Raw genomic sequence first — 111,363 nt, forward strand, 5'->3', positions numbered from 1 at the left:
CGAGGCGTGGCGTGCTCAGGGACGCGGCCAGGTTCCAGACGGTGGCGTTCACGGTGGCGATGGCTCCTGTGGCGAGTGCTGCCGCCAGGGCCTTGGACAGACCTGGCACCAGCCGCCACGGCCGGTTGGCGCGGACCATACCGACGAGCACTCTGAGGTAACCGCGCGGCCCGCTGGCGACGTAGCGCAGATCGGCGGTCTCCTCCTCATCGACCGGGCCCGGATGGATGGGTGCGAGACGACCGACGAAGGACCCCAGCGGTGGCTGACCTCGCGAAGCTCCCTCAGCCCCGGTGGCCCGCGGGCCTGCCAAGCTGAGCACGGCTTCTTCCACGGCCCGCCGGGCCTTTCTCTGCAGCCGCCAGCCCCCCAGCGACGGAAGGGACAGTAGCGCCACGCCGTGTTCGTGACTCAGATCCACAACGAGCTTGCGCCTGTGTGAGTGCAGCGGAAGGTCGGTGAGGGCCACGACGATGTCCCAGTTCTCCGCACTTCTGCGGTCCACGACCCGGCGCATCAAGGTGGGCGGGTCCTCGGTCCCTGAGGTGAAGGGCTCGCTGACCACCTCGACGTCGAACCGTCGCCTCTGGCCTGACTTGTCGGCGAGCCGATCAGGAAGGATCCGGGCCATGCGCTGTGCGATCTCTGTCGGCGCGTCCGGGTCCGCGAGGAGAGCCACGACCGTAACGCCCTGCGACGACACCGGCATGGCAGGACTCTTCTCGTCGGCTGCCCCCGCGATCGCAAGTGCCCACAGGATGCCCCCGGGGTGGCGCCTGCGCCACGCGACACGCTGGCTCCCGCCGGCGGGTACAGGCCGTACGGCCAGATCTCCTCGGTCTCCACCAAGGGCCTGTAAGGGCCTGCTCTCACCACCAGGGTCACGATCGCGGGGGTCACCGCGAACACCCGCTCCCGCCTGCACCGCGTGCCGCGCCACCGGCCACCCGGTCGGTGTGTCCAACCCGGAAGGTCGGATCGATCGTGCTCACTGCACGTTGCGCACGTGTGAGCGAGGCCCGGTGACGGCGCCCGTCGCGCGGTTCCCGGCGCGATCAGGTAATCAGGAACGGTGAACAAGGACGCGACCGACTCCTTCGTGCATGTCCGGGGCGCCAGTGAGAACAACCTGCGGAACCTCGATGTCGACGTTCCGCGGGACGCGATGGTCGCCTTCACCGGCATCTCCGGTTCGGGCAAGTCCTCGCTTGCGTTCGGCACGCTCTACGCGGAGGCCCAGCGGCGCTACTTCGAGTCCGTGGCACCGTACGCCCGAAGGCTGTTGCAACAGGTCGGCGCGCCGCACGTGCGGGAGATCACCGGACTGCCACCGGCCGTGGCCCTGCAGCAGCGACGCGGGTCGCCCAGCTCGCGCTCGACGGTCGGCACGATCACCACGCTGTCCAATCTGTTGCGGATGCTGTACTCGCGCGCCGGTACCTATCCGCCCCGGGCCGCACGGCTGGAGGCCGAGTCGTTCTCACCCAACACTGCGGCCGGCGCCTGTCCGGAGTGCCACGGACTGGGCGTCGTGCACGACGTCGCCGAGGACCTGCTCGTCCCGGACCCCTCGCTGAGCATCCGCGAGGGGGCGATCGCCGCCTGGCCGGGCGCCTGGCAGGGCGCCAACCTGCGCAGTGTCGTCAGCGGCCTGGGAATCGACATCGACCGGCCGTGGCGCAGGCTCAGGAAGAAGGACCGGGACTGGCTGCTGTACACGGACGAGCAGCCCTCCGTGTACATCGAGCCGGAGGAGGACCGCGTCGACTACGGCTACCAGGGCAAGTTCTGGAGCGCCCGCAAGCACGTCATGCACGTCCTCGCCGACTCCAAGAGCGAGAAGATGCGCGAACGCGCGCTCCGTTTCGTCAGGAGTGTGCCCTGCCCGGTGTGTCACGGCAGCGGACTACGGCCCGAGGCGCTCGCCGTGACCTTCGCCGGACGTTCCATCGCCGCGATCAACGCGATGCCGCTCACCGAGGTCGTGGCGCTGCTGCGGCCCTTCGCGGGGCGGTCCGAGGCCGACGCCACCACGTCGACCGCCCTATCCGGGGCGACGACCGAGGCCGCGGTCCGGATCTGCGGCGATCTGGTCGCGCGGGTCGACGTACTGCTCGACCTGGGCCTCGGATATCTCAGCCTCGGGCGCCGCTCGACGACCCTGTCACCCGGCGAGGCGCAGCGCCTGCGGATCGCCACCCAGCTGCGCTCGGGGCTGTTCGGCGTCGTCTACGTCCTCGACGAACCCTCCGCGGGCCTGCACCCGGCTGACGCGGAACCGCTGCTGGACGTGCTGGACCGCCTCAAGGCGGCGGGCAACTCGCTGTTCGTCGTGGAGCACGACATGGACGTCGTACGGCGGGCGGACTGGGTGGTCGACATCGGCCCCGGCGCGGGCGAGGGCGGCGGGCGCGTCCTGTACAGCGGCCCGGTCGCCGGTCTTGAGCGGGTGGAGGAGTCGGCCACGAGCGAGTACCTGTTCGGGCGCGCCAAGCCGCTCGATCACCGCCCGCGCACACCGCACGGCTGGCTGCACCTGAGCGGCGTCTCCCGCCACAATCTGCACGACGTGTCCGTCGACGTACCGCTCTGCGTACTGACGGCGGTGACGGGCGTGTCCGGTTCTGGAAAGTCGACGCTGGTGACGCAGGTGCTCGCCGAGGTCGTCCGCGGCCACCTCGGACTCGTACCCGAGGAGCCCGACGAGGCGCAGCTGGAGGTCGACGTCCAGGACGCGTCGGGAGTCGAGTCGTTCGACCGGCTGGTCCGGGTCGACCAACGGCCCATCGGCCGAACTCCCCGGTCCAACCTGGCCACGTACACAGGGATGTTCGACGCGGTGCGCAAGCTGTACGCGGCGACGGACAAGGCCAGGGCGCGCGGCTACTCGGCCGGGCGGTTCTCCTTCAACGTGCCCGAAGGGCGGTGCGAGACCTGCCAGGGCGAAGGATTCGTCGCGGTGGAACTGCTGTTCCTGCCTGGCACCTACGCGCCGTGCCCGACCTGCCGGGGCGCCCGGTACAACGCCGAAACGCTGGAAGTCACCTACCGCGGCAAGAACATCGCGGAAGTGCTGGGGCTGTCCGTCGACGCCGCCGCCACGTTCCTGTCGGCCGTCCCGGCCGCCTCCCGCAGTCTGCAGACGTTGCGCGAGGTGGGCCTGGGGTACCTGCGGCTGGGGCAGCCCGCGACGGAACTCAGCGGTGGTGAGGCGCAACGCATCAAACTGGCCACCGAACTGCAGCGAGCCCGCCGCGGCCACGCGCTCTACCTGCTCGACGAGCCGACGGCGGGGCTGCACCCCTCGGACATCGCGCTGCTGCTGCGACAACTGCACCGGCTCGTCGACGCCGGCAACACCGTCGTCCTCGTCGAGCACGACCTGGACACGATCGCCACCGCCGACTGGGTCATCGACCTCGGCCCGGGCGGCGGCGACGCGGGCGGGCGGGTGGTTGCGGCGGGCCGGCCGGCCAAGGTGGCCAGGGCCCGCCGCAGCGCCACCGCGCCCTACCTCGCGGCCCGGCTCGCGCGCTCGGACGACGGCGCGAGGGGCTGAGCACCGGTCAGCCGGGTTCGAGGCGCAGGGTCGGGCGCGTCAGCATGCTGCGTTCCACTCGTGGCGGACATAAAGGCAAGTGGTTGACCTGCCCCGCGACCAGGCGCAGTTGGCTCGCCGGATGGGCGCGTACCGGGCCGTATCGCATGCAAGGCCCGAGGCGCGCCCTACCGTACGGCTCCTGGTGCTGAAGCCGCCGCTGCCGTGGCCGCCCTGCCGGCCCGCCGCAGGGGTGCTGGCGGCGAACGGAGTATCGATGTTGCCGCTGTGGGCGAGGGCGGAATTGATGCTGCCGTACGTGCCGGCTGTCGCGGAGCCCTCTACGAAGCAAACGACGAGTGGTGTGCCGGCGGCGGGCACTGGCTCGCTGCCTGTCGGTGCATGAGCGCCGCGCGCGTGTGGGAATATGCGGGTTATGGATGCAATCTCCTCCGTAGAACTGGCCGCCCAGCGCCAGCGCAGCGCTGCGGCTGCCGCGGACGCGGCTCGTGTTGATGTAGAACTTGAGGCCGTGGCAGCGGTCCGCGAAGGAGAACCTCTTCACGAGGTCGCCGAAGCCTCCGGTATCGACTCCGGCGAACTGAAGCATCTGGACAAGATCGCAGGGGACATCCCGCCAAACTGAGCGCCTGCCCGGGCGTTCAGCGGTCCGGAGCAGTGGCCTGCCGCCGGGCAGCGCGTGCCTGTGCCCGGTTCGCTGTCGATGCGGCGGATCGACCGATCACCGGGTGTCTTGCGGAGTTGGAGCGAGTACGTCACCGTCGTTGGCGATGTCGATGAGCCGCGGCTCCTGTCCCTGGTGACCGAGGGGACCCGCGCCCAGCTGATCCGCTGCGAAGACACGTCCTCTGAAGCGGACGGGCGGTCTTCCTCGCGTAGTTGCGGGTGTGGTGAAGGTGAGCGCGATCCGGGACTTCGGCGAGGGCGTTACCAGAGCCCTTGGGGCGCGACGGCAGAGGCGTCGTCGTGTCATTTGCCGGCGGCGCGCATGAGACGAGCTGCGATCACGGCCGGGGAATGCTGGAGGGCTCCAGAGATCGCGCGGCGGCTTGGACAGCAGACTGTGCCAGGGGCGGTGGCCGAGCCCGTCACAGAGCATCACCAGTATCTCCTGCTTCGCACTACGGGCAGCCGTCTGCGGACCGGCTGCGGGCATGCCGCAGCCTGGCGCAGTCCGCTCCGGGATGCGCGGTGGGGTATCTGGCCCCGCGCGGAGCGGGGGAGACCCGCGCGCTGTCGGCTCGGTGGGGCCCCAGCGTGTTGCTCAGCAGTCCCCGCACTCCTGCTCTCCGCTGATGGGGCCGGGTCCCTCCTCCCACCACGGACCGCGGTGGCTCACCACTGGTAGCCGGGATGCCCCGGCGAGCGTCGCGTGGCCAGAAGCGGGCCGGCAACACCGTCCCGTGCCCTGACGCCGCGTGCGGGTCGAAGGTGTCCGCCAGCCGGGCGATCATGCCCAGGCCGTGCCCAGCGTGCCGGTGGTGGAGCGGCCGTCGCGCATGGCAGCGGCCACGTCTGCCGTCCCCGGCCCGCTGTCCACGGCCAGGAACTCGACCCGGCTTGCTGTCGGTTCGCACGACTCGCAGCACGATCACCCCCGCGACAGTGTGCCTGGTCGTGTTGGGGGCGGCTTCGGACATTGCCAGGGCGATCTCACCGGCTCGGTGCTCGCTCAGCCCGATCCGTCCGGCCAACCGGGAGAGAAACCTCCGCGCGCGCGGCCGTCCTGCCGGAAACCGCGTGAAGGGCGTCGACGAGGCTCACGCGGCACGGGCGCCCGAGAGGCGTCCCGGTGGGTCCACCTTGGCGACCCAGTCGTCATGGCCGACACCGCTGCTCCGGTCAGCTCGCCAGTTCGTGGCGGGAGCGGTGCCGCCGGTCGGGATGGGCCCTCGGCCCCTCAGCGGCCTTGTCCTGAACAGACCTTCGAGCCCTGCCGGAAAGGTAAGTGACCGCCTTTTCGGCAGGGCTCGAATTACGCCAGGGTGGCCCCCGCATTGGAGGAGCGGTTCCCTATCGCTGCTACGAGAGCCGTCCCGACCTCCACTACACCTACCCGGCACGGCGTTTCCCACCCACCGGGTAACCCGCCGAGTAAGGGGACACACACCAATGGTGAGGGCGGCCACCGAATACGGGGCTGCCCTCACCACGGAACGGTGAGCTTCTTACCAGCGGTACCAGCGGCTTCGCTTGCCACCGCTGTGTGCGGCCGGGCGGATCAGGAAGCCCAGCGCCCACACGACGAGCACGATGATCGCGATCCACCACAGCAGGTGGAGAGCGAAACCGGCCCCGAAGAGAATGAGAGCGAGAAGAAGAACAAGCAGAATGGGAACCATAGTTATTACCTCCGAAACGCCGTCTTCCCCCGTTCGGTGGCGCCATGTGCCCGAAAACCGATCTCTCTTATCTGATGCGTAGGTCCCGCTGACCACGCAGGCCGGGCCCGCCGCCCCGCGGAGGAACTCCTGACGCGTGTCGGCCCGAACGATCAGGACGCGTTCAGTACCCGAGGACTCGCGAGCCCAGCTCCAGGTCCAAAGGCGCAGTTGGATGTCCTCACAGCGATCCTCCGCCCGCCCTGACCAGGCAAGACACGCCTCTCAGGTGATGTTGCGGAGAGCCGGGGAAGAAGCTGCGGCAGCCGAATGGAGGTTGTCGTGGAGAGTGGAGATCTTGAACTGGGTGAGCTGCTGGCCGCTGCGGAAGCGGCGCCGCCCGGAGAGTCCGTCGAGGTTGTGGCACACGATCTGCGGAAGCGGTTCGGCGCGGAGGCTGTGTCGTTCCTGTTCGTCGACCTCATCGGCCGGCAGCTGGTACGGCTCGCCGCGGCCGGAGCCGATGACGCGGGCCGTGCCGGGCCGATCGACCTGAAGGGCAGCGTCTACGACGCCGTGCTGCAAGGCCAGCGCCAGTACGTAGAAGCGGACGGACAGGGCGGACGGCGCGTCATCACGCCGGTCAGCAACCGCGGCGACTGCATCGGAGTTTTGGAGGTGACCTTGCAGTCGACCGACCACACCGTGCTGCGTCAGGTCCGTGACGCGGCGCACGCACTGGCCTACATCATCGTGACGGACCGCCGGTTCACCGATCTGTACCACCTGAGCGGGCGCACCACCCAGACCAGCCTGGCCGCGGAGATCCAGCATCAGCTGCTCCCCTCGGCACCCTGCTGCGAGGCGGAGCAGTTCACCCTTGCCGCCGGGCTGGTCCCGGCCGACGACATCGGTGGGGACACCTATGACTACACCCTCGACCGCGACACCCTGCACCTGTCCATCACCGACGCCATGGGTCACGACACAAACTCGGCGCTACTGGCCACCTTGCTGGTCGGCGCCCTGCGCCAGTCACGCCGCAGCGGCTGCGACGCCCTGAGACAAGCCAACCACGCCCACCAGTCCCTGTTGAGCCACAGCCGCGGCCTGGCCACGGGACAGCTGCTGTGCGTTGATCTCGACACGGGCCTGTGCGAACTGGTCAACGCGGGCCACCCCCGGCCGCTACGCCTACGAAGGGGCGCCGTCGAAGAACTCAAGCTTGACGTCAATCTGCCCTTCGGCGTGGCGGCGCCCACTTCCTACCGTCCGCAGGAGCTGCAACTGCTTCCCGGGGACCGTCTGGTCCTGCTCACCGATGGGATGCAGGAGCGCGGTGCCGAGGCCGTCGACTTGATCTCACTCATCCAAGACACGCGCGCGCTGCATCCACGAGAAGCCGTACGGAGCCTGACCTCCGCGGTCCTCGACGCCTGCGACGGCAGTCTCCGGGACGACGCCACCGTCCTGATACTGGACTGGCACGGCAACCGCAGACGACCGGACGAAACCGGATCGGGCGTTCGGGGCTGAACGGCAGCAGCCCTCTTGTCCCCCCTTGCCTCATAGAGGCTGCGCGACAAACCGGTCCATCCGATCGCATCGCGTTCGACGAGCCTGACGAGGTTGCAGCTGCCTCGACCCGTGCGACTCCCGATCCAGGGCAAGTTGGGTGAAACGCCGCAAAGGGTAAATACATGATGGATGTCAGGCAGGTAGACGGCGACCTGGGCCTCGACCGTGACGTGCTCGCTCTCGGTCGGGCCGATCGTTGGCCGCCGCCGGCGCCGCCCTGCGCCCGCCCGCCGCGTCGACCTGGCGCTGCCTGGCGAGTTGGTGGCGAGGCTCAGACACCGGAGGGCTCGGTGTTCTCCGAGTTGGAGGGGCGGCGCCGGGCCGCCGGCGCGGCCGAGCGGGACGGCGTTCACCCGCGTACCCGCTCCGTGATCCGGACGCGCCGGAGCCGGATGACGACGAAGGGCGCGGACCGGGCTGAGCTGCTTTTCGGGTGCCGAGGAATGGCCACCGGTTGGCGCGCCGTCCCGTGGGTCGTCCCTCGCTGAAACCCTTTGGTCACAGCTCTGGCGCCCGTGGTAGACCGAAGGGTCCCCTCCTCGTGCTCCGGAGATCTTCATGCGCCGTCTCGCCGTGTTCCTCGCCTCGTCCAACGGATACGACCCCGCGTACGCCGCGCTGGCAGCCGACGTCGGCGCTGAACTGGCTCGGCGCGGAATCGGTCTGGTCTATGGCGGTGGCCGCCGGGGCTTGATGGGGGTGGTGGCGGACAGCGCGCTGGAGGCGGGCGGCGAGGTCGTCGGCGTCATGCCGCGCAGCATGGTCGAGCGGGAGTGGGCTCACGAGGGGGTGACCGAGCTGGTCAGGTGCGACTCGATGCATGAGCGCAAGGCGATCATGGCCGAGTACTCCGACGCCTTCATCGCCCTGCCCGGTGGTCTGGGCACGCTGGAGGAGATCTTCGAGGTGTGGTCGTGGCGCCAACTCGGCTTCCACACCAAGCCGGTGGGCTTCCTCAATGCGGGAGGCTTCTGGACGCCGCTGCTCGATGCCCTGCGCGGCCTGGTCGACTCCGGCTTCCTGCCCGCCCCGACCCTGGACGACCTTGCCGTCGCCCCTGACCTGCACGCTCTGCTGGAGCGCCTTGAGGAACGGCTGCGCAGCTCCCCGCAGCCCGCGCACGGAGAGGGTCTGCGCTAGCCAGCCGGTGAGGTACGGCGGGGCCAGGGTGTGCACCCTGCGCGTCAGCGCCGCCCCCGCCGCACCGCCGCTCCTCGCCCGATGCCAGCCACTCGACGGCGATCAGGACCTCCTCACGGTCCCGGCCCAGCGCAAGACCGCCGTGAGTACGAGAACCGGATCAGGGCGCCCACACCAGGACCATGATCGTTCTCAGCGCCAACCGCTGTACCCGCCATACCGATGTTCCCAAGGCCGGTGTAGGAGACGGAGCTGGTGGCCGGCCCGCCGCACGGGGATGGCCGACGGCAGCAGTCGGGACCGAGTCTGACCCACGCGCACGAGGCACGGGCCGCCCACTGGAGGGCTGAGGCCGCCGGTGTCGCATGACCGACGGTAGTTCCCCCTTCCTGGTGGAGCCACCAGCAGCGGCGGGACCGGAGCCGCTACCGATGGCTCCGGTGCACGCTCGCGTCTGCGCGCTGCTCAGATGCCGAGCGTGGGCAGCTGCTGCGCGCGTTCCTCGCTCAGTACGCCCGGCGCGAGCGGCTGCTACTGAGAAACACGCCCAGGCGTACAGCGTGCTCCTGGCCGTCGTCCCGGAGGCGGCGAGGTGGCCGGTCGCTCACCGGTCGATCGCGGCGAACAGGGACTGAAACGCTCGGGCATGACAGACGGGTACGGCATTCCGCTGGGTCGTGTCCAGACCGGCGCCAACCGTCACGACTCCCCATTGCTCGCCCCGACCCTGGACCGCCAGGACGACCTTGGGCCGTTACCCGACGACATCACCGTGCACCTGGACGCCGGCCACGACTCGGAAAAGACCCGCGCGCTGCTCAGCGAACGAGGCCTGCACGGACGCATCGCGCACAAGGGCGAGAAGGCGCCGATCCAGGCCGGCCAGAGGTGGCATGTCGAGCGCACCCATGACTGGCAGAACGCCTTCCACCGGCTCGCCCGCTGCTACGAGCGGCGCACCACCGTCATCGACGCGTTCTTCGACCTCGCCGACACGACCATCACCGTCCGTAACCTGATTTGCCGTGCCCGGACCACCTACCGCTGGGACACCCGTCCTCGACGGCGCCCATGACTGATCACCAGGGCACGGGCGTTCCGTCCCAGGAGAAGAAGCCACCGGTGGGGCCGTCGTCCGGCAGCAGGGCCAGACGGAGGGCACCCTGCGCGGCCTCGGCCGGGTCGCCGCCGGCAGCGGCGGCCAGGGGGTTGAGTTCGGTGGCCCGCAGGCCGGGGGCAAGCGCGTTGACCTTGAATCCGTCCTCGGCCAGCGTCTGGGCGTACAGGACGGTAAGGGCGTTGAGGGCGGCCTTGGACGACCGGTAGGCGGCGGCGCCGCCGCTTCCCGGGGTGAACTGGGGATTGGGGGTGGTGCTCCAGGTCAGCGACGCGGTGCCACTGGAGATGTTGACTATGCGCGGGCGCGGGGACCGGCGCAGGGCGGGCAGGAAGGCATTGGTCACCGCCGCTACCCCGAACACATTGGTCTCGTATGTGCGCCGGTATTCCTCGACGCCGGTGTCGGCCGGCGGGGCAAGTGACGGCGAGATGCCGGCGTTGTTGACCAGTACGTCCAAGCGGTCCACCTGAGCCGCGGCCTGTGCGATGCCGTCGGGATCTGTCACGTCGAGGACCAGCAGGCGGGCCCCGGCGCCGATCTCCTCGACGGCCCGCCGCCCGGGACCGGGGTCACGGGAGCCCACGTACACGGTGAGGCCCTCGGCGGCGAGCAGCCGGGCGATATGCTTGCCGATTCCCTTGTTGGCACCGGTGACCAAAGCTATGCGATCGTTCATGGCAACCACGCTCGCATGGTCGTGGGTGCTCTGCCAGGGACAGCCTGTACCAGGCAGTGGGAGGAGACGACATGGCGCGGCAGGAGCTGGCCCACTACTTGCGGGACCGCCGCGCGGCCCTGCGTCCGCATGAGATCGGTCTGGCGGCGACGGGCACCGACCGCCGCACACCGGGTCTGCGCCGCGAAGAAGTGGCGCAGCTCGCCCACATGTCGGTCGACTACTACACGCGGCTGGAGCAAGCCCGGGGGCCGCGGCCATCGGCCCGGATCCTGGACGCGCTGGCCCGCGCGCTGCGGCTCACGCCGGCCGAACGCAGCCATCTGTTCCGCCTGGCGGGTTCGAGCGCGCCGCCCGGCATCAGCGCCGTGCGGCGGGTGCGCCCGCAGGTGGCCCGGATGCTGGAGCGCCTGCCGGAGACCGGTGCCATCGTCACTGACGCGGCGTACGACGTCGTCACCTGGAACCCCCTGGCCCGGGCCCTGCTCGGCGCCGACCTTGGAGACGGGACGACGAACCTGGCCCGACGCCGCTTCCTGGGCCAGGGGCGGATGTACGAGAGCTCCAGCGCCGAGGAATTCGGGCACGTCGTGGTGGCGCGGCTACGCCGGGCCGCGGACCGCTACCCGCATGACCCGCGGCTGGCCGAACTACTGGCCGAACTGCACGCCCGCAGTGAGGAGTTCCGGCAGATCTGGGAGGAGCGTCCGATCCACGCTCCAGGACACCGCACCAAGACCCTGGACCATCCGGAGGCCGGTACGCTGCGGTTGAACTGCGATGTCCTGCTCGTGCCCGAGGATGACCAGGAGGTTGTCCTGATGACGGCCGACCCCGGATCACCTGCCGTGCGCGCCCTGCGCAGGCTGGCCACGCAGGCGACCTGAAACGAAGGATGCGCCCAGTCTCGCCAGCGGTCACAGAGCGTCGCAACGCCATATTCACTGGGGTCCCTGCCCACCTTGATGCCGAGGCTCTCCACGGCGCCTCATGACTGCCGGTCGGCGAGTGCGGGCCGTACCCGGAGAACCTGCGGTGACACTTCGAGGGCGTCGTGTGGCGGTTCAGGAACGGGGCGAAGGGGGTGCGATCGCCGAGGCGGCGAATCGAAGATGATCCCGTCGCTGATGCGTCGGCGGTGGCACCCAAGTGGATGGTCCGGGTGGTGTTCCGGCCGATCGGGCAGCAGGACCGCGAATTGGCCCCAGAGCGGCTCGGTCAGCCATGATGGAAGCCCGGGCACAGGTCTCCTCGGTGATCACAGAGCGCCGGCAACTCCATGATCAACGGGACCTGATAGCACGAGCCCGGGCACTCAGATGCTGTTGGCGATGCGCTCGTGGTCGCGTTCGCCCTCGCGGGTCTGGATACCAGCGGCGAGCAGCTTGTGGGCGAGCTCGGTGACCTCATCGCCGAACGCCGCGAACAGGCCCTCGTTCTCAACGGCGTATGCCGCACGGGGAATCGGCTGCGCGATCGCGTCGACCGCAGCCTTCGTGATGGGGATCACCTCCGGGCGGAGGCCGGCGATCCGTCGGGCGAGGGTGTCGACGAAGGAATCGAGTTCCGCTGCGGGCAGGGCACGATTGATCAGGCCGTACCGTTCCGCGAGCTCCGCGCCCACGAGCTCGGCGCCGAGGATGAGCTCCAGCGCGCGGGCCCTTCCTGCCAGGCGCGTCATGTTCACCGTGCCGCCGCCTCCGGGGAGGATCCCCATCAAGGACTCCGGCTGCCCCTGCCCCGACTTGCCGATCGCCGCGAATCGCATGTCCAGGTACATGAAGAACTCGTTGCCCGCGCCGCGTGCGAAGCCCGCGAGCTTGCCGATGGTGACCTGCGGCAGGGAGCGGACCTCCTCGCTCATCGTCTGGAGGATGTTCAGGCCCTCGGGGATGACCGAGTCCGGTGCGGCCGCGATCGCGGCGCGTGTGGCTGCAGGCAGGGCGTCAGGGTCGGTGAGGTAGGCCATGTCGCCGTGCGCGACGAAGAATTCCGGGTCGGCGCTCTCGAAGACGATGACGCGGACGTCGGCGTCATCGCGCACACGCGCGACGAATGCCCGGAGTGAGGGCAGGAGGACCGCGTCCATCAGGTTCAGCGGCGGGTGATCGATTGTCACCGTCGCGACCCCATCTGAGACGCCGATCGTCAGGGCGGGGAGGTCGTTGTAGCTCATGGGGTGGCTCCACTTCGCGGTAGGGGGCGGCGCGTGACTGGGCCGCAGTCCGGGGGAAAGCATCGCGAACCTAAGCTTCGCGACTGACACTGAGTATCAGGCTATGAACTCGTACGCAAAGAAGCAAACGGGTGTGTCGGAGTACACTCGTTTCCATGAGTGCAGCACCAGTGGGTACCCGTGAGATCGGCCGTCACGCGGTGCGAGCAGAGCTAGCTCGCGTGGCGTTCAACCGGTTCTGCCTCACCGGCTTCAGCCAGGTCACCTTCGCCGACCTCTCCGAAGCCGCTGGAGTGTCGCGGAGTACCTTCCTGCGCTACTTCGGCACCAAGGAAGACGTGGTTCTGTTCGTCTTCGACCCTGTTGGTGACGTCATCGCTGACGCCCTCGATGCCGAGCGAGCCAATCAGGACGACTGGAGCAGGCTGCGCAACGCTCTGGAGTCAGCCGTGGGGTTCCTCGTGCGCGACGTCCAGGAACTCGTGACGATCCTCGGCCTCGTCGAGCAGACCCCAGCCCTGTGCGCACGCCTTCGGGAGAAGCAGGCTGAATGGCGGCCAAAGATCGTCGCCCGACTGCAGAAGTCAGCTTCCTCGACCGACGGGTCATCGGTCGTCGCCAACGTTCGGGTAGCGGCAGCGCTCGAAATCTTGTGGATCGTCCTCGGGCGATGGAGCGCGAGCGACGGCCGAGAGGACCTCGGCAAACTGCTGGACGCTGCGTTCGCCGCCTTCTCGACCCCGGCATGCCAGCAGACGGACGTTCCGTCGTAGAGGGCCGAGGTTCAGCAGAGCCCCGACAATCTCGGGTGTCCTGGTTCGCGGCGAGAGACAGCGTGCGTGAAGGTGGGCGGGTGGGGGTATCCGGCGAAGCGACTTCCGCCCCGCCGTGCACGCGTTTCGCGCGTGAGAGGAGAGCTGCCGTGTTGATGGCCCATCCTGCCGTCCTGAGCAACCTCATCGAGCAGTACGAAACTCTCCACACCCTCCAGGCCGAGAACGGCAGCACCCAGTCCCGGCAACGCCTGGAAGACGTCTCCTACACGCTCTGCGTTGCCACCGGCACCCGCGACGTGGACACCGCCCTGCAGGCCGCCCGGCAACGCCTCGCAGAGGGTCAGATCACCCGCAACGCCGTCGCCGCCTGAATCCGCCGGGCGGCTCTCCGCTTGATCGTGCAGGAGTGCCTCTGCCGCCGTGCCGACAGACGGAGCGTCGCAGTCCCTCGTGACGTGCGGCGCTCCCGGTCGGCACACGGCCAGCAGGCGTCGCACGATGCTGTGACGAGCGCACCCCAGTCACCGCCCTGCGCTGTTCCCCGCCCTCATGTCGGCGTCAGCCGTCGACGCGGGGGCGTACTCCAGAACAAGGCCCACTCGGGTCGCCCAGGGGGAGCCGACCCCTGCCGCTACCAGCTTCGACGCTCCATCCACGTCTGACGCACCTCAGCAGCAGCCGCATGACCGAGACTGCTGCGGTCTTGCCGCTGGCCGCGGCCGAGGACGGGACCGGGGACGCGGGGGGTGCCGAAGCGCCTGCCCGGACGGCGTACGCACTGGGGCGAGCACAAGGGGAACCGACCATCGAGCGGTTCGACCTCTCTGGCCCCGTCATGGCGATCCACGCTTGCAGGCACCCGGTCGCGGAATGGACGCCCGGCTGGTCCGGCGAGGTGCGCCGTCTCAGCTCCCGGAACGCGAGAACGTGCAAAAGCGCAGCGGGTACAAGGGAGGCAGCGGCATTCGCATGGCGCCGGCAGGGAGTGCCTGGTGGCCAAGCGGTGCGCCTCGACTGGACGACGATCAGGTGGAGGGCAGCATGATGCGAGAGTCCGACGGCGGAGAAATGGCGTCTCCCGCCAGCGGCGCTTCCGGCAGGGACGAGACACCTGAGCAGCGTGCGGACCGGCTGTGGGCAGAGCTCCTGCAGGAGCTGCGGGTCGCCCAGACGGGTGTGCAGATCCTCTTCGGATTCCTGCTGACAGTCGCCTTCCAGTCGCGTTTTGGTGAACTGTCCTCGGCCGACCGTACGTTGTACGTAGTCACCGTCGCGCTCGGTGCCGGCACGACAGGGGCGCTGGTCGGACCCGTGTCGCTGCACCGCATGCTGACCGGGCGGCACATGAAGCCGGAGACGGTGACATGGGCGTCGCGTCTTACGGTGATGGGGCTGGTCCTTCTGGTGTGCACCATGGCGGCGGCGCTGCTACTCGTCCTGCGGGTGGCGGGCAGCAACACCGCCGCATTGTGGATCGTGGTGGGGATGGTGGTGTGGTTCGGCGTGGCCTGGTTCGTCCTGCCCGCGATCGCGCGGCACCGCGTCCTGGCCAGGCGGGACCGCAACTGACGGACGGAAGTGTTTCGTTGCCGAGCGCATGTTCATGCGGCGGCAGGCCGTCCGGCTCCGCCAGGCGTAGCGCGGTGCCCGGTCAGTCCTCTGTGCCGTCGGTGAAGAGGTCAGCGGTGTCGGTGAGTTCGAGAACACGGCGGACGATGGGACTGGTGGCGGCCAACACCAGGGTCTTGGTGCTGGCGGCGGCGTGCCGGCGTGCCTCCAGAAGGGCGCTCAGGGCCGAGCCATCCCAAAAGGTGACATCGCAGAGGTTGAGGTCCACCCCTTGCTGCGACGCGTCCAGGGCGTCCATCAGGTTGTCAAGAAAGACGCTCCGGGCGTCCCAGTCGACCTCGCCGTGCACCGCGACCGTGATCCGCGCGGAGCCGGACGGGCTGCTGAAAGTCACGAAGCAGCGCGGACCCACAGCCGGGGCGGGGCGTCCCGCGTTCTTCGGCTGCGTCGGGGCGCAGGACATGCGCCGCGGCGTGGCGGACACTCCCCAGGACATGATGGTCCGCTCCCTCCGAATTCCATCAGAAGACGTCAGCTGATACACGAAACATAGTTCATGTATCGGCGGGCTGCAATAGGCGGCCTGCTTTACCATGACGTCATGGATGCAGTGCCTGAAGCCCACGTCGGATGGACGTTCCTGACCAATCACGCACGCGTGCTCGCAGCGATCGCCGACGATCCGACCGTCCGCATCCGCGACATCGCCGCGCGCTGCAGGCTGACCGAGCGAGCCGTCCAACGGATCATCTCCGACCTCGAACAGGACGGGTATCTCTCCCACACCCGCGAAGGCCGCGCGAACAGCTACCACATCGCTGCAGGCAAGGTCCTGCGCCATCCCGCCGAAGCCGGCCTCACCGTCAGCTCACTCCTGTCGCTGCTGGTCCAGGACGAAGCCGAACGTGCACCGCACGACACGCACGCCCAGCGGTGACACCCCTCGCGGCAGCCGACTGCGTGGTCGCGCTCACGCGCTGACCCATTACCAGGGCGCCACCACCGCTGCAGGCAGCTTCGGACTCCTCGCGTCGGTCTCGGCCCGCTCCTCCCGCGGGTGCCGTGTCGCCGAGGCGCCCGCCATTCTGTGGCCGACGAGAGCCGCGCCTGTCGTAGCCGCCGACGTCCCCCAGTCGGCCAGTGCTTGGGCATAGGCCGTCCGGGCCGGCTCGTTGTCACTCTCGATCATCGCCAGTTCGGCTCGGGCAAGAGCCTGGCCGACGGTACGGACCTCGATGGCGGACAACATCCCGGCGGCGGATCTGCGCGCGTGCATAGCCAAGTTGTAGTCAACCGTCTCCTCGGTCGATTACCAGCGCGGCATACTGTCCGAGCTCTCCTCCATCCTGGAAGCGGCCGTCGAGGACAGACCGCTTACCGGGAACCCCATGCCCGCGAAGTCTGTGCGGTGGCCAAAGGCGCCGCAAGAGCGACGCGACGCGTGGCGGTTGGAGACTGCTCTGAGAGTCCGCGACGTCATCAGCCCGCGAAACCGGATAGCCGTCGTAGTCGGCCTGGGATGCGGGCTACGTCAGGGCGAGGTGTTCGGGCTTGGTCCGGAGGACATCGACTACGCACGAGGCGTCCTCCATGTACGCCGCCAAATCCAGGCGGTCCGAGGAAGGTTGTACTTCGCCCTGCCGAGGGGGAAGAAGACCCGTACCGTCGACATGCCCTCCTCGGTGGACGACGAGCTGAAGCGCCATGTCGAAGCGTTCCGGCCGGTGGAGGTGGAGCTTCCGTGGGGGGAGCCGGAGGGGCAGGCGAGGAAGTTCCTCCTCCTATACTCACCACTCGATTCGGGAACGCCGTCGCGGTGAATACGTGGGACACCTACTCCTGGAAGCCCGCGCTGGCCGCGGCCTGCGTGATCCCGGCGCGTGCGCAGGGGGCGAAGCCCTGGCAGTGGGCCGCGGCCCCGCGGGACGGATTTCATGTGCTGCGGCACACCTACGCCTCGATCATGCTTGAGGCCGGAGAGACCGTCGTGCCTTGGCTCGTTGGCTCCCGCACTCCTCGCCCTCGATCACCCTCGGTTACTATGCTCACTTCATGCCAGAGGCCGGTAGTAAGGGTCGCGCCGCCATCGAGCGAATGCTGCGGGAGTGATGAAGGGGATCGGCACGTCGGCCGAGACTCCCCAGATTCTCCCCAGCTCCGCTGGAGGGCGATGTGCGGCCCTGCACCCTTCTGGAAGCGACCATGGAATACAAGATGTATGGGACGGATGGCCTAGGAAAATGCTGAATGAGGTGACTGCGACCCGCTACGTCACGCCCTTGCGTGAGGGCGGGTCGCTCCCGGGCATCGTCGAAGCCGACGACCTAGGAACGTACGTCATGAAGTTCACCGGGGCCGGCCAGGGGCGAAAGACGCTGGTCGCGGAAATCATCTGCGGCGAGCTCGGCCGCAGTCTGGGCCTGCGGGTGCCCGAGCTGGTCACCATGCAGCTGGACCCCGTCATCGGGCTGGGCGAGCCCGACCAGGAGGTCCAGGAGCTGCTCAAGGCGAGCGGGGGACTGAATCTCGGCATGGACTACCTGCCGGGAGCCCTCGGCTTCGACCCGCTCGCGTACGAGGTGAGCCCCGCGGAGGCGGGCCGGGTCGTCTGGTTCGACGCGCTGATCAACAACGTGGACCGCTCCTGGCGCAATCCGAACATGCTCGTCTGGCATGGCGACCTGTACCTCATCGACCACGGCGCCACGATGATCTGGCACCACAACTGGCCCACGGCGCAGGCGTCCGCCGCCAAGCCGTACAACGCGTCGGACCATGCCCTGGCCGAGTTCTCGCCGGACATCGCGTCGGCCGCCGCCGCGCTCGCGCCTCTCGTGACCGAGGAGCTGCTGCGCGAGATCACGGCGGCCGTGCCCGACGAATGGCTGGTCGACGAACCGGGCTTCGACACCACCGACGAGCTGCGGCGCGCCTACATCGCACCGCTGCTGGCCCGTGCCGCCACCATCCACGAGCGCATCGTCATGGACGCTCCCGCCAAGACCCGTCCCTCGCAGGCGCCCGGCTGGCTCGCCGCCCGGCTGCGCCCCGCGGAGCGGCCCGAAGGACAGGACGGCGGCCGATGAGCGCGCGGGACGTCTACGAGTACGCACTGCTGCGTGTGGTGCCTCGCGTCGAGCGCGGCGAGTGCTGCAACGCCGGCGTGATCCTTTACTGCCGGGGCCAGTCGTTCATCGCGGCGAAGACCCACCTGGACGAGGCCCGCCTGCTGGCACTGGACCCGTCGGTCGACCTGGCCGGCGTGCGGGCCGCGCTCGCCGCCGTCGAGTCGGTCTGTGACGGGGGGGCGGCCGCCGGGCAGGCCGGCGGGGACGATCCGGGCCGCCGGTTCCGGTGGCTGATCGCGCCGCGCTCGACCGTCGTGCAGCCCGGGCCGGTGCACACGGGCCTGACGGTCGACGCCAAGGCCGAGGCCGAGCGGCTGCTGGCTCTCCTCGTGCGCTGATCGGCCGGGGGTGCGGGGCGGTCGCGCGGCCGCCGCGCGCGCCCCCGCTCCGCCGTGTACCGGCCGACTGAGGGGACCGCCACGGGGCGGGCCCGTTGACACCGCGTGCCAGGGCTTCTAGCGTCTCGTCTGCCGAAGCGACTAAGCGGTTGCTCAGCACATGCGGATTCCTAGGGCGAGGAGAACAGGGATGTCCACCACCGAGCAGCGCGTCGCCATCGTGACCGGGGCGGCGCGGGGGATCGGCGCCGCCACGGCGGTACGGCTCGCCGCGGAGGGCCGCGCCGTCGCCGTACTCGACCTGGACGAGGCGGCCTGCGCCGACACTGTGAAGAAGATCACCGAGGCGGGCGGCAAGGCTCTCGCGGTCGGTTGCGACGTGTCCGACAGTGCCCAGGTGGAGGCGGCGGTCGAGCGCGTCGCCGCCGAGCTCGGCGCCCCGACCATCCTCGTCAACAACGCGGGTGTGCTGCGGGACAACCTCTTGTTCAAGATGTCCGAGTCCGACTGGGACACCGTGATGAACGTGCACCTCAAGGGCGCGTTCCTGATGGCGCGCGCCTGCCAGAAGCACATGGTGGACGCGAAGTTCGGCCGGATCGTCAGCCTGTCGTCGTCCTCCGCGCTCGGCAACCGGGGCCAGCTCAACTACTCGGCCGTCAAGGCGGGCCTGCAGGGCTTCACCAAGACCCTGGCCAAGGAGCTGGGCAAGTTCGGTGTCACCGCGAACGCGGTCGCCCCCGGCTTCATCGTCACCGAGATGACCGCGTCGACGGCCGCCCGGCTGGGCGTCGGCTTCGAGGAGTTCCAGACCGCGATGGCCGGCCAGATCCCGGTGCAGCGCGTCGGCAGGCCCGAGGACGTCGCGGGCGCCATCGCCTTCTTCACCGGCGACGACGCGGGCTTCGTGTCCGGCCAGGTCATGTACGTCGCCGGTGGCCCGCTCAACTGAATCCGAGGACCACAGCCATGACACAGCAGCAGACGCCGAACCCCGCACCCGACACCGGCAAGGTCGCCCTGGTCACGGGGGCCAGCCGGGGCATCGGCTACGGGATCGCCGAGGCGCTCGTCGCGCGCGGCGACCGGGTGTGCATCACCGGACGCAACGAGGACGCGCTCAAGGAGGCGGTGGAGCGACTCGGCCCGGACCGCGCCATGGGCGTCGCCGGCAAGGCGCACGACCCGGCCCACCAGAGCGCGGTGGTCGAGCGGGTGATGGAGGCCTACGGCCGGGTCGACCACCTCGTCAACAACGCGGGGACCAACCCGGTGTTCTCGGCCCTCGCGGACCTCGACCTGGCCGTCGCGAGCAAGACGTACGAGACCAACGTGCTCTCCGCGCTCGGTCTCGCGCAGAAGACGTGGCACGCCTGGCAGAAGGAGCACGGCGGTACGATCGTCAACGTTGCCTCCGTCGCCGGCCTCAACGCGTCCCCTTTCATGGGGACGTACGGCATGAGCAAGGCCGCGATGATCAACCTCACCCTGCAGCTGGCGCACGAGTTCGCGCCGATCGTGCGGGTCAACGCCGTCGCGCCCGCCGTCGTGAAGACCAAGTTCGCGCGGATGCTCTACGAGGGCCGCGAGGAGGAGGCGGCGGCGGGCTACCCGATGGGGCGGCTCGGCGTGCCGGAGGACATCGGCGGCGCCGCGGCCTTCCTGACCTCGGACGAGGCCGGCTGGATCACCGGCCAGACCCTCGTGATCGACGGCGGGATGTTCCTCACGGCCGGGGTCTGAGCCGCCCGGGGCGGGGTTCTTCCCGCGCCCTCACGTGTGCGCTGCGCGGCCGGTCGTCCCTGGCGGGACGGTCGGCCGCCGCCGTTGTCAGTGGTGCCCGGTAGGTTCGTGAGCGATCGGCAGAGATACGAACCCCGGAGGATGTTGACGTGACCGAGACCGACGTGCTGCCCGAGTCCTGGCGCGGCGTCCTGGGTGAGGAGCTCCGGGAGCCGTACTTCGCCGAGCTGCTGGAGTTCGTCGCCAAGGAGCGGGCGAACGGGCCGGTGTACCCGCCCCGGGAGGACGTCTTCGCCGCCCTGGAGGCCACGCCGTACGAGGACGTGAAGGTGCTGGTCCTCGGCCAGGACCCTTATCACGGCGCGGGGCAGGGCCACGGCCTGTGCTTCTCGGTGCGGCCGGGGGTGCGGATCCCGCCGTCCCTGAGGAACATCTACAAGGAGATGCGCGAGGATCTCGGCCATCCGGTGCCGGACAACGGTTACCTGATGCCGTGGGCGCGGCAGGGCGTCCTGCTGCTCAACGCGGTGCTGACGGTCCGCGAGGCCGAGCCCAATTCGCACAAGGGCAAGGGCTGGGAGAAGTTCACGGACGCCGTGATCAGGGCGGTCGCCGAGCGGTCCGACCCGGCCGTGTTCGTGCTGTGGGGGGCGTATGCGCAGAAGAAGCTGCCGCTCATCGACGAGAAGCGGCATGCGGTGGTGAAGGGGGCCCACCCCTCGCCGCTGTCCGCGAAGAAGTTCCTCGGATCGCGCCCCTTCACGCAGATCGACGCGGCGGTCGCCGCGCAGGGGCACACGCCGATCGACTGGCGGATCCCCGACCTGGGCCGAGCCTGAGGGCGATTGCGGGCGACCGCGACTAGCGTTCCCATCGAGCGTTTTGTCTGATTTTCATCACGCGACGGTGGAGGCGCCAGGCATGGAGCAGCGGCAGTCGTCCGAGGAGTCCCTTGTGACCAGGATCGGACAGGCGGTGATCCTGCTCCACGGCGGCGACCGCGAAGAGGCGCGCAACCGCATGGGGGAGCTGTGGGCGGAGATCGGGGACACGGGCGACCCGGTCCAGCGCTGCACGCTGGCCCACTACATCGCCGACACGCAGGACGATCCCGGTGACGAACTGGCTTGGGATCTGCGCGCCCTGACGGCGGCGGACGGGGACCTGCCGGAGGTGGTCGCCTTCCATCCCGCCTTCCACGTCAACCTGGCCGCCGACTACGTGAAACTGCACCGTCCCGATGCCGCCCTGCTGCATCTGGAGCGCGCGCGTGCCTGTGTCCACGTGCTGGGGGACGACGGTTACGGCGACGGGGTGCGCACGGCGATCGCCCGGGTGGCGCGGCAACTCGCACCGGGCTGACCGGGCTGACCGGGCTGACCGGGCTGACCGGGCCCCGCGCCCCCAACGCCGGGCCGGGGCCCGCTCCGAGGAGCGTCAGCCGGTGCCGGGCGGCTCGGGGCGTTCAGTGGCGGTACGTCTCGTGGCAGATGCGGGCCTGCGGGCTGCCCGCGGGCCAGTGCCCGTACGTCTCGCCCAGCTCGCAGACGCCGGCCGCGCCCACCGGTGCGGCGCCGGGCGCCGGCCGGTCCGCCCGGGGCCCGCCCCGCTCCTGCGGCCGGTCGTGCCTCCCCGCCCCGGCGCCGCCGGCCTCGTGGGGCCGCACCCGGTGGTGCGTTTCCGGCGCCCGGTCCCGTGCGGGCGGGCGCGGCGCGACGTGCTGCTGTCCGGGCCCGGGCTCCGGTGCCGACTGCGCGGCGGGCCTCGGCGCCGTGGGCGTGGGCGAGGGCGGCTGCGCGATCTCCAGTGCCTCCCGGACGGGCGCCTGCACGATCTGCGACCGCACATCCGGCGTGTCCCGCCCGGGCGCGGAGGCGCCCGGCGACTGCCCCTGCGCGAGCGGGCGGTCCGGACTCACGGACACACAGCCGGACACGGCCGTCACGGCCACACCGGCCGCGCTGATCAGGAGCATCGTGGTGGTTCTGGCTCGTCGCATTCCGGCAACTCTGCTGGCCCGATGCCCACTTCGGACAGGTTCCCGGGCACAATCAACACGGAAGGATGATCTCCACCGCCGTGGTGACGCGGTCGGTCGGGACGGGGCCCGCGGGGCGCGGGCGCGCCTTCGACGGGGTCCGACTTGGCCCACCGGACCTGACCGGGCCCACCGGACCTGACCGGGCCCACCGGACCTGACCGGGCCCACCCGACCGGCGCCCGGGGCCACCGGAGCTGACCCGGCCGGGCCCACAGCACGCGACCGATGCCGGGCGCGCGGGCGCCGTCAGTCGCCCGTCGTGCCGTCGAGCGCCTCACGGATCAGGTCCGCGTGGCCGTTGTGGCGCGCGTACTCCTCGATCATGTGGAGGTAGATCCACCGCAGCGTGAACGGCTGCCCGCTCGTCCGCTGCCGGCGCCCCGCTCCCTCGTCGTCGAGGCCGTGCGCCGCCGCGCGTTCCCGGGCGATGGCGATCTCCGCCTGCCAGGTCGCGTACGCCTGTGCCCAGGTGTCGTCCGCACCCGGATGGAAGTCCCCGTCGTTGTCGGCGTCCGTGAAGTAGATGCCCGGCACGTCCTCCCCGTCGAGCACCTCGCGGAACCAGCCCCGCTCGCACTCGGCCAGGTGGCGCACGAGCCCCAGGAGGCTGAGGCCCGACGGCGCGACGGGCCGCTGCCGCAGTTGCTCGTCCGAGAGGCCCGCGCACTTGATGGCGAGGGTCGCCCGGTGCACGTCGAGCCAGTCCTCCAGCTGGCGGCGCTCACCGGCGTTGCCCAGCGGTTGCGGGCCACGCAGCGCCGCCGCCTCCTCGGGCGTCGGAGGCGTGGGAGGCGTGGGAGGCGTCGCGGAGGGCGCGGACGCGACGGAGGACGGCGGTGCGGGGGTGGCCGGGCGCGCGGATGGAGCGGGCTGTGCTGGTGAGGGCGGTGTCATGGCGGCCATGGTGTCGGACGGGCGGCCCGCGCGCGAGGTGTTATCCGGCGCCGTGCCCCCGGAACGGCCGACGTATGCTGCCCGGACGGCACACTCCGGGAGGGTTTTCGTGAAGGTCGGCTGCATCGGGCTCGGCGACATCGCACAGAAGGCCTACCTGCCGGTGCTGGTGGCGCAGCCCGGCATCGAGCTCCATCTCCAGACCAGGACCCCCGCGACGCTGGAGCGGACGGCCGCGGCCCATCGGATCCCCGCTGCACAGTGCCACGGGGACCTGGACGCGCTGATCGCGGCCCGCCCGGACGCCGCGTTCGTGCACGCGCCGACGGCCGCGCACCCCGAGATCGTCGGCCGCCTGATCGACGCGGGCATCCCTACGTACGTCGACAAGCCGATCGCCGCCGAGTACGCCGAGTCGGAGCGCCTCGTGCGGCTGGCGGAGGAGCGCGGCACCACGCTCGCCGTCGGGTTCAACCGCCGCTTCGCCCCCTCGTACGCGCAGTGCCTGGAGCACCCGCGCGAGCTCATCCTGCTGCAGAAGAACCGTGTGGGTCTGGCCGGCGCGGCGCGCGAGGTGATCGTGGACGACTTCGTGCACGTGGTGGACACGCTCCGCTTCCTCGTGCCCGGCACCGTGGAGCACACCGACATCCGGGTACGGGTCCGCGACGGCCTCGTGCACCACCTCGTGCTCCAGCTGTCCGGCGACGGGTTCACCGCCATCGGCATGATGAACAGGACCAGCGGGTCCACCGAGGAGATTCTCGAAGTGTCCGGCCAGGACTCCAAGCGCGCGGTGCACGACCTGGCCACCGTCATCGACCACAAGGGCCAGCCGAGCGTGCGTCGGCGCGGCGACTGGGTGCCCGTCGCCCGCCAGCGCGGCATCGAGCAGGCGTCCCTCGCCTTCCTCGACGCGGTACGCGCGGGGCGGACGCTCAGCGCCCGGGACGCGCTGGAGACCCATGAACTGTGTGAGCGGGTGGTACGGGCGGCGCAGACAGAGGGCGCCTGAGCAGGCCGCCGCGCGCCCCTGGGGTCCTGCGCAGTCCGCGCCACGCGCAGAAGGCCGCCACCACGGCGACGGCCACGTACACAGCCCAGTCACCGAACCGGTCGTAGAGCGTCGCGCCCTGAGCCAACGGCACCTCGTAGACGGCGGACGCGCTGCGCGCCGTCGGCAGTTCCCGGCCGACGCGCTCGCCGTGCGGCCCGAAGACCGCGCTCACGCCGGTGAGGGTCGCGTGCACCACGGGGCGGCCGGTCTCCGCCGCCCGCAGCGCGCCGAGCGACGCGTGCTGCGCCGGGGCCCAGGTGTCCTGGAACGTCGCTGTCGACGACTGCACCACCAGCACCTGCGCGCCGTCGTTCGCGAGGTTGCGGCTCATGTCGGGGAAGGCCGACTCGAAGCAGATCAGCGGTCCTACCCGCAGGCTCCCGCCGTCCCTTCGCGGCACCGTCATCACCACCTGGCGGCGCCCCGCCACCCGGTCCTGCCCGGCCGCCCGGCCCACCGAGGTGACCCAGCCGAGCAGCCGCCGGGCGGGGACGTACTCCCCGAGCGGCACCAGCCGCATCTTGTCGTACGTGACACCCGTCGGCCCCCCGGGCCCCACCAGGGTGCTCCGTTTGAAGATGCCGTGGCGGCCCCGGGCGTCGGTGTCCGGCGCGTCGATGTTCACCAGGACGTCCGCACCGAGGGTGCGGGACAGCGCGGTCAGCCGCCGGCCCAGGGACGGATGCGTCGCCAGACTGTGCGTCACACTGCTCTCGCCCCACACCACCAGGTCGGCCCGGCCGTCCGCCACCTGGCGCGTCAGCTCCTCGCTCCGCGCGAACCGCAACTGCGGCGATCCCGGCGCGCGCGAGACGATGCCCGGCTGGACCACCGCGATCCGCGGTGCCGCACCCGACTCGGCGGGCAGCGGCGCCCACGCCCACACCGACCCCGTCGCGACGGCACCCAGCACGAGCGCCACTGTCGCCGTCAGCCGCGAGGCCGCCGACACGATGACCAGCGCCACCGCGACATTGACGGCGACCACGGCCAGGCTCACCAGCCACACCCCGCCCACGGAGGCCAGCCGAAGTGCCGGGACCACCTGCCACTGGCTCGCGCCCAGCACACCCCACGGCCCACCGAGCCCCTGCCAGGACCTGACGATCTCCACCAGCAGCCACGCCGACGGGACGACGGCGAGCGCCGCCGCGGACCTCCCCGCCCCCGGCGGTCCGTCCGCGCCGCCGAGAAGTGACCGCACCAGCACTCCCCAGGGCGCCCAGAGCAGCCCGAGCAGCCCGCCGAGCACCACGATGAACACGTGCACGCTCCCGAACAGCCAGTGGTGCACGGCCACCATGTAGCCCGCCCCGCCGAGCCAGCCGTCCAGCGCGGCCCGGCCCCGCGTCGGCGCGCTGCCTGCCAGCAGCAGCCACGGCACCAGGGCGACGTAGGCGCACCACCACCAGGACGGAGCGGGGAACGCCAGGGCGGGCAGCGCGCCCGCGCAGAGGGCCGCCGCGCCGCGCCGCCACGCGGGGGCGCGGGGGCCCCGGCGCAGCGGGCCGTCATCGCGCTGTTCGATCACACCGACCGGAACCGGCATGCCGAGCCTCCTCACCGCTGGTGCTGGCCTTCCCCACGGCCATCACTACCCGCCGGGGACCACGCCGCCGGGTGACTCACACGGCTGCCCCAGTTCCCGTTCGCGGCCGCCCGGCGGATTTCCCGGGGGCTCTCGGCGGCGGTCCGCCGACTCGCCCGGGGGCGGGCGCACTTGGGCGTCCCCACCCCGCGAGGATCCATCGCGTGACGGGGTATCGTCCGCGCAACGGACGCGCGCGTGTCGCACGTGTCCACGCACCCCGGCGGGGGCCGGTGCGGTGGGCGGGGACGGGATGAATCATGATCTCTCAGGTGTCGCACAGAGCCGGGCGTACGCCCGCGCACGCGGGGTTCCTGACATACGGGGATACGGGGTTGGGACGATGAGACTCTGCTTTCTGGTGGAGGAGCAGTACCGCCACGACGGCATGCCCGTCGAGGTGATGCGTCAGCTGTCGGCCTGGGGGCACCGGGTGGACGTGTTGCGGCCCGGCAGCTCACTGGTGCCCGTCTCCGAGGTGGTCCGCGCGGGCAGCCACGACGCGTGGGTGCTCAAGACCGTGTCGGGCGGGCCGGGCCTGACGCTGCTGGAGGCGGCGGCGGCCGTCGGCCTCACCACGGTCAACGACGCCCGCGCCATCCGGGGCGTACGGGACAAGGCGCTGGCCGCCGCCATCGGACGCAGCCGGGGCCTGCCGGTCCCGGTCACCTACGCGGCGGCCCGGTGGGCGATGTTCACGGAGATCCCCGCTGCCGAGTTCCCGCTCGTCGTCAAGCCCGCCGACGGGAGTTCGGGGCGCGGCGTCCACCTCGTACCGACACCGGAACGGCTCGTCGAGATGGCGGCGGAACGGCGCGACGAGGGACTGCTGATCGCGCAGCCGTACGTGCCGAACGAGGGCACGGACCTCAAGGTGTACTCCGTCGCCGGGGAGTTGTACGCCACGGAGCGCCGCTCGCCCCTGCACCCCGACCGCACCCCCCCGGAGCGCCGGGTCGATCTGACGCGCGAGGTGGCGGCGATCGCCGCGCGCGTCGGCGAGGTGTACGGGCTGGACCTGTTCGGCCTCGACGTGCTGCTCGGACCCGACGGTCCCGTGGTGGTCGACGTGAACGACTTCCCGAGCTTCCGCCAGGTGCCGGACGCCGCCGCGCGGGTCGCCCGGGCCGTCCTGCGGCTCGCGCGCGGCGGGGCGGCGGGGCCCCCGGCGATGCCCCTGCCGGCACCCGCGCGGCTGCCCGCGCAGATACCCGTGCCGGCCGGTGAGGAGCGATGAGGATAGGCCTCGTCACCGCGCGGCCGGACCATCCGCTCCTCGCGGGCGCCACGGCACTCCTGACGCCCCGCCACGAGGTCCGATGGCTCGACCCGGAGCGCGGTGGCGCGCCGGACGGGGACGGCCCGCCCGCCGACGTCTACCTGCTCAAGGCGCGCACGCCGGCGGCCCTCGCGCTGGCGAGGCGGCTGGAGGAGCGCGGTGCGCCCGTGCTCAACACCGCCGCCGCGACCGGGCTGTGCCAGGACAGGGTCGCGATGGCGGAGTCGGCGCGCGGCGCCGGGCTGCCGTTCGTCGCCACCCGGGGCGTTCCCTCACTCGCGCGGCTCGCTGCAGGGCCGGCGCTTTCGTACCCCGTGGTGGTCAAGAGCCGGCACAGCCGCAGGGGCGACCTCGTGGCCCGCGCCGACGGTCCGGAGGCGCTGCGGGCGCTCCTGCCCCGCTGGCGGGACGAGCCGGTCGTGGTGCAGCCGTTCACTGAGAACAGTGGCTGGGACCACAAGCTGTGGGTGATAGGCGGCCGCCTCTTCGCCGCGCTGCGCCGCTCGGAACTGGCCGAGGACGCGGCCCCGGGGGACGAGGCGCCCCGGCGGGGCGGGCCGCTCGGGCCGGGGGAACTGCCCCCGGGCTGGGCGGCGCTGGCGCTGCGCACCGGGGAGGTCTTCGCGCTCGACGTGTACGGGGTCGACCTCGTCGACGCGGGTGGTGGCACACCGCGGATCGTGGACGTCAACGCCTTTCCGGGGGCGCGCGGTCAGGCCGGTGCCCCCGAGGCGCTGGCCGAGCTGGCGCTTCGGGCCGCGGCGGAGGGCGCCCGGGGCGCCCGCTCGTGGCGGCGCGCGCACCGCGCCCACCGGGTCGTCCCAGGACCTGACGCCGCGTGGGGCCGGACGCCTACACTGTCCGAATGATCTTCATTACCGTGAAATTCCCGGTGAAGCCCGAGCACGCCGAGGAGTGGCCCGCGAAGGTCGCCGACTTCACCGCGGCGACGCGCGCCGAGCCCGGCAACCTCTGGTTCGAGTGGGCGCGCAGCCTGGAGGACCCGAACACCTACGTACTGGTGGAGGCGTTCCAGGACGACGCCGCCGGCGCGCACGTGAACTCGGACCATTTCAAGGCGGCGATCGCGACGATGCGGCCGCTGGTGAGCCGTACGCCGGACATCGTCAGCACCACCATCGAAGGTGCGGACGGCTGGAGCGCGATGGGTGAACTCGCCATCGACTGACAGCGGGGCCGGGTCACCGGCACCCGGCACCGGCAGCGGGGCCGGGCAACCGCAGCCGGCGTGGGCCCGGGCGCGGCCGTCCATGCCCGCAGGACCGGTGTTGCGGGCTGCCGGTCGGTGGAGTGAGGTGGGGCCGTGACTCCCGCAGACCGGCGAGCGGACGGGGCGCGGTCACCCGGCACCGCAGCGAGGCGGGCCGGCCCGGAGTCAGGCGGCGCTGTCGACGCGCTTCAGGCGGCGCCGCCTGCGGGGGCTGACCGCCGCAGCCCACTCAAGGAGCAGGACCTCATAGGCCTCGGCGGGCCACGTCCCGTCGGCCGCATCGACCAGCGCGCGGATGCGCTCGTTGGTCGCCGCGGCGTCGGACACCCTGCGGGGTGCGGCCGGGGAGGCGGAGGACTTGGACATGAGGCAAGCCTAAAACCTGACTGCGCCCGATCGTGACCATTCCGTGAGCGTTCTTGGTCACACCCCGAGACGGAAACGTGCTGTGTGTCACGTGGATGCGGGGCAACCCGGAGCCCCCGGGCGTCGTCTCAGAGCGTCGGCTCGCCCGCGTCGGGACGCAGTGTGCCCGTGTCGACCAGGAAGAACAGGGCGACGCCGAGAGCCGTGCGGTAGATCACGAACGGCATGAAGGACCTCGACGAGATGAACCGCATGAACCACGCGATCACCGCGTAGCCCGAGGCGAAGGCGATCAGCGTCGCGAGGATCGTCGGCCCCCACGCCACGTGCCCCTCACCCGCGTCCTTCAGCTCGTACGCGCCCGAGGCCAGCACCGCCGGCATCGCCAGCAGGAACGAGTAGCGCGCCGCCGACTCGCGTGTGTAGCCGAGGAACAGCCCGCCGCTGATCGTCGCGCCCGACCGGGAGACGCCCGGCACCAGCGCGAGGGCCTGGCAGCAGCCGTACACCAGGCCAGTCCCGCACCCCGAGGTCTCGCAGGCTCTTGCGCTCCCTGACTGCCCGGTGCCGCCCGCCCCTCTCGCCACGGGCCGCCAGCCGGTCGGCGATGCCGAGGACGATGCCCATCCCCACCAGCGTCGCCGCGATGAGACGCAGATCGCGGAAGGGCCCCTCGATCTGGTCCTGGAAAGCGATACCCAGCACGCCGATCGGCACGGATCCCACGATCACCAGCCAGGCGGTCCTGGCGTCCTGGTCCCCGCGCATCGACCGGTCGGCCAGGGAGCGCGCCCACGCGGAGGCGATCCGTACGATGTCCGCCCGGAAGAAGATCAGTACGGCCGCCTCGGTGCCGATCTGGGTGACCGCCGTGAACGCGGCCCCCGGGTCGTGCCGGCCGGCGAACGCGGCCGTCAGCCGCAGGTGCGCGCTGGACGAGACGGGAAGGAACTCGGTGAGCCCCTGGACGAGTCCGAGGACCACGGATTCGAACCAAGACATGGGAAAACCGGCCGCCAGGAGTCGAGGTGCTGGGGGAGGGACGGAGGCAGCAGCGTACCGTTTGTAAAGGAAGTGCAATGTTGCACCCCGGAAACCGGCGCAGGCGGCCGGACCTCCGGGGGCCCGAGGCAAGGAACCACCCGCACCATGGCGTCAGAAGATCCGGTACTGCTCGGCAGGACGGGCCATGCGGCCCTGCTCACCCTCAACCGGCCGGGCGCGCTCAACGCGCTCACGCACCGGATGGTCGGGCTGATCGACGCCGCTCTGACCGCGTGGCAACAGGACGACTCCGTCAGAGCCGTTGTCGTCTCCGGTGCGGGCGAGCGGGGCCTGTGTGCGGGCGGCGACATCCGCGCGGTACGGGAGGACGCACTCCAAGGAGGCCGTACGTCACCGGCGTTCTGGCGCGACGAGTACCGGCTCAACGCGCGGATCGCCCGATTCCCCAAACCCTATGTCGCGTTCATGGACGGCATCGTGATGGGCGGCGGCGTCGGCATCTCCGCGCACGGCGGGGTCCGGATCGTCACCGAGCGCTCACGGGTGGCCATGCCGGAGACCGGGATCGGCCTCGTACCCGATGTCGGAGGCACGTTCCTGCTGTCGCGCTCGCCCGGCGAACTCGGCACCCACCTCGCCCTGACGGGGGCCGCGGTGGGCGCCGCCGACGCCGTCCTGTGCGGGCTCGCCGACCATGTCGTGCGCTCCGTCGACCTGTCGGCCCTGACGGTCGCGCTCGGCGAGGGCAACCCCCGCCAGGCGGTGCGGGCGTTCGCCGCCGAGCCCGCGGAGGGTGAACTCGCCGCCCAGCGCGAGTGGATCGACGCCTGCTATGCCGCCGACGACGTCGAGGAGATCGTGGCACGCCTCCTCGACCACGGGCATCCGGCCGCCAAGGAGGCCGCCGCGACGATCCTGACGCGCTCGCCCACCGCTCTCAAGGCGACGCTCGCCGTGCTGCGCGCGGCGCGCGGACTGTCCGGCCTGGAGGCCGCGCTGGACGCCGAGTACCGGGCCTCGTGCGCCGCGCTCGCCCTGCCCGACCTGCCCGAGGGCGTGCGCGCCCAGATCGTCGACAAGGACCGCAGGCCGCGCTGGACACCCGCCGAACTGCGCGAGGTGGGCGATGCCGACGTGGCGCGGTTCTTCGCGGAACCGGCCGACGGCGGACTGGGGCTCGCCGCCGCGCTGGGCTGACGCGCACGCCGCCGGTCCGTCGGGGCCCCGGGCCTCCGGCGTGCGGCGGCGGCCGACTTCCGAGCGGCGGTGAGCGGCGGCTCGGGAGGACCTTGATCGCTCGGTGCGCCGCGACAGCGTCCGCATGCGCGAGCCGGGGTCGGCCACGGTCCCGCCGTCCGCTGAGCGCCGCTCACCGTCGTGAGACGTCACGAGCCGCCACGATCCCCGACGCCGACAAGAACCTCAGGAGTCGTCGGACCCCCGGTGGCCGTCGGCGCCGTGCGCTCGGGCCGCCGCGCCCAGGTGGTGGCGTTTGCGCCAGCCGACCACACCCGCCGCCACCCCCGACGCCACGATGAAGCCCGTCGCGACCAGGAACGCGGGGGATGTCGGCGACGCGGCCGTCGAGCCCGCCACCACGTACGCCGCCGTGTTGGGGATCGAGCCGAGCCCGGTCGCCACGAGGAACGACGGCCAGGTCATCCGGGAGACCGCCGCCCCGTAGTTGGCCGCCGCGAACGGCACTCCCGGGAAGAGCCGGATCGCCAGCATCGAGCGGAAGCCGTAACGGCTCATCAGCCCGTCGGCCGCCGTCAGCCACCGACCCCGTACGAGCGGACGCAACGCGCCCTGCCCCAGCACCCGTCCGAGGCCGAAGGCGATCGCCGCCGCGAACACCGTTCCCGCGATCGCCGCCGTGAGCCCGGCCACCGTTCCGAGCAGGGCCCCCGCCGCCGCGTTGAGCAGCGGCCGGGGTGCGAAGGCCGCCGCGGACAGCCCGTACGCCAGCGCGAACAGCACGGCCGTGACGGACCCGGCCGAGTGGACCGGCCAGCCGTCCGACAGCAGCCGCTGCGGCTGGTAGACGACGACGAGGGCCGCCGCCGCGCCGAGCACGGCGACCAGCAGGGCGAACCGGCACCACGGGGAGAGCAACCGGCGCAGGATCCGCGAGCGGAGGGGGTCCCGCGCGGGCGGAGGGAGGGTGTGGAGCACGCCCGGAGAGTAACCGAGTTCGTGGTGTGCGCGCTGTACGGCGTCCGGCAGTCCCCGGCTTCCCCGGCCCCCTCCCGCACTTTCCGGAACCGCGGCGGGGGGCCGCCGGAGCCGGTTCGGACGCGGTGCGCGCGTTCGTGGCGGCCGTCCGCGACGGGCGCGTCCCGAGGCCGGGTGCGACGCATGTCAGCACGTCGTACCCGGGCGGCCCGGTCCCTCGTAATTCGTTCGACGCCGGGCCCGGCCGTCGGCGAGGATCTGACCCATGTTCCGGTACGCCTTCCTCGCAGCGCGGTCCGCAGTCGCGGCCGCGCCGAAGGCTGCCGTGTTCGCTTGCGCCCACCTGGCATCAGCCGCCACCGCGGTCGCGGTGGCCGCCCTCGACGGCGCTCGAAGCTGACCCTCCCCGCGACGACCGGCGGACCCCGCAGGGGGGAGGGTCGGTCGGACCGGCGGGGTCCCGAGCAGTCCCGGACCATCAGGCAGGACGTCACAGCCATGCCCAAGACGGCATACGTGCGCACGAAGCCACACCTCAACATCGGCACCATGGGCCACGTAGACCACGGCAAGACCACGCTGACCGCCGCCATCACCAAGGTGCTCAGCGCGCGCGGCGGCGCCACGTACGTCCCGTTCGGCCGGATCGACCGTGCGCCGGAGGAGGCCGCGCGCGGCATCACCATCAACATCGCGCACGTCGAGTACGAGACCGGTACCCGCCACTACGCGCACGTCGACATGCCAGGTCACGCCGACTACATCAAGAACATGGTCACCGGCGCCGCGCAGCTCGACGGGGCGATCCTCGTCGTGTCCGCGCTCGACGGGATCATGCCGCAGACGGCCGAGCACGTCCTGCTGGCCCGCCAGGTCGGCGTCGACCACATCGTCGTCGCCCTCAACAAGGCGGACGCGAGCGACGACGAGCTCACCGACCTCGTGGAGCTGGAGGTGCGCGAGCTCCTGAGCGCGCACGGCTACGGCGGGGACACCGCCCCGGTCGTGCGGGTCTCCGGACTCCGCGCGCTCGACGGCGACCCCCGCTGGACCGGCGCGATCGAGGCGCTGCTCGACGCCGTCGACACGTACGTGCCGACACCCGTGCGGTACACCGACGCGCCGTTCCTGCTCCCCGTGGAGAACGTCCTGACGATCACCGGACGCGGCACCGTCGTCACCGGCGCCGTCGAGCGCGGCACCGTGCGCGTCGGCGACCGGGTGACGGTGCTCGGCGCGGACGCCGGGCCGCACACGACCACCGTCACCGGCCTGGAGACCTTCGGCAAGCCGATGGACCTGGCGCAGGCGGGGGACAACGTGGCGCTGCTGCTGCGGGGGCTCTCCCGCGACGCGGTGCGCCGCGGCCAGGTGGTCGCCGAGCCCGGCAGCGTGACGCCGAGCCGTCGCTTCACCGCGCGGGTGTACGTGCTGTCCGCGGCGGAGGGCGGTCGCACCACCCCGGTCGCCACCGGTTACCGGCCGCAGTTCTACATCAGGACGGCGGACGTCGTCGGCGACGTCGACCTGGGCGCGGGCGCGGTCGCGCGGCCGGGCGACACGGTCACCATGACCGTCGAGCTGGGCCGTGACGTACCACTGGAGGCCGGGCTCGGCTTCGCGATCCGCGAGGGCGGGCGCACGGTCGGCGCGGGCACCGTGACGCAGGTGCTCTGAGTCCGCCCGGCCCGGGCCGCTCACCGTCCGCGACAATGGGACGGTGAGCGAACCGACCGAACCGGTACCCGTGACGCGCGCCGTCGACTCCGGCACCGCGCGCCTGCTGCCCGACGTGGACGGGGAGCGGGCCTGGCTGCTGACGGTCGACGGCGCACCCCAGTCCTACGTCGATCTCGACGACCCGGAACACCTGGAGTTCGAGTACGTGCGGCGCATCGCGCACGTCCTGGACACCACGGGCCGCGAGGGCGCGCCCCTCGCCGTGCTGCACCTGGGCGGAGGCGCGCTCACCCTGCCCCGCTACGTGGCCGCCACCCGGCCCGGCTCGGCGCAGGACGTCGTGGAGGCCGACGGGGCGCTCCTCGCGCTCGTCGCGGAGATCCTCCCCGTGCCGCGCGACGCCGGGATCGCGGTCCACCACGCCGACGCCCGGCAGTGGCTCGCCGCCGCGCCGGACGCCTCGGCCGACGTGATCGTGGGGGACGTGTTCGGCGGCTCACGCATACCCGCGCACGTCACCTCCGTCGAATACGCGCGGGAGGCGGCACGCGTCCTGCGCCCCGACGGGGTCTACGCGGCGAATCTCGCCGACGGTGCCCCCTTCACGTTCCTGCGGGCCCAACTGGCCACGTTCTCAGCCGTCTTCACCGAGGTGGCGCTGGTCGCCGAGGCCGGCGTGCTGCGCGGCCGGCGCTTCGGCAACGCCGTCCTTGTCGCGTCCCGCGTGCCGTTGGACACCGTGGCGCTCGCCCGCCGTACCGCGGGTGACGCGTTCCCCGCCCGCGTCGAGGAGGGCGCGTCGCTGCGCCGCTTCACCGGCCGGGCCGGACCCGTGCGCGACGACGCGGCGGAGCCGTCACCCCGCCCGCCCGACGGAGCCTTCAGCATCGGCTGACGGACCGGGCCCGGCCGCCGTGTGCCGCGCGGGAGGGACGATCCCACCCCCGTCCCCTCGCGGTCCAGCCGCGTCGCCGGCTTCGGGAGGGGCGGCCCGGTCCGGTCCCCGCCCGGCCGCCGCACCGGTTTCGGCAGGGGTGATCCCCTCCGCGCCCGGCTCGGCCCCGACGCCCGGCGTCCCGCCGTGCGGCCGCCGCCGGAGCGTACGTACGTCCGGCACGAACAGCACCGCGCCGGTCAGCAGCACCATCAGACCCGCCGCGCCCCACAGCGCCTGCCCCCGGCCGAACGCGTCCTGCGCCGGGCCCGCGAGCGCGGTCGCCACCGGGACGAGGGCCATCGAGCCCAGCCAGTCGTACGACGAGACCCGTGACAGCTTCTCCTCCGGGATCTCCTGGTGCAGGGCGGTCATCCAGCCCACGCCGAACACCTCGACCGAAGCGCCCGCCACGAACATCGCGCAGGTGAGCAGCGCCGCCGGCACCGGTACGGCGAGAGCCGCCAGGGGCAGCGCGAACGGGAAGATCCCCAGGGTCCCCGCCAGCAGCAGGCGCCGGGGCTGCCACCTGGTCATCGTGAGGGCGCCCACCAGCGTGCCGGCGCCGAACGCCGCGTTCGCCACCCCCCAGGGCCCGGCGCCGCCGTAGTGGTCGTGTGCGACGAGCGGCCCGTACACCGCCTGCCCGGCGACGGCCACCGCGTTGACCACGGAGAACTGCGCGACGATCGTCCACAGCCAGGACCGCGAGACGAACTCGCGCCAGCCGTCGCGCAGATCGTCCAGCACCCCGGCGCCCGGCACGCGCCGCGGCACGTCACGCAGATCGAGGAACGTCCGCAACGTCCCCGCCACCAGGAACGACGCCGAGTCGACGGCCAGTACCCAGCCGGGGCCGACCCATGCGACAAGGGCCCCGCCCATCGCGGCCCCGCCGATCGTCGCCCCGTTCACGGCCATGCGGTACACCGCGAACGCCCGCCCGGCGCGCGCGGGATCGACGCTGGACAGGAGCATGCCCTCGTTCGCCGGACCGAACAGGGCCTGCCCCGTTCCGCCGAGCGCCGAGAGCACCACCATCTGCCAGAGCTGCGCGTGAGTGAGCAGGACCAGCGCGCCGAACGCGCCCTGCGACACACAGCTGAGGGCGTTCGCCGCCACCATGACGCGGTGCCGGGGAATCCGGTCCGCCAGTGCCCCGCCCACCAGGACGAACAGCACCATCGGCACCGTACGCGCGGTGGCCACGAGCCCCACGCCGCCCGCCGTCCCGCCGGTGGAGAGCACCGCGAAGGCGGAGGCGATCAGCGCGCTCTGGGAACCGAGCTGGGAGACCACGGCGGCGGCGGAGAGCAGCGGGTAGTTGCGGGAGCGGGGCCGGGGCATCCTGGGACTGTGATCGACCGGGCGCGGCGGCACAACCGGTTTTTCCCGGTGTTCCCCGCACCGCCGTAGGGCCCGGCTTCGCCCGCCGGGGGCGGTCCTCACCGCAGCTGTCCGCCCGGCCGGTCCTTCAGCGTCGCGACTCGCGACTTGCGGCCTGGCGGCGCCGGTCCTTCACGTGCGCGGACGCGTCAGCCGCTCGACGCGTCCGCGGCACTCACTGCACCGAACCGGCGGGCAACCGCACCGTGCTCAGGATCTGCATCATGGTCTTGTCCGGCAGCTCACCCTTCACCCCACGCGCGCCGAACAGCACCCATGTCGTGTAGTCGCCCTTGCCGTTGATGAAGGTGAACGCGATCGACTTGCCGTCGGTGTCGCACTTGGAGTGCTTGGTCAGACCGTTGGTGGTGGCCCGCGCGTAGCTGCCCTTCAGCCCGGACTTCGTCGTGTACGAAACGGCCTTGCCGACCTTGATCTTCTGGTGCACGGTCTTCGCCGGCTCGTGCTGGCCGTACGCGGCGAACGCCCAGGTACCGGCTTCCGCGACCGCAGCGGACGCGGTGCTCTTCGCGCCCTGGCCGCCCTTCGTGCCGGCCGCCGCGAGCGAGGTGTCGTCGGCGCCGCCGGTCGAGGACTTCTCCTCGCACCACTTCGGCTGGAGATCGGCCGGAGCGGAGAAGAGGGCGAGCGCGGAGCCGTCCCCCTTCTTGTCGTCGTCGAAGCCCTCGTACGTGGTGGGCGACGAGACGTTCCAGCTCGGCGGCACGTCGAACTCCGTGGCGTGCGTCGGGTTCGAGACGACTTTCCAGCCCGCGACCGTCGGTTTGGCACCCGATCCGTTCCGCGGGTTGTCGGCCGAGGGGGAGGCGGGCGGCGGCGCCGGGTGCGCGGTCTTCTTGGCGTCGGCGTTCACGTTCGGCGCGGGGTCCTTCTTGTTCACCACGAGGTAGCCGCTCACGCCGGCCGCCGCGAGGACCGCCACCGCACAGCAGACGGCTATCAGCGTCGTACGGCGCCCGCCGCGCGAGGGCTTCGGCGGGCCCGCCTGCGGCCCCGGTCCGCCGTACATCGGTACGGTCTGCTGCTGGTACGGGTTCGGCTGCGGCGGATAGCCGGGCTGCTGCTGGTAGGGCGGCTGCTGCTGATACGGACCCTGCTGTCCCGCCGGACCGAAACCGGGTTGCTGATACCCCGGCTGCTGGTACGGATTCTGGTTCTGCGCGTTCTGCTCGCCCCCGGGCGGCTGCTGTCCTGGCCACATGGCGAGTAACGATAGAGGCGACGGGGCGCCGGCGGAGTCGCACGGGTGTCACGGTCCTGTCGCATCGCGTGTCAAGGCCGGGTACCGGTCTAGATCCAGCCACACCCGAACAGGGGTCTGGACCAGGTAGGCTGATTCGACCATGGCACGGGGGACATGAGCGAGAGGGACCTGCGTTGGACGTCCAGGGGTGGCTCGAGACCGTTCCTGCGGTGAGCATCTACCTGCTGGTGGCGATCGTCATCGGGGTCGAGAGCATCGGCATTCCGCTGCCCGGCGAGGTCGTACTCGTCGCCGCCGCGCTGCTCGCCTCACAGCATGGCCACATCAATCCGTACGTGCTCGCCGCCTGCGCCTCGGCCGGTGCGGTCGCCGGTGACTCCACGGGGTACGTCATCGGCCGCAAGGGCGGCAGGCCACTGCTGGCCTGGCTGGCCAGGAAGTTCCCGAAACACTTCGGGGAATCCCACGTCGCGGTCGCGGAGCGGTCGTTCGAGAAGTGGGGCATGTGGGCCGTCTTCTTCGGCCGCTTCATCGCCCTGCTGCGCATCTTCGCGGGACCGCTGGCCGGTGTGCTGAAGATGCCGTATTGGAAGTTCCTGATCGCCAACCTCCTCGGCGGAGTGATCTGGGCCGGCGGCACGACGGTCGTCGTGTACGAGGTGGGCAAGGTCGCCGAGGACTGGCTGAAGCGGTTCTCGTACGTGGGTCTCGGGGTGGCCGTGGTGATCGGTGTCGCGTCGATGCTCGTCGTCAAGCACCGCACGAAGAAGGCCACGGACAAGGCGGCGGCCGAGCGCGCGGAGAGCACCCCTGTTCCGTCGGTCACGGGCGACTGACCTTCCCGGAGTCATGAGGATCACCGGAGGCCGGGGGAGTACCCCCGGCCTCCAGTGCGTCGTGTCACGGGCTGACCGCAACCTTGCGACTATCTCGCCCCGAGTGGCCAGGACTCGGCTGTCACCGGTCATTAACGGTCAATAGCCTGTGCCCTACCGACCGTTGCCGGTCACCAGACGCGAGGGGCAGCCACCATGGTCACCGCACAGCAGATCCCCGACATCCTGTCGCCCGAGTTCGCGCAGAACCCGTATCCGGCCTACCGGATGATGCGGGAGGGCGCCCCACTGATCTGGCACGAGGCGACGCAGAGCTACCTGATCTCCCGCTACGAGGACGTCGAGCGCGCGTTCAAGGACAAGGAGAGCCGCTTCACGACCGACAACTACGACTGGCAGATCGAGCCGGTGCACGGCAAGACGATCCTGCAGCTCAGCGGGCGGGAGCACGCCGTACGGCGGGCGCTCGTGGCCCCGGCCTTCCGCGGCTCCGAACTCCAGCAGAAGTTCCTGCCCGTGATCGAGCGCAACGCGCGCGAACTCATCGACGGCTTCCGCGGCACCGGCTCCGTCGACCTGGTGGAAGGCTTCGCGACCCGCTTCCCGGTGAACGTGATCGCGGACATGCTCGGCCTCGACACGTCCGACCACGCACGGTTCCACCGCTGGTACAGCGCGGTGATCGCGTTCCTCGGCAACCTCTCGGGCGACGCGGAGGTGACTGCCGCCGGTGAACGCACCCGCGTGGAGTTCGCCGAGTACATGATCCCGATCATCCACGCACGGCGCGACCAACTCGGCGACGACCTGCTCTCCACCCTGTGCCGCGCCGAGGTCGACGGCGTACGGATGAGCGACGAGGACATCAAGGCCTTCTGCAGCCTCCTGCTCGCCGCGGGCGGCGAGACCACCGACAAGGCCATCGCGTCGATCTTCGCGAACCTGCTGCTCCACCCGGACCAGCTCGCCGCCGTACGCGCCGACCGGAGCCTGATCGCACGGGCCTTCGCGGAGACGCTGCGCTACACCCCGCCCGTGCACATGATCATGCGGCAGACGGCGAAGGACGTCGAGGTCAGCGGCGGAACCATTCCGGCGGGGGCCACCGTGACCTGCCTGATCGGAGCGGCCAACCGGGACACGGACCGCTACCGGGACCCCGACACCTTCGACATCTTCCGCGATGACCTGACGACGACGACCGCCTTCTCCGCGGCCGCCGATCACCTGGCCTTCGCGCTCGGCCGCCACTTCTGTGTGGGCGCCCTGCTCGCCAAGGCCGAGATCGAGACCGGCGTCGACCAGTTGCTCGACGCGATGCCGGACGTACGGCTCGCCGAGGGGTACGACCCGGTCGAACAGGGCGTGTTCACCCGAGGCCCGAAGTCCCTCCCGGTCGTGTTCACTCCGGTGTCCTGAACCCGGGTCCGCCCGGCCGCCGGCCAGGGCGGACCCGCGCCAGGCCCCCGGCCCCCGCCGCCCCGACGACCCGCACGGACGTCGCCGGGGCCGCGGATCCAGCGGCCCCGCGATCCTCGCCCGCCCTCGCCGTCGCCGGCCCCACCCGCCGGCCGGACCGATCCGCCGTGCGCCCCGGTCGGACGCCGGGAGCCCGCGCCCGCCGCCCGGTCAGTGGAGGACCGGTGTGAAGATCACCGGCAGGGTGCCCAGCCCCCGCATCCAGATCGACGGGCGCCAGCGCAGCTCGTGCGCCTCCACACCGAGCACCACGTCCGGCAGCTGCTCCAGCAGTGTCTCCACCGCGGTCCGCGCGATCACGTCCGCGAGCTGGGGCGCCGGGAACGGGCAGCGGTGCTCGCCGTTGCTGAACGAGAGGTGCGAGGAGTTCTCCGCGCCGACATGGCCGTCGGGCCACACCCCCGGATCGGTGTTGGCCGCGGCGAAGCTCATCACCACACAGTCGCCGGCCTTGATCTGCCGGCCGCCGAGCTGGGTGTCGCGTGCGGCCCACCGGCCGATGAAGTTCTGCGTCGGGGTGTCGAGCCACAGCACCTCGTTGAGTGCCTGCCCCACGCTGAGCTTGCCGCCCGCGACGGTCGTCGCGAACCGGTCGTCCGTCAGGAGCAGCCGCAGGCTGTTGCCGATCCAGTTCGCGGTGGGCTGCTGCGCCGCGGCGATGATCGTGATGACGTCCTGGACCACGGCCTCGTCCGTCAGCCCCGCCGGGTGCAGGAGCATCCGCGACGTGACGTCGTCGCCCGGCGCGGCCCGCCTCTCCTTCACCAACTGCTCGATGCGCGCCTGCACCCTGCCGTACGCGGCGACCGGGTCCTCGCCCTCGTGCGCGTCCAGCGACAGGCGGAGATCGCGTACGAGTTCCTCGGTGTCCAGGCCGCCCGCCGGCATCCCGCACAGCTGGACGATGGCACGCATCGGCACCTGGTGTGCGTACGTCGTCATCAGCTCGGCCTGGCCACTGCCGGCGAACCCCGCGATCAGCGCGTACCCGATGTCCTGGCACAGGGAGGCGAGTTCCATCTGGTCCACGGCGTCCAGCGCGTCGCTGATCGCCCCGGCCCGCACCTGGTGCTCGGCGCCCTCCACGAACAGGACCGACGGCTGGTAGCCGACGTAGGGCAGCAGCGGCCAGTCCGGCGGGATGTGGTCCCACTGGCTCCAGCGCCGTGAGTCCCGCGCGAACAGCTCGTCGTTGCCCGTCACGTACGACACCTCGTTGTAGCCGAGGACCAGCCAGGCCGGGATGTCGTTGTCGAGCAGCACGGGCGCGACGGGTCCGTGGTCCCTGCGCAGTGTGCGGTACAGCTGCTCGGGGGTCTGCTGGTAGGCGAGGCCGCTCAGTCGCACCGCCGTCCCACGGGCGGGACACGCGGGCGGCGCGGCGCCGTCGGGCGGACTCGGCAAGGAGTCGGTCATGGGGTCATCTCCCGGGCCATGGCCAGTTCGTAGAGGTGGTCGACGAGGGTGATCAGGACGCGCTTGCCGGACGAGCGGACCCGTGCGTCGCAGTCGATCAGCGGCACGTGGTCCGACAGCGACAGCGCCTGCCGGATCTCGTCGAGGGAGAACGACGACGCGTCCTCGTCGAACCGGTTGACCGCGACCACGAACGGCGTCCTGTGGTGCTCCAGCCGGTCCACCGCGTACCAGGAGTCGCTCACCCGGCGCGTGTCGACCAGCACGACCGCGCCCAGCGTGCCCGAGAACAGCCGGTCCCACAGGAACCAGAACCGCTCCTGTCCGGGCGCGCCGAACAGGTACAGCACCATGCGCTCGTTGAGGCTGATGCGGCCGAAGTCGAAGGCGACGGTCGTGGTGGTCTTGGTGACCAGGCCGTCCGTCTCGTCGACGCCCACGCCGGCCTGGGTCATGACCTCTTCGGTGTTGAGCGGGCGGATCTCGCTGACCGAGCGGACGAGGGTGGTCTTGCCCACCCCGAAGCCGCCCACGACGACGATCTTCAGGCCTGTCTCCGCCGCGTCGTCCAGCGGTGTGCGGGTGGAGAGTTCAGAGGTTGCGGAGTCCATGGAGCACCTCCTTCAAGAGGACGGAGTCGGGCAGTGAGGCGGCGGGGCGCGAGCCGTGCGGATGCCGGGCGGTGATGCGCCCCATCGCGTGCAGGTCCGCGAGCAGGATGCGGACCACGGTCACCGGCATCCTCAGTTCGGCCGAGACCTCCACGACCGCGGTGGGGTGGCGGCACAGGTCGAGGATGCGTGCGTGTTCCGACTGGAGGCCCGCCGTCGGCGCGCTCTCACTCACGATCAGGGTGACGAGGTCGAACGTGGTGTCGTCGACACGGCTGCGGCCGCCCGTGACCATGTACAGCCGGTCGGGGAACCCGATGTCGACGGGCCTGCGCGTCATGACGGGACGTTCTCCCCCGCCGCGACACGGGGCTCCGCCCGCAGGTGGTCGCCGATCTGCTCGATCATCTCGGTCATCTGGTGGCCGACCAGGCCCGCGTCGGCGCCGTCCTCCGCGACCACGGCCAGGTGCGCCCCGTCCCCCGCCTCGACGATGAACAGGAGACCGCCGTGGAATTCCGTCATCGAGTGCCGTACGCCTCCGTCGCCACTGCCGAACTCGACGGAAGCGCCCTGCGCGAGTGCCTGGATGCCGGAGCAGATGGCCGCCAGCTGGTCCGCCTGGTCGACGGTGAGAAAGCGGCTCCAGCAGAGTTTGAGTCCGTCACGGGAGAGCACCAGGGCGTGCCGGGTGCCCCGGGTGCGGTCCAGCAGGTTCTCCAGGAGCCAGGTCAGGCTGCTGTCTGTGGTCTGCATGGTGGGTCTCACGATTCCTGAGAGGTGTCGGAAGGTCCTTGCTGGGGGCGTCGCGACCGGTGGAAGGCGCCGAACTGCTCTCCCGCGTCACGGCCGGTCCTCGTCGTGCGCGGCGGCGGCACGTCCTGCACGCGGTCGCGGTCGGCTGCGGCCATGGTGCGTCCCGGCGGCCTGACCGGGAGCCCGCCCGTCGTCGCGACCCTCGGGCCTCCGCTGTACTGGGGGGAGCCGGCCGAGGGTGGCGCGGGGCGCGTCGCGGGCGGTTCGCTGCGCGGAGCGGGAGCCGGCGGCGGCAACGGGACCTGCGCGGGCTCGGGTTCGGCCGCGCGGACGCGGGGCGGCGGCGCGTCGTCGTTCTGCGGCTGGGCGATCAGCTGCGGCGGGATGAGGACGACGACCCCCGTGCCACCCCGTGACGAGGGACGGTAGTTGACGCTGATGCGGTACCGCTCGGCGAGCCTGCCGACCACGGCGAGCCCGAGGCGGGTGCTGTGGAGCTTCGACAGGTCGTTGTGACGGCCCGACACGGCCTTCTCCGCCAACCGCATGACCTGCGGCGCCATTTTGAGGCCGCTGTCCTCGACCGTGACCACGATGCCCGCGGTCCGCTCCTCGACGTAGACGTGCACCTCGTCGATGGGCGGCGAGAAGTTCGCCGCGTTGTCGATGAGTTCGGCGAGCAGGTGGATCACACCCTCGGCGGCGAAACCGACGATCGACGCGCCGCTCGAACAGTGCAGCCGGACACGGCGGTACGCGGCGATCCGGCCCGCCGCGCCGCGCAGGATGCTCTCCATCACGATCGGCTTGTTCCAGATGCGACTGCCCCGGCCGCCCAGCAGGATGGCGAGCCGGTCGGTGAGGAGGCCGAGCTGGGAGGCGTTGTGGTCCAGCTGGAGCAGGTCCCCGAAGACCTCCTCGCCGTAACGGTCCTCCATGTCCCGCAGGTCCGCAAGGATCGTGACGGCCTTCGCCTGCACCTGGCTGAGCGCCTTGGTGCCGGCCTTCTGCGCGACGAGGGCGCGCCGTTCGCCGATCGCGACCTCCCGGATGATCCGCTCCATCAGGCTCGACAGCGTCGGGTCCGCGGGGCGTTCGACACCGCCCAGGACCGTACCGGCCGAACTTCCCTTGCGCAGGCGGGCGATGGCGGGCGGCAGTGTGGTGTCGAGCAGGGTGTCGAGCCCGTCGGCGGCCTCCCGTGCCCGCCGTGCCAGCGCGTCGCGCTCGGCCGCGGCGCTCGCCGCGCGGCGCTCGCTGTCGGCGAGTTCCGTGGCGAGGACCTCCAGCACCCGCCGCAGCCGTTCGCTGCCCGGGGCCGGGGCGGCGGCGCGCACCTCGTCGGGAGTTCCGCCCTGCCTCGCCCGGGCGACCGCCGCCGGCAGGGCCACGTCGACGAGCCGTGCCGTGTCCGCGTCGGCCTTGGCGAGCCGGGCGCGGAGCGCGGCGGCCTCGGTGCCCGCGTCGCGCGCGCCGCGCCGGGAGCGGCGCACCAGCACACCGGCGATCGCGCAGGCGGCTGCCAGCAGCAGCCAGCCGGCCGTGGCCGTGCCCGCCACCCAGCCGCGGGCCTCGCCGGGGGCGGTGGCCGAGACCACGCCCGCCCCGACCGCGGCCGCCACGAGCAGGATCAGGGGGGCGAGCGACGACCGCGCCTGGTGCTGGCCACGCGGTCTTGGGACGACAGGCACTGACATTCCGCGATCCCTCGGGGGTTGGGGTGCGCTCCGGATGTGGCGGTCATGCAACCACGTGTGATCGTGCCTGTACGCACGGAAGCCGATCGGGCCACACCTCGGGGGGAGTTCGCCGTGAAACCCCTGCGGTCGGCCGATGGTCCGTGGTACATGCCGCAATCTCGCGCCGCTCGTCGCGCGGGGTCCTGTGTCCGTCCTCACGCCGTCCCGGGCCCGCGGTGGCCGTTCGAGGACCCGGGGCCCGGCACCGCTCCTCTACCGTGTGCCTGTGCGGAAAAGCGAAAACGTGTACGCGGCGGTGACGGCGCTGGGGCGCCGCACGGCGACGCGCCTGGTCCACCGTGGCTGGCGATGGGTCCAGGACGCGGGTGCGGTCACGGCCGGGCGTCCCGGGCGACTGAGGTTCCGGCGGATCGGTGAGGGCACCCGTCTCGCGTTCCCGCAGGGAACGGTCTTCGGGGAAGCGTGGATCGAACTCGGCGACTACTGCGTGGTGGCGGAGCAGGTCACACTGACGGCGGGCCTCGTGCCCGGACTCGATCTCGGACCCGACCCGTACGTCACGATCGGCGACGGAGTGGTGCTGGGCCGCGGCAGTCACGTGATCGCCGACACGACGGTGACGATCGGCCCGGACACGTACTGCGGGCCGTACGTCTACATCACGACCACGAACCACAGCTACGACGATCCGCACATCCCCGTCGGCAAGCAGTGGCCGCGGATCGCTCCCGTCACCATCGGCGCCGGATGCTGGCTCGGGACGGGCGCCGTGATCCTGCCCGGCGCCGTGCTCGGCCGCAACGTCGTGGTCGCCGCCGGTTCGGTCGTACGGGGCGACGTGCCGGACCACGCGGTGGTGGCCGGGGCGCCCGCCCGGGTCGTACGCCGCTACGACGACGCGGAGGGATGGCAGCCGCCGCTGCGCACACCGCCACCGGTGCTGCCGCTCCAGGACGGCGCGGGCGGGGGCGGCTGATCCGGCGCCGGGTCCTCTCGCGGGCGCGCGCGTGACCCTGTCCGTACCGGTGCGACAGGCCGGGACCGGCAGGGAAGCAGGCTCGTGGCCAGGGCGGACCGTGTGCTCATGGCGGGCCTCGCAGTACAGTGTGCTGTACGTTTCGGTGCACTCTGGTGCAGTGGAGTGCGGTACGCGGTAGCGCACTTTCCTGACTCTTACTCGAAGATATTGGACTGGTTCGCCGTGGATCTCGATCAGCTCTCCCAGGCGCTCGGCCGGAACCTCAAGCACTGGCGGGCCGAACGCGGGCTGACCCTGGACGCGCTGGCCGAGCGGGCCGGGGTGAGCCGCGGCATGATCATCCAGATCGAACAGGCCCGCACCAACCCGAGCGTCGGCACCACGGTCAAGCTCGCCGACGCCCTCGGCGTCGGCATCGCCACGCTCCTCGACTTCGAACGCGGACCCCAGGTGCGGATCGTCTCGGGCGAGCAGACCGTACGGATGTGGTCCACGCCCGCGGGCAGCGACGCGAGCCTGCTCGTCGGCAGTGACACGGAAGGCCCGCGCGAGCTGTGGTCGTGGACGCTGATGCCGGGCGACGAGAGCGCGTCGGACGCCCACCCCCCGGCCACCACCGAACTCCTGCACGTCACGGCCGGCGAACTCACCCTCGTCGTCGAAGGAGCAGCGCACCACGTGCCGGCCGGCAGCTCGGCGGCCTTCGAGGCGAACGTGGCGCACCGCTACCGCAACGACGGCGCGGAACCGGTGGAGATGGTGATGGCCGTGTCCATCCCGCCGGTGCGCTGAGGCGCACGTCACGGGCGGCGCGGGCCGTCGGGGAACGGCTGTTAGCGTGACCGCATGCGCGCACCCATCGGAGAGTTCGACCGGGCCACCCCCGCACCCGACTGCCTGCACCTGCTGGCGGCGCCCGTCGCCGCCGCCGTCCGCGCCTGGCGGGGCGAAATCCCCGCCGAGCGGATCCTGTTCGTGGACAGCGATCCCGCCCTCGCCGACACCGCGAACTTCGTCGAGCACTACGGTGCCGACCTCGTGGACACGTCCGCGAACTGCGTGGTCGTCGCGGGCAAACGGGGCGGCGAGACCACACTCGCGGGCTGCCTCGTCCTCTCGCGTACGCGCGTCGACGTCAACGGGGTCGTCCGCAGGCGGCTCGGCGTCCGCAAGGCGTCGTTCGCGCCGATGGACACCGCCGTGGAGAAGACGGGGATGGAGTACGGCGGTATCACCCCGATCGGCCTGCCCGCCGACTGGCCGCTGCTGGTCGACTCCGCCGTGGCCGCCACCGAGTGGGTACTCGTCGGCAGCGGCAGTCGCCGGGGCAAACTGATCGTGCCGGGCGCCGCGTTCGCGGCCCTGCCGGGCGCGGTGGTCGTCGAGGGGCTGGGCGCGTGAGCGAGCCGTCCGGCCGGGCGGCGGACGACGGGCCGGGAGTCCCCGGCCGGGCGCGCTCCGGTGGCCGGACACCGGGCGGCCCCGTGCGGGACGCCGGCGACAGCGCGCGGGACGGCCGCGGGTCCGCCGGACCGACCGGGCAGAGGGCGGGCCGCCCGCGCCGGGTGCTCGCCATCGCCGACGACCTGTCGGGCGCCGCCGAGATCTCGGTGGCTCTCGCACTGCCCGGGCGGATCGTGCTCGGCCCCCGGGCCGGTGGTCCGCCGCCCGCCGACGGCGAGGCCGTCGTGCACGACCTCGACACCCGCCAACTCCCCGGCGGTGCCGCCGCCGACGCGGTACGTGCCGCCCTGAAGGACATCGACGCCGGCACCCTCGCCTATAAGAAGGTGGACTCGCAACTGCGGGGCAACTTCGCCGAGGAGGCCGCCGCCTTCGCCGAGGGAGCGGCGGGCCTGGTCGTCACCACCGCGCTCCCGCCGCTCGGCCGGACCGTGCGCGGCGGGGTCGTCCACCTCGACGGCATACCGTTGCACGAGACCGACGGGTGGCGCGCCGAGGCGGCCCGCCCGCCCCGCTCCGTCGCCGAGGCCCTCGGGGGCCTGCCCGCCGAAGTCGTCCCCCTCGATGTCGTACGGGGGCCCGGACTGGCGGCGCGGCTCGCCGCGTTGACCGGGCGGGGCCTCGCCCCGCTGTGCGACGCGGAGACCGCCGCCGACCTCGACGCGGTCGCGGCCGCCGCGCGCGCGTGCGGCCCCGGCGTACGGCTCCTGGGTACGGCCGGACTCGGCGCCGCCGTGGGCCGGATGCTCGCGCCCTCGCACCCGGCTCCGGCGTCCGCGCCGCTTCCCGGCCCCGGCGCACGGCCGTTGCTCGTGGTGGTCGGTACGGCCGAGCCCGCCGCGGCTGAGCAGATCGCGGCGCTCGTCGCCCTCGGCGCCCGCCATGTCGCGCTGACCACGGCCGCGTTGACCTCGCAGGAGGCGCTCGTCCCCGCTCCGGGGACCGGCGGGATCACCGTGGTGAGCATCGACGCCCGCACCGGCGTTGTCCCGGGCGCCGCACGGGCGCTCGTCGCCGGACTGGCGCGGGCCGTCGCCGCCGTACCCGTCCCCGCCGACCTGGTGCTGACCGGCGGCGAGACCGCGCGTCGCGTGCTCGACGCGCTCGGCGTGGCCGAACTCGCCCCGCACGGCCAGATCCACCACGGCGCCGTCCTCGCCACCGCGCCGGACGGACGGGCCGTCGTCACCCGCCCCGGCAGCTACGGCGGCGTCGACTCCCTGCTCACCATCGCCCGCGCACTGCGTCCCGCACCGAGTGGAGAAGCCCTGTGACCGCATCCCTGCCCGTCATCGCCGTGACCATGGGGGACGGCGCGGGCGTCGGACCCGAGGTGACCGTGGCCGCCCTGCTCGACGCGGCCACGCGGGAGCGCTGCCGCCCGGTCGTCGTGGGGGACGCGGAGCGCCTGCGGCAGGCCGCGCGCATCCTCGGCGCCAGCTGCGTGATCCGGGAGGTGGACGACGTGGGCGACGCGCGTTTCGCGCCCGGCGAGATCGACGTGATCGACCTCGGACTGCTCCCCGCCGACCTGCCGTGGGGGAAGGTGTCGGCGGTCGCGGGCGACGCCGCGTACCACTACGTACGGGTCGCGGCGGGCCTCGCACTGAGCGGCGAGGCCGACGCCCTGTGCACGGCGCCGCTCAACAAGGCCGCGCTGCACGCCGGCGGCCACCACTACCCCGGCCACACCGAACTCCTGGCCGAACTCGCGGGCGTGGACGAGGTGTCGCTGATGCTGTCCACACCGAAGGTGAAGGTCATTCACGTCACCGCGCACATCGGCCTGGTGGACGCCGTGCACCGGATCGAACCCGGTCTGGTGGAGCGGACCGTGCGCCGGGGCCACCGGGCGATGGTCCGGGCCGGCGTAGCGGCGCCGGTTCTCGGTGTGTGCGGGATCAATCCGCACGCCGGCGAGAACGGACTGTTCGGGAACGGGGAGGAGGACGAGAAGATCCAGCCCGCGCTCGACGCGGTGCGGGCGGACGGCATCGACGCGCGCGGTCCGCTCCCGGCGGACGCCGCCTTCTACCTCGCCTCGCGCGGCGACCTGGACCTGGTCGTGGCCATGTACCACGACCAGGGGCACGGGCCGGTGAAGGTGCTCGGCATCGAGACCGGCGTGAACCTCACCGTGGGGCTGCCGGTGATCCGCACATCGGTGGACCACGGCACGGCGTTCGACATCGCGGGCACCGGGACGGCGGACGCCCGCAGCATGATCGAAGCGCTGCGGCAGGCCGCGCTGATGTCCCGGGCGGCGGCGGCCGGAGCCTGACCCGGCGCCCTGCCGTCCGGGCAGTCCACGGCGGGCCTGCGAAACGCGGCGGTCCGCAGGAGAGGCCGTCCGCGCGTGGCCGTGCCGCTCAGGGGCCCAAGGCCGCGGCTGTGCGGGGGCCCGGCGTCCTGTGTCCGTCACGGGTGCGGCCGGACAGCAGGAAGCCGCACTCCTGCGACGCCGCAGGGCACTGACACCCGCAGGGCAGTGACACAACGTCACGTCCGGTCCGCCGCCTCACGTCCGGTCCCCCCGCCTCGACCCGGGCCCGGCGGATTCGGGCCCTGGCGCCCCGGCTCCCGTCTTCTCACCCCGGTCCCGGTCCCGCCCGCGGAGCACGCGGCCCCGGCGCCGGGCGGCGCGATCAGCGCAGGGCCGGGATCTCGATGGCGGGGCAGCGGTCCATCACCATGTCGAGGCCCGCGGCACGCGTGCGCGCGTACGCCGCCTCGTCCACCACGCCGAGCTGGAACCAGACCGCCTTCGCCTCCTTCGCCACCGCCTCGTCCGCGACCGCGCCCGCCAGGTCGCTGTTGACGAAGACGTCCACCACGTCCACGTCGAAGGGGATGGCTTCGAGCGAGGCGTACCCCTGCTCGCCGAGGACCGTCTCCGCCTTGGGATGCACCGGCACCACCCGCTTGCCGAACCGCTGGAGCACCCCCGCCACGCCGTATGCCGCCCGTGCCCTGTTGTTGGACAGCCCCACCACCGCCCAGGTGTCGCCGGTCTCGGTGAGGATCCTGTGAATGGTCTCGTCGTCTGCGTACATACCAGGGAAAACGGCCGCGCACCGGCCCGGCATTCCCGCCCGCGCCCGGCCGGGGGCACCCGCATAGGGTGGGGTGATGCCCGAGCAGTACCTGACCGTCGCCCGCGAGGGCGTGCACGAGAGCGAGATCAACCGGTCGCGCTTCCTGTGCAGCCTCGCGCCCTGCGCCACCGAGCAGGAGGCGCAGGAGTTCGTCGCGCGCGTACGCGGCGACCACCCGGCGGCGAGTCACAACTGCTTCGCGTACGTCATCGGCGCCGACGCCTGTGTACAGAGGGCGAGCGACGACGGGGAGCCCGGCGGTACGGCCGGTGTCCCGATGCTCCAGATGCTGCTGCGCAGGGAGGTGCGGTACGCGGCCGCCGTCGTCACCCGCTACTACGGCGGCGTGAAACTCGGCGCCGGTGGGCTGATCCGGGCCTACGGCGGCGTCGTGGGGGAGGCGCTCGACGCGGTCGGCACCCGTACCAGGAAGCGGTTCCGGCTGGCCACCGTGACCGTCGACCACCAACGCGCGGGAAAGCTGGAGAACGACCTGCGCACCACCGGGCGCACCGTGCGAGGAGTGCGCTACGCCGAGGCGGTGGTGCTCGACATCGCGGTGCCGGACGCCGAAGTGGAGGCCTTCCGCGGCTGGCTCGCGGACGCCACCGCGGGCTCGGCGCTCCTGGAGCTCGGCGACGAGGCGTACGGGGACGCGTGAGGCCGCCGGGACAGATGCGGCCGCCGGCACCGATGCGGCCGCCGGGACATGTGAGGCGGCCGGGACGGGCACGGCGGCCGGAGCGGACCGCTCCGCCGGGGCCGGCACGGGCTGTCGTACCCCACCGATACGCTCAGGGATCATGAGATTCCTGCACACGTCGGACTGGCACCTGGGGCGGTCGTTCCACCGGGTCAGCCTGCTCGACGCCCAGGCCGCGTTCCTCGACCACCTGGTGGCGACGGTGCGCGAGCGCGACGTGGACGCGGTCCTGGTCGCGGGTGACGTGTACGACCGCGCGGTGCCGCCGCTTGCCGCCGTCGAGTTGTTCGACCGCGCGCTGCACCGGCTGGCCGGGGCCGGAGTGCCCACAGTGATGATCTCCGGCAACCACGACTCGGCGCGCAGGCTCGGCGTCGGCGCGGGACTCATCGAGCGCGCGGGGATCCACCTGCGGACCGACCCGGCCGGCTGCGCCACTCCGGTGCTGCTGTCCGACGCGCACGGCGACGTCGCCTGCTACGGCCTGCCGTATCTCGAACCGGCCCTGGTCCGTGACGAGTTCCGGGTGGACAAGGCGCGGCACGAGACGGTGCTCGGTGCCGCCATGGACCGGGTCCGCGCGGACCTCGCCACCCGGGCCGAGGGCACCAGGTCCGTCGTGCTCGCCCACGCCTTCGTCACGGGGGGCGCGCCCAGCGACAGCGAGCGGGACATCACCGTCGGCGGGGTGGCGTCCGTCCCCGCCGGTGTCTTCGACGGCGTCGACTACGTGGCGCTCGGCCACCTCCACGGTGCCCAGCGCCTCACCGACCGCGTCCGCTACTCGGGTTCGCCCCTCACCTACTCCTTCTCGGAGGCGGCGCACCGCAAGTCGATGTGGCTGGTCGAGCTCGGGCCCGCGGGGGAGGTCGCAGCGGAGCGGCTCGACTGCCCGGTGCCCCGGCCCCTCGCGCGCGTCAGGGGCCGGCTGGAGGAGATGCTGGACGATCCGGCACTGACCCCGCACGAGGAGGCCTGGGTGGAAGCGACGCTCACGGACGCGGTCCGCCCGAAGGACCCCATGGCGCGGCTGGCGGCCCGCTTCCCCCACACGCTCAGCCTGCTGTTCGAGCCCGAGCGCACCGGGGATGATCCCGGGGCGTCCTATGCCAGGCGCCTGGAGGGCCGCAGCGACCAGCAGGTGGCCGAGGACTTCGTGGCCCATGTGCGCGGGGGCTCGGGCCCCGACGCGGGGGAGCGCACCGTGCTGCGCGACGCGATCGAGGACGTACGGGTGGACGACGCGGTGCGCGAGGTGGCCCCGTGAGACTGCACCGGCTGACGGTCACCGCGTTCGGTCCCTTCGCGGGCACCCAGGAGATCGACTTCGACGCCCTCGCGAGCGCGGGTGTCTTCCTGCTGCGCGGACAGACGGGCGCGGGCAAGACGTCCCTGCTCGACGCCGTCTGCTTCGCCCTGTACGGCGGGGTGCCCGGCGCCCGCCAGAAACCAGGAGTCGTGCTGCGCAGCGACCACGCTGCGCCGGGCACGCTCACCGAGGTGACACTCGACCTCACCGTCGCGGGCCGCCGCGTCGAGGTCACCCGCAGTCCCGCACAGCAGCGGCCGAAGAAGGGCCGCGCCGGATTCACCACGGTCAAGGCCGCGAGCACCCTGAGGGAGTACGACGCGGCGGCGGGCGCCTGGCGGGCGCTCAGCCGCACGCATCAGGAGATCGGCAAGGAGATCACCGAGCTGCTCGGCATGAGCCGCGAGCAGTTCTGCCAGGTGGTCCTCCTGCCGCAGGGCGACTTCGCGCAGTTCCTCCAGGCGGACGCGGAACAGCGCGCCAAGCTGCTCGGCCGGCTGTTCGACACGCGCAGGTTCGCCGCCGTCGAGGAGCGGCTCGCCGAACTCCGGCGTGGCGCGGAAGCGCGGGTGCGGGCGGGTGACGAGCGGCTGTGCGCGACGGCACAGCGCATCGCGCAGGCCGCGGGCCCCGGGGGCGCGCCGCCGTTGCCCGAGGCGGGGCCGGGCGATCCCGGCCTGGCGCCGGACATCCTCGCCTGGGCCGCCATGGCGCGCTCCCTCGCGCGGGAGCGGTGCGACATCGCGCAGGGCGCGCAGGACGCGGCGGCGGCCCGGCAGGCCGAGGCCCGCGCCGACCTGGACCGGCAGGGTGAACTGGCCCGGCTGCAGCAGCGGTTCACCGAGACCCGGGAGCGCGCCGCGGCGGTCGAGAAGTCCCGCGCGCGGAGGGACGAAGCACAGGAGGCACTGGACGCGGACCGCAGGGCCGAACGCGTCCAGGAGGCGCTGACGCACCGCGACGTCGCGGTGCGGGAGCACGAAGAGGCCCTTGCCGCCCACGCGTCCGTCCGCCGTCCGCTGCCCGGGGACCTGGCCGACGCGGGTGCCGAACAGCTCACCTCGGTGGAGCGCACCGTACGGCAGGAACTCGGGGAGCTCGCCTCGGCGCGCGTGGCGGAAGCGCGGGTCCTGGAGATCCACCGTGAACGGGCCGAACTGGAACGCCAGTTGCAGGCCGACGAGGACGCCGTACGCGAAGCGGGGGCGTGGCTCGCCGGATGGGACGACCGGCAGGCCGGCCTGCGGGAGGCGATCGAGGAGGCCCAGCAGGCCGCCACCCGGGCGGAACGCTTCGCGGGCCTGCTCGACCCGGCCGTCCGGCGGCTCGAAGCGGCCCGTGAACGGGACGCGGCGGAGCGGGCGGAGGCCCTGGCCGGGGCCCGTGCGACGCGCGCCCGCGAGACGGCGGCCGCGGCCCACGAGAAGTGGCTCGACCTGCGCGAGCGGCGCCTCGACGGCATGGCGGCCGAACTCGCCGCGGGCCTCAGGACCGGCGAGCCGTGCGCGGTCTGCGGCGCCGTCGAGCACCCGGCACGCGCGCGCCCCGCCGACGGCCAGGTCGACGCGGCGGCCGAGGACGCGGCACAGGCCGCCCACCGGTTCGCGGAGGAGGAGCGCCGCACGGCCGACGACGCGCACACGCGGGTACGGGAGACGTACGCTGCGGCGCGCGCCGCCTCGGGCGACACCCCGGTGGTCGAACTCGCAGAAGAAGCAGCCCGGTTGACCCGGGAACACGACACCGCGCGGACAGCGGCCGCCCGCGCGCACCCCGCGCGCGAAGCGCTCGCCACGGCGGAGCGCGAACACCGCGACCGGCAGGCGGCCCGGCAGCGGTCCGAACGCGCCGTCGCCGCGCTCACCTCCCAGCGCGAGGCGCTCGACCGCGAACAGGGATCCCTCTCCGAGGAACTGACGCGGGTGCGGGGCGCCGCGTCCGGGATCGCCCAGCGCGCCGCCGAACTGGAGCGTCGCGCGGACCTGCTCGCCGCGGCGGCCGACGCCGTGCGGGGCGTGGAGATCACGGCACGCCGGCTCAAGGACGCCGACGCGCGTGTCTCGGACGCGGCGTTCCGGGCCGGGTTCGACACGCCCGCCGCAGCGGGTGCCGCGCTGCTGGACGGCCCCGCGAGGCGAGAGCTCCAGCACCGGATCGACGCCTGGCAGCGCGAGGCGGCGATCGTCGCCGAGCGACTCGCGGAGCGGGACGCCCATGACGCGGGCGCGCGTTCGCCGGCGGCCCCCGGCGCGGCCCGCTCCGCGCACGACGCGGCCGAACGCGCGCTGCGCGACGCCTCGACCGCCCTCGCCGCCGCGCGGGAGCGTCGCACGGAACTCGGCGACCTGTCAGCACGTGCCGAGGCGGAGGTCCGGTCCCTCGGCCCCCTGCGCGGGGACTACGACCGGGTGGCCGGGCTCGCGACCCTCACCGCGGGCACCTCAGCCGACAACGAGCGGCGCATGCGCCTGGAGTCGTACGTGCTGGCGGCGCGCCTCGAACAGGTGGCGGCGGCCGCGACGGTCCGCCTCCAGCAGATGTCGTCGGGGCGGTACGTGCTCGTGCACACCGACGCCCGGGTCGGCCAGCGGCGTTCGGGCCTCGGCCTGCAGGTCGTTGACGCCTGGACGGGCAGCGCCCGCGACACGGCGACCTTGTCGGGCGGCGAGACGTTCTTCGTCTCCCTGGCCCTCGCACTCGGCCTCGCCGACGTCGTCAGTGACGAGGCGGGCGGCGTGCGCCTCGACACCCTCTTCATCGACGAGGGCTTCGGAACCCTGGACGATCAGACGCTCGACGAGGTCCTGGACGTGCTGGACGGACTGCGTGAGCGGGATCGCAGTGTCGGCATCGTCAGCCATGTCGCGGATCTGCGCCGCCGGATCCCGGTCCAGCTGGAGGTGGTCAAGGAGCGCCACGGCTCGGCGGTTCGGCTGCGTACGGCGCCCCTGGACTGACCCGCCAGGAGCGCCGCAGGCGCGCACGGCTGCCGGGCGTGGCAGGCCGCGGCCCGGCAGGTGTCCGCGGCGGTGGGCGACAGCCGCCGGGCGCGGTGCGGGGCCGTGCGGGAGGTGAAGTGACGACCGGATTCGTGCCTTTGGGCAGCCGGCGGACGGGATCGCCCCCGGGGTCCGGTCAGTGTCCGAGCGGCCTGCGCGGCAGCGGCGAGGAGTACACGACACTCGTCGTCACGGAGCCGAGCCCGCCGATACGGCCCGACACCTCCTCCAGGTGACGCATCGACCGTGCGGCGACCTTCAGTACGAAGCAGTCGTCCCCGGTGACATGATGCGCCTCCAGGATCTCCGGCATCGCCTCGACGAGATCGTGGAACGGCTTGTAGTTGCCGTGCGGATAGCGCAGCCGGACGAAGGCGAGGACCGGCAGGCCCACCCGCTCGGGCTCGACCACGGCCGCGTACCCGGCGATCACGCCGGCCTCCTCAAGCCGCCTGACGCGCTCCGTCACCGCGCTCGCCGACATGGAGACCGACCGCGCCAACTCGGCGAAACTGGCCCGCCCGTCGCGTTGGAGGACGTCCAGGATCCGCCAGTCGGTGGCGTCCGGGGAATACGCGGTCATGACCGATGAATAGCAGGGGAATCGGCGCCCGATCAACCGGGAGGCCGGGAATCGTCTCTTCATGGAGCCGCCGGACGACCGTAGATTTCCCGCCATGACCAGATACACCGCACCCGGCGAACCGTTTCCCGTCCCCGTCCCCGTCCCCGTCCCGGTCCCCGTCGCGGCGGGCGCGGTACTGCGCGTGCCGCCGGCCGCACCCGCCGAGGCGGTGGCGTACTTCCAGGCGGGTCTCGCCTTCCACACCGACGTCTCCGACGTCGCGGCGGCGCTCGCGGCCGGCACCGACCCCGGATTCGTCCTCCTCGACGCGCGATCCGAGGAGTCCTGGCACCAGGGGCACATCCCCGGCGCCGTCCACCTGCCCACCGCGCGGATCGCCGAGGAGGCGGGGCACCTGCTGGACCGGCGCGCACCGGTGGTGACGTACTGCTGGGGCCCGGGCTGCGACGGCGCCGCGCGGGCAGCTCTGGAACTCGCCAGGCTCGGCTTCGCGGTCAAGGAGATGCTCGGCGGTATCGAGTACTGGATCCGCGAGGGCTTCGAGACCGAGACGGCCGACGGCCGTACACGCCGGATCCCCGACCCGCTGACCGCGCCCGTGTCGGCGGCGTGCGGCTGCTGATCCCCCTATTCCGCCTGCCACCCGCGACCTGCGGCCCGCAGCCCGCCCGGGGTCCGGTTCCGTCGGGGCCGGACCTCAGAACCCGGGTGTCTCCCGGTCACCGGATCCGCCCGCAGGCGGGCGCCGCCACCCGGAGACGACCGGAGCAATCGGCGAGCAGGGCTCAACGGGTCCGGCCCAGGAGGCGGGCTCCGCTCCGGCGGATCCCGCGAGCAGAGCTCAGTGGGGTCCGGCAGGGCCCGCCGCCAGCGCCGCGAAGAGCGCCGACGCGTCCGCCGACGGCGGCAGGCCGGACACCTGCCCGTCACCCACTTCGACCACTCTCCACCTGCCGTCCCGCCGCAGCGCCAGATCCGTGGTGACGAACCGGCAGGCGAGCCCCCGGACGGCCGCCGCCACGGCGTCGAGTTCCGGCGCCGGCAGGTCGTCGGGCGTGTCCGGGTGAGCTGTCGTCAGGACCGGATCGCCGTCCACCCACCACACCCGAGCCTCGCCGCCCGGCGTGAACGGCTCGTGGCACCGCACGACCAGCCCGCCCGTCAACGCCTCGTCCTGCAGGGCGAACATCCGGGCCACCACCCGCGACAGCGACGTCGCGTCGGCGAGGGAGGACACGTAGCACGCCTCAGTCCACTCGTGCTTGCGTGACTTCACGTAGTCCTTCACCACGGCGGCCCCCGGCCCGAGCGGGGACACCAGCGCCACGAGGTCACGCCGGTCCGGTGGTGCGCCCGGGGCGCACGGACGCCAGACGCTGCGCGGCGTGAGTCCCTCGAATGCCTCGTACCAGCCCGGCAGTTCGTGCGCGCGCCGGTACGCGGCGGCGTCGGTGAGAAGCCGGCAGCCGCGCTCCGCCAGGCCGCCTCCCAGCGCCGCGTACGTGCCCGGCGGCATCATCCACCCCCGGTACCAGTACGGACCCGACCCGCGCGGCACGCGCCGCAGCGCGCCCTCGGCATCACCTGCCGCGAGCGCGTCGTGGTCCAGCAGGGCGACGCCGGCACCCGCCGACGCCGCGCTCCACGCCTCCTCGGAGAACACCGGATCGACCCGGCCGGGGCGCAACGGGTCGGAGCAGTACAGAAAATCCGCCATGTTGCTGAAATCCTCCGCCCCGGCCGGCGCTTGCCCGATGCCCGATGCCCGATGCCCGATGCCCGATGCCCGATGCCCGGAGCCCGGAGCCCGGTGCCTGGGTGGCACCGGGGCCGTGACCGTCCTTGCGCGCGCCGCTCTGCCGGTCGGTCGGTCGGTCGGTCGGTCGGTCGGTCAGAGCTTCGACAGCACGTCGACCAGATCGTCCAGTCCCAGCGAGCCCTGCGAGAGCGCCGCCATGTGCCAGGTCTTGAGGTCGAAGGCGTCACCCTGCCGCGCGCGGGCCTTCTCCCGGCCCAGCAGCCAGGCGCGTTCGCCGAGCTTGTAGCCGATGGCCTGCCCCGGCATCGACAGGTAACGGACCAGTTCGCTCTCCACGAAGTCCGCCGGCCGGCCGCTGTGCATGCCGAAGAACTCCTGCGCGAGAGCAGGCGTCCACCGTTCGCCCGGGTGGAACGGCGACTCGGCCGGGATCTCCAGCTCCAGGTGCATGCCGATGTCGACGATGACCCGGCACGCACGCATCATCTGCGCGTCCAGGTAACCGAGCCTGCGCTCCGCGTCCGGCAGGAAACCCAGCTCGTCCATCAGCCGTTCCGCGTACAGCGCCCAGCCCTCCGCGTTGGCGCTGACCATGCCGACGGTCGCCTGGTAGCGCGAGAGCCGGCCCGCGATGTGCGTCCACTGCGCGAGCTGGAGGTGGTGGCCCGGCACGCCCTCGTGGTACCAGGTCGACACCAGGTCGTACACGGGGAAACGGGTCTCGCCCATCGTCGGCAGCCAGGTGCGGCCGGGGCGGGAGAAGTCCTCCGAGGGCGCCGTGTAGTAAGGGGCCGCCGCACCGCCGGCGGGCGCGATCATCGCCTCCACCTTCCGTACGCGGGGCGCGAGTTCGAAGTGGGTGCCGTCGAGCGCGTCGATGGCCTCGTCCATCAGGCCCTGCAGCCACTCACGGACCTCGGTCACGCCCTCGATGTGCTTGCCGTGCTCGTCTAGGTGGGCGAGCGCTTCCCATGGCGTCGCCCCCGGCAGGATTTTCGCCGCCTCGGCCGTCATCTCCGCGTGCAGCCGGTGGTATTCGGACCAGCCGTACGCGTACGCCTCGTTCAGGTCCAGGTCCGTGCCGTTGAAGTAGCGCGACCAGCGCGCGTAGCGCTCCGCACCGACGGTGTCGGGCGCTCCCGCGACGGCCGGCGCGTACACGTCCCGCATCCAGTCGCGCAGGTCCCGCACCGCGTCCGTGGCCGTCCGCGCGGCCGTCGTCAGTTCCTTGCTGAGTGGTTCCGGCGCCTGCGCGACGAACTCCTCGAACCAGCCGTGCTCCTCGCCCGCCCAGTCCGTTAGCTGTTCCACGAAGGTCGCGGTGGGTCGCGGTCCGCCCTTGAGTCCGCGCTCCAGACCGAGGCCGAGCGAGGCGCGGTACCCCTCGAACGCGGCCGGGACCGCGCCGAGACGGGCGAGCACGGCGGCCCAGTCCTCGTCGGACCCGGTCGGCATCAGCGTGAAGACTTCGCGGACGCTGTGCGCGGGTGAATGGATATTGCTCACCGCGCGCAGGTGCTCGTCGGCCTCGTACACCGCCAGTGCGGCTGTCAGCCGCTCCCGCAGCAGTCGCCCGCACAGCCGCTCGGCGTCGCCGTCCGCCCCGGGCTGCCGCTCGGCCTCGTCCAGCCGCGCGAGGGTCGCGCGGTCGAGTTCGGCCTGCGCCGCGCTTCCGGCGGGTGAGAAGTCGGGAAGACGGCCGTTGCTCTCCTTCACACCGAGGTAGGTGCCGGTGATGGGGTCGAGTTCGATGAGTGCGTCGACGTAGGCGTCGGCGACCTGACGGGGCAGCGCGCTGCCGGCTGTGTCTGACATGTGGACATCCTCTCCGACGGGAGGCCGTCCGTCACACCCCCTTTCCCCGGGGACTCCCTTGTCACGCCGCGACCGCCGTCGTCCCCCGCCTGTGAGCGGCCCCTTCCCGGGTGCCGGCCACGCGTGCGGCCCGGCGCGGGACGCACGGCGTCCGCGCGGGTCAGCGCTCCGGCCGGCCCGCCTCGAACAGGCCGGGTTCCCCGTCGGGGGCGAAGGCGCGCACGGCCTCGTGGTCCAGCGTCGCCGTGATCACGACCGTGGTCTCCTCGACCTGGTAGTCGAGCGGCAGTCCGAGCTCCCGCATCGCCGCCACCATGCCCTTGTTGCTCTTCTGCGTCACCGCGTACACGTGGGCGCAGCCCTCGCGCACGGCCAGCACGGTGAGCCGGCTGAGCAGCGCGGAGCCGATACCCCGCCGCTGCCACGCGTCCTCGACGAGCAGGGCGACCTCCGCCTCTTCGCCGTCCCACAGGAGATGGCCGAGGCCCACCAGCCGGCCGGAGGCCGTGTACGCGCCGAGGGTGCGGCCGAACCGGGGGCTGAGCAGGTGGCTGAGGTAGCCGTCCGCGTTACCCATCGGGCCGTGGTAGCGCAGGCGCAGCGTGCGTTCGGAGCAACGGTCGTGCAGGGCGACGGCCTCCGTGTGGGCCCCCTCGCCGATCCTGCGCATCGTGACGCCCCCGCCCACCGGGGGAGTGACGCTCTCCTGCCCGTACGGCTGCCGGGGGCCGAGGCTCGCGTCGAGGGCGACCAGGGCCCGCGCCCTGGCGAACTCGCTGGGGGTGAAGGGGAGCGACGGCCGCTCCACGACCACCGTGCCGCCGGTGCCGTCCCGCAGCCGCATCGCCGTCCCGTCCAACGCCCCTTCCACGGGCACGCTTTCGGGCGACGGCACACCCGTCGGCGAGTACGCGGGCACGGAGCGAACCGAGCACCGGCCGAGCAGCGACCGCAGGGCGAGCGGCAGTTCGGCCGGATCGAGCGCCGTGCAGGTCGCCAGCGCGAGGGCGCGGGCCGGTGCGTCGACCAGGTCGTGCGCGTCGGCCCGCTCCACCCAGATGTCCGTGCCGCCGCCCCTCCGCACCGCACCGAGCAGGTCGTCGGCGAGGAGCGGCGCGGGCGCGCGGAGCAGGAACTCGTCGACCGTGCCTGCCGTGAGCGGATGGGTCTGAAGGGTGAGGATGTCGATCCGGCACTTCGCGAGTGCGGCACAGAGCCGGGCGAGACTGCCCGGCCTGTCCTTGACGGTGGCCCGCATCCGCCACAGCGATGTGCCGTCCGCGGTGTCGGCGGTGGACGCGTCGGCTGTCCTGGAGAGGTGCAGGAAGTCGGTGATGCGGCGGGGCCATGGGTGGGGGCCCCGCGCGCTCGTGCCGGTCGTCGGATCACTCATGGGACCACTGTGGCCCGTTGGTGTTTCGTGATCACGAACAGAGTATGTCTGAGAGGTTAAGGCTGGTTTTGATTGCCTTTGGGTCATTTTAGGCCGTTCTTGGCATGGGACTGTCGGTCTCAGGGACGCAAAGCGGTCAGGAGGCGGTTCGCCTGCGTTTTCAACTGGGAAGTCCCTTGCCGCTCCCGCACCTGCGCGAGACCGGCCACTTCCCCTTGTGCACCGCACCGCTCGACACAGTCGGCGGCCACGGACAGTATCTCCCCCGCTCGCGGGAGTGACGAGACGTCGGTGAGAACTACCGGGAGCACACCGGTGAGCACGGTCCACACCGTGGCGTACGCGCCGGTGCGCGCCGTCGTACGCAGCGCGTCCGCCAGGCGATTGAGCTTCACCACGCCCTCCACCACCAGTGGCCCCAGCTCCGTGCCGACCGAGCGGCCGTCGAGCAGGCCACGGGCCGCCAGCATCAGCAGTGCGTCGATCGCCGCCAGCCGGTCCTCGGGATGCCGGGAGCCGAGTCCGTGGGCCAGGGCGCGGTGCACCGAAGGGCCTGGCGTGCCGCCCTTCTCGGCCAGCAGCGGCAGCCACCACGCCGAGCCGCGCGGTGCGGCGTCGCCGGGCCGGCCGTCGTAGCGGGGCATGGGCAGCAGCGCGGACCGCAGCAGACCCGCCGTGCTCTCCATGTCCTGAGGCAGTACCGCGAGGAGCGCGGGGTCCTCCGCCGTTCCGTACGAGGCTGCCGTGGGCGCCGATATCTCGTACGTGTCCAGCCAGCGGAACGCAGGCGGCCAGGACGAAGCATCCCCTACGGGCTCGCCTGGCCGCACCGCCGCTCGCCCCGCGCCGGTCGCCACCCCGGCCGTGGCGTCCCGGGACACCGCACCCGATCCGGCGCCGGCACGGGGCACGAGCACCGAAGGCGCGGTGGGCACCTCGCTATCAGAGGCCTCCGCCGGGCTGACGCGCACGAGTCGCGCGTGGAGGACGGCCCGCCCGTCTCCTGTGTGCCCGGCGTCCACCGCGTCGCTCGCGGCCGCGAGCGAATCGCCCCCTCCCGCCGTCCCTTCCGACGCCGTGCCGGCCGGACGCTCCCTCGCGCGATCCGAAGCGCCGCCCGCGGCCGGACCGGTGTCCGCGTCGGCCGGGGGCCGCGCCGCCGGCGGAATCCGCATACCGGTGCCCCCCGTGGTCGCCACGAACGGGACCGCGGGCGTCTCGGGCTCCGGCGTCATCACGTGCGTCCTGGTCAGAGTCAACGGAGCGCCCAGACCCGGGACCGCTGCCTTGTCGTCGGCGCCCGCCTGGGCCGGCACCCAGTGCACGGGGGCCTGCCGCACCGGCCGCCGCACGGCCCTCATGTCCGGCTCCAGTCGGCTCGGGACGACCAGGGCGGGCAGAGGCGCTTCCCCGGCGGACAGCCAGTCCGCGAGGCGATCGCCCTCCGGGGTGCCCAGCGCCCGCGCCGACGCGACCGTCGCCGGGGCCCCGGCCCGGGCGACCCGCAACAGCGCCTGTGCGAGGTCGAGAGGTGCGGGAACCGTGCCCAGCCCCGCAAACTGACGCAGACGCTCCACCAGCACAGCTGCGTCCAGTGATCCCGAGGTATCGGTCGGGGTGGCGAGGAGGAACGGCAGCGTTCTGGTGCGCACCCGGTGGGCCACCTCCCACGCCCGGTGCCGCAGCACCGTGGCCAGCCGCTGTGACGGCGCGTGCACCGTTTCCGGCACGCTCTCCAGCATCCCGGACAGCGCCTGGGTGCCGACCCGGCCCAGCAGGGAGCCCGCCACGACCTGGATGGGCGGCGCACTGTGCAGGAGTTGGTGCGTGTGGAAAACCCGGTGCAGTTCGTCGTCCACCAGCCAGGTGCCCGCGAGGGATTCGGCCAGTGCCATGCGCAGTGCGTCCGGATCCCGGTACGCGTGCCGCACCAGCCCGTCGAGGAGCCGTTCGGCGCTCAGGCCGTCACCGTCGGGTCCGCGTGCCGGGGCTCCCACGGCCGTCGCCACCTCGGCCGCCAACTCCCGTACGTCCCACGGCGGATCCGGCAGTGGCCCGGGTGTGAACGGCACCGGAAGGACCTCCTCGTACGGCTCCGCGTCATCGTCGTCGGGCCGCCGGCCGAAGAGGGCCGCCGCCGCCCTCCGGTGAACCGGAGCGAGCTCGCCGGCCTGGACGGCGATCCGCTCGCGTACCTCCTCGTCCACGTCGGCCAGATGGCGGCCCACCAACGCCAGCGCACGCTCCTGGAGCCCCGTGTCGGTGTGGCCGAACAGGCTCTCCGCGAGCACGGGCAGCAGCACGGCCGCTGTCGAGCGGTCCGCCACCAGCACCCGTCGCACGAGGGTCAGCTGCGATCTGACCAGCTTCTTCTCCGGCCGGAAGAACACCGCCGCCGACAGGTCCGCCAGCAGCGTCGGCGGCAGATCGCCGGACCCCGCGAGCCCGGCGAGCACCGTCTGCGCCATCGCGGCCACCGGGCCCGCCGCGTCTGACGCCATGCCCATCCAGTCGGTGATCCGCGCCGCCCGCTCGTCGCCGTCCGGCGCGAGCGCCGAAAGCACGGCGAGGAAGAACGCCTGCTCGTTCGGCCGCCCGCCGCGCAACAGCCGGGCCACGCACGCGTCCAGGACCTCCCCCCGGGGCACGGTCCCCCCGGCCGCGAGCGCGGCCAGGGCGGCGGGCCAGTCGTGCGGGGAATCGGCGCGCAGCGGCAGTTGCTCCGTCACGAACAGCAGGGGAACCATCGCGGCCGCCTCCGGATCCCGGAGCAGGCCTTCGAGCAGGGGGCGCCGCTCGGACATGTGCCACATCGCCCAGCCGCGCACGGTCCCGTCGCTGACCGGCAGCCTGCGGCCCGCCGCCCGGCACAGTTCGAGGATCAGCGGGAAGTCCTCCTGCGCTGTCGACGTCCTGACCGCGAGGCGACCGGCGACATCGCCCAGCCACTCCGGTTCCCGGTGGCGGAGCACCCTCAGCAGGGTGCCCACCGGTGCCCCGCGCCACTGCCGCAGGTCCCGCCCGCCGATCCAGGCAGCGGCGGCGGCCGCACCCGTGTGGCAGCCGGCCCCGGCGACCAGCAGGGCGGAGCGGATGCCCTCCCGCTCGCGCCAGCGGTCCCACTGCCACGACCTGACCTCGGCGCGCAGCGCCTTGAGCGCGGCGAGTTCCGTCTTGCGTCCGGCGGGGTCCAGCCGTTCCAGCAGGTCCGCGACCTCCGGTACGCGCCCTTCCCGCACCGCTTCGAGCAGTTCCGTCATCGCGCGCCTCCCGTGATCGCGGCGGCCGAGCGGCGGGCCATGCGAGTCGCCAGCGCGTGCTTGCACGGGCCCCTGCCGCCCCGGTGATCCGTCCACCACTGGCACGTACAGCTCAGACTTCCGCCCGACTCGCGGACCCGGTACACGCGTTCGCCGGACGACACCGCCGCGTACGACGCGTCCTCCAGCCGCACGGCGCCGGTGGCGAGCAGCGCCCGCGCGGCGGCCAGGCGCGGGTTGTGCTTCTCGGCGCCGTCCCCGCTGTATGGCAGTTCGCGATGGAAGTAGGCAGCGTCCGCCAGGTCGTAACCGACGCGGCCCGCCGTACCGAGCCGGACGAGCGCCGCGCGCACCCGCTCGGGCGGAAGTCCGGACTGATCGGCGAGGTCCGCCACGTCGATCCGCGGCTCCCAGGCCAGCAGTACGGACAGCAACTCCGCGTCCGCCGCCGCCTCCTCGGTCGCGAGGGCCTCAAGCACACCGCCCTCTCCGGAGAAACCCCGCGACGCGTCCGGCGAGAGCGTCAGTGTCAGCCGCATCCCCGGCAGATCCACCTCCCACGCGCTCGCCGTGGGCGCACCGTCCGGTACCGGGCCGTACACCCGCAGGGCCACGGCCTCCCGCAGCACCCTGCCCAGCGCCGCGAGACGCTCCGGCCCCGGCAGACAGACGGCTCCCTGCACAGGACGGGATGTCGGCCGCAGTGTGGGCCCCGAAGGGACGACCCACATCGCGCCTCCGGGCCGCCCGCCGCCCTGAGGGAGCGCTCGGAGGAATCGCACCGCCTCGGCCGCGGACAGTTCGGCCCGCAGATCGAACCCCGCACACGCGACCTGGGCCTCGGCGAATCCGCGCAGCCACCGGTCGGGGAGAGGGACTTTCTTCTCCACCACCGCGCCGTGCACCGTGCTCACCGTCAACGCGTCCGGGCCGACGCGCAGATGGAGCGGATCCTGCCCCGTCAGCCGTGAGAGTGCCTCTCGCAGAGGGTTGTTGACGTCCACGTTGGTCGTGCCGTGTCCGCACTCCGTCCCTCCGAGGCCCTGCTCCAGCACGTCCAGGCGTGCGTACACACCACAGCAGCCGGAGAAGGACTCGAAACGCAACCGGTCGCCGTTGCCCGTCACCACCGGATCGAGTGAGGCGCGCAGCCTCGGCCGGAAGTAGCGCGCCGCCGCCACGTCGGCGACGGCGAGCAGAGCGCCGGCTGCCGCCTTCGGCGAGGTCAGGAAGCCGGAGAAGAAGCGGGGATGGGCCTCGGTGCCCCTGGGCGTGAGACCTGACGATGTCTCAAGTCCGAGTAGTGGGCCGCCCGGTGTGTTCTCCAGTGCGGACATGCGGGAATAAGCGAGAACCTGCGCGGATCGCGTCATGGGGAAAACGCTAGAGGCCACCACTGACAATCGGTCGCGGGACCGAGGACCAACGGACGATCGCCCCGGGCCGCATCGGTGCCTACGGTGTGATCACGGCCGGTCGACCCGCCCGGTCCGGATTCGTCCCGGCCGTGGCGCGGGCACCGGATCCCGACGAGAAAGGACTCCCGTGCCGATCAGCGGCCAGGCCCACATCAGGATCGCCCGCCCCTCCCGCGACCTCGAAAGCGCGGAACGGTTCTGGAAGGACGGACTCGGACTCTCCGTCATCTACCGTGACGAGGGGAGTCGGGAGCCCGGCGAGCACGCACTGCTGATGCTGGGGCACCCGGACGCCGGCTGGCACCTCGAACTGGTCCATGAGGCGGCGGCGCCCGTCGAGCCCCGGCCCACGGATGAGGACCTGCTGGTCGTCTACCTCGCGGGGGAGGTGCCCGCCGCGCTCGTGAGCCGCCTTGAGGAGTGCGGCGGCAGGCGTGTGGAATCCCCGAACCCCTACTGGAACCGCTGGGGGATCACGATCGAGGACCCCGACGGCTACCGCCTGGTCCTGTCCGTGCGCGACTGGTCCAACAGCTGACGGCCCCGGGGCGGGGCGGGGCCGGGACGGGACGCGTTCTCAGTGGCGTGCCCCGACGGGCAGCGGCGCAGGTCCGTCCCCCGGGCCTCCTCGAAACGGTGCTCCCGCGCCGTCGAGCCCCGGCGCCCCCGCCCCGTGAGCGGGGGACGCCGGGGCTCGCGTCATGACGGGGTGCCCGGCGGCGGAGGAAGGGCCGTCGAGTGAGCTTTGGGAACGCTCCCATTTCCAGGGCATTGGTCTTGACCAAGTCCCCCGGGCGTCCTATGGTCCTTTTAGTGCAGGAACCTTTAATAAATAAGGGCATGGAATCCTGCGGACATGGCGATCGCGGAGGCGCAGGGTGGGGACCACGCAGCTGGAGACAGTGCCGGAGCCGAAGTACTGGCACCTCAAGAACGTGCTCGGTGAAGCCCTCGACTCCGAGTTCGCCGTCGGGGAGATCCTGCCCAATGAGCGCGACCTCGCGGCGCGCTTCGGTGTCGCCCGGGCGACACTCCGGCAGGCGCTGGAACAGCTGGAGCTGGAGGGCAGGCTGCAGCGCCGGCGCGGCGTCGGTACGACGGTGGCCCCGCCCCGTCTCGGTGTCGACGTCTCGACCTCGAACGCGAACGGCCCCGGCGCGTCCGACGACACGTGGCAGCCGCTCGACTGCGTGGTCGCCACGCCGCCGGCCGCCGCCGCGCGCCTGCTGGAGAGGGGCGGCGCCGAAGAAGTGCACACCGTCCGCCGCGTCCGCTCCGCGCACGGCCAGTGTGTGGCGGCCGAGCTGCTGTACGTGCCGGCCGGGTCCGTACCCGATCTGTCCGCCATAGACGCACCGTCCGGTCCCGCCCGCGCCCGCAGCGTGCTGCGCGAGCTGGAGCGTTTCGGCATCGAAGGACAGGACAGGTCCGTCGAGCTCGGTTCGGCGCGCGCCGACGACGCCAAGGAGCTGGACCGCCTGCCCGGCGCGCCGGTCCTCGTCGTCACGACGCGCTACCTCGCGGGCGGTCGTACCGTGGCCGTATCGCTGGCCACCTACCGTGCCGACACGTGCCGGCTGACCTTCGGGGACGCCGGCGAGGTCGAGATCAGCGACGAGCCCGAGCGCCGCGCCTCCTGATGTCCTGACCCGTCACCGCGGACGGGCAGGGGCGGGCCGGCCGCGATGTCTGCCAAGGCCGCACGGCGGTTCGATCACACGGGCCGCCCCTGCGAGGCCGGCCGCCCGCGCGATCGTGCGTTCCGTGTACCCGAGCGCCGCCGGTCCCGGCGCCCGTAGCGCACCGGATCATGAACGGCCCGCCGCTCAGCGGCGGGCCGTCACCGTACGCTCCACCGCGAACAGTTCCTCCTCGACGTGGTCGAGCGCGAGCCGCAGCGCCCCGGTCGCCACCGCCGCCTCGCCGAGCATCGACAGCTCGACCCGCGGCGCCCGCAGGCAGAACCGTGACAGTTCGCGGCGCAACGGCTCCAACACCCCGTCGAGCCCCGCGGCCCAGCCGCCGATCACCACCAGTTCGGGATCGAGCGCGAGCGAGAGTGCCGCCACGTCGTGCACCAGTCGCCGGGTGAACCGCTGCATCGCCTCCACCGCCCGTTCGTCGCCTTCCCTGGCGAGGGCGAAGACCTTCGTCACGGCCTGCTCGTCCAGCGGGTGGAGTGGCTCGTCCGTCGTCGACAGCAGGGTCTCCGGCGTGGCCTCGCGCCCCAGCAGGTGGAGCGCGCCGATCTCGCCGGCCGCGCCGCCGAACCCGCGGTGCAGCCTTCCGCCGATCAGCGCTCCCGCCCCGGGACTCAACCCCGCCAGGACGAACACCACGTCGTCGGACTCCGTGGCGACGCCCTTCCACTGCTCCGCCACGGCGGCCGCGTTGGCGTCGTTCTCCACCACCACCGGGCACTTGAACGACCGGCGCAGCCGCTCTCCCAGTGGCAGCCCCGTCCAGCCGGGCAGCGCCGTACCGAGCCGCACCGTGCCGTCGGCCTCGACGATCCCGGGGCTGCCGACGCCGACCGCTCGCAGTGATCCCCGGGCGACGCCGGTACGGCGCAGGACGTCCGCGACCACCTGACGTACCCGGTCGAGGCGTTCGTCCGCGTCCGCCTCCTCCGACACGTCGCGCCGGCCCGCACCGATGATGCGTCCGTCGAGCGCGGAGAGCAGTGCGGAGACCCGGTGGGGCCCGATCTCGATGCCCAGCAGATGCCCCGCCTCCACCCGGAAGCGGAACTTGCGGGCCGGACGTCCCTGCTTGCGTGCCTCACCGTCGTCCGGCGGGGCCTCCACGACGAGCCCGCCCTCCATCAGACCGTCCACCACACCCTCGACCGTCGGTCGGGACAATCCGGTGATTCTGCTCAGATCCGTCAAGGTGAGCGGGGCGCTGTCCCGCAGGGCGTGCAGGACGACAGCGGAGTTGATCCGCCGTAGCAGTGAAGGGTCTCCGCCGGTCAACCGCCCCACGATGCCCTCCCTGCCCGTACGCGTGTGTCCGGGATGCTACTCGCTGGTTGCGTACCGGGCGAGTGCAGGTGAAGGCTGGGCGGGTACCGATCAGAGATCGATCCGGAGGAACGACGATGGCGGAACACGACGACGCGGTGATCAGCCCGACGGGCTGGGTGGCCGAACAGGCGAAGGAATATGCGGAGTCCGGCGGCACCCGGGGTACCGATGTCAACGGCTCACCCTGCCTCCTGCTCGACTACCGGGGCCGCACCTCAGGCGTGTGGCGCCGCACCGTCCTCATCTACGGACGGGACGGTGAGGACTACCTGGTCGTCGCGTCCAAGGGTGGCGCCGACGAACACCCGCTCTGGTACCTCAACCTGGTGGCGGAGCCCGACGTCCGCGTGCAGGTCGGGCCCGAGCGGTTCGCCGCGCGTGCCGAGACCCTCTCCACCGGCCAGAAGGCTCGCGTGTGGCCCGGACTGCTCGATGTCTACGCGCCCTACGCCGATTACCAGGCGAAGACGGAACGCGACATCCCCGTGGTCCGCCTTCGCCGCGCCCAGGGCTGAGCCTCTTCGCGGACCGCCACCTTTCGCGGCCGAGCGCTACCGGGTGGACCTGGGTGGACACGTGTGGACCCGCGTGGACCCGGTGCACGGCGGGCGGTTCCGGGTTGACTGTTGCGAACGGCCCAACGGCCCAAGGCCCAACGGCCCAACGGCCGAACGGCAAAACAGCCGGGCGGCTCCTCGCCGGTCCGCCGCAGTCCGAGACGGCCCACCGCCGACATCCCCCGCATACGCGGGCGGGGCCACCCGGGCGGGGAACATGGGAGCACCCTCAGTTCGGCGCCACGAAGCCGGACTCGTACGCCGCGATGACCGCCTGCGTGCGATCCCGTGCTCCCAACTTGGCCAGCACACCGCTGACATGAGACTTCACCGTCTCCGGGGAGACTACGAGCCGCGCCGCGATCTCGGCGTTCGTCAGTCCCCTCGCCATCAGCCGGAGCACCTCCGACTCGCGATCCGTCAGCCCCGCCCTCTCCAGGCCCTTGCGCGCCTGCGCGTTGCCGTACTCCGCCGCCAACGAGCGGAGCGCGGCGGGAAAGAGCAGCGAGTCGCCCGCGGCGATCAGCCGTACAGCGTTCACGATCTCGGCGGGCCTCGCGCGCTTGAGCAGGAAGCCGTCCGCACCGGCACGCAGCGCCTCGTACACGTACTCGTCGTTCTCGAACGTCGTGATCACCAGGATCTTCGGTGGGTCCTCCGGGAACGCGCGCAGCACCGCGCGGGTCGCGTCGATCCCGTCCAGCAGCGGCATCCGTACATCCATCGCCACCACGTCCGGGCGCAGTCGGCGCACGAGGGGAACCACCGAGGCGCCGTCGGCGGCCTCGCCGACCACGTCGATGTCGGGCTGCGCCTCCAGTAACACCCGAAGCCCCGCACGGACCAACGGCTCGTCATCGACGAGGAGAACACTGACTGGCATACGGCCAGGCTATCGGCGAGCGACGACACTCACCGGAATCCGTCGAGCGGCAGGCGCGCGCTCACCCGCCACTCCCCGTCACGGGGGCCCGCCACCGCCTCCCCGCCGAGCAGCGCGGCCCGCTCCTCCATCCCGCGCAACCCTCCGCCCCCGCCCCCGGCCGGGCCCCTGTCCGCGCCCGGCGCCGCCCCCGCGACGGCGGGCAGCGGATTGCTCACCCGCAGGTCGAGCGAGCACTCCGTCACATCGATGTGCACGCGCACCGGCACGGGGCCCGAATGGCGCAGCACGTTGGTCAACGCCTCCTGCAGGATGCGGTAACCCTCGCGGGAAAACGCCCCCGGCACCTGCTCCACCGGCCCCGACACCTTCACCTCCACCGCGGCCCCCGAGGCACGCGCCGAGTCCAGCAGACGGTCGGCGTCCGCCAGTGTCGGGCGCCGTGAGACGCCCTGGGGCGCTTCCCGCAGGACCAGGAGCACGCGTTCCAGGTCCTGGAGGGCGACCCGGCCGGTCTCCTCGATCGCGGCGAGCGCGCGGTCCGTGAACGCCGCGTCGCCGGCTGTCCGCGCCGCGCCCGCCTGGACCACGGCCAGGGTCAGCGCGTGTCCTATCGAGTCGTGCAGTTCGTGGGCGATGCGTGTGCGCTCCAGCAACTGTTCCGTACGTGCCTCCAGGGAGGCGACCCGCTCGCCCCGCGACGGACCGAGGAGACGCCGCGCGACATACGCCTCCAGTGAGCCGACGCCGACCGACGAGGCGACGGCCGCCGCCAGGAACAGAACGGAGCACGGCCCCCACCACCAATGCGGGCTCAGACCGGACATGAGCACGAGGTCCCCGGGGGTGCCGCCGATCGCCCCGGCCATCAGGGCGACCGCGATCATCGGCAGGTACACGAACGTCACGAGGAAGAGCAGCGACATCAGCAGGCGGGCCTGCAGCCACAGAGCAGTGCGCCAGCGGTCCGTCCAGGTCGCGGCCGGGGCCACCGACACGGCCTGCGCATGGCCCGCCCGCTCGTGCGGTTCCAGCAGCAACTGCGCCTGGAGCGCCTCGGCGTGGCGCATCCAGCGCAGCAGCCCGAACGGCACGAGCGCGAGGGCGGGCATCCACAGCCCGCCCAGCCCCGGCACGATGTACGACCACACGGCGAAGAACGCCATCGGCACGGCCAGGTGCAGCCAGCGCGTGAACGTCACCGGGCTGGCCAGAGGGCGCAGGAATCGGACCATGCGGTCATCGTGCCAGCGCGCGCTCCCCGGCGATTCCCCCGTGCGGGGGAGAAGGACCGCTCTCGCGGGGGAGGGGGGCGAGCCGGCGCGAGGCCACAGTGGAGCCATGACCAGCATCGACGTGCACGATCTCAGCAAGGTGTACGGCCGGACCCACGCCGTGGACGGCCTCACGTTCAGCGTGCGCCCGGGTCGGGTCACCGGGTTCCTCGGCCCCAACGGCGCCGGCAAGTCCACGACCATGCGTCTCGTGCTCGGCCTCGACCGACCCTCGTCCGGCACCGCGACGGTGGGCGGCCGGCCCTACGCCGGGTACGCGCAGCCGATGCGGGAAGTGGGCGCCATGCTCGACGCGGGAGCCGTCCACGGCTCCCGCACCGCGCGCAACCACCTTCGCGCGCTCGCGGCGAGCAATGGCATCGCCGAGCGCCGGGTGGAGGAGGTGCTGGAGCAAGCGGGCATCGCGAGCGTCGCGGGCCGCCGGATCAGGACGTTCTCGCTGGGGATGCGGCAGCGGCTCGGCGTGGCGGCGGCTCTGCTCGGTGACCCGGCGGTGCTGATGCTGGACGAGCCGTCCAACGGCCTGGACCCCGAAGGCATCGTCTGGATCAGGGGACTGCTGCGCGGCCTTGCGGGGGAAGGTCGCACGGTCCTCGTGTCGAGCCATCTGATGAGCGAGACCTCCGTGCTCGCGGACCATCTCGTGGTGCTCGGAAGGGGCAGGCTCCTCGCGGACGTCTCCTTGCGGGAGTTCGTTGCCGCGCGGGGCGGACCCAGGGTCAGGTTGCGCACCACCGACGACACCCGGTTGAGGAGCCTCCTGCGGGACCAGGGCCTCAGCGCCGTACGGGAGGAGGACGGGCGCTGGATCGTGGAGGGTGCGCCCCTCGCCGAACTCGGGGCCCTCGCCGCGGGCGAGGCCATCCCCCTTCTCGAACTGTCCGACGACGCCGCCACGCTGGAGCAGGCGTACCTGGACCTCACCGCGGAGGCGACCGAGTACGCGTCGGCGGCTCCTCATCAGCCCCGAGGGGTATGAACCATGACACTGTCCACCGCTGCCCATGCCGAATGGATCAAGATCCGCTCGACCCGTTCCCTGGTCTGGTCCCTGATCGTCGTCCTCGCCAGCACGGCGGGCGTGACGGCCCAGACGTGTGCCACGCTCGGGACGAGTCTCAAGGAGCCCGGCTTCGATCCGCTGTTCTCCTCCTACAGCGGCCTCAACTTCGGCCAGCTCGCGGCAAGCGTGTTCGCCGCGCTCGCGGTGGCCGGCGAATACCGGAGCGGAGCCATCCATACCTCCCTCGTGGCGGTGCCGCGACGTGGGATGTTCTACAGCGCGAAGCTCGGCGTGGTCGCCGGGCTCGCGCTCCTTGTCGGGCTGATCACCAGCCTGGCGTCGTTCCTTGCCGGGCAGGCATTCATCAGACACGAGAACGGCGCCCTCGCGTTGGGCCTCGGCGACCCGGGAGCGTTGCGCGCGGTGTTCGGCTGCGCCGTGTACTTCGCACTCGTCGCCGTGTTCTCCGCCGGGCTCGCCGCGCTGCTGCGGAGCGTTGTAGGAGCACTGTGCGTGCTCGTGCCGCTGTACCTGCTCGTCCCGTTCATCTTCTCGCAGACGGCGGACGGACCGGCGGTGGCGGACTTCCTGCCCGATCACGCCGGCCGGCAGATCCTGCTCCAGGATCCGACGGGCCCAGGCGGGGCGTGGGGCGGCACGGCGATACTCGCGGCGTGGTCGGCGGCAGCGGCCCTCGCGGGATGGCTGGCCCTCAGAAGCAGAGACGCATGACACCTCGGTGCTGACGGGAGGCCGACGTTGTCGGCGGGGGCGGGTTTACTGGAGGCATGACCTTCAGTGTCCCAGCCGCCGATCGCGCCGCCGCCGTCGAGCAGTTGCGCACACGCGCCTTTCCCGCCCGTCCGGAAAGGGCGGGAGCGGTTCTGAGCGGACCTGCCTACCACTGGGCGGATCTGGCCAGAACACCAGTGTGGGACGGGGACATTGCCGACAGAGAGGATGAAAAGGGCCGTCAAGAGCTTGCGTGCTGCGCGCTCGTGGAGACGCTCACACGGATGTGGGGGAGCGCGCCGCAGACGTTCAGTCTCATGAGCCTGTTGCTGCGGGAGGCCGGGGGCGAGGAACTGCCCGAGCCATGGGATCTGCTAGGCAGAGGAGTGCCGGAGCTCAATCTGTGGCGGGTGGACGGACGCTGGATAGCGATAGGCGTATCGGGTCAGCAGGAGGATCACGAGCGAACGCTTGTCGTGGTCGTCACCGTGACCGATCCGCCCTGAGTATCGGGTTCGGCCGAGTGCATCAGGTCGCGCCGACCGCCTGATCTGCCGGCTCGCCGTCCGTCCACGTCCGCAGCTCCCTGAGCGGCGCGATGCGGAGCGAGCGGGCGCGCACGGGGATCGGAGCGGCCCCGCACCACCGCTCGGGAAGCCGCATCACCTTGCATCACCGCATCACCGCATCGCCGAGACCCGCCACGCAACCGAACGGAACCGACGCGTCAGAAGTGAACCGACGCGCCCGAACTGAACCCGTCCACCTGACGCAAGCGAACCTGACGCAAGCGAATCGACCCCACGTACCCGACCCGCCCGAGGCGCTCGGTTCCCGATATGTCGACTGGTCGGCACAGTCCGACGGGACGGGACGGGACGGGAGATACGCGGCAAGGGCGAAGCGGCGACGCGGCAGGCCCGACGCGTCAGTGGGGGCCGTGCGTGTTCGCGCCGGTCTCGGTCTCCGTCGCGACACGGAGCCGGGCGAACTCCTCGGCCATGGCCCCCACCGTCCAACGGGCGTTCAGGCCGCTCGGGTTGGGGAGGGCCCAGATGCCGGTCCCGGCGATGGTCCGCTCTTGCCGGCCGATCTGTGCCCCCTTGTCGTGGAAGGCGGTGCGGTAGGCCGTGATGCCCGCGACGGCGAGCCAACGGGGCTTCAGCCGCTCGACCCTGGCCTGCAGCGACACGCCGCCGTCGCGCAGCTCCTGGTCGGTGAGCTCGTCCGCCCGCGCCGACGCCCGTGGGACCACGTTCGTGATGCCGAGACCGTAGGTGAGTAGATCGTCCTGCTCGTCGGGGCGCAGCAGGCGTGATGTGAAACCGGACAGGTGCAGCACCGGCCAGAAACGGTTGCCGGGCCGCGCGAAGTGCCGGCCGAGAGCGGCCGACAGCAGTCCCGGGTTGATGCCGCAGAACAGCACCCGGAGGCCTGGCGCCGCCACGTCGGGGACGAGGCGGTCGCGCGCGGCATCGAGTTCCGCGGGGGTGACGCGGGGTGCGTACGGGGAGCGGGGCGGGCGGGCCATCCGGGTCAGAGGATCGAGCCCGGCGTGTACGCGGCGGCGTCCGGGTGCTGCTTCACGATCTCCTCGATCCGCGCGACGACCGTGGCGATCTGGGCCTCGGCGGCGCCGGTGAACGACAGCTTGTCCGCCATCAGGGCGTCCAGTCCCGCCCGGTCGAGCGGCATCCGGTCATCGGCCGCGAGGCGGTCGAGGAGTTCGTTGCGCCCGGCGCCCTGCTCGCGCATCGCCAGCGCCGACGCCACGGCGTGTTCCTTGATGACCTCGTGCGCGGCCTCCCGGCCGACCCCCGCGCGTACGGCCGCCATCAGGACCTTGGTCGTGGCCAGGAAGGGCAGGTAGCGGTCGAGTTCCCGTGCCACCACGGCGGGGAACGCGCCGAACTCGTCCAAGACCGTCAGGAAGGTCTCCAGCAGACCGTCGAACGCGAAGAACGCGTCCGGCAGCGCCACCCGGCGTACCACGGAGCAGGACACGTCGCCCTCGTTCCACTGGTCGCCCGCCAGTTCGCCGGTCATGGACGCGTAGCCGCGCAGGATGACCATCAGGCCGTTGACGCGCTCGCAGGAGCGGGTGTTCATCTTGTGCGGCATCGCGGACGAGCCGACCTGCCCCGGCTTGAAGCCCTCGGTGACCAGCTCGTGCCCCGCCATCAGGCGGATCGTCTTCGCCAGCGAGGAGGGCGCGGCGGCCAGCTGGACCAGTGCCGAGACGACGTCGTAGTCGAGGGAGCGGGGGTAGACCTGACCGACCGAGGTGAACTCGCGGGCGAAGCCGAGGTGCCCGGCGATCCTGCGCTCCAGGTCCGCCAGCTTCGCCGCGTCCCCGCCCAGCAGGTCCAGCATGTCCTGGGACGTACCCACCGGGCCCTTGACGCCGCGCAGGGGGTAGCGCTCCAGGAGGTTCTCCAGCCGCCCGTACGCGACCAGCAGTTCGTCCGCGGTGGTGGCGAAGCGCTTGCCGAGGGTGATGGTCTGCGCCGCCACGTTGTGGGAGCGGCCTGCCATGACCAGCTCGGCGTGTTCGGAGGCGAGCGTGCCGAGCCGGGACAGCACCGCGACCGTACGGTCCCGCATCAGCTCCAGCGAGACCCGGATCTGCAGCTGTTCGACGTTCTCCGTGAGGTCGCGCGAGGTCATGCCCTTGTGGATCTGCTCGTGCCCGGCGAGGGCGTTGAACTCCTCGATCCGCGCCTTCACATCGTGCCGGGTGACCTTCTCCCGCTCGGCGATCGACGTCAGGTCGACCTCGTCGAGCACCCGCTCGTAGTCCGCCACCGCCGACGCGGGGACCTCGATGCCGAGGTCCTGCTGCGCCCGCAGCACGGCGAGCCACAGCTGTCGCTCCAGCTTGACCTTGTGCTCGGGGGACCAGACGACGGCCAGCTGCGTGGAGGCGTAGCGGCCGGCAAGGACATTGGGGATGCGTGGCTTCGCGGAGACTGTCACATTGACGATTTTACTGTCACGTCCGCGCGACTCCTGCCCCCGGCCTCGCCCGGCCGTGGGGTGGGGCGTGGCGGGGGGAGCGCGTCGCCCCGGAGGTGCCGCACCGGGCCCGTACCGAGGGCGCGCCGGGGCCGCACCGGGCCCGTACCGGGGGCACATCGGGACGACCGGATCAGGACGGTTCGTACGGCAGCAGTTCGGGGCGCTTGGGCGGCAGCCCGTCGCCCGACGAGCGGCCGGTCGCGCGGCGGACGATCCACGGCCAGAGGTATTCCTTCGCGAAGCGGAGGTCACTGCCGCGCCGCAGCAGCCATCGCGGCGGTACGTGCGGCGGCAGGGCGGCCCGCCAGTCGTGCTGCGCCTCGTTGCCGAGCGCCTCCCACACGGCCTCGGCGATGCGCTGGTGCCCCTCGGCCGTGGGATGGAGCCGGTCCACGCCCCAGAGCCGCTGGTCGGCGAGGACCGGCGACTCGTACAGGTCCACGACGAGCGCGCCGTGCCGTGCCGCCAAGCCGTCGATGTGTTCGAACAGCTCCTCCATCCGGGGACGCACCCGCTCCATCACGGGGCCGTTGCGGCCGGGGCTGCGCATCAGGACGAGCTGCCCGCAGGCCGGGCTCAGCCGCTCGACCGCCTCGTCGAGCAGGCCTTGCACCCGTCCCATGTCGACCTTGGGGCGCAGGACGTCGTTGAGCCCGCCGACCAGGGTGATCAGGTCGGGTGTCATCGCGGCGGCCGCTTCCACCTGCTCGTCGACGATCTGGCCGATCAGTTTGCCGCGCACCGCGAGGTTCGCGTAACGGAACCCGGGCGTCCGGGTGGCGAAGCGTGCCGCCAGCAGATCCGCCCAGCCGCGGTAGGAGCCGTCGGGCAGCTGGTCGGCCATGCCCTCCGTGAAGGAGTCCCCGACCGCCACAAAGCTCGTGTACTCGTCCATCGTCTCCATGACGCGCATGATCCTACCGTGCGGTAGCAACCGTCAGGCGTGCCGCCCGACCAGTTCCCGCAACACGTCCTCCATGGTGACGAGGCCCTCCAGCTTGCCGTCCTCGTCGAGCACCGCCGCCAGATGGGTGCGGCTGCGGCGCAGCGCCGTCAGCACGTCGTCCATCGGCGTCGAGTCGCTGACACGGGCGATCTGCCGCATGTCGGCGACGGCGAACGGCCGGTCGCGGTCGACCGCGTCCAGCGCGTCCTTCACATGCAGGTACCCGAGGATCCGCCGGGACGAGTCCACGACGGGGAACCGCGAGAAGCCCGAGTCCGCGGACAGCCGCTCCAGTTCGTCCGGGCTCACCCCGAGGTGCGCGGAGACCACACGCTCCAGGGGCAGCACCACGTCCCGCACCGGGCGCCTGCCGAGTTCCAGAGCGTCGTGCAGCCGTTCGGACGAGCGGTCGTCGAGCAGTCCGGCATGGCTGGTCTCGGTGACCAGGCGGCCCAGTTCGTCGTCCGAGAAGGCGGCGGCGACCTCGCTCTTCGTGTCGACCCGGAGCATCCGCAGCAGGAGGTTGGCGAAGGCGTTGATCGTGAAGATGACGGGCTTCAGCGCGCGGGCGAGTCCCACGAGCGGTGGCCCGAGCAGCCGCGCGGTCCGTGCCGGTTCCGCGAGGGCGACGTTCTTGGGCACCATCTCGCCGAGCAGCATGTGCAGGTAAGTCGCCACGACGAGTGAGATCACGAACGAGAGGGTGTGTCCGGCGCCGCTCGGCAGCCCCACCGCGTGGAAGAGGGGCTCCAGGATGTGCTCGATCGCGGGCTCGGCGACGATGCCGAGTACCAGCGTGCACAGGGTGATGCCGAGCTGCGCGGCGGCGAGCAGCGCCGAGACGTGTTCGAGCCCCCAGATCACGCTGCGGGCGCGCTTGTCGCCCTCCTCGGCCAGCGGCTCGATCTGGCTGCGGCGCACGGACACGAGGGAGAACTCGGCCCCGACGAAGAAAGCGTTCACGACGATGGTCAGCAGGCCGATGATCAGCTGCACGGCGGTCATGCCCCGGTCCCCTCTCCGGCGCCGGTACCGGAGCCGTCGCCCGGGTCTGTCCCGCCGTCCCGTTGGACCCCGCGGCCACGAGAGTCCCCGCCGTCGGGTGAGTCTTCGCCATCGCGAGAGTTCCCGCCGCCACGGCGGCGGTGACCACGACCGTCGCGTCCGCTCCCGTCGCCGTCGCCGTCGCCGTCGCCGGGATCCGGCCGCGGGGCCCGCAGGGTCACCCGGGCCGCCCTCCTGCCGCGTGCGTCCGACACCTCCACGCGCCACCCGTCCCCGGTATCGACCGTGTCGCCCTCGGCGGGGATGCGTCCGAGCTCGGCGGCGACGAACCCGGCGAGTGTCTCGTACGGCCCTTCCGGCACGCGCAGTCCGATGGTCGCCAGCTGGTCGGCTCGTACGGCACCGTCCACGGACCACAGCGCGCGCCCCGCCGCGTCCTGGCCGACCCGGGCCAGGTCGGGGGTCTCGTGCGGGTCGTGTTCGTCGCGCACCTCGCCGACGACCTCTTCGACGATGTCCTCCAGCGTCACCACACCGGCCGTCCCGCCGTACTCGTCGATGACCACGGCCATCGTGCGGCGGCCGGTCAGGCGGTCGAGCAGCCGGTCGACGGTCAGGGTCTCCGGCACGAGCAGGGGTTCGCGCATGAGGGAGGTGACCGAGCGGCGGGGCCGTTCCTCGGCGGGCACCGCGACCACGTCCTTGATGTGAACCGTGCCGACGACGGTGTCCAGCCCGCCGCGGTGGACGGGGAACCGGGACAGCCCGGTGGCCCGGGTGGCGTTCGCGACGTCCTCGGCGGTGGCCTGCACCTCCAGCGCGACCACCTGGACGCGCGGTGTCATGACGTTCTCCGCCGTCAGCTCCGCCAGGCTGAGGGTCCTCACGAACAGTTCGGCCGTGTCCGGCTCCAGCGCGCCCTCCTTCACGGAGTGCCGGGCGAGCGCCACCAGCTCCTGCGGGGAGCGCGCGGAGGCCAGTTCCTCGGTGGGTTCAAGGCCGAGGCGCCGCACGGTGCGGTTGGCCATGCTGTTGAGGTGGCTGATGAAGGGCCTGAAGACTCTCGTGAAGTACGACTGCGGCGTCGCGACCACCTTGGCCATGGCGACGGGGGAGGAGATCGCCCAGTTCTTCGGCACCAGTTCGCCGACGACCATCAGGAAGACGGTCGACAGGGCCGTGCCGATCACCAGGGCGACCGAGGAGGAGGTCGACGCGGACAGGCCCGTGGCCTCGACCGGACCGCGGATGAGCCGGGAGACGGACGGCTCGGCGAGCATGCCGACGACCAGGTTGGTCACGGTGATGCCCAGTTGGGCGCCGGAGAGCTGGAAGGTCAGGCTGCGCACGGCGCGCAGTGCGCCGGCCGCACCGCGTTCGCCGCGTTCCGCGGCCCGCTCCAGATCGCTGCGCTCCACGGTGGTCAGGGAGAACTCCGCCGCGACGAAGCCGCCGCAGAGCAGGGAGAGCAGTACCGCCACGGCGAGCAGGAGGATCTCGATCATCGGTTCACCTCCGTCCCATGATCGGTCAGGGGGCGGCGGAGCGCTCGATGCCGCTCCGTCCGCGCGCGCGGGGACCGCTGACTGCTACGGGGAGGCTCGCCCATGGGCGGACGCTCACACCTTCCGGTGATCGGGGCCTGACGGCACGGGGGACGGGGCGGTACGACGACCGAACGAGCTGATCGTATGACCTGGGACGGATGCCCCTTCATGGCAAAGGAACAGCAAAGTGCGGTCCGCTGTCGGTCGGCGGGGCGGCCTCGGCTCCACCGGTCGCGAACCCGAAGGCGGCGGCCCGGGTGCCGGGGACCCGTGCGCCGGAGGCGGGGGCGGTTGGTGGATGCCCGCCCCACCATGACGTTGCCTGCCCGCCCATGGTGACACTGAGTGAGGTCGCGAGCCGAGTTCGGGAACGTAGACTCGTCACATGTTCGCCGTGCGACCGGTTCGCCCCCAGGGCCCCGCGCACCGGAGAGCGGTGATCCGCACCCGGTGAGCAGGGACCCGCGCGTCTCGGCGCGCCCCGCCTCCGGGCCCCGGCGCCGCGGGGGCCCGGCGGGTCGGCCGTGGTGGTCCTTCCTCACTCACAGCTACGGTCCGCTCGTCGTGGCACTCGCGATGCTCGCGGCGATCCTGGCCGCGGGGTACGCGCTGCCGACGTCCCAGCACCTCGGCTCCCTCATGGTCATCGTCCCCGCGACGACAGCGGCACTCGCCGGTACGCGGATGACGGCGCTGATCGCCGTCCTCTCCTGCCTCTGCGCCCTCGCGCTGGACGCGTACGACGGCCTGCTCAACAGCTCCATCTTCGCGGTGCACCTGCTGGCGATCCTCCTCGTCTCCGGCTTCGTGATCGCTTTCCGCGGCCTCCGGGAGAAGAGCAGCAGAGAACTCTCCGCGGTGCGCACGGTCTCCGAGACGGTCCAGCGGGTCCTGCTGCGCCCTCTGCCGCCGCGGGTCGGCAACGTGCGGATCGCCGCCGTCTATCACGCCTCGCACCCGCACGCCCTGGTCGGCGGCGATCTGTACGCGGCGGCCAGGAGCGCCGACGGGCTGCGCGTCGTCATCGGGGACGTCAAGGGCAAGGGGCTGCCCGCGGTGGACGACGCGGCGGCGCTGCTCGGCGCGTTCCGGGGGGCGCCGCACAAGGCGCTCTCGCTCCAGCAGCTCGTGGCGGACCTGGAGGGCAGCATGCGGACGCATTTCGAGGGGTCGTCGCTCACCGACGGCGACGCGGCCGAACGCTTCATCACGATGCTGGTGCTGGAGATCCCCGACGGGGAGGGTGTCATCAGCATGATCAACTGCGGTCATCCGCCGCCCTACCTGATCGCCCCGGAGGGCGCGAGGCTCGTTCCTCCGGAGCGGCCGTCGCCCCCGATCGGCCTCAACAGCGTCGAGGCAGAGGACTATTCGGTCGACACGTTCCCCCTCCAGGCGGACGGCACGGTCCTTCTCTACACCGACGGGGCCTACGAGGCCCGTGACCCGGAGGGCCGCTTCTACGACCTGGGCGCCCGGGTCGCCACCTGGCCGGCGGGGGAGTCGGACGACCTGCTCCAGTACGTGCTGGACGGCCTCACCGATCACGTGGGCGGCGAGATGCGCCTCGACGACGACGTCGCCCTGGTGGCGCTTACCTGTGACCCGGCCGATGCGAGCGTCGAGCCCTGATCCTCTCGGACCCGGGATCGCGGAGCGCTGGCGGCCGTATCGCCGCACCAGGCGCCCTCTGGTCCCGGCTCCGGCCGGGCGTTCGGTTTCCGTGGCGCCGCACCGGGCTCCCTCTCGTCCCGCGTCCGGCCCGGGCCCTCGGGTTCCGGGGCGCCGCTGCTCCCCCGAGGTGCGTGATGTCCGAGCCACCGCCGGACTTGTCGGCGCTAGCAGGTGCGCGCTAGCGTAGTGGTGTGGCCAAGACCCAGTTGAACGTCAGGGTGGACGAGTCCACCGCCGAGGCCGCCAGACGGCAGGCCTCACAGCGTGGTGTCAGCGTGAACCGGTACATAGAGGAACTGGTCCAGCGGGACACAGGTGAGGCGGGCAGGGCGTTCGTCGAGTCCGCCGCCGACTTCATGAAGCAGTACGAATCCGTATTCGTCGAGGAGTTCGGCGCGGAACGCGAAGGCAAGCGTTGACCCTGAAGATCGATCTTCCCTGGTTGCTGATGGTCGCCGAACACCACACACCTGGTGACCCGCATGTGGCGGATTACGGCGCGCTGGTCGCCGCCGTGAGTCGGCACGACGCGGAGATATTCGGTGTGCCGGTCTACAGCGACCCGTGCTCGCGGGCTGCCTCGCTGCTCCAGCTGCTCCTGCACGTCCCGGCGCTGGAGCGGTCCAACGCGATGTTCGCGTCGGCGGTCGCATACGGCTACCTCGTCGCCGACGGGCAGAAGGTCGTGACCTCCCCCGAGGGGGTACGGGACCTGGCGAAGCTGGTCAGGGACGGCACGGCGGACATGCCCGCCATCGTGGAGGAGCTGCGCGGCTGGTGCCTCTGAGCGCGTCGGCGGGGCGGTCCGCCGACGCGCTCAGCAGCGCGCCACGGGCCGGTGGAGCGGCGAGGACCGGCGCCCCGCCGGGCGGGGAGAAGGGCGGGACGGGCGCCCTGCCGGCTGGCCGGGCCGCGCGCGGCGGGCTCCCTGTCGGGCGCATGGCGGGAGCCGGGAGTCCCGTCAGCCACTGACGAAGCAGAACTCGTTGCCCTCGGGGTCCTGCAGGACCTGGAACCGCCCGTAGGTGTCGCTCACCGGTTCGCCGAGAGCCACCGCGCCGAGCGCGACGGCCTCCGCGGTCGCGGCCGGGATGTCGCCCGCCGCGAAGTCCAGATGCAGCCGGTTCTTGACGGCCTTCGGTTCCGGCACCCGCTGGAAGGCGAGCCGCGGCAGGTCCGGCGGATCGACGTAGGACCAGTGCGGTTCGCGATCCACGGGCTCCGCCCCCAGCAGGGCGCCCCAGAACCGGGCGAGCGTCGCGGGGTCGGCACAGTCGAAGACGATCTCGTCGAGTCGGGCGCGCATGCGGCCAGTCTACGAGGCGTCCGGCGGTGCGGGGGAGCATCCGGCGGCGCCGGGGCATCCGCCCGCGCCGCCGAGTGGGCCCCGCTCGCACCCACCGCCTCCTCGGAGCCCGCCGTTTCCCCTCAGGGGCGGCGCGGCCCGCCCGGCGGCGCGTACCGGGCGCCGAACGCGTCCGCGTCGAAGTCGCCGCCCAGCGCCGGGGCCAGCCAACGGCCCGCCGCCGCACGGAAGTCCGCCGGGCCGAGCGCGCCCGCGCCGTGCGGCACCGCGCCGAGCAGCGGCACTCCCGCGACCTCCGGGAGGTCCGCCAGGTTGCACCGCTCGGCCAGGTCCGGCGCGGCGGGCCAGCTGCCGATGACCGTACCGAGCGCACTGACGCCCCGGTGCCGCAGCGCCTCGGCCGTGAGCGCCGTGGTGTTGAGCGTGCCGAGTCCGGCGCGTACGACCACCAGGACCGGGGCGTCGATGAGCCGCGCCGCGTCGGCGACCGTGCCGCCCTCGTCGTCGAACCGTACGAGCAGTCCGCCCGCGCCCTCGACGAGCACCAGGTCGTGCTCCGCGGCGAGCTTCTCCGCGGCCTCCGCGACGTCGGCGGGTCGCACCGGCGCCATCCCGGCCCGCCGCGCGGCGGTCCCGGGTGCCAACGGCTCAGGGAAGCGCCCCAGTTCCACCGTCGTGACCACTCCCGCGAGCCGCCCGGCCAGCGCGACGTCGCCCTCCTCGCCGGGGGCCAGCCCGGTCTGCGCAGGCTTGAGCAGGGCGACAGAACGCCCCGCCGCCACCGCGGTCGCCGCGACGGCCGCCGTCACCATCGTCTTGCCGATCTCCGTGTCCGTACCGGAGACCACCACTACCGGCATGTCATCCCTTCCGTGCCGCGGCGGTCACCGCGCGGCAGATCGTCGCGACGTCGTCGTCGCCTGTCACATAGGGCGGCATCGTGTACACGAGATCACGGAAGGGACGCAGCCAGACGCCCTCCCGTACGGCCGCTGCCGTGGCCGCAGCCATGTCGACCTCGTGGTCGAGTTGTACGACGCCGATCGCGCCGAGCACCCGCACCTCCCGCACGCCCGGCAGCTCCGCGGCTGCCGCCAGACCCGTCCCGAGCCCCGTCTCGACGCGCTTGACCTCGGCCGCCCAGTCCTGGCCGAGCAGCAGGTCGAGCGACGCGCAGGCGACGGCGGCGGCCAGGGGGTTGCCCATGAACGTGGGGCCGTGGGCGAGGACCGGCACCTCGCCGCGCCCGATGCCGTCGGCCACCCGCTCCGTGCACAGTGTCGCCGCCATCGTCAGGTAGCCGCCCGTCAGGGCCTTGCCCACACACATCACGTCCGGGGCGAGCGCTGCCTGGTCGGCCGCGAACAGCGTGCCCGTACGCCCGAATCCGGTGGCGATCTCGTCGAACACCAGGAGGACGCCGTGCTCGTCGCACGCCTCGCGCAGGACCCGGAGGTAGGCGGGGGAGTGGAAGCGCATGCCGCCCGCGCCCTGCACCACGGGCTCCACGATCACGGCCGCCGTCTCGTGCGCGTGGCGCGCGATCAGCTCGCGCAGCCCGTCGGCGTACGTCTCGTCATACGCGGCGGGCGGCGCCTCCGCGAAGATCTGCCGGGGCAGCACGCCGGACCACAACTCGTGCATCCCGCCCTCGGGATCGCACACCGACATCGGCTGCCAGGTGTCGCCGTGGTAGCCGCCGCGCCAGGTCAGCAGCCGGTGTTTCTCGGGCCGGCCCAGGGAACGCCAGTACTGCAGGCACATCTTGAGCGCGACCTCGACGGAGACGGACCCGGAGTCGGCGAGGAAGACGTGGCGCAGCGGCTCCGGGGTGATCTCGACGAGTTTCGCCGCGAGCCGCACCGCGGGCTCGTGGGTGAGCCCGCCGAACATCACATGGCTCATCCTGCCGAGCTGCCGGTGTGCGGCCTCGTTGAGCGCCGGGTGGTTGTAGCCGTGGATGGCGGACCACCACGACGACATGCCGTCGATGAGTTCGTCCTGCCCGAAGGCGGGTTCCGCGAGCCGTAGCCGCACCCCGGCCGCGGACTCCACGACCAGGGGTTGCGTACGGCCCGGCATCGGACCGTACGGATGCCACACATGGTCCCGGTCCAGCGCGAGCAGCCGGGCGGTGGACAGCCCGTCGCCGAGGGTGCCATGGCCCGCGGAGCCGGCGGCGGGCCCTGGGCCGAGAGGCCCGCCGTCGGCGGGTGCGAGCGGGTCAGGCATTCGGGGCCAGGTCCGTCCCCGCGCCCCTGCGCCGCACCGCGACCAGGTCCGTGCGGGCCGCGCCCGCCACGGCGGCGTCCGCCACCTGGCCGGCCGGCGCGTGGGAACCGCAGGGGGAGCCGGCGGCCGAGCCGCAGCCCCCCGCGGTCCGGCTGTCGCCTGACGCGCTCCCGCAGGCGTCCTCCGATCCGCAGGCACCCGGGGATCCCGCGTCCGTGCGGTGCCCGGGCAGCGTCGTCTCGTCCGCTCCCTCCACCACGAACCCCGCGTCGGCGATCATCTCCAGGTCCTTCTTGCCCTCCTGGCCCTCACTCGTGAGGTAGTCCCCGAGGAAGATCGAGTTGACCAGGTGCAGCGCCAGCGGCTGGAGGGTCCGCAGGTGGACCTCGCGCCCGCCCGCGAGCCTGACCTCCACGTCCGGGCAGACGAACCGTGTCATGGCGAGGATCCGCAGGCACCGCTGCGGCGTCAGGTTCCACTCCTTCGCGAGCGGGGTGCCCTCGAACGGGATCAGGAAGTTGACCGGCACGGAGTCCGGGTCCAGCTCGCGCAGCGAGAACACCACGTCCACCAGGTCGGCGTCGCTCTCACCCATGCCCGCGATCAGTCCGGAGCAGGCCGACAGGCCCGCCGACTGGGCGTGCCGCACCGTCTCCACCCGGTCCGCGAACGTATGGGTGGTCGTGATGTCCCCGTACGTCCCTTCCGACGTGTTCAAGTTGTGGTTGTACGCGTCCGCGCCCGCGGACTTGAGCCGCTCGCCCTGCCCGGCGGAGAGCAGGCCGAGGCAGGCGCACACCTCGACGCCCTCGTTCTCGTCCTTGATCGCCTCGATGGTCCGCGACACCCGGTCGATGTCGCGGTCCGTCGGTCCGCGGCCACTGGCCACCAGGCAGACCCGCTTCGCGCCGCCGGCGACCCCCGCCGCGGCGGCCTTGGACGCCTCCTCGGCCCCCAGCCACGTGTACTTGAGGATCCCCGCGGTCGACCCCAGCCGCTGCGAGCAGTACGAGCAGTCCTCGGGACACAGGCCGGACTTGAGGTTGACCAGATAGTTGAGCTTCACCCGTCGCCCGAACCACTGGCGGCGGACCTTCCCGGCCGCGGCCACCACGTCGAGCAGTTCGTCGTCGGACGTCGCGAGCACGGCGAGGGCTTCCTCCCGCGTCGGCAGCTCGCGCCGCAAGCCCTTGTCCACCAGCGTCTTCAGCAGATCCATGGACCGATCTTCGCTCACCGCCGCACCTGGATGCCAGGGCGGAAGTCACCAACTCGACCGGGTCGAAGTGTGGACATGGCCACACCTGCGGACGGTTTGCAGACCGTTAGTGTCTGTGCACTGCCTACAAAAAGGACCGGACGTCATGGCTCACGACCCCTTTGCCTGGACCGACGAGGCCGCACGCGCCCGGGAGGCCTCGGGACTCGTCCGTACGCTGCGTCCGCGCTCCGCGCAAGGGGATGTGCTCGATCTCGCGAGCAACGACTACCTGGGTCTGGCCCGCCATCCGGAGATCACCCGCGCCGCTGCCGACGCCGCGCTGCGGTGGGGTGCGGGCGCGACCGGTTCGCGCCTGGTCACGGGCAGCACGCGGCTGCACGCGGAACTGGAGCGCGAACTCGCCGGACACTGCGGCTTCGAGGCGGCACTCGTCCTGTCCTCCGGGTACGCGGCCAACCTCGCGGCACTGACCGCACTGACCGCGCGCGGCTCGCTGCTGTTGTCCGACGCGGGCAACCACGCCTCGATCGTGGACGGTTGCCGCCTCTCGCGCGCCGAGACCGTCGTCGTGCCGCACGCGGACCCGGAAACGGTGGGCAAGACCCTGGACGCGCGCGGCAACGACCGGGCGCTCGTCGTCACCGACGCGGTCTTCTCCGTCGACGGGGACGCGGCTCCGCTGCGCGCTCTCGCCGACGTCTGCCGCACCCGGGGGGCGGCCCTGCTCGTCGACGAGGCGCACGGCCTCGGGGTGCTCGGCCCCGGCGGGAGCGGCGCCCTGCACGCGGCCGGACTCGCGGACGGGGAGGGGCGGGTGGCGGACGGGGTGGTCGCCACGGTGACCCTGTCCAAGTCGCTGGGCAGCCAGGGTGGCGCGGTCCTCGGCCCGGCGCGGGTCGTCGAGCACCTGGTCAACACCGCGCGCACGTTCATCTTCGACACGGGTCTGGCCCCGGCCGCGGCCGGCGCGGCTCTCGCCGCGCTGCGGCATCTGCGCGCGCGGCCCACGCTCGCGGACCGGGCCCGCGGGGTCGCCAGGGAACTGCACTCGTCCCTGACCGCGGCGGGCCTCGAAGCCGTACGCCCCGACGCCGCCGTCGTCTCGGTCCGTGCGCCGTCGCCGGGCGCGGCCCTGGCGTGGGCCGCCGACTGCCGGCGCGCGGGTCTCGCTGTCGGGTGCTTCCGGCCGCCGTCGGTCCCGGACGGGATCTCCCGTATCCGCCTGACCGCGCGCGCCGACCTCACCGACGACGCCGTCGAGCGGGCCGTCCGTACGATCGTCGAAACCGCGCCCGAGCGCTGAGCCCGCGCACGGGGGACCGGGTACGGCCCCAAAACCGGCTGGCTGTCGAACAGTTCACTGCTTCGGGCGACAGATGCCTGCATATCGCGGCGAATGGGCCCTTCCGGCGGCACGATGGACCCCACGCCGACACGGGATACCCAATCGCCGCCGACTCGTCCACGCCCCGTGTCGCGCCGTCGACCTCGTGCCCGCACTCGTGCCCGGACTCTTGCCCGGTGGAAAAGGGACAGCCGCGCCATGGCAGACCATCAGGAAGCATCCGTCACCCTGCCGAGTGAGCCGGCCTCGGTCCCCGTGGCCCGAAGATACGTCGCCGACATCCTGACGGAATGGGGCCTTCCGGTAGGTGCGGAGACTGCGGAAACGGTCCGCCTGGTGGTCTCGGAGCTCACGACGAACGCCGTCCTGCACACCTTCGGCCGCTCGCCGACCTTCACCGTGGACATCGCGCTCGACCGCCACGAACACCTCAGGATCGGCGTCACGGACAGCCACCCCGGCCGGCCCCAGCGGCTGCCCGCGGCCGTCCGGCAGGACAACGGGCGCGGCATGGTGATCATCCGCTGGCTGGCCGCCGAGTGCGGCGGGCAGATGTCCGTCACCCCGACAGCGGAGGGCGGCAAGACGGTCTGGATCACCCTGCCGTGGACGGCGGCGGTGTGAGGCTCGCGTTCCGCCGCCGCCACCACCGCCACCGTCCTCGACCCACGATCGGCTGACGCGGGGTCAGGCCACGCGTCCGTACCAGACGTCCTTGGTCCAGATGTGTTCGAGCCGCACCGAGGAGCCGGTCTTCGGCGCGTGCCAGATCCGGTTGTGGCCCGCGTAGATGCCCACGTGGTACACGTACCCGCCGCTGTGGAAGAAGACCAGGTCGCCCCTGCGCCTGGTGCGGGCGGAGACGTGTCTGGTGCGGTTGTACTGCTGCTGTGTGGTGCGGGGCAGCGACTTGCCCGCCTTCTTGTACGAGAACGCGGCGAGGCCCGAGCAGTCGAAACTGCGGGGACCCGTCGCGCCCCATCGGTACGGAGCCCCGGCCTTGGAGGCCGCGATGTGCACCGCCCGGGTGGCCAGGGGCGAGGCGGCGTGCGCGTCGGGCGTCGCGCCCGGGGCGACCAGGGTGCCCCCGACGGCGACGAGCGTGAGGGCCGAGACGGTGCCGGCGCGCGAGAACAGGGACGGGACATGAACCTGCGCAGTCATGCGCAACCCTTCGTCAGCCGCCTGTGAAGGATGACCTGTCGGGTTCGGGCCAACGAAGGTGCCCGGCCGCCTGAGCGGCTTCACCCCGAGGAACGGTCGCGTCGCCGCGCCGGTCCGTAACGCTCGGGTCCTCCACTCCTGCCGATCCACTCGTGTTCGCACGAAATCCGGTACGGCGGCAGGACTCGGCGTCCGCCCGGACCGCCTCACCAGGTGGCGAGGGCTTGCGAGCTGTCGCAGGGATCTTGACTCGCAGAGCGGCGATTTCCGAGTCGAAACGACGATATGTGAATCTCGTCACACTTGAGCCATTCGTGATGATATGAGGCGATCTGGGTGCGGTCCGGACCCCCTCCCGGCCCCCGCACCTGCGGGACTGTCCTCACGCGCGGCGAGCGCCCGGACGCCTCGCGCAACCCGGAAGCCCTCCGTGCGGCCGGTGCCTCCTAGGCCGAACGAGGAGGCGCCGGCGTCCCGGCTGGGCCATCCGTGGATGCCTCCGAGCGGACGTCAGCCGGCCGGGCCCGGCGGCAGCGCCACGCGGCCCGCCCGCCGCTCGCCGTCGAGTACCCGCAGGGCCCGGGCGAGCGTGCCCGTGTGCAGTTCCGACTCGCCCCGGCCGTGCATGCGGGTGAGTGCGTCGCGCAGTTCCAGGACGCGTGCCGGCAGCGCCTGCGCCGCCCGCAGCGCGGTGTACGTATCGGATTCGCGGGCCGGATTGATCCGGGCGATCAGGTCCACGACGGCCAGATAGCCGTCCACCACGTCGCACTCGGCCCGCGTCAGCGCGGGCAGCGGCGGCAGTTCCGGCGGGAGCACCGGGGGCTCACCGCCCCGCGCGGGTGATGCCGGGGCCGGACCCGGCATCCCGGCGGTCCACCACGTGGTCGACGAGGCCGAACTCCCGTGCGGCGTCGGCGTCCAGCACGGTGTCGCGGTCGAGGCTCTCCGCGATCGCGGCGGCGTCGCGGCCGGTGTGCAGGGCCAGCGTCCGCGTCAGGAACTCGCGCTGCCTGACGAGTTCCTCCGCGTGGATGAGCAGGTCGGACGGCTGCCCCTGGACCGGTTCCGTGAGCGACGGCTGCTGGAGCACGACGCGCGCGCCGGGCAGTGCCATCCGCTTGCCCGGTGCGCCGGCGGCCAGCAGGACGGCCGCCACCGAGGCGACCTGGCCGAGGCAGGTGGTGCTCACGTCGCACGAGATGACCCGCATCGTGTCGTAGATCGAGGTCATGGCGGTGAGGGAGCCGCCGGGGGAGTTGATGTACAGCGAGATGTCCTGGTCGGCCGCCGCGTACTCCAGATGCAGGAGTTGTGCGATCACGTCGTTGGCGGCCGTCTCGTCGACGGGTGTGCCGAGGAAGACGATCCGGCCTTCCATCAGCTTCGAGTACGGGTCGAGCGTCCGGGTCCCGTAGCTGGTCCGCTCGGTGAACTCCGGCAGGACGTACCGGGCCGACGGTGGCTGCTGCATGGGCTGCCCCTCACTGAAGAATGTACAGGACGTACAGAACTATGATGGGGACTATGGCTCACGAGATTCCGGTGACGCAAGCCCGTGCCGAGTTCGCCGAACTGATCAACCGCGTCGTCTACGGCAACGAGCGCGTGGTCGTCACCCGGCACGGAAAGCCCCTGGTCGCCCTGGTCTCAGCGGCTGACCTGGAGTTCCTCGAAAGCACCGAGGAGGCGGTCGACGAGCAGGCCGTCCGTTCCGTCTCCAGCGTCCGTGAGGTGCCGTCCGCTCCCGGCGAACGGCCGCGGTTCGGCATCGCCGCCCACTACACCGGCGAGCACCGCGACAGCTAGACCTGCCCACGGGACGTGCGATCGCCCGGCCTCAGGGACGCCGGCCGGGGGAACGGTGCGCGGCGAGGCCGGGGCGTCGGACACCAGCGCGGGCGGGGCCGTCCCGTCCGGGAAGGCCTCTGAATCGCTTCGCCGTTCGCCGTTCGCCGTTCGCCGTTCGCCGTTCGCCGGACGGACCCCGGGCGCGGACCGTCAGCGGCGCGACCCCGGAGCCGGGATTCCGCGCGGGGTGCGCGGTGGCCATGGCATCGGTGCGTGCGGCCTTCGTGCTGAAGCCGCGCTCCCGCGGTTCGAATCCGGCTTCGTCGGGGGACGCCGTACGTGGTGGTCCTGGAGCCGGGTCACGCACAGGGAACGACGAGGACGCAGGGACCCCTCGAAACCGTGGGGCGCCGGACCGGTGGCCGCGGCGCCCACCGGTCCCGTACGGCTGGGGCGGCCGTCGGCCCTCAGGGGCCTGGGCGTTGGGGACGCGGGGGACACGGGGTTCGGCTCCGGGGCCGTTATGGCGGGGAGGGGGACGCCCACCGCTCAGTGCGCCGCCAGCCACGCGTCCTCGGCCGCGTAGTCGAACAGGCCGACCCCGTACGACCGTGCCATGGCGGGGAACGCGTCCCGCCAGTCACCGTGCTCGCCGAGCCGTGCGCTGAGGTAGTCGACCGTCGCCGGCAGCGACGCCGCGTAGTCCGTCACCGGCCGGTAGCCGAGTTCCCGTGCCGCCGCCGACATGTCCATCACCAGCGGGTACGGCATCGACCATGGCGTCTCCCCGACACCGCCGGCCGGGGGCGCCCCCTGCACCAGGACCGTCTCCGTGTCCGCCCCCATCAGCCCGTCGATCCCCGCGGCGATCTCGGAGATGGCCGGAGCGTCCGGGTCCGCCGCGTTCAGCACGCGCGAGCCCGGCCTGGCCGCGGCCAGCCTGACCAGCTCCGCGAGGTTCGACACGTGCACCGGATGGAAACGGCAGGTACCGCCGTACGCGAGGACGCGGCGCCGCCGGCCGTCGAGGATCCGCTTGACGAAGTACAGCTCGCGGGGCGTGCGGCAGTGCACACCATGGACCGCGCCCGCCCGCAACACCGTGGCGGGCAGCACCTCCCCGGCAGCCGCCAGCCGTTGTTCGAGCCGCACCTTGCGGGCGCTGTAGGAATCGCCGACCGGCGCCACCGTCCGCTGCGACTCCGGCATCGGCACCGGGAAGCGGGGAGAACCGTCGGGCTCGGCCTGCGTGTCGAAGCCCCTGCCCCGGTCGTCCTCGTACACCGCCGCGCTGGAGACGACCACCGCCGACCCGACCCGGCCGGCCGCCGCAAGGGCGGCCAACTGGTCGGCGTGCTCCGCGTCGTACGCCACCAGGTCCACCACGACATCGCAGCCGTCGCCCACCACCGCGGCGAGCGCCGCGTCGTCCGCACGGTCCAGTCGTACGGTCCGCACGTGCGCGGGCCACGCCGCGTCGCTGCCGCCGCCGCGCGAGGCGGCCGTCACCTCCCAGCCGTCCTCGGCGAGCGCGCCGACGGCGGCACGCCCGATCTGTCCACTCGCACCGATCACTACCACGTTTCCCTTGGCCATGACCGGCACGCTAGAGCCCCCGCGGCTGCCGTCACCAGCGGTGTTCGCCGTGCGCGGATACGCTAACGGCGGCGCAGCTTCGGGAACCTGGAGCGCTGCTCGGCCTGCCGCGCCCGCACGTCCGCCGCGTATTGGTCGACGTACTCCTGACCCGAGAGGTTCAGGATCGCGTACATGATCTCGTCCGTGACCGCGCGGATCGCGGCCTTCTCCCCGTCGAGCCCCGCGTACCGTGAGAAGTCCAGCGGCTCCCCGAAGCGGATGGTGACCCTCCCCGCACCGATCCGGGGTACCTTCCGCCCCGTCGGCTGGAGTTCGAACGTGCCGAGCATCGCGCAGGGCACCACGGGCACGCCGGCCCGGATCGCCATCACCGCGACGCCCACCTTTCCCTTGTACAGGCGGCCGTCGTGCGAACGGGTGCCCTCCGGGTAGATGCCGAGCAACTCGCCCCGGGAGAGCACCCCCAGGCCCTCGGTGATCGCCGTCCTTCCGGCCTCGCGGCCCGACCTGTCCACCGGGATCTGACCGGCACTGCGGAAGAAGAATGCGGTCAGGCGTCCCTTGGGGCCACGCCCGGTGAAGTACTCCGCCTTGGCCAGGAAGGTGATGCGCCGCTTGAGGATCGCGGGCATCAGCAGGTGGTCGGAGAACGACAGGTGATTGCCCGCCACGATCGCGGCGCCGCGTGCGGGCACGTGGCGCAGCCCCTCGATCCGGGGCCGGAACAGCACACGCAGCAGCGGGCCGAGCAGTACGTACTTGAGGACGTAGTAGAACACGGCCTTCCCCTCACTCTGCCGGACCGGCTCCGCGCCCGCGTGCTGCCAGGTCATGGGGCGCGGGCCCGTGATCCGTCGATCCGCTTCCACGATCGACACGGCCAGGTCTGATCGCACTCGTACCGACGTCCCGTGCCGGCTTCCCGTTGACCGGCTTGATGCGGCGTCAGCCCGACCGTCGGGCGGGAAGGTCCTTCCCCGTCGACCGCGGCCCGACACCCGGGGAGCCCCCTCACCGTCCCTCGACTGCCCTCGCGGCGTGCGCCGCCGCGCCTCAGGACAGCGGCGGCGAGGGCCGGCCCGTGGATCGAGCGCCGCGCTGAGGCCCGTTCGTAGCGGACCAGTTGGCGAGCAGCTTCAGGCTGTCCTCGGCCGCGCTTCCGGGGGGCGCGCTGTAGACGATCACGCTCAGGCCGCTCTCGTCCGGCAGGGACATGGTCTCCTGGTCGAGTTCCAGGTCGCCGACGAGCGGATGGTTGAGCCGTTTCGTGGTGTCGCGGAAGACGTGCACGTCCTGCGAGCCCCACATCACACGGAACGCGTCGCTGCGGGTGGAGAGTTCACCGATCAGGTTCGTCAGTTTGCGGTCGTGGGGGCTCTTTCCCGCCTCGATGCGCAGGGCGCCCACGGCGAAGCGGGCCATGCGCTCCCAGTCGGTGTAGAACCGCCTGGCCCCGGGGTTGAAGAACGCGAACCGGGCGACGTTCGTCCCGCAGATCGGGTCGGCGAACATCTCCGAGTACAGGGCCCGGCCCAGGGGGTTGGCGGCCAGTGTGTCGAGGCGGTTGTTCATCACGTACGCCGGCAGCTCCGGCATCCCCTCGACGATGCGCGTCACACTCGGGCGCACCGCCTGGCGCGCGGCCCGCTGGCGGGCCCGCGTCCCGGGCGGCGGTCCGGCGGCGCGGGCGAGGTCGCGCAGGTACATGCGCTCGGTGTCGTCGAGCCGCAGGGCCTGGGCGAGGGCGTCCAGCACGCTGTCGGAGACCCCTTTGAGGTTGCCGCGTTCCAGCCGCGTGTAGTACTCGACGCTCACCCCCGCGAGGGTGGCGACCTCCCCCCTGCGCAGTCCGGAGACCCGGCGCTGCCCGTACGTCGGCAGTCCCGCCTGCTCCGGGGTGATCTTGTCGCGTCGGGAGCGGAGGAAGGCACTGACGGCGTCCCGGTTGTCCATGAGGACAGGGTAGGCAGGCCGCGCGACGGCTGGGGGACCCTGCCAGTACCTCTCACAGCGGGGACTCACCGGGCGCGCCCGTCTGCCGTTGCATGGTGCGTGCCCCGGTTCTTCCGGGGCCCGGCCGGTGCGAGGACGTACGCGCCTCGGCCGGCCCTTCCCGTACCGGGCCGCCACGAAGGCTCGCGTACCAGTGCGGAAATGAGAGGCACCCACGATGAGCAACGGGACCGAGACGACGACGGAACGCCCCGCGGAGATCGTGCGAGGGCTGTACGCCGCACTGAGCACGGGCGATGTGCCGGGCGTCCTCGCGAGGCTGGCGCCCGACGTGATCGTCGACGAGCCGCGCCTGCTGCCCTACGGCGGCGTGCACCGGGGCCGCGAGGCGTTCGTGCAGTCGGTCCTCGGCGCCATGACGGGCCACGCCGATGTCGCCATCACCGGCGCCGAGGTCTTCGAGGGCCCGGCCGGCGTCGTCGGCACGCTCACCGGAGCACTCACGGCCCACACCACCGGTGAGGAGTTCCCCCTGACGATGGTCGAGATCCATCAGGTCGAGGGCGGCGCGGTACGCACGATCGACGTGTACATCAAGAATCCCGACGAGCTCGCCGCCTTCTACGCGCGGGCCGAGGCCGGCAGCCGCTGACGATGCGGCCTCCCGGAGTCCCGATACCCACGCCCACGCCCACTCCCGTGGCCGTGCCTGTGCCTGTGCCTGTGCCCGAGGGTGGGCTGCCGCCCCGGCGCGGGCACCCGCTGGCGGACCGGGACCGGGACCGAGACTGGGGCTGGGACCGAGACCGGGAGTGGGACCGGGACCCGGACCGCGGAAGGTCGGTGGTGTGTTCCGGGATGAGCGGAACGACCGGCCGGTCCGGCCCGGACGCGACGCGTTTGCGGCACTCTGACGCGGGTCGGGTGGTGCTCACGTCCCCGGGTGGCCGGCGGCCGGTGGCGCCGGCTGCGGCGGCAGCAGTTGGCGCCTCGCCAATGCCACGCAGGTGCGGACGAGCATCCCGCCGACCAGCAGGGTCACGGCGGCCAGGACGAGGTAGGTGTACACCAGGTGGCCCGCGGGGCGCCCGTACTCGATCCAACGGAGCGTCACCGTGGCGACCGCCGCCCAGGAGAACGTGAACGCCCAGAGGCCGGGTGCGAACGACAGCCGCACGAAGAGCGGCATCAGCCGCAGTTGCGCCACCACCATCAGAAGTCCGTAGCCCGCGAACGCGGCGGCGATCCCGTCGATGTGGTCGCCGTTGATGGCGAGGTAGCCGAGGGTGGCCACCGGCGCGGGGGCCACCTCGATCGCGAGCGTGGGCTGCAGTGCCGGAGGCGGCAGCGGCCGGGCGAACAGCCGGGCCAGGATGACCGAACCGATCATCACCCAGCAGATCACCCCGAGCCCGAGCATGATCTCCCCCAGCCGCACCTGGCCCACGTCGGCCGCCGAGGCCGCGGCGATCAGGCCGCCGGCGGCCGTGGGCAGGAAGTACCCGGGATGCACCGTGTCGAAGTTCATCTCGCCGTAGATCCACTGGCCGGTCAGCCAGCCACCGAGCACCAGGGTCAGGACGAGGAAGACGTCGACGACGACGGTGGCGCCCCCGGCCCAGAAGAGCCGCAGCCCCTGGGCGCCGAACACCATCGGGGTGATGACCGCGAGGGACGCGAACGGGCTCAGCGCCGTGTCCCGCAGGTCCGCGGCGAAGGCGCCCCTGGTGGTGAACACGTAGCGTCCGTACGCGGCGACGACGAGCACCCACGCGAGCGCGGACAGGGCGAGCAGTGCACGCCCCACCGTGTCGGGCACATGACCGGCCCGGGCGGCGGCGGCCCAGCTGCCGCTCAGTCCCGCGAGTCCGAAGGCCACGCCGAAGAGATTGAGAGGGATCCGCCGAGCGGCCACAGGCTGCCTTTCGCTGGTCTTCCGGACATCGCTTCGTCAGGTCGTCGTGCCGTCGCGTCGTCGGGCTCTCGTGCCGTCGGGGGCGAAGCCGCGCCGGTGTCCGCGAAAGCCCGGGCGGGGCCCATCGGACACGGCGTCGCGGCCGGGTGTCCCTACTCGGGCCAGGCCGAGTTCTGGATGACGTCCACGAAGTCCGTGTGCCGGAAGCCGGGGACGAAGTGCTCCAGGACGTCGGCGTTGACCGTCCCGAACGTGGTGTCGGGGCGGTGCTTGAAGCCGTCGGTGAAGGCCTGGAGGATCTGCCGCTTGAAGTCGGGCCGGGGGTGCGCGGCCGTCACGGCGGCGATCTCCGCCTCGGTCAGATTGCCCAGGCGCATGCCCAGGACGTCGGTCTCGACACCCGCCGTGGTCGCGGCGATCTCCGGGGCCATCTTGTAGGGCACCTCGGGCGTGGTGTGCAGCGCGATGGCCGTCCACACGGTGGCGGCGTCCGCCTCGGAGAAGCCGTGCGTCAGCAGGAAGGCCCGGGCCTGGTCGGCCCCGTCCAGTTCGAAGCGCTGGTCGTCACTGCGGTACGGGGGCACGAGGCCCGTGTCGTGGAAGAGGGCGGCCACGTACAGCAGCTCCGGGTCGGGACTGATGCCCAGGGCGCGCGCCTGGAGGCTGCCGAAGAGGAACACCCGGCGGGAGTGGTTGAAGATCAGTGGTGTGGTGGTTTCCCGGATGAGTCCGGTCGCGTCCCGGGCCAGGGTGCTGTCGGGGATCGCGATGTCGGCGATGGTGTCGGTCATGGGGGCCTCTTCGGCTCGTCGCGGTTGTTGTGTGTTTCTCACGATGCGCCCGGGAGCGTCGCCGCTTCCGCTACCGGATGGCCAACAGGCCCTCGATTCCGGACACGGGCCGGGCGCGTAGGAGTGGGACGGAGCGGGGACGGGGCGGTAAGCGGGAGTCGGACGGAACGGGGGAGTGGGACGGAGCCGGGAACCGAACGGGGCGAAACGGAACGGGGGCGCGGCCGGCGGCTCGCCGTCGAGGGCCGCCGGTGGTCCGGGACGAAGGATCCGGTACCCGCCCGCTGCCGGGCGTCGGCGTCCCGGGGCGAGGGGGTTGGTGCCGGGCCAGCGGGTGCATGCCCGCGACGGCCCCTGGTCCGCGCCGGCGTCCCGGCGAGGCGGGCGTCCCGGTCGCGCGAGGCACCGGACCGGGTGCTCCCGGCTGCGTGGGGCGTGTGCCCGGACGGGACCGGACACCCGGGTGTGGGTGTCCCCGCACGTGTGCCGGCGTCCAGCGGGGCGGCGCTCGCCCGGGCCGTCGCACGCGTACCGGCCGGTGACGGCTCTCTCCGTACGCCTGCCGGCTCTCCGTCAGGACGGCGGCCCTGCCCGCTCCCACCAGTCCGCGACCAGAGCGGCGTAGGCGTCCGGCTTCTCCTCCCAGCAGAAGTGCCCGGCACCCTCGATGAGGTCGACCCGGCTGTTGGGCAGACGTTCGTGCAGGAAGAGCCCGTTGACGGGCGGGACCACCTGGTCCTGGGCGCCCGCCACGATGCGGACGGGGGTTTCGATCCCGGCGAGGAGTTCCGCCAGCTGAGGAAGCTGCTCGCCGTAGGCGCGGGCGTACTTCATGGACTCCACGAAGCGGTCGCCGGCATAGGACTTCAGATAATCCGCTCGGATCTCCTCGGAGGGCGTGTACCCGTCGATCGTGCTCAGTGCGGCGTTGACGATCGCGGCCGAGTCCATCTGCCGGTACGGCTCCAGGTCGGGGGCCTCCACCCATTCCTTCAGCACGCCGGTCAGCTCCAGGGGTACGGCCGCGCCGCCGCTTCCGACGACGATGCTGCGGAAGCGTCCCGGCTGCGCCGCAGCGGCGAACAGTGCCGAGGAGGTGCCGATGTCCGGGCCGACGACATGCGGATGGTCCAGGCCGAGGGTATCGGCGACGCGGAGGATGAACGCTCCCGTCGCCTTCGGGGACATGAGGTTGTCACGCCGCTGCGATCCGCCGAACCCGGGCGGATCCAGCGCCACCAGGCGGGCTCGTTCGGCCAGTTGCGGCCAGCACTGCTCGTAGGCGAAGACGCTCTCCGGCCAGGGGCTCAGCAAAAGGGCCTCCGGACGATCGCTTTGCGCCTCGCTCTGCGCGTAACGGATGGTCAGGCCGTCGACGACCGTCGTCCGGGTGGTGATGGGTGAAGGACTCACGACGCTCACTCTCGTCTCGGTGTACGGCGATCGGCACGGGTCGGGCTCTGTCCTGGTACCGGGCGACGGCGGCCCCCCCCGGCGTGGTCGAGGAGGTGACCCCCGATTCATCACTCAAATCAGCACGTGTGAGGCCACGACACCGGCACACGGCCGCCGTGATTCACCCTTGCGGTGGGATGCGGGCGGCCGTTTCCCGCGGTCGGCCCGTCGCGTGCCGCCGCGCGCCGTCCGTCCTCGCGCTCGGGGCGCCGTCGCGCTGCCGCCCGGTGTCCTCGCGGTCGGACCGGTGTCCGCTCAGGCCCTGGACGGCGTCCGGCGGGCCGTGGTGGTGAACCGTCGCTGGTAGTGCGTCGGGGAGATCCCGAGGTGCCGGGCGAAGGCGCGCCGCAGGGTCTCGTAGCTCGGGAAGCCGGACAGGGCTGCTGCCTCGGTCGCGTTGTGGCCGGAATCGAGGAGCGCCTTGGCGATGTCGAACCGGATCAGTTCCACGTATTTCAGTGGGGTGGTCCCCAGTTCCGCGCGGAACAGCCGCGTCAGGTGCCGGGGGCTCACCCGTACGTGTGCGGCCAGCGAGTCCAGGCTGTGGTCCGCCGCGGGGTCCGCCTGCACCGCGTCCAGCACCAGACGCAGCACCGGCGTCCGGGGCGGCGCCCCCTGCAGCGGCGCGGAGAACTGCGACTGCCCGCCCGAACGCTGCATGTAGACCACCAGTGAACGCGCCACGCTCCTCGCCAGATCGGGCCCGTGGTCCTCCTCCACCAGGGCGAGAGCCAGGTCGATGCCCGCGGTGACCCCGGCCGAGGTGTACGTCGTACCGTCCTTGACGTAGATGGCGTCCGGCTCCACGCGCGTGTGCGGATGGCTGCGGGCGAGCAGCGCCGTGTGCCGCCAGTGCGTGGTGACCCGCTTGCCGTCCAGCAGGCCGGCCGCCGCGAGGATGAACGCGCCGGTGCAGATCGAGGCGACCCGTCCCGCGGCCGCCGCGAGCGCGGCGGCCGCCGAGACCAGTTCCCGGTCGATGGCCGAACCCGGCAAGGCGTCGCCCCCCGACACCAGGAGGGTGTCGAACGGCGCGGCGCCCGCGGTGTCCGTGTCGACCGGCAGGGTGAGGCCGATGGACGAGCGCACCGGCGAACCGCCCACGGAGATGAGGCTGAGCCGGTACGCGGCGCCGTTCAGATTGGCCTCGCTGAACACCTCGGCGGGCCCGGAGACGTCGAGCATCTTCATACCGTCGAACACCAGGATGCCGACACTGTGCACGGGAGTGGCCATGGTTCTCTCTGTCGTATCCGCGTGGGGGTGGTATCCGTGGGGAGGGTCAGCGCCCGGGACGGGCCGGGCCGCCACCGGCCTCGTCCCGTACGGGGCCGATCGCCGTGTCCGGGAGCTTCCCGAGGGGGCGGCGCCCCGCCCGGCCGGTCCACTCGGTGGTGGCGACGTCCAGGCACGCCAGGGAAGACGGGACGATCGGGTGGGCACACAGGGCACGGGTCTTCCCGGCCCGCCGAGCCGGTCGGCGGCGTCGGGGACGAGGAGTGGCTGCCACCGCGGGTGCCTGTTCGGCGTCGCCGCCCGCAGCGAGGGCGTCCCGGCGAGCCGGGTCGCCCTGCGCGGGCCGTACGTCCTCCGCCGGCGGTGCGGCACACACCTGAAGGCCAGGGCGGAGCGCGGTCCGCGGCGGCTCCCGCACCGGCCGGGTCCGAAGGCCTCGGCGACCTCGTGGCCGCGTTCGATCAGGTCGCCGGCGACCCTGTCCTCCTCGGTGTCGAGGTACCGGAAGACACCTCCGGTGGCCATCCCGACCTCCTGGGCGATCCGGTCGACGTGGTTCCCATCGACGGGTGTCCGGTCGGATCCCTGGGCCACGAACAGCTCCAGGGGCCCTGCGGAGACCTCGGTCCGCGCGGCCCCGCGAGTCACTTCCCGAGGTCCCGTTCGTCCTGGCCGCCGGGCGTTCTCCCGCGTGCGCATACTGGAGCGTAGCCCGCCGGGGACGGCATGGTCCGACACCTTCGAGGCGGCCCGTACCTGCGCGGGGCGGCCGCGTCGGAGCCGGTGGCGGGCAGCCCCCGGGCGTCACGTCAGTGGGCCTGCCGGAGCCAGTCCCGGTAGTGGGTGGGTGCCAGGCGCGCGTCCGGCCCGGGGACGAGTACGTCGCCCGAGACCGCCGCGAACATGCCGGCCGTGTCGTCGACGACGACGCTCCGGTCGTCCCCGTGGGCGGCGAGGGTGAGTCTGCCGAGTTCGTCGAGGGGGAAGACGTCGGGGCCGCCGAAGTTCCGGATCCCTCGGAGCGGTGCGCCGCCGGCGACCTCCGCGACCGCGTCGGCGACGTCCGCGGCGGCCATCGGCCGCAGCGGCGTCGCGGGCAGCCGCACGGTGCTCGCGTCGGAGGTCCAGGACAGGACGGCGTCCATGAACTCGAAGAACTGGGTGACGCGCACGATGGAGTAGGGCGTGGGCCCCTGCCGCAGCAACTCCTCCTGGAGTGCCTTCGCCCGGTAGTAGTCCAGTTCGGGGACCTGGTCCACCCCGACGATCGAGAGGACGACCTGGTGCCGGGCACCGGCCCTGTCCCCCGCGGCGAGCAGGTTGTCCATGGATGTGCGGAAGAAGTCCAGGGAGGCGGTGTCGAAGGTCGGTGAGTTCGCCAGGTTGACCACGGTCTCGGCGCCGTCCAGGGCCTGGTCGAGGCCCTGGCCCGTGAGCAGGTCGACGCCCGTGGACAGCGCGGCGGGAACGGCCTGATGTCCCGCGGCTGTCAGCTTCTTGACCACCTGTGAGCCGATCAGCCCGGTACCGCCGATGACTGTGACCTTCATGGCTCTCACCTTTCGCGGCGTGCCGTGGGCATGCCGGGGTTCGTGGAGGACGCGTCCTCAACTCGGATACTTCTTGTCCGGGATAATAGTCGGATAGTCTTTGTCCGAGTTGAGGGAACGGGGAGGCACGGGCGTGAAATTGTCCGGCGGGGTCGAATGGGCTCTGCACTGCTGTGTCGTCCTGACCGAGGCCACGGCCCCGGTTCCCGCGGCGCGCCTCGCGGAGTTGCACGACGTGTCAGGGACCTACCTCGCCAAGCAACTCCAGGCACTCTCGCGCGCGGGCCTGGTCGGTTCCGTCCAGGGCAAGGCAGGCGGATACGTCCTGACCCGGGCACCCGAACTCATCACCGTCCTCGACGTCGTCGTGGCGCTCGACGGCCCCCGGCCCGCCTTCGTGTGCACGGAGATACGTCAGAGGGGCCCGCTGGCGACACCGCGGGAGGACTGCACCCGGCCCTGTGCCATCGCCCGCGCGATGGCGGGCGCGGACGCCGCATGGCGGGCGGCACTGCGGGGGACATCCGTCGCGGACCTCGCCAGGAACGTCGAAGAGGACTCAGGACCCACCGCGCCCGCCGGCGTCCGCGCCTGGCTGACCGGACCGGACGGTGGCGCTCCCCGGAGCCTCCCGTACGAGTGAGCGCCGAGGCCGTCGCGCGACCGCGACAGTCACGCTTCCGGCACACGCGCGGCATCCCGCGCCGTGCCGCCCGGCCCGATCCGCGGTGATTCCGCCCTGTGCCCGGTCCGTGATGCCGCCCTCGGGGTCCACACCGCGTGCGCCCCGGTCCGTCGTGCCGCGGAAGCCACCCGGGGAAGGGGCCCGCGGACACCGGCGTGATCCCGCTCGGAGCCTCATGTCTGATTCTCGGCACCCGGGCCCATGACCGCGTGCACCGCGGCCCTGGACGGCAGCGGCCCGCCGCGCGACGGGGAACGCTGCACCACGGCCGGCACCGTGACCGGACGGCGGTGCGCCACCGGCGTCGTACGGCACGACACGGGGCCTTCGCGCCCAGCGGAGCGGTCGTCGCGGCCAGGCCTCGCGCCTCGCATGCCCGGCCGACGCTCTCCTCGGCTCGGCGGGCTGTCGACGAGTACGGCCGGTGGCGTGGCGCGTTGGCGAAGGCCATGGCGACCGGGCCGAACGGCTTCACACTCGGCGCCGCACCGAACCACCGCTCACCCGCGGCCGGTGGGGCCGGCCGTCGGCACCGCCGCCCGGGAGGCGGGAGAGCCGGATCGGGTCAGGCGTGCTGGCGCAACCGGTCCAGGCCCTCCACCGACCGTGCGTCCCCCTCCAGGCCCGCCCGCAGCCGCAGTGCGATGCCCTCGCGCAGTCCCCAGGGGCACACGGGCAGTTCGGCGATGCCCGCCGAGTCCATCAGTGCCTCCGCGAGCAGCGCGCCCGCCAGGATGTGCGGCGCACGCGCCCGGGAGACCCCCGGCCGCTCCGCGCGCTCCTGCCAGGTCATGGCCGCGAGGTCCGGCAGGACCGCGCGCAGCCGTCCGAGATCGAGCGTGGGCGGCCCGGACAGGTCCGCCGTGCTGACGGCGGCGGCCGGGGTGTCGCCGCCCGCAGGCCGCTCGATGTCCGCCGTGACCGTCGCGAGCTGGGCGAAGACCCTGGACGCTCCGACGCATCCGATGTCCTCGGGCAGCCGTCCGAGGGCCTTCAGGAGTACGGGGACCTCACGCGCCAGGTACCGGCGCAGCCGGGCCACGTCGTGCGGGCTCGGCGGGTCGCCCGGCAGGGCCGCGAGCGTCAGTCGCCGTGCCCCGAGCGGCGAGGACACGAAGCTCCCGGCCCGGGAGCCCGTGCCGAGGGCCAGTTCGAACGTTCCGCCACCGATGTCCGCGACGAGCAGGGGCTCGTCGCGGCCGGGTCTTCTCCACGCCCGCGCGCCCTCGTACGTCAGTCTCGCCTCCTGGCGGGGCGTCAGCACCCCCAGCCGTACGCCGCTGGCCGCCGCCACCCGGGCCAGGACCGCGTCCCGGTTGGGCGCGTCGCGTACCACCGAGGTCGCGAAGGCGACCATCTCCTCGGCGCCGTGCAGCGCCGCCGTGTCGGCCGCGCGGCCCACCGCCCGCACCAGCCGGGCCATCGACTTCTCCCGGATACGCCCGTCGGGACCCACGTCGCGGGAGAGCGTCACCTTGTGCTTCACCGTCACCGACTGCCGCGGCGGCTGCTTCTTGCGCAACTCGACCACATCCACATGCGCCGACGTCGAACCCACATCAACCACCGCGACACGCATCACGCCGCACCCCCTCCGGAACCGAAACGAACCATTATGCCGTTCGCACAGCTGCGTGTACCCGGAGATCGCCTGTCCGGACGTCCGCAAGCATGCGATCTTCGACACAGCAGGGCGTGCCCGACCGGCCGGTTCCGCCCTTGCGCACCTCGCGGGTGGGCTCCCCGCACGCAAGCCGGGGCAGGCACGAGAGGCCGCGCCACCGGATCGCGCCGGACGTCGGGCCCGGCGATACTGGCCTCGCCGGCGTACGGGCGCCGGCACCCGTACGCGGTCCGCCGGGCACGGGGACCCCCGTCCGTCCCAGAGGGAGCGCACCATGACCACCCTGCCGGCCGACCCCGTCGTCGCCTCGTTCGTGACCGCGCTCAACGCGGGGGACCGGGACGCGTTCCGCGCCGTGCTGACGGACGACGCGACGATGTCCGACGACGGCAGTGAGCGCGACCTGGCTGCCTGGACCGACCGGGAGATCTTTTCCTCGTCCGGACACCTGGAGGTCGAATCCCAGTCGGACGACGGTCTCTCGCTCGTCGCGGACTACTCCAACGCGACGTACGGCCACATGCGGACCCGGTGGTCCTTCACCGTCCGGGGCGAGAGGATCAGCCGCTTCGAGACCGGCCAGGCCTGACGCGTTCCGGCCCCGGCTTGTCCGGGCGTATCCCGGCGCGTCCCGGCGACGGCGCTGCCCCGGCGCGATGTCGGCGCCACCCGGCCCCCGGCCCGCCGGCCCGGCGAACGGACAGTGTTCACGCGGTCGTCGGTGTCCGCAGCGACGCCAGCGCCTGCGCGTACAGCGTCTCCTTGATCCGGCCCCGCACCGGCACGGACTTCACCGCGAGCGGCCGTGCCAGTTCCACCGCCGTCGCGAGGACCTGGCCGGCGTCCGCCACGGCGTCCACGATCGCGAGTTCCCGCGCGGCCCGGCCACCGTAGCGGCGTCCCGTGGTCATCGCCTCGTGCGCGACGGCGGGGGTCAGCCGCGCGCGCAGCAGGTCGGACATGCCCGGTTGGAAGGGCAGACCCAGGTCCACCTCGGGCAGACAGAAGTAACCGCGGTCCGCGCGCATCACCCGTAGGTCGTGGGCGAGCGCCCACATCGCCCCGGCGGCGAACGTGTGCCCGTTCAGCGCGGCGACCGTGACCACCGGCGAGGCGAGCGTGCGGGCGAGCAGCCCCTGCACCCGGTCGAGGTAGGCGGCCTGCTGGTCGCCGTGGGCCAGCAGCCAGTCCAGGTCGAGACCGTTCGAGAAGAACTTGCCGCTGCCGGCCGTCACCAGTGCCTTCGGGCCTTCGGCCGCGTCCACCGCGTCCAGGGCGGCCTCCCACGCGGTCAGCCGGTCGGGGTGGAAGCGGTTCTCGTCGTCCGGGTCCAGGTGGAGGACGAAGACCTCGCCGTCCCGTTCGAGCTCGGGCATGGTGGCGCTCCTGTCGCAGAGGGGGAGGGCGCCCCGTGGCGAGCGCCCGACCGAAGCCTGCCGCGCCGCACGCCCCCGGCGCACCCCCCCAAGGACGGTGGTGGTTGCGAGATCGATCACTCCGGCGCGGTGCCGCCGCCGGCTCCCGGCGGCACCCGGTGGGTCCAACAGTCGACCGGGACCTGCGGTGTTGTGGCCCCGGCCGCCGGCTCCCGTCGAGCGTCGAGCGTCGCGGGGGGCGGGGGCGGGGGCGGGGGGCGGGGCACACGCGACCCTGGCCGCCCCCGCCCCGCCCGCGACCAGGGGGAGTGCGCCGTGGTGTCGCGCGCCCCCATGCGTCGGCATCCGCACCGGCACCACGTACGACGTAGCCCGGACGGCCCCGTCCGCTGGCCCGGGGGACGGACGCGGGTTCCACTGGTGGCGACAAGCACGTCCCGGGCTGCCCACCGGCGTCCAGGCGGACGTCCCCCAGGACCCCGGAGTCACCATGTCGCTCTCGCTCCGCACCGGCCGGCCACGGTTCGCCCTGGCCGCCCTCGCCCTGACCGCCCTCGCCCTCGCGGGCTGCTCGGACAGCAACAGCGGCGGGAGCAGCAGCAGCAGCTCCAAGCCCACGTCCGCACCCGCCTCGGCGTCCGCGGCCACCTCCGCCGCAAGCTCCGCGCCGGCCACGGGCAAGACCACGATCACCATCAACAACTTCAAGTTCATGCCGTCGAAGCTGACGGTGAAGGCCGGTGCCAAGGTCACGGTCACCAACAAGGACACGACCGCCCACACGGTCACCGGCACGGGCAGCGGAAAGTTCAACACCGGGCACATCCAGCCCGGCAAGACGACGACGTTCACGGCGCCGAACAAGGCGGGCTCCTACCCGTTCGACTGTTCCATCCATCCCTTCATGAAGGGCACACTCACAGTCAGCTGAGGAGCCGCCATGACAAGCGAGACACAAGCGGGACGCTTCCCGCGGGGCATCGCACGGTTGCTGGCAGCGGCCGGCCTGGTCGTCGACGCCTACCTGCACGCCCACCTGGCCGGACGGTACGACGCCGTCAGCGACAGCATCAGCCAGGGCACGCTCTTTCGCATCGAGTCCGCGATCGCCGGGGTCGCCGCCCTGCTCGTGCTGTTCTGGCGGCGCGTACCGGGTGACCTGTTCGCCTGGGCCACCGCGGCGGGCGGGCTCGCGCTGCTGCTGATCTACCGCTACGACGACGTCGGATCGTTCGGCCCGTTCCCCGACATGTACGAGCCGATCTGGTACAGCGACAAGACCATCACGGTCATCGCGCAGGCCGTGACGATCGTCGCGACGGTGTTCCTGCTCCTGTACCGGCCCGGCAGGATGCGGGCCGCGCGCGGGACGCACGGCAGGCACGCCTCGTACTGACCGTCCGAACCCGGCCGGGTCACCCCGGCTCGTACGGCCGGCGCGACCCCGGCGGCACGGTCGCGCCACCCGCTCCCGTACGACCGGCGTGACCCACAGACCTCACCGACCCCACAGACCTCACCGACCCGACCGGCGCGACCGGTCGGGTCGGCCGGGTTTCGGGACCGCCGCGCCGGGCACGGCTACGGGTGCCCAGGTGATCGCACGGCACCCCCGGCAGGGATCACCGCGTCTCCCGCAGAAGGAGCCCGCCGCCGTGCGCATCGGCATCGCCCTCCCGAACACCACCACCGGCACCAGCGCCCCCGTGATGCGGGCCTGGGCGAAGCGCGCCGAGGAGCGCGGCTTCGCCTTCGTCTCCACCATCGGCCGCGTCCCGTACCCGTCGTACGACTCGCTGACCGCCCTCGCCGTCGTCGCCGGTGCCACGTCGCACATCGGGCTCACCACCAACGCGGTGCTCGCTCCGACCTACCCCGACGCGGTCCTCGCGAAGATCACCGGCACGCTGGCGCAGCTCAGCGGGGACCGCCTCACCCTCGGCCTCGGCGTCGGCGCCCGCGCGTCCGACTACCTCCCGGCGGAACGGGACTTCGCGGGCCGGGGCGCCGCGTTCGACCGGCAGCTGGAGTACCTGCACGCCGCCTGGCGCGGCGAGGCCGTCGAGGACGGTGACTTCCCCGGCGAACGCCGCGCGGTCGTGCCCGGCGGGGGTACGGTGCCGGTCCTCATCGGCGGTCACGGCGCGCGTGCCGTCCGCCGCACCGCGCGGTGGGGTGCGGGCTGGACGGGCGCGGGCGGCGGCCCGCGCAGGGCCGAGCCGATGGTCGGCCGGGTACGCGAGGCGTGGAGCGCGGCCGGTCGCGCCGGGGAGCCCCGGCTGCTGGGTCTCGCGTACTTCTGCGCGGCCGGGGACGCCGCGAGCGCCGAGGCTTCCGACCGCTACGTGCGCGGCTACTACGCCTACGCGGGCGAGCACGCCGACACCATCGCGGACGGTGTCGTACGCACGCCGCGGCGCATCCGCGGGATCGTCGACGAGTTCGCCGCGATCGGCGTCAACGAGCTGACGTTCACTCCCACGATCGCGCGTCCCGACGAGGTCGACCGGCTGGCGGATCTGGTCCTGTGAGACGGGCGTTCCGTTCCCGTTCGGTAACGTCCCCGGGACAGTCCCGAAGGCACCACGCGGAGTAGTGTGAAGAGGTCGGCGGCAGGGGGTCGCCGAACATCTCCGGTCCCGGCCGGACGGGTGGGTGGAGGTGGGACAACGGTCGATGTCCGAGACAGATGACTCGTCGGCCAGCCCCGTGGGGGCGATCGGCCGGATCACGGTTCCGATCCCGCAGGACGGCTTCGGCGAAGTGCTGGTCGCCGTACGGGGCGGCTCCGAGGCGTACGCCGCCTGGGCGGAGCAGCCGATCGGCAGACACATCCGGGTGATGGTCACCGAGTGCATTTCGGCACGTTCCGTGATCGTGGAGCCCCTTCCCTCCTGACCACCATCCAACGCGTTTTGCGACAGGAGTCTTCTCATGTTGTTCTGGCGTGTTCCCGCGCCCAACGAGGCGATGCTCATCTCTGGTTCGAAGCGGCGGCGGGAGGACACGCAGTTCCGCATCGTCACCGGACACGGCAGTTTCGTCCTCCCCGTCAAACAGCGGGCGCGCATGCTCTCGCTCGCGCTGCGCGAGGCGGAGATCGCCGAAGAGTGCGTCACCCAGCAGGGCATCCGGCTGACCGTTCGCGCGGTCGCCGTCTTCAAGGTGGGCGACGACGCGGTGTCGATCGCCAACGCCGCCCGCAGGTTCCTCACCGAGCAGCACCGCATGGAGGAACTGGTCGGCCGGATCTTCTCCGGTCACCTGCGGTCCATCATCGGCGGTCTCACCGTCGAGCAGATCATCCGGGAGCGTGACCGCGTCTCCCAGGAGGTCAAGGCAGGCAGCCACAGCGAGATGGAGAAGCTGGGCATCGTCGTCGACGCCCTGCAGATCCAAGAGATCATGGACAGCACCGGCTACGTCGACAACCTGGCGGCGCCGCACGCGGCGGCGGTCGCGAGCCAGGCGCGCATCGCGGCGGCCCGTGCCGACCAGCAGGCGGCGGAGCGCGAGCAGGAGGCCGCGGCGCTGAAGGCCGCGTACGAGAGGGACACGGCGATCAAGCGCGCCGGGTTCCAGGCCGAGACCGAGCAGGCCGCGTCCCGCGCGAGCCAGGCCGGACCGCTCGCGGAGGCCGAGGCGTCGCACGAGGTCATCGAGGCCCAGACGGTCCTCGCGGAGCGGCAGGCACGGCTGGCCGCCCAGCGGCTGGAGGCCGAGGTCAGGCGTCCGGCGGACGCCGAGGCGTACCGGCAGCGGACCCTCGCCGAGGCGAACCGCGACCGGGCGAAGGCCGAGGCGGACGGCAAGGCGTACGCCGAGCGGACGCTCGCGCAGGCCGAGGCGGACGCGAACGCGGCGCGCGCCGAGTCCCTGAAGAACGGCAACCAGGAACTCATCGCGGCCAACCGCGTCGTCGAGGTGCTGCCCGAGCTGGCTGAGGCGGCGTCCCGGGGTCTGCAGGGTGCCAACCTGACCGTGCTTAACGGTACGGACGGGCTCAACGAGATGGTCGCGGGCCTGGTCAGCCAGGGCATGGCCATCCTGAACACGCTGCGTGCGGGGACCGGCAACGGCCAGGGCGGCAGCGTACCGACGCCCGGTACCTCGGTCGACACCAGGGACCAGGGGCAGAGCGCCAACGGCGCGACCCCGGCCCGACGGGGCGACACCGGCTGAATCGGCACCGTCCACGGCAAGGACCGCACGGTCGGAGCCGTAGCGGCAGCTGAAGCAGTGAGAGCAGTGCAAGCAGTCCGGACATGCGAGCAGTCCGGGCACTGCACGCACGTGGCGAAAGGCGAAGGCCCGGTGCGCGAGCACCGGGCCTTCGCCTTCATCCACGCTCCTGGCGGCCCCGCGTACCGGCCCTGACCGGGTCGCGGCCGGGCCCCGCTCAGTCGCTCCGGCTGGTCGCGATCATTCCCAGCGTCACCAGCCCGAGGACGACCCAGCCGAACCAGAGCCAGCCGCTGCTGCCGAGCGCCACGGTGTAGGCGGTGATCACCACCAGCGCGATCACCGTGATGATGCCCATGCTCTTCGTGGATCCGGACATCTGTGTCCTCCTCCCGGCCCGACGGTGAGGCCATCCTCACCCGAACCGGGGTCCCCGCGCTACTGCCCGCGAGCCTGCAGCGACGCGAGATAGGCGTTGTACGCGGCGAGCTCCTTGTCCCCGTCCCGGTCCGCGGCGCGGTCGATGCGCGTCGCCTGGCGCTGGTCGGAGCGGTACCACTGGAAGACCAGGGCGATCAGGACCAGCACGGAGGGAACTTCGCTGAAGCCCCACGCGATCCCGCCGGCGGCCGTCTGGTCGGACAGCGCGTCGATCCCGAGCGAGGCCGCCGGGTGCTGGTACGCCTTGATCATCGGCTGGCTCGCCATCATCAGCGCGATGCCGAAGAACGCGTGGAACGGCATCCCCGCGAACAGCTCCAGCATCCGCATCAGGTAGCCGGAGCGGTGCGGGCCCGGGTCGACGCCCATGATCGGCCAGAAGAACAGCAGACCCACGGCGAGGAAGTGCACCATCATCACGATGTGCCCGGTTCCGGACCCCATCAGGTAGTCGAAGATCGGCGTGAAGTAGAAGCCGTAGAGGCTCGCGATGAACACGGGGATGGTGAACGCCGGGTGGGAGATCACCCGGACGAACCGGCTGTGCAGGAGCATCAGCAGCAGCTCGCGGGGGCCCTTGCGGCCCCGCCCCAGCACCGGCAGTGCCCGCAGCGCGAGGGTCACCGGGGCACCGAGCAGCAGCAGGATCGGCGCGACCATGCTGATGATCATGTGCTGCACCATGTGCACACTGAACATGACCATGCCGTAGTCGTTCAGTCCGGTGCACATCGTCACGCCCACCAGCAGGACGCCCAGCACGAACGCGATGCTCCGGCCCGGGGACCACGCGTCGCCCCGGCGCCACAGCCGCAGCACGCCCCATCCGTACAGGGCGATACCCAGGGCGCAGGAGACGAGGAAGAACGGGTCGGACGAGTAGACGAACGCCCGGCCCAGCGTGAACGGCGGCAAATCCATCATCATGCCGTGCATGCTGTGATCCATCCGCGTACTCCTGTGGGGGCGTGATTCGTACCTGATGTCCGGGACCAGACTAGAACCGCCCCCGGCCGCGACTGCGGGCGGGGGCGGATGTCCATCACCTGGCGCGGGGCGCCGGACCGTCCGTCCGGGAGGGGCACCGACACACCGTCAGGAACGCGTGGTCACAGGACGCACTCGGCTTCGGCGTACCGCTCGGCCGGGACCGTCTTGAGGGTCTCGACGGCCTCCGTGAGCGGCACCATCTCGATGTCGGTGCCGTGCAGCGCCGTCATCATGCCGAATTCGCCCCGGTGCGCCGCCTCGACGGCGTGCCAGCCGAAACGGGTCGCGAGCACCCTGTCGTACGCGGTCGGGGTGCCACCGCGCTGGACATGGCCCAGGATGACGGGCCGTGCCTCCTTGCCGAGACGCTGCTCCAGCTCGACGGCGAGCTGACCCGCGACCCCGGCGAAGCGCTCGTGGCCGTACATGTCGGTGCCGCCCTCGTCGAACTTCATCGAGCCCTCGCGGGGCTTGGCGCCCTCGGCGACCACCACGATCGCGAACCGCTTGCCCGCCGAGAACCGCTTGCCGACCAGTTCGGTCAGCTCGCCGATGTCGAAGGGCCGCTCCGGTACGACGACGGCGTGCGCGCCCGCGGCCATGCCCGAGTGCAGCGCGATCCACCCCGTGTGCCGGCCCATGACCTCCACGATCAGCACGCGCTGGTGCGACTCGGCGGTGGTCTTCAGCCGGTCCAGGGCCTCCGTCGCGACGCCGACGGCCGTGTCGAAGCCGAACGTCACGTCCGTGGAGGCGATGTCGTTGTCGATGGTCTTCGGAACGCCGACGATCGGCAGGCCCGCCTCGGACAGCAGGTTCGCCGCCTTGAGGGTGCCCTCGCCGCCGATCGGGATGATCACATCGAGGCCCAGGTCGGCCACGTGGCCGCGGGCGCGTTCCACGCCGCCGCGCAGGTGCGCGGGCTGCACGCGGGACGAGCCGAGGATGGTGCCGCCGCGGGCCAGGATGCCGCCGACGGCGTCAAGGTCGAGCTTGCGGTAGTCGCACTCCAGAAGGCCTTTCCAGCCGTCGTGGAACCCGATGACCTCGTCGCCGTGGTCGACGACGGCCCGGTGCACGACGGACCTGATCACCGCGTTCAGGCCGGGGCAGTCACCGCCGGAGGTGAGGACACCAATACGCATGGCCCGGACAACCTTTGCAACGTGTGGGGCGATGGCCGGACCCCGTCGTCCGGTCTGATCGCCGCCACCCTACCGGCGAGGGGCACCGGCGCCGAACCCGGCGTCCGCCTGCTGGACAGGCGGGCGCCGGATCGCCGGTCGCGGTCGCTCAGATGGTGAAGACGCTGCTCAGGAGGGGTGCGAACGGTGCGCGGAACGGACCGCTCAGCTGTGCGGCGGCGCCGCTCAGGCGGGCTGGACCGCCGCGTTGATCCGCTCGTTGCGCAGGGCGTCGAACCACCGGTCGTCGACCGGAGGCAGAGCGTTCACATCGAGGGCCAGCTTCAGCAGCAGATCCGCGATGTGCGGGTTGCGCGCCATCACGGGACCGTGCATGTACGTGCCGAAGACGGTGTCGTTGAACGCGCCCTCCGTGCCGTCCCCGGTGCCGTTGCCCCGGCCCAGCCTGACCCGCGCGAAGGGCCGGGCCATCGGGCCGAGGTGCGTGATGCCCTGGTGGTTCTCGAAGCCGGTCAGCGGCGGCAGGTTCAGGTGCGGGTCGATGTCGCCGAGGACGTCACCGACGCAGCGCTCGCCCTCACCGCGTGTGGAGACCACGTCGAGCAGGCCCAGGCCCGGCTCGCGCTGGCCGAGGTCGTTGACGAACTCGTGGCCCAGGATCTGGTAGCCCGCGCAGACGGAGAAGACGATCGCGCCGTTGGAGACGGCCCGGTTCAGCCCGCCGTCCCGGCGCAGCCGCTCGGCCGCCAGCCGCTGCGGCCGGTCCTCGCCGCCGCCGATCAGGTAGATGTCGCCTGACGTCGGTACCGGCTGGTCGCTGCGCACGTCCACCCGCGAGACGTTCAGCCGGCGCTGGCGCGCGCGGCGCTCCACGACCAGGGCGTTGCCCTGGTCGCCGTAGGTGCTCAGCAGGTCGGGGTAGATCCACACCAGCCTGAGGCTGCTGTCGCTCATGCTCGCTCGTTCCTCTCGTAACGTCGGCGGCTCGACGGGTCAGTTGCCTACGCGCCGGCGCAGGTCCTGGAACGCCGTGTAGTTGGCGATCACCTCGATACGGCCGGGCGGCGCGTACTGCACGGCCTCGTCCAGCGTCTCGCAGACGCGGAAGGCCA

Annotated in this window: 111 protein-coding genes, 3 pseudogenes and 1 riboswitch (2 of these 115 only partly in view); of the genes and pseudogenes, 56 read left to right on the forward strand and 58 right to left on the reverse strand. The window is 72.3% G+C overall.

Going from position 1 to position 111,363, the window contains the following annotated elements; genetic code table 11:
- Positions 1-709 carry the 5' portion of a hypothetical protein gene (locus tag OG310_RS29700; protein ID WP_329458904.1) on the reverse strand. It extends 413 nt beyond the left edge of the window, so only the first 709 of its 1,122 coding nucleotides appear in the window; it begins with the start codon at positions 707-709; its stop codon lies off the left edge, out of view.
- Positions 710-1,072: 363 nt separating this feature from the next.
- Here OG310_RS29700 and uvrA point away from each other — a divergent pair, with 363 nt between their 5' ends.
- The 3 genes from uvrA (at position 1,073) to OG310_RS29710 (ending at position 4,184) form a co-directional block, all read left to right on the forward strand.
- A complete protein-coding gene (uvrA, locus tag OG310_RS29705) occupies positions 1,073-3,559 on the forward strand; it encodes an excinuclease ABC subunit UvrA (RefSeq protein WP_329458905.1) in 2,487 nt (828 codons plus the stop codon).
- A 79-nt stretch (positions 3,560-3,638) separates the two neighbouring features.
- Positions 3,639-3,944 carry an oxygenase MpaB family protein gene (locus OG310_RS38600; protein ID WP_443078762.1) on the forward strand — a complete coding sequence of 102 codons (306 nt, stop codon included), beginning with the start codon at positions 3,639-3,641 and terminating at the stop codon, positions 3,942-3,944.
- A gap of 30 nt (positions 3,945-3,974) precedes the next feature.
- Positions 3,975-4,184, forward strand: coding sequence for a hypothetical protein (locus OG310_RS29710; RefSeq protein WP_329458906.1), 210 nt, complete (start codon positions 3,975-3,977; stop codon positions 4,182-4,184).
- A 496-nt stretch (positions 4,185-4,680) separates the two neighbouring features.
- On the opposite strand, the gene OG310_RS38605 is transcribed toward OG310_RS29710, so the two are convergent.
- Both OG310_RS38605 and OG310_RS29715 read right to left on the reverse strand, forming a co-directional pair.
- Positions 4,681-5,253 (reverse strand): ATP-binding protein, encoded by a 573-nt coding sequence (locus OG310_RS38605; RefSeq protein WP_443078763.1) that lies wholly within the window; start codon positions 5,251-5,253, stop codon positions 4,681-4,683.
- A gap of 474 nt (positions 5,254-5,727) precedes the next feature.
- Positions 5,728-5,901, reverse strand: coding sequence for a hydrophobic protein (locus OG310_RS29715; RefSeq protein ID WP_329454023.1), 174 nt, complete (start codon positions 5,899-5,901; stop codon positions 5,728-5,730).
- Positions 5,902-6,222: 321 nt separating this feature from the next.
- Here OG310_RS29715 and OG310_RS29720 point away from each other — a divergent pair, with 321 nt between their 5' ends.
- The 3 genes and pseudogenes from OG310_RS29720 to OG310_RS29730 all read left to right on the forward strand — a co-directional run.
- Positions 6,223-7,416, forward strand: coding sequence for a PP2C family protein-serine/threonine phosphatase (locus OG310_RS29720; protein ID WP_329458907.1), 1,194 nt, complete (start codon positions 6,223-6,225; stop codon positions 7,414-7,416).
- Between the two features lie 600 nt (positions 7,417-8,016).
- Entirely contained in the window at positions 8,017-8,598 is a 582-nt protein-coding gene (locus OG310_RS29725; RefSeq protein ID WP_329458908.1) for a TIGR00730 family Rossman fold protein, read from the forward strand.
- A gap of 571 nt (positions 8,599-9,169) precedes the next feature.
- Positions 9,170-9,673: pseudogene (locus OG310_RS29730) on the forward strand (transposase); the annotation flags it as partial.
- 4 nt (positions 9,674-9,677) lie between these two features.
- Here the strand turns inward: OG310_RS29730 and OG310_RS29735 are convergent.
- Positions 9,678-10,394, reverse strand: a complete 717-nt coding sequence (locus tag OG310_RS29735) for an SDR family oxidoreductase (RefSeq protein ID WP_329458909.1) — start codon at positions 10,392-10,394, stop codon at positions 9,678-9,680.
- Between the two features lie 71 nt (positions 10,395-10,465).
- Between OG310_RS29735 and OG310_RS29740 the strand changes: the two genes are divergently transcribed.
- The gene (locus OG310_RS29740) at positions 10,466-11,281 is read left to right on the forward strand and encodes a helix-turn-helix transcriptional regulator (RefSeq protein WP_329458910.1); all 816 of its coding nucleotides are present in this window, start codon (positions 10,466-10,468) and stop codon (positions 11,279-11,281) included.
- A 218-nt stretch (positions 11,282-11,499) separates the two neighbouring features.
- Here the strand turns inward: OG310_RS29740 and OG310_RS29745 are convergent.
- Positions 11,500-11,637 (reverse strand): annotated as a pseudogene (locus OG310_RS29745) (IS5/IS1182 family transposase); the annotation flags it as partial.
- 72 nt (positions 11,638-11,709) lie between these two features.
- Positions 11,710-12,570: an enoyl-CoA hydratase/isomerase family protein gene (locus OG310_RS29750; RefSeq protein ID WP_329460462.1), complete on the reverse strand. Its 861-nt coding sequence runs from the start codon at positions 12,568-12,570 to the stop codon at positions 11,710-11,712.
- A 155-nt stretch (positions 12,571-12,725) separates the two neighbouring features.
- On the opposite strand from OG310_RS29750, the gene OG310_RS29755 reads away from it, so the two are divergent.
- The 3 genes from OG310_RS29755 (at position 12,726) to OG310_RS29765 (ending at position 14,915) form a co-directional block, all read left to right on the forward strand.
- On the forward strand, positions 12,726-13,343 hold the full coding sequence (locus OG310_RS29755; protein WP_329458911.1) for a TetR/AcrR family transcriptional regulator: 618 nt from the start codon (positions 12,726-12,728) through the stop codon (positions 13,341-13,343).
- Between the two features lie 149 nt (positions 13,344-13,492).
- On the forward strand, positions 13,493-13,717 hold the full coding sequence (locus tag OG310_RS29760) for a DUF5133 domain-containing protein (RefSeq protein WP_329458912.1): 225 nt from the start codon (positions 13,493-13,495) through the stop codon (positions 13,715-13,717).
- A gap of 670 nt (positions 13,718-14,387) precedes the next feature.
- Positions 14,388-14,915 (forward strand): DUF6328 family protein, encoded by a 528-nt coding sequence (locus OG310_RS29765; protein WP_329458913.1) that lies wholly within the window; start codon positions 14,388-14,390, stop codon positions 14,913-14,915.
- A gap of 82 nt (positions 14,916-14,997) precedes the next feature.
- On the opposite strand, the gene OG310_RS29770 is transcribed toward OG310_RS29765, so the two are convergent.
- The gene (locus OG310_RS29770; RefSeq protein ID WP_329458914.1) at positions 14,998-15,309 is read right to left on the reverse strand and encodes an STAS domain-containing protein; all 312 of its coding nucleotides are present in this window, start codon (positions 15,307-15,309) and stop codon (positions 14,998-15,000) included.
- A gap of 207 nt (positions 15,310-15,516) precedes the next feature.
- On the opposite strand from OG310_RS29770, the gene OG310_RS29775 reads away from it, so the two are divergent.
- Positions 15,517-15,852: a helix-turn-helix transcriptional regulator gene (locus OG310_RS29775; RefSeq protein ID WP_329458915.1), complete on the forward strand. Its 336-nt coding sequence runs from the start codon at positions 15,517-15,519 to the stop codon at positions 15,850-15,852.
- Positions 15,853-15,900: 48 nt separating this feature from the next.
- Here OG310_RS29775 and OG310_RS29780 read toward each other — a convergent pair whose 3' ends face one another.
- Positions 15,901-16,191, reverse strand: coding sequence for a hypothetical protein (locus OG310_RS29780; RefSeq protein ID WP_329458916.1), 291 nt, complete (start codon positions 16,189-16,191; stop codon positions 15,901-15,903).
- Positions 16,192-16,303: 112 nt separating this feature from the next.
- Here OG310_RS29780 and OG310_RS29785 point away from each other — a divergent pair, with 112 nt between their 5' ends.
- The 7 genes from OG310_RS29785 (at position 16,304) to OG310_RS29815 (ending at position 21,486) form a co-directional block, all read left to right on the forward strand.
- Positions 16,304-16,735 (forward strand): hypothetical protein, encoded by a 432-nt coding sequence (locus OG310_RS29785; RefSeq protein ID WP_329458917.1) that lies wholly within the window; start codon positions 16,304-16,306, stop codon positions 16,733-16,735.
- A gap of 420 nt (positions 16,736-17,155) precedes the next feature.
- Positions 17,156-18,001, forward strand: coding sequence for a HipA family kinase (locus OG310_RS29790; protein ID WP_329458918.1), 846 nt, complete (start codon positions 17,156-17,158; stop codon positions 17,999-18,001).
- On the forward strand, positions 17,998-18,381 hold the full coding sequence (locus OG310_RS29795) for a DUF3037 domain-containing protein (protein ID WP_329458919.1): 384 nt from the start codon (positions 17,998-18,000) through the stop codon (positions 18,379-18,381). The genes OG310_RS29790 and OG310_RS29795 overlap by 4 nt, the downstream gene beginning before the upstream one ends.
- Positions 18,382-18,571: 190 nt before the next feature.
- Positions 18,572-19,333: a 3-oxoacyl-ACP reductase FabG gene (gene fabG, locus OG310_RS29800; protein ID WP_329458920.1), complete on the forward strand. Its 762-nt coding sequence runs from the start codon at positions 18,572-18,574 to the stop codon at positions 19,331-19,333.
- Between the two features lie 17 nt (positions 19,334-19,350).
- Positions 19,351-20,124 (forward strand): SDR family oxidoreductase, encoded by a 774-nt coding sequence (locus OG310_RS29805; protein WP_329458921.1) that lies wholly within the window; start codon positions 19,351-19,353, stop codon positions 20,122-20,124.
- A gap of 149 nt (positions 20,125-20,273) precedes the next feature.
- The gene (gene ung, locus OG310_RS29810; protein ID WP_329458922.1) at positions 20,274-20,963 is read left to right on the forward strand and encodes a uracil-DNA glycosylase; all 690 of its coding nucleotides are present in this window, start codon (positions 20,274-20,276) and stop codon (positions 20,961-20,963) included.
- An 82-nt stretch (positions 20,964-21,045) separates the two neighbouring features.
- A complete protein-coding gene (locus tag OG310_RS29815; RefSeq protein ID WP_329458923.1) occupies positions 21,046-21,486 on the forward strand; it encodes a hypothetical protein in 441 nt (146 codons plus the stop codon).
- A gap of 103 nt (positions 21,487-21,589) precedes the next feature.
- Here OG310_RS29815 and OG310_RS29820 read toward each other — a convergent pair whose 3' ends face one another.
- Together OG310_RS29820 and OG310_RS29825 are read right to left on the reverse strand one after the other, a co-directional pair.
- Positions 21,590-22,123 carry a hypothetical protein gene (locus OG310_RS29820; RefSeq protein ID WP_329458924.1) on the reverse strand — a complete coding sequence of 178 codons (534 nt, stop codon included), beginning with the start codon at positions 22,121-22,123 and terminating at the stop codon, positions 21,590-21,592.
- A gap of 288 nt (positions 22,124-22,411) precedes the next feature.
- Positions 22,412-22,921, reverse strand: a complete 510-nt coding sequence (locus OG310_RS29825) for a DinB family protein (RefSeq protein ID WP_329460463.1) — start codon at positions 22,919-22,921, stop codon at positions 22,412-22,414.
- A 247-nt stretch (positions 22,922-23,168) separates the two neighbouring features.
- On the opposite strand from OG310_RS29825, the gene OG310_RS29830 reads away from it, so the two are divergent.
- On the forward strand, positions 23,169-24,074 hold the full coding sequence (locus OG310_RS29830) for a Gfo/Idh/MocA family protein (protein ID WP_329458925.1): 906 nt from the start codon (positions 23,169-23,171) through the stop codon (positions 24,072-24,074).
- Here the strand turns inward: OG310_RS29830 and lnt are convergent.
- Positions 23,998-25,665: an apolipoprotein N-acyltransferase gene (gene lnt / locus OG310_RS29835; RefSeq protein ID WP_329458926.1), complete on the reverse strand. Its 1,668-nt coding sequence runs from the start codon at positions 25,663-25,665 to the stop codon at positions 23,998-24,000. The two genes, OG310_RS29830 and lnt, sit on opposite strands and share 77 nt — an antisense overlap.
- Before the next feature lie 382 nt (positions 25,666-26,047).
- Between lnt and OG310_RS29840 the strand changes: the two genes are divergently transcribed.
- From OG310_RS29840 to OG310_RS29850, 3 genes are read left to right on the forward strand one after another with little or no spacing between them, the layout of a single operon-like run.
- Positions 26,048-26,941, forward strand: a complete 894-nt coding sequence (locus OG310_RS29840; RefSeq protein ID WP_329458927.1) for an ATP-grasp domain-containing protein — start codon at positions 26,048-26,050, stop codon at positions 26,939-26,941.
- Positions 26,938-27,852, forward strand: coding sequence for an ATP-grasp domain-containing protein (locus OG310_RS29845; protein WP_329458928.1), 915 nt, complete (start codon positions 26,938-26,940; stop codon positions 27,850-27,852). The genes OG310_RS29840 and OG310_RS29845 overlap by 4 nt, the downstream gene beginning before the upstream one ends.
- Positions 27,849-28,172, forward strand: a complete 324-nt coding sequence (locus tag OG310_RS29850) for a putative quinol monooxygenase (protein ID WP_329458929.1) — start codon at positions 27,849-27,851, stop codon at positions 28,170-28,172. Before OG310_RS29845 ends, OG310_RS29850 begins: the two co-directional genes overlap by 4 nt.
- Positions 28,173-28,379: 207 nt before the next feature.
- Here the strand turns inward: OG310_RS29850 and OG310_RS29855 are convergent, their stop codons facing one another.
- Entirely contained in the window at positions 28,380-28,580 is a 201-nt protein-coding gene (locus tag OG310_RS29855; RefSeq protein ID WP_329458930.1) for a hypothetical protein, read from the reverse strand.
- A 128-nt stretch (positions 28,581-28,708) separates the two neighbouring features.
- Positions 28,709-29,582 (reverse strand): annotated as a pseudogene (locus OG310_RS29860) (undecaprenyl-diphosphate phosphatase).
- A 147-nt stretch (positions 29,583-29,729) separates the two neighbouring features.
- Here OG310_RS29860 and OG310_RS29865 point away from each other — a divergent pair.
- The gene (locus OG310_RS29865; RefSeq protein WP_329458931.1) at positions 29,730-30,782 is read left to right on the forward strand and encodes an enoyl-CoA hydratase/isomerase family protein; all 1,053 of its coding nucleotides are present in this window, start codon (positions 29,730-29,732) and stop codon (positions 30,780-30,782) included.
- A gap of 225 nt (positions 30,783-31,007) precedes the next feature.
- On the opposite strand, the gene OG310_RS29870 is transcribed toward OG310_RS29865, so the two are convergent.
- Positions 31,008-31,760: a TVP38/TMEM64 family protein gene (locus OG310_RS29870; protein ID WP_329458932.1), complete on the reverse strand. Its 753-nt coding sequence runs from the start codon at positions 31,758-31,760 to the stop codon at positions 31,008-31,010.
- Between the two features lie 498 nt (positions 31,761-32,258).
- Here OG310_RS29870 and tuf point away from each other — a divergent pair, with 498 nt between their 5' ends.
- Together tuf and OG310_RS29880 are read left to right on the forward strand one after the other, a co-directional pair.
- Entirely contained in the window at positions 32,259-33,437 is a 1,179-nt protein-coding gene (gene tuf / locus OG310_RS29875) for an elongation factor Tu (protein WP_329458933.1), read from the forward strand.
- A gap of 43 nt (positions 33,438-33,480) precedes the next feature.
- Complete coding sequence (locus tag OG310_RS29880) at positions 33,481-34,335, forward strand: spermidine synthase (RefSeq protein ID WP_329458934.1); 855 nt, start codon at positions 33,481-33,483, stop codon at positions 34,333-34,335.
- Here the strand turns inward: OG310_RS29880 and OG310_RS29885 are convergent.
- Positions 34,297-35,721, reverse strand: coding sequence for an MFS transporter (locus OG310_RS29885; protein WP_329458935.1), 1,425 nt, complete (start codon positions 35,719-35,721; stop codon positions 34,297-34,299). The genes OG310_RS29880 and OG310_RS29885 overlap by 39 nt on opposite strands.
- 214 nt (positions 35,722-35,935) lie before the next feature.
- Positions 35,936-36,982: a hypothetical protein gene (locus tag OG310_RS29890; protein ID WP_329458936.1), complete on the reverse strand. Its 1,047-nt coding sequence runs from the start codon at positions 36,980-36,982 to the stop codon at positions 35,936-35,938.
- Between the two features lie 176 nt (positions 36,983-37,158).
- Between OG310_RS29890 and OG310_RS29895 the strand changes: the two genes are divergently transcribed.
- Both OG310_RS29895 and OG310_RS29900 read left to right on the forward strand, forming a co-directional pair.
- Positions 37,159-37,821, forward strand: a complete 663-nt coding sequence (locus tag OG310_RS29895) for a DedA family protein (RefSeq protein ID WP_329458937.1) — start codon at positions 37,159-37,161, stop codon at positions 37,819-37,821.
- 195 nt (positions 37,822-38,016) lie between these two features.
- Positions 38,017-39,240, forward strand: a complete 1,224-nt coding sequence (locus tag OG310_RS29900) for a cytochrome P450 (protein WP_329458938.1) — start codon at positions 38,017-38,019, stop codon at positions 39,238-39,240.
- 210 nt (positions 39,241-39,450) lie between these two features.
- Here the strand turns inward: OG310_RS29900 and OG310_RS29905 are convergent, their stop codons facing one another.
- From OG310_RS29905 to OG310_RS29925, 5 genes are read right to left on the reverse strand one after another with little or no spacing between them, the layout of a single operon-like run.
- On the reverse strand, positions 39,451-40,716 hold the full coding sequence (locus tag OG310_RS29905) for a cytochrome P450 (protein WP_329458939.1): 1,266 nt from the start codon (positions 40,714-40,716) through the stop codon (positions 39,451-39,453).
- Positions 40,713-41,327 (reverse strand): GTP-binding protein, encoded by a 615-nt coding sequence (locus OG310_RS29910; protein ID WP_329458940.1) that lies wholly within the window; start codon positions 41,325-41,327, stop codon positions 40,713-40,715. The genes OG310_RS29905 and OG310_RS29910 overlap by 4 nt, the downstream gene beginning before the upstream one ends.
- On the reverse strand, positions 41,308-41,667 hold the full coding sequence (locus OG310_RS29915; protein ID WP_329458941.1) for a DUF742 domain-containing protein: 360 nt from the start codon (positions 41,665-41,667) through the stop codon (positions 41,308-41,310). The genes OG310_RS29910 and OG310_RS29915 overlap by 20 nt, the downstream gene beginning before the upstream one ends.
- Positions 41,664-42,083 carry a roadblock/LC7 domain-containing protein gene (locus OG310_RS29920; protein ID WP_329458942.1) on the reverse strand — a complete coding sequence of 140 codons (420 nt, stop codon included), beginning with the start codon at positions 42,081-42,083 and terminating at the stop codon, positions 41,664-41,666. The genes OG310_RS29915 and OG310_RS29920 overlap by 4 nt, the downstream gene beginning before the upstream one ends.
- Positions 42,084-42,091: 8 nt before the next feature.
- Positions 42,092-43,780, reverse strand: coding sequence for a sensor histidine kinase (locus OG310_RS29925; protein ID WP_329458943.1), 1,689 nt, complete (start codon positions 43,778-43,780; stop codon positions 42,092-42,094).
- A gap of 268 nt (positions 43,781-44,048) precedes the next feature.
- On the opposite strand from OG310_RS29925, the gene OG310_RS29930 reads away from it, so the two are divergent.
- From OG310_RS29930 to pdxA, 5 genes are all read left to right on the forward strand, one after another.
- Positions 44,049-44,759, forward strand: a complete 711-nt coding sequence (locus tag OG310_RS29930; RefSeq protein WP_329458944.1) for an acyltransferase — start codon at positions 44,049-44,051, stop codon at positions 44,757-44,759.
- 225 nt (positions 44,760-44,984) lie between these two features.
- Positions 44,985-45,554 carry a helix-turn-helix domain-containing protein gene (locus OG310_RS29935; RefSeq protein WP_329458945.1) on the forward strand — a complete coding sequence of 190 codons (570 nt, stop codon included), beginning with the start codon at positions 44,985-44,987 and terminating at the stop codon, positions 45,552-45,554.
- 54 nt (positions 45,555-45,608) lie between these two features.
- On the forward strand, positions 45,609-46,163 hold the full coding sequence (locus tag OG310_RS29940) for a YbaK/EbsC family protein (protein ID WP_329458946.1): 555 nt from the start codon (positions 45,609-45,611) through the stop codon (positions 46,161-46,163).
- Positions 46,160-47,500, forward strand: a complete 1,341-nt coding sequence (locus tag OG310_RS29945) for a four-carbon acid sugar kinase family protein (RefSeq protein WP_329458947.1) — start codon at positions 46,160-46,162, stop codon at positions 47,498-47,500. Before OG310_RS29940 ends, OG310_RS29945 begins: the two co-directional genes overlap by 4 nt.
- Positions 47,497-48,507 carry a 4-hydroxythreonine-4-phosphate dehydrogenase PdxA gene (gene pdxA, locus OG310_RS29950; RefSeq protein ID WP_329458948.1) on the forward strand — a complete coding sequence of 337 codons (1,011 nt, stop codon included), beginning with the start codon at positions 47,497-47,499 and terminating at the stop codon, positions 48,505-48,507. Before OG310_RS29945 ends, pdxA begins: the two co-directional genes overlap by 4 nt.
- Before the next feature lie 364 nt (positions 48,508-48,871).
- Here the strand turns inward: pdxA and OG310_RS29955 are convergent, their stop codons facing one another.
- Positions 48,872-49,279, reverse strand: a complete 408-nt coding sequence (locus OG310_RS29955; RefSeq protein WP_329458949.1) for a CoA-binding protein — start codon at positions 49,277-49,279, stop codon at positions 48,872-48,874.
- Between the two features lie 76 nt (positions 49,280-49,355).
- Between OG310_RS29955 and OG310_RS29960 the strand changes: the two genes are divergently transcribed.
- The 3 genes from OG310_RS29960 to OG310_RS29970 all read left to right on the forward strand — a co-directional run bounded on the left by OG310_RS29960 (position 49,356) and on the right by OG310_RS29970 (position 54,290).
- Positions 49,356-49,982: a YigZ family protein gene (locus tag OG310_RS29960; protein WP_329458950.1), complete on the forward strand. Its 627-nt coding sequence runs from the start codon at positions 49,356-49,358 to the stop codon at positions 49,980-49,982.
- A gap of 142 nt (positions 49,983-50,124) precedes the next feature.
- A complete protein-coding gene (locus OG310_RS29965; protein WP_329458951.1) occupies positions 50,125-51,291 on the forward strand; it encodes an exonuclease SbcCD subunit D in 1,167 nt (388 codons plus the stop codon).
- Positions 51,288-54,290 (forward strand): SMC family ATPase, encoded by a 3,003-nt coding sequence (locus tag OG310_RS29970; RefSeq protein ID WP_329458952.1) that lies wholly within the window; start codon positions 51,288-51,290, stop codon positions 54,288-54,290. Before OG310_RS29965 ends, OG310_RS29970 begins: the two co-directional genes overlap by 4 nt.
- A 178-nt stretch (positions 54,291-54,468) precedes the next feature.
- Here the strand turns inward: OG310_RS29970 and OG310_RS29975 are convergent, their stop codons facing one another.
- Positions 54,469-54,915, reverse strand: coding sequence for an Lrp/AsnC family transcriptional regulator (locus tag OG310_RS29975; RefSeq protein WP_329458953.1), 447 nt, complete (start codon positions 54,913-54,915; stop codon positions 54,469-54,471).
- A 94-nt stretch (positions 54,916-55,009) separates the two neighbouring features.
- On the opposite strand from OG310_RS29975, the gene OG310_RS29980 reads away from it, so the two are divergent.
- Positions 55,010-55,540: a rhodanese-like domain-containing protein gene (locus OG310_RS29980; protein WP_329458954.1), complete on the forward strand. Its 531-nt coding sequence runs from the start codon at positions 55,010-55,012 to the stop codon at positions 55,538-55,540.
- Positions 55,541-55,759: 219 nt separating this feature from the next.
- Here OG310_RS29980 and OG310_RS29985 read toward each other — a convergent pair whose 3' ends face one another.
- The 5 genes from OG310_RS29985 to OG310_RS30005 form a co-directional block, all read right to left on the reverse strand.
- The gene (locus tag OG310_RS29985; RefSeq protein ID WP_329458955.1) at positions 55,760-56,635 is read right to left on the reverse strand and encodes an ATP-grasp domain-containing protein; all 876 of its coding nucleotides are present in this window, start codon (positions 56,633-56,635) and stop codon (positions 55,760-55,762) included.
- A 174-nt stretch (positions 56,636-56,809) separates the two neighbouring features.
- Positions 56,810-58,492, reverse strand: coding sequence for a DUF885 domain-containing protein (locus tag OG310_RS29990; protein WP_329458956.1), 1,683 nt, complete (start codon positions 58,490-58,492; stop codon positions 56,810-56,812).
- A gap of 160 nt (positions 58,493-58,652) precedes the next feature.
- Entirely contained in the window at positions 58,653-60,008 is a 1,356-nt protein-coding gene (locus tag OG310_RS29995) for a GNAT family N-acetyltransferase (RefSeq protein ID WP_443078909.1), read from the reverse strand.
- The gene (locus tag OG310_RS30000; RefSeq protein WP_329458958.1) at positions 60,005-63,145 is read right to left on the reverse strand and encodes a hypothetical protein; all 3,141 of its coding nucleotides are present in this window, start codon (positions 63,143-63,145) and stop codon (positions 60,005-60,007) included. Before OG310_RS30000 ends, OG310_RS29995 begins: the two co-directional genes overlap by 4 nt.
- Positions 63,142-64,518: an SWIM zinc finger family protein gene (locus tag OG310_RS30005; RefSeq protein ID WP_329458959.1), complete on the reverse strand. Its 1,377-nt coding sequence runs from the start codon at positions 64,516-64,518 to the stop codon at positions 63,142-63,144. Before OG310_RS30005 ends, OG310_RS30000 begins: the two co-directional genes overlap by 4 nt.
- Positions 64,519-64,690: 172 nt before the next feature.
- Between OG310_RS30005 and OG310_RS30010 the strand changes: the two genes are divergently transcribed.
- Both OG310_RS30010 and OG310_RS30015 read left to right on the forward strand, forming a co-directional pair.
- A complete protein-coding gene (locus OG310_RS30010; RefSeq protein ID WP_329458960.1) occupies positions 64,691-65,101 on the forward strand; it encodes a VOC family protein in 411 nt (136 codons plus the stop codon).
- A gap of 340 nt (positions 65,102-65,441) precedes the next feature.
- Positions 65,442-66,203 carry a GntR family transcriptional regulator gene (locus OG310_RS30015; protein WP_329458961.1) on the forward strand — a complete coding sequence of 254 codons (762 nt, stop codon included), beginning with the start codon at positions 65,442-65,444 and terminating at the stop codon, positions 66,201-66,203.
- A 186-nt stretch (positions 66,204-66,389) separates the two neighbouring features.
- On the opposite strand, the gene OG310_RS30020 is transcribed toward OG310_RS30015, so the two are convergent.
- Positions 66,390-67,547 carry an ROK family transcriptional regulator gene (locus tag OG310_RS30020; RefSeq protein ID WP_329458962.1) on the reverse strand — a complete coding sequence of 386 codons (1,158 nt, stop codon included), beginning with the start codon at positions 67,545-67,547 and terminating at the stop codon, positions 66,390-66,392.
- 116 nt (positions 67,548-67,663) lie between these two features.
- Between OG310_RS30020 and OG310_RS30025 the strand changes: the two genes are divergently transcribed.
- The gene (locus OG310_RS30025; protein WP_329458963.1) at positions 67,664-68,104 is read left to right on the forward strand and encodes a nitroreductase family deazaflavin-dependent oxidoreductase; all 441 of its coding nucleotides are present in this window, start codon (positions 67,664-67,666) and stop codon (positions 68,102-68,104) included.
- A 271-nt stretch (positions 68,105-68,375) separates the two neighbouring features.
- Here OG310_RS30025 and OG310_RS30030 read toward each other — a convergent pair whose 3' ends face one another.
- Together OG310_RS30030 and OG310_RS30035 are read right to left on the reverse strand one after the other, a co-directional pair.
- Positions 68,376-69,029 carry a response regulator transcription factor gene (locus OG310_RS30030; protein ID WP_329458964.1) on the reverse strand — a complete coding sequence of 218 codons (654 nt, stop codon included), beginning with the start codon at positions 69,027-69,029 and terminating at the stop codon, positions 68,376-68,378.
- 29 nt (positions 69,030-69,058) lie between these two features.
- Positions 69,059-70,264, reverse strand: coding sequence for a sensor histidine kinase (locus OG310_RS30035; protein ID WP_329458965.1), 1,206 nt, complete (start codon positions 70,262-70,264; stop codon positions 69,059-69,061).
- A 106-nt stretch (positions 70,265-70,370) separates the two neighbouring features.
- On the opposite strand from OG310_RS30035, the gene OG310_RS30040 reads away from it, so the two are divergent.
- From OG310_RS30040 to OG310_RS30050, 3 genes are read left to right on the forward strand one after another with little or no spacing between them, the layout of a single operon-like run.
- Positions 70,371-71,303 carry an ABC transporter ATP-binding protein gene (locus OG310_RS30040; RefSeq protein WP_329458966.1) on the forward strand — a complete coding sequence of 311 codons (933 nt, stop codon included), beginning with the start codon at positions 70,371-70,373 and terminating at the stop codon, positions 71,301-71,303.
- Positions 71,304-71,306: 3 nt separating this feature from the next.
- The gene (locus OG310_RS30045; protein WP_329458967.1) at positions 71,307-72,059 is read left to right on the forward strand and encodes an ABC transporter permease; all 753 of its coding nucleotides are present in this window, start codon (positions 71,307-71,309) and stop codon (positions 72,057-72,059) included.
- 56 nt (positions 72,060-72,115) lie between these two features.
- Positions 72,116-72,565 carry a hypothetical protein gene (locus OG310_RS30050; protein WP_329458968.1) on the forward strand — a complete coding sequence of 150 codons (450 nt, stop codon included), beginning with the start codon at positions 72,116-72,118 and terminating at the stop codon, positions 72,563-72,565.
- Between the two features lie 422 nt (positions 72,566-72,987).
- On the opposite strand, the gene mug is transcribed toward OG310_RS30050, so the two are convergent.
- The 5 genes from mug to OG310_RS30075 all read right to left on the reverse strand — a co-directional run bounded on the left by mug (position 72,988) and on the right by OG310_RS30075 (position 78,533).
- On the reverse strand, positions 72,988-73,590 hold the full coding sequence (gene mug, locus OG310_RS30055; protein WP_329458969.1) for a G/U mismatch-specific DNA glycosylase: 603 nt from the start codon (positions 73,588-73,590) through the stop codon (positions 72,988-72,990).
- Between the two features lie 5 nt (positions 73,591-73,595).
- The gene (gene purB, locus OG310_RS30060; protein WP_329458970.1) at positions 73,596-75,035 is read right to left on the reverse strand and encodes an adenylosuccinate lyase; all 1,440 of its coding nucleotides are present in this window, start codon (positions 75,033-75,035) and stop codon (positions 73,596-73,598) included.
- Positions 75,036-75,207: 172 nt separating this feature from the next.
- Positions 75,208-75,981: an SGNH/GDSL hydrolase family protein gene (locus tag OG310_RS30065; RefSeq protein ID WP_329460464.1), complete on the reverse strand. Its 774-nt coding sequence runs from the start codon at positions 75,979-75,981 to the stop codon at positions 75,208-75,210.
- 33 nt (positions 75,982-76,014) lie between these two features.
- Positions 76,015-77,028: a hemolysin family protein gene (locus OG310_RS30070; protein WP_329458971.1), complete on the reverse strand. Its 1,014-nt coding sequence runs from the start codon at positions 77,026-77,028 to the stop codon at positions 76,015-76,017.
- Entirely contained in the window at positions 77,025-78,533 is a 1,509-nt protein-coding gene (locus OG310_RS30075; RefSeq protein ID WP_329458972.1) for a hemolysin family protein, read from the reverse strand. Before OG310_RS30075 ends, OG310_RS30070 begins: the two co-directional genes overlap by 4 nt.
- Before the next feature lie 606 nt (positions 78,534-79,139).
- Here OG310_RS30075 and OG310_RS30080 point away from each other — a divergent pair.
- The 3 genes from OG310_RS30080 (at position 79,140) to OG310_RS30090 (ending at position 81,036) form a co-directional block, all read left to right on the forward strand.
- Positions 79,140-80,207, forward strand: coding sequence for a PP2C family protein-serine/threonine phosphatase (locus tag OG310_RS30080; protein ID WP_329458973.1), 1,068 nt, complete (start codon positions 79,140-79,142; stop codon positions 80,205-80,207).
- Between the two features lie 233 nt (positions 80,208-80,440).
- Positions 80,441-80,668: a toxin-antitoxin system HicB family antitoxin gene (locus tag OG310_RS30085; protein ID WP_329458974.1), complete on the forward strand. Its 228-nt coding sequence runs from the start codon at positions 80,441-80,443 to the stop codon at positions 80,666-80,668.
- The gene (locus tag OG310_RS30090; protein WP_329458975.1) at positions 80,665-81,036 is read left to right on the forward strand and encodes a fic family toxin-antitoxin system, toxin component; all 372 of its coding nucleotides are present in this window, start codon (positions 80,665-80,667) and stop codon (positions 81,034-81,036) included. Before OG310_RS30085 ends, OG310_RS30090 begins: the two co-directional genes overlap by 4 nt.
- A gap of 174 nt (positions 81,037-81,210) precedes the next feature.
- On the opposite strand, the gene OG310_RS30095 is transcribed toward OG310_RS30090, so the two are convergent.
- The 4 genes from OG310_RS30095 to bioB all read right to left on the reverse strand — a co-directional run bounded on the left by OG310_RS30095 (position 81,211) and on the right by bioB (position 85,006).
- Positions 81,211-81,555, reverse strand: a complete 345-nt coding sequence (locus OG310_RS30095; protein ID WP_329458976.1) for a VOC family protein — start codon at positions 81,553-81,555, stop codon at positions 81,211-81,213.
- Between the two features lie 122 nt (positions 81,556-81,677).
- The gene (gene bioD, locus OG310_RS30100) at positions 81,678-82,415 is read right to left on the reverse strand and encodes a dethiobiotin synthase (RefSeq protein ID WP_329458977.1); all 738 of its coding nucleotides are present in this window, start codon (positions 82,413-82,415) and stop codon (positions 81,678-81,680) included.
- Between the two features lies 1 nt (position 82,416).
- Positions 82,417-83,787 (reverse strand): adenosylmethionine--8-amino-7-oxononanoate transaminase, encoded by a 1,371-nt coding sequence (locus OG310_RS30105; RefSeq protein WP_443078764.1) that lies wholly within the window; start codon positions 83,785-83,787, stop codon positions 82,417-82,419.
- On the reverse strand, positions 83,780-85,006 hold the full coding sequence (bioB, locus tag OG310_RS30110) for a biotin synthase BioB (protein WP_329458978.1): 1,227 nt from the start codon (positions 85,004-85,006) through the stop codon (positions 83,780-83,782). The genes OG310_RS30105 and bioB overlap by 8 nt, the downstream gene beginning before the upstream one ends.
- 145 nt (positions 85,007-85,151) lie before the next feature.
- Between bioB and OG310_RS30115 the strand changes: the two genes are divergently transcribed.
- The gene (locus OG310_RS30115) at positions 85,152-86,312 is read left to right on the forward strand and encodes an 8-amino-7-oxononanoate synthase (protein ID WP_329458979.1); all 1,161 of its coding nucleotides are present in this window, start codon (positions 85,152-85,154) and stop codon (positions 86,310-86,312) included.
- 240 nt (positions 86,313-86,552) lie between these two features.
- Complete coding sequence (locus OG310_RS30120) at positions 86,553-86,978, forward strand: ATP-binding protein (protein WP_329458980.1); 426 nt, start codon at positions 86,553-86,555, stop codon at positions 86,976-86,978.
- 63 nt (positions 86,979-87,041) lie between these two features.
- Here the strand turns inward: OG310_RS30120 and OG310_RS30125 are convergent, their stop codons facing one another.
- The 3 genes from OG310_RS30125 to OG310_RS30135 all read right to left on the reverse strand — a co-directional run bounded on the left by OG310_RS30125 (position 87,042) and on the right by OG310_RS30135 (position 88,992).
- Positions 87,042-87,518, reverse strand: coding sequence for a C40 family peptidase (locus OG310_RS30125; RefSeq protein WP_329458981.1), 477 nt, complete (start codon positions 87,516-87,518; stop codon positions 87,042-87,044).
- 3 nt (positions 87,519-87,521) lie between these two features.
- A riboswitch (cyclic di-AMP (ydaO/yuaA leader) is annotated at positions 87,522-87,701 on the reverse strand.
- A 327-nt stretch (positions 87,702-88,028) separates the two neighbouring features.
- Positions 88,029-88,337: a hypothetical protein gene (locus OG310_RS30130; RefSeq protein ID WP_329458982.1), complete on the reverse strand. Its 309-nt coding sequence runs from the start codon at positions 88,335-88,337 to the stop codon at positions 88,029-88,031.
- Positions 88,338-88,344: 7 nt separating this feature from the next.
- On the reverse strand, positions 88,345-88,992 hold the full coding sequence (locus OG310_RS30135) for an ATP-dependent Clp protease proteolytic subunit (RefSeq protein ID WP_329458983.1): 648 nt from the start codon (positions 88,990-88,992) through the stop codon (positions 88,345-88,347).
- A gap of 53 nt (positions 88,993-89,045) precedes the next feature.
- On the opposite strand from OG310_RS30135, the gene OG310_RS30140 reads away from it, so the two are divergent.
- Entirely contained in the window at positions 89,046-89,327 is a 282-nt protein-coding gene (locus tag OG310_RS30140; protein ID WP_329458984.1) for a type II toxin-antitoxin system Phd/YefM family antitoxin, read from the forward strand.
- Positions 89,328-89,858: 531 nt separating this feature from the next.
- Here OG310_RS30140 and OG310_RS30145 read toward each other — a convergent pair.
- The 3 genes from OG310_RS30145 to OG310_RS30155 form a co-directional block, all read right to left on the reverse strand.
- Positions 89,859-90,905 carry an NAD-dependent epimerase/dehydratase family protein gene (locus OG310_RS30145; protein ID WP_329458985.1) on the reverse strand — a complete coding sequence of 349 codons (1,047 nt, stop codon included), beginning with the start codon at positions 90,903-90,905 and terminating at the stop codon, positions 89,859-89,861.
- Between the two features lie 62 nt (positions 90,906-90,967).
- Positions 90,968-91,687 (reverse strand): lysophospholipid acyltransferase family protein, encoded by a 720-nt coding sequence (locus OG310_RS30150; protein ID WP_329460466.1) that lies wholly within the window; start codon positions 91,685-91,687, stop codon positions 90,968-90,970.
- Between the two features lie 274 nt (positions 91,688-91,961).
- Positions 91,962-92,861, reverse strand: a complete 900-nt coding sequence (locus tag OG310_RS30155) for a helix-turn-helix transcriptional regulator (RefSeq protein WP_329458986.1) — start codon at positions 92,859-92,861, stop codon at positions 91,962-91,964.
- A gap of 217 nt (positions 92,862-93,078) precedes the next feature.
- Here OG310_RS30155 and OG310_RS30160 point away from each other — a divergent pair, with 217 nt between their 5' ends.
- The gene (locus OG310_RS30160) at positions 93,079-93,513 is read left to right on the forward strand and encodes a nuclear transport factor 2 family protein (RefSeq protein ID WP_329458987.1); all 435 of its coding nucleotides are present in this window, start codon (positions 93,079-93,081) and stop codon (positions 93,511-93,513) included.
- 279 nt (positions 93,514-93,792) lie between these two features.
- Here OG310_RS30160 and OG310_RS30165 read toward each other — a convergent pair whose 3' ends face one another.
- The 5 genes from OG310_RS30165 to OG310_RS30185 form a co-directional block, all read right to left on the reverse strand.
- Positions 93,793-94,776 carry a TDT family transporter gene (locus tag OG310_RS30165; protein ID WP_329458988.1) on the reverse strand — a complete coding sequence of 328 codons (984 nt, stop codon included), beginning with the start codon at positions 94,774-94,776 and terminating at the stop codon, positions 93,793-93,795.
- 152 nt (positions 94,777-94,928) lie between these two features.
- Positions 94,929-95,567, reverse strand: coding sequence for an HD domain-containing protein (locus OG310_RS30170; protein WP_329458989.1), 639 nt, complete (start codon positions 95,565-95,567; stop codon positions 94,929-94,931).
- Between the two features lie 573 nt (positions 95,568-96,140).
- Positions 96,141-96,980, reverse strand: coding sequence for an alpha/beta fold hydrolase (locus OG310_RS30175; protein ID WP_329458990.1), 840 nt, complete (start codon positions 96,978-96,980; stop codon positions 96,141-96,143).
- Positions 96,981-97,277: 297 nt separating this feature from the next.
- Positions 97,278-98,258 carry a GlxA family transcriptional regulator gene (locus tag OG310_RS30180; RefSeq protein WP_329458991.1) on the reverse strand — a complete coding sequence of 327 codons (981 nt, stop codon included), beginning with the start codon at positions 98,256-98,258 and terminating at the stop codon, positions 97,278-97,280.
- An 809-nt stretch (positions 98,259-99,067) separates the two neighbouring features.
- Positions 99,068-99,808 carry an SDR family oxidoreductase gene (locus tag OG310_RS30185; protein WP_329458992.1) on the reverse strand — a complete coding sequence of 247 codons (741 nt, stop codon included), beginning with the start codon at positions 99,806-99,808 and terminating at the stop codon, positions 99,068-99,070.
- A gap of 133 nt (positions 99,809-99,941) precedes the next feature.
- On the opposite strand from OG310_RS30185, the gene OG310_RS30190 reads away from it, so the two are divergent.
- The gene (locus OG310_RS30190) at positions 99,942-100,451 is read left to right on the forward strand and encodes an RrF2 family transcriptional regulator (protein WP_329458993.1); all 510 of its coding nucleotides are present in this window, start codon (positions 99,942-99,944) and stop codon (positions 100,449-100,451) included.
- A gap of 607 nt (positions 100,452-101,058) precedes the next feature.
- On the opposite strand, the gene OG310_RS30195 is transcribed toward OG310_RS30190, so the two are convergent.
- Positions 101,059-102,072 carry a Ppx/GppA phosphatase family protein gene (locus OG310_RS30195; RefSeq protein WP_329458994.1) on the reverse strand — a complete coding sequence of 338 codons (1,014 nt, stop codon included), beginning with the start codon at positions 102,070-102,072 and terminating at the stop codon, positions 101,059-101,061.
- Positions 102,073-102,391: 319 nt separating this feature from the next.
- On the opposite strand from OG310_RS30195, the gene OG310_RS30200 reads away from it, so the two are divergent.
- Complete coding sequence (locus tag OG310_RS30200) at positions 102,392-102,706, forward strand: nuclear transport factor 2 family protein (RefSeq protein ID WP_329458995.1); 315 nt, start codon at positions 102,392-102,394, stop codon at positions 102,704-102,706.
- A 118-nt stretch (positions 102,707-102,824) separates the two neighbouring features.
- Here OG310_RS30200 and OG310_RS30205 read toward each other — a convergent pair whose 3' ends face one another.
- Entirely contained in the window at positions 102,825-103,493 is a 669-nt protein-coding gene (locus OG310_RS30205) for an enoyl-CoA hydratase/isomerase family protein (protein WP_329458996.1), read from the reverse strand.
- Between the two features lie 490 nt (positions 103,494-103,983).
- Here OG310_RS30205 and OG310_RS30210 point away from each other — a divergent pair, with 490 nt between their 5' ends.
- From OG310_RS30210 to OG310_RS30230, 5 genes are all read left to right on the forward strand, one after another.
- Positions 103,984-104,424: a cupredoxin domain-containing protein gene (locus OG310_RS30210; RefSeq protein WP_329458997.1), complete on the forward strand. Its 441-nt coding sequence runs from the start codon at positions 103,984-103,986 to the stop codon at positions 104,422-104,424.
- 9 nt (positions 104,425-104,433) lie between these two features.
- Complete coding sequence (locus OG310_RS30215; RefSeq protein WP_329458998.1) at positions 104,434-104,889, forward strand: hypothetical protein; 456 nt, start codon at positions 104,434-104,436, stop codon at positions 104,887-104,889.
- Between the two features lie 259 nt (positions 104,890-105,148).
- Entirely contained in the window at positions 105,149-106,024 is an 876-nt protein-coding gene (locus OG310_RS30220) for an LLM class flavin-dependent oxidoreductase (RefSeq protein WP_329458999.1), read from the forward strand.
- A 145-nt stretch (positions 106,025-106,169) separates the two neighbouring features.
- Positions 106,170-106,391 (forward strand): hypothetical protein, encoded by a 222-nt coding sequence (locus OG310_RS30225; RefSeq protein ID WP_329459000.1) that lies wholly within the window; start codon positions 106,170-106,172, stop codon positions 106,389-106,391.
- Between the two features lie 36 nt (positions 106,392-106,427).
- A complete protein-coding gene (locus tag OG310_RS30230; RefSeq protein WP_329459001.1) occupies positions 106,428-107,675 on the forward strand; it encodes an SPFH domain-containing protein in 1,248 nt (415 codons plus the stop codon).
- Positions 107,676-107,892: 217 nt separating this feature from the next.
- On the opposite strand, the gene OG310_RS30235 is transcribed toward OG310_RS30230, so the two are convergent.
- From OG310_RS30235 to OG310_RS30255, 5 genes are all read right to left on the reverse strand, one after another.
- On the reverse strand, positions 107,893-108,054 hold the full coding sequence (locus tag OG310_RS30235; protein WP_329459002.1) for a hypothetical protein: 162 nt from the start codon (positions 108,052-108,054) through the stop codon (positions 107,893-107,895).
- Between the two features lie 59 nt (positions 108,055-108,113).
- A complete protein-coding gene (locus tag OG310_RS30240; RefSeq protein WP_329459003.1) occupies positions 108,114-109,064 on the reverse strand; it encodes a cytochrome c oxidase assembly protein in 951 nt (316 codons plus the stop codon).
- Positions 109,065-109,225: 161 nt separating this feature from the next.
- The gene (locus OG310_RS30245) at positions 109,226-110,251 is read right to left on the reverse strand and encodes a 6-phosphofructokinase (protein ID WP_329459004.1); all 1,026 of its coding nucleotides are present in this window, start codon (positions 110,249-110,251) and stop codon (positions 109,226-109,228) included.
- A 225-nt stretch (positions 110,252-110,476) separates the two neighbouring features.
- Entirely contained in the window at positions 110,477-111,205 is a 729-nt protein-coding gene (locus OG310_RS30250; protein WP_329459005.1) for a type 1 glutamine amidotransferase, read from the reverse strand.
- A 39-nt stretch (positions 111,206-111,244) separates the two neighbouring features.
- Positions 111,245-111,363, reverse strand: the 3' end of a protein-coding gene (locus tag OG310_RS30255) for a Mur ligase family protein (protein WP_329459006.1). 1,120 nt of this gene lie beyond the right edge of the window; 119 of the gene's 1,239 nt are visible here — the last part of the coding sequence; its start codon lies off the right edge, out of view; it ends in the stop codon at positions 111,245-111,247.

Source organism: Streptomyces sp. NBC_01497 (genome assembly GCF_036250695.1).
Taxonomy (GTDB): domain Bacteria; phylum Actinomycetota; class Actinomycetes; order Streptomycetales; family Streptomycetaceae; genus Streptomyces.

Excerpts from the sequence above, each read along its gene's own strand:
- OG310_RS29710 (WP_329458906.1), top strand. The coding sequence starts at position 3,975 with ATGGATGCAATCTCCTCCGTAGAACTGGCCGCCCAGCGCCAGCGCAGC.
- OG310_RS29715 (WP_329454023.1), bottom strand. The coding sequence starts at position 5,901 with ATGGTTCCCATTCTGCTTGTTCTTCTTCTCGCTCTCATTCTCTTCGGG.
- OG310_RS29725 (WP_329458908.1), top strand. The coding sequence starts at position 8,017 with ATGCGCCGTCTCGCCGTGTTCCTCGCCTCGTCCAACGGATACGACCCC.
- OG310_RS29735 (WP_329458909.1), bottom strand. The coding sequence starts at position 10,394 with ATGAACGATCGCATAGCTTTGGTCACCGGTGCCAACAAGGGAATCGGC.
- OG310_RS29740 (WP_329458910.1), top strand. The coding sequence starts at position 10,466 with ATGGCGCGGCAGGAGCTGGCCCACTACTTGCGGGACCGCCGCGCGGCC.
- OG310_RS29750 (WP_329460462.1), bottom strand. The coding sequence starts at position 12,570 with ATGAGCTACAACGACCTCCCCGCCCTGACGATCGGCGTCTCAGATGGG.
- OG310_RS29755 (WP_329458911.1), top strand. The coding sequence starts at position 12,726 with ATGAGTGCAGCACCAGTGGGTACCCGTGAGATCGGCCGTCACGCGGTG.
- OG310_RS29765 (WP_329458913.1), top strand. The coding sequence starts at position 14,388 with ATGATGCGAGAGTCCGACGGCGGAGAAATGGCGTCTCCCGCCAGCGGC.
- OG310_RS29775 (WP_329458915.1), top strand. The coding sequence starts at position 15,517 with ATGGATGCAGTGCCTGAAGCCCACGTCGGATGGACGTTCCTGACCAAT.
- OG310_RS29780 (WP_329458916.1), bottom strand. The coding sequence starts at position 16,191 with ATGCACGCGCGCAGATCCGCCGCCGGGATGTTGTCCGCCATCGAGGTC.
- OG310_RS29785 (WP_329458917.1), top strand. The coding sequence starts at position 16,304 with ATGCCCGCGAAGTCTGTGCGGTGGCCAAAGGCGCCGCAAGAGCGACGC.
- OG310_RS29790 (WP_329458918.1), top strand. The coding sequence starts at position 17,156 with ATGCTGAATGAGGTGACTGCGACCCGCTACGTCACGCCCTTGCGTGAG.
- OG310_RS29795 (WP_329458919.1), top strand. The coding sequence starts at position 17,998 with ATGAGCGCGCGGGACGTCTACGAGTACGCACTGCTGCGTGTGGTGCCT.
- fabG (WP_329458920.1), top strand. The coding sequence starts at position 18,572 with ATGTCCACCACCGAGCAGCGCGTCGCCATCGTGACCGGGGCGGCGCGG.
- OG310_RS29805 (WP_329458921.1), top strand. The coding sequence starts at position 19,351 with ATGACACAGCAGCAGACGCCGAACCCCGCACCCGACACCGGCAAGGTC.
- OG310_RS29815 (WP_329458923.1), top strand. The coding sequence starts at position 21,046 with ATGGAGCAGCGGCAGTCGTCCGAGGAGTCCCTTGTGACCAGGATCGGA.
- OG310_RS29820 (WP_329458924.1), bottom strand. The coding sequence starts at position 22,123 with ATGCGACGAGCCAGAACCACCACGATGCTCCTGATCAGCGCGGCCGGT.
- lnt (WP_329458926.1), bottom strand. The coding sequence starts at position 25,665 with ATGCCGGTTCCGGTCGGTGTGATCGAACAGCGCGATGACGGCCCGCTG.
- OG310_RS29840 (WP_329458927.1), top strand. The coding sequence starts at position 26,048 with ATGAGACTCTGCTTTCTGGTGGAGGAGCAGTACCGCCACGACGGCATG.
- OG310_RS29845 (WP_329458928.1), top strand. The coding sequence starts at position 26,938 with ATGAGGATAGGCCTCGTCACCGCGCGGCCGGACCATCCGCTCCTCGCG.
- OG310_RS29850 (WP_329458929.1), top strand. The coding sequence starts at position 27,849 with ATGATCTTCATTACCGTGAAATTCCCGGTGAAGCCCGAGCACGCCGAG.
- OG310_RS29855 (WP_329458930.1), bottom strand. The coding sequence starts at position 28,580 with ATGTCCAAGTCCTCCGCCTCCCCGGCCGCACCCCGCAGGGTGTCCGAC.
- OG310_RS29865 (WP_329458931.1), top strand. The coding sequence starts at position 29,730 with ATGGCGTCAGAAGATCCGGTACTGCTCGGCAGGACGGGCCATGCGGCC.
- tuf (WP_329458933.1), top strand. The coding sequence starts at position 32,259 with ATGCCCAAGACGGCATACGTGCGCACGAAGCCACACCTCAACATCGGC.
- OG310_RS29885 (WP_329458935.1), bottom strand. The coding sequence starts at position 35,721 with ATGCCCCGGCCCCGCTCCCGCAACTACCCGCTGCTCTCCGCCGCCGCC.
- OG310_RS29890 (WP_329458936.1), bottom strand. The coding sequence starts at position 36,982 with ATGTGGCCAGGACAGCAGCCGCCCGGGGGCGAGCAGAACGCGCAGAAC.
- OG310_RS29900 (WP_329458938.1), top strand. The coding sequence starts at position 38,017 with ATGGTCACCGCACAGCAGATCCCCGACATCCTGTCGCCCGAGTTCGCG.
- OG310_RS29905 (WP_329458939.1), bottom strand. The coding sequence starts at position 40,716 with ATGACCGACTCCTTGCCGAGTCCGCCCGACGGCGCCGCGCCGCCCGCG.
- OG310_RS29910 (WP_329458940.1), bottom strand. The coding sequence starts at position 41,327 with ATGGACTCCGCAACCTCTGAACTCTCCACCCGCACACCGCTGGACGAC.
- OG310_RS29915 (WP_329458941.1), bottom strand. The coding sequence starts at position 41,667 with ATGACGCGCAGGCCCGTCGACATCGGGTTCCCCGACCGGCTGTACATG.
- OG310_RS29920 (WP_329458942.1), bottom strand. The coding sequence starts at position 42,083 with ATGCAGACCACAGACAGCAGCCTGACCTGGCTCCTGGAGAACCTGCTG.
- OG310_RS29925 (WP_329458943.1), bottom strand. The coding sequence starts at position 43,780 with ATGTCAGTGCCTGTCGTCCCAAGACCGCGTGGCCAGCACCAGGCGCGG.
- OG310_RS29940 (WP_329458946.1), top strand. The coding sequence starts at position 45,609 with ATGCGCGCACCCATCGGAGAGTTCGACCGGGCCACCCCCGCACCCGAC.
- OG310_RS29955 (WP_329458949.1), bottom strand. The coding sequence starts at position 49,279 with ATGTACGCAGACGACGAGACCATTCACAGGATCCTCACCGAGACCGGC.
- OG310_RS29960 (WP_329458950.1), top strand. The coding sequence starts at position 49,356 with ATGCCCGAGCAGTACCTGACCGTCGCCCGCGAGGGCGTGCACGAGAGC.
- OG310_RS29965 (WP_329458951.1), top strand. The coding sequence starts at position 50,125 with ATGAGATTCCTGCACACGTCGGACTGGCACCTGGGGCGGTCGTTCCAC.
- OG310_RS29975 (WP_329458953.1), bottom strand. The coding sequence starts at position 54,915 with ATGACCGCGTATTCCCCGGACGCCACCGACTGGCGGATCCTGGACGTC.
- OG310_RS29980 (WP_329458954.1), top strand. The coding sequence starts at position 55,010 with ATGACCAGATACACCGCACCCGGCGAACCGTTTCCCGTCCCCGTCCCC.
- OG310_RS29985 (WP_329458955.1), bottom strand. The coding sequence starts at position 56,635 with ATGGCGGATTTTCTGTACTGCTCCGACCCGTTGCGCCCCGGCCGGGTC.
- OG310_RS29990 (WP_329458956.1), bottom strand. The coding sequence starts at position 58,492 with ATGTCAGACACAGCCGGCAGCGCGCTGCCCCGTCAGGTCGCCGACGCC.
- OG310_RS30000 (WP_329458958.1), bottom strand. The coding sequence starts at position 63,145 with ATGACGGAACTGCTCGAAGCGGTGCGGGAAGGGCGCGTACCGGAGGTC.
- OG310_RS30005 (WP_329458959.1), bottom strand. The coding sequence starts at position 64,518 with ATGACGCGATCCGCGCAGGTTCTCGCTTATTCCCGCATGTCCGCACTG.
- OG310_RS30025 (WP_329458963.1), top strand. The coding sequence starts at position 67,664 with ATGGCGGAACACGACGACGCGGTGATCAGCCCGACGGGCTGGGTGGCC.
- OG310_RS30030 (WP_329458964.1), bottom strand. The coding sequence starts at position 69,029 with ATGCCAGTCAGTGTTCTCCTCGTCGATGACGAGCCGTTGGTCCGTGCG.
- OG310_RS30035 (WP_329458965.1), bottom strand. The coding sequence starts at position 70,264 with ATGGTCCGATTCCTGCGCCCTCTGGCCAGCCCGGTGACGTTCACGCGC.
- OG310_RS30040 (WP_329458966.1), top strand. The coding sequence starts at position 70,371 with ATGACCAGCATCGACGTGCACGATCTCAGCAAGGTGTACGGCCGGACC.
- OG310_RS30045 (WP_329458967.1), top strand. The coding sequence starts at position 71,307 with ATGACACTGTCCACCGCTGCCCATGCCGAATGGATCAAGATCCGCTCG.
- OG310_RS30050 (WP_329458968.1), top strand. The coding sequence starts at position 72,116 with ATGACCTTCAGTGTCCCAGCCGCCGATCGCGCCGCCGCCGTCGAGCAG.
- mug (WP_329458969.1), bottom strand. The coding sequence starts at position 73,590 with ATGGCCCGCCCGCCCCGCTCCCCGTACGCACCCCGCGTCACCCCCGCG.
- OG310_RS30065 (WP_329460464.1), bottom strand. The coding sequence starts at position 75,981 with ATGGAGACGATGGACGAGTACACGAGCTTTGTGGCGGTCGGGGACTCC.
- OG310_RS30070 (WP_329458971.1), bottom strand. The coding sequence starts at position 77,028 with ATGACCGCCGTGCAGCTGATCATCGGCCTGCTGACCATCGTCGTGAAC.
- OG310_RS30075 (WP_329458972.1), bottom strand. The coding sequence starts at position 78,533 with ATGATCGAGATCCTCCTGCTCGCCGTGGCGGTACTGCTCTCCCTGCTC.
- OG310_RS30095 (WP_329458976.1), bottom strand. The coding sequence starts at position 81,555 with ATGCGCGCCCGACTCGACGAGATCGTCTTCGACTGTGCCGACCCCGCG.
- bioD (WP_329458977.1), bottom strand. The coding sequence starts at position 82,415 with ATGCCGGTAGTGGTGGTCTCCGGTACGGACACGGAGATCGGCAAGACG.
- OG310_RS30105 (WP_443078764.1), bottom strand. The coding sequence starts at position 83,787 with ATGCCTGACCCGCTCGCACCCGCCGACGGCGGGCCTCTCGGCCCAGGG.
- bioB (WP_329458978.1), bottom strand. The coding sequence starts at position 85,006 with ATGGATCTGCTGAAGACGCTGGTGGACAAGGGCTTGCGGCGCGAGCTG.
- OG310_RS30115 (WP_329458979.1), top strand. The coding sequence starts at position 85,152 with ATGGCTCACGACCCCTTTGCCTGGACCGACGAGGCCGCACGCGCCCGG.
- OG310_RS30120 (WP_329458980.1), top strand. The coding sequence starts at position 86,553 with ATGGCAGACCATCAGGAAGCATCCGTCACCCTGCCGAGTGAGCCGGCC.
- OG310_RS30125 (WP_329458981.1), bottom strand. The coding sequence starts at position 87,518 with ATGACTGCGCAGGTTCATGTCCCGTCCCTGTTCTCGCGCGCCGGCACC.
- OG310_RS30135 (WP_329458983.1), bottom strand. The coding sequence starts at position 88,992 with ATGCAGCAGCCACCGTCGGCCCGGTACGTCCTGCCGGAGTTCACCGAG.
- OG310_RS30140 (WP_329458984.1), top strand. The coding sequence starts at position 89,046 with ATGGCTCACGAGATTCCGGTGACGCAAGCCCGTGCCGAGTTCGCCGAA.
- OG310_RS30145 (WP_329458985.1), bottom strand. The coding sequence starts at position 90,905 with ATGGCCAAGGGAAACGTGGTAGTGATCGGTGCGAGTGGACAGATCGGG.
- OG310_RS30155 (WP_329458986.1), bottom strand. The coding sequence starts at position 92,861 with ATGGACAACCGGGACGCCGTCAGTGCCTTCCTCCGCTCCCGACGCGAC.
- OG310_RS30160 (WP_329458987.1), top strand. The coding sequence starts at position 93,079 with ATGAGCAACGGGACCGAGACGACGACGGAACGCCCCGCGGAGATCGTG.
- OG310_RS30170 (WP_329458989.1), bottom strand. The coding sequence starts at position 95,567 with ATGACCGACACCATCGCCGACATCGCGATCCCCGACAGCACCCTGGCC.
- OG310_RS30180 (WP_329458991.1), bottom strand. The coding sequence starts at position 98,258 with ATGGCCACTCCCGTGCACAGTGTCGGCATCCTGGTGTTCGACGGTATG.
- OG310_RS30185 (WP_329458992.1), bottom strand. The coding sequence starts at position 99,808 with ATGAAGGTCACAGTCATCGGCGGTACCGGGCTGATCGGCTCACAGGTG.
- OG310_RS30195 (WP_329458994.1), bottom strand. The coding sequence starts at position 102,072 with ATGCGTGTCGCGGTGGTTGATGTGGGTTCGACGTCGGCGCATGTGGAT.
- OG310_RS30200 (WP_329458995.1), top strand. The coding sequence starts at position 102,392 with ATGACCACCCTGCCGGCCGACCCCGTCGTCGCCTCGTTCGTGACCGCG.
- OG310_RS30205 (WP_329458996.1), bottom strand. The coding sequence starts at position 103,493 with ATGCCCGAGCTCGAACGGGACGGCGAGGTCTTCGTCCTCCACCTGGAC.
- OG310_RS30210 (WP_329458997.1), top strand. The coding sequence starts at position 103,984 with ATGTCGCTCTCGCTCCGCACCGGCCGGCCACGGTTCGCCCTGGCCGCC.
- OG310_RS30215 (WP_329458998.1), top strand. The coding sequence starts at position 104,434 with ATGACAAGCGAGACACAAGCGGGACGCTTCCCGCGGGGCATCGCACGG.
- OG310_RS30225 (WP_329459000.1), top strand. The coding sequence starts at position 106,170 with ATGTCCGAGACAGATGACTCGTCGGCCAGCCCCGTGGGGGCGATCGGC.
- OG310_RS30230 (WP_329459001.1), top strand. The coding sequence starts at position 106,428 with ATGTTGTTCTGGCGTGTTCCCGCGCCCAACGAGGCGATGCTCATCTCT.
- OG310_RS30235 (WP_329459002.1), bottom strand. The coding sequence starts at position 108,054 with ATGTCCGGATCCACGAAGAGCATGGGCATCATCACGGTGATCGCGCTG.
- OG310_RS30240 (WP_329459003.1), bottom strand. The coding sequence starts at position 109,064 with ATGGATCACAGCATGCACGGCATGATGATGGATTTGCCGCCGTTCACG.
- OG310_RS30245 (WP_329459004.1), bottom strand. The coding sequence starts at position 110,251 with ATGCGTATTGGTGTCCTCACCTCCGGCGGTGACTGCCCCGGCCTGAAC.
- OG310_RS30250 (WP_329459005.1), bottom strand. The coding sequence starts at position 111,205 with ATGAGCGACAGCAGCCTCAGGCTGGTGTGGATCTACCCCGACCTGCTG.